96 protein-coding genes and 6 pseudogenes (2 of these 102 only partly in view) are annotated in these 115,343 nt (G+C 57.1%); 36 read left to right on the top strand and 66 right to left on the bottom strand.

The genetic code is table 11. From position 1 onward, the window contains the following. The 3 genes from C1J05_RS06795 to urtA all read left to right on the top strand — a co-directional run. A protein-coding gene (locus C1J05_RS06795; protein ID WP_162797948.1) for a response regulator crosses the window boundary here: on the top strand, positions 1 to 2,830 show its 3' portion. 1,088 nt of this gene lie to the left of the window's left edge; 2,830 of the gene's 3,918 nt are visible here — the last part of the coding sequence; its start codon lies beyond the left edge, outside the window; the stop codon is at positions 2,828 to 2,830. Positions 2,831 to 2,858: 28 nt separating this feature from the next. Continuing rightward, a complete protein-coding gene (locus tag C1J05_RS06790; RefSeq protein WP_254684784.1) occupies positions 2,859 to 3,884 on the top strand; it encodes a pentapeptide repeat-containing protein in 1,026 nt (341 codons plus the stop codon). A gap of 76 nt (positions 3,885 to 3,960) precedes the next feature. Then, entirely contained in the window at positions 3,961 to 5,196 is a 1,236-nt protein-coding gene (gene urtA, locus C1J05_RS06785; protein WP_114869580.1) for an urea ABC transporter substrate-binding protein, read from the top strand. Between the two features lie 66 nt (positions 5,197 to 5,262). Here the strand turns inward: urtA and C1J05_RS06780 are convergent, their stop codons facing one another. Both C1J05_RS06780 and C1J05_RS06775 read right to left on the bottom strand, forming a co-directional pair. After that, positions 5,263 to 5,892: a hypothetical protein gene (locus tag C1J05_RS06780; protein WP_114869579.1), complete on the bottom strand. Its 630-nt coding sequence runs from the start codon at positions 5,890 to 5,892 to the stop codon at positions 5,263 to 5,265. Between the two features lie 144 nt (positions 5,893 to 6,036). Next, positions 6,037 to 6,207 (bottom strand): annotated as a pseudogene (locus tag C1J05_RS06775) (IS6 family transposase); the annotation flags it as partial. Between the two features lie 59 nt (positions 6,208 to 6,266). Here C1J05_RS06775 and C1J05_RS22110 point away from each other — a divergent pair. Then, complete coding sequence (locus tag C1J05_RS22110) at positions 6,267 to 6,419, top strand: adenylate/guanylate cyclase domain-containing protein (RefSeq protein ID WP_114872167.1); 153 nt, start codon at positions 6,267 to 6,269, stop codon at positions 6,417 to 6,419. A gap of 292 nt (positions 6,420 to 6,711) precedes the next feature. Here C1J05_RS22110 and C1J05_RS06760 read toward each other — a convergent pair whose 3' ends face one another. The 7 genes from C1J05_RS06760 to C1J05_RS06730 all read right to left on the bottom strand — a co-directional run bounded on the left by C1J05_RS06760 (position 6,712) and on the right by C1J05_RS06730 (position 14,145). Beyond that, a complete protein-coding gene (locus C1J05_RS06760) occupies positions 6,712 to 7,203 on the bottom strand; it encodes a hypothetical protein (RefSeq protein ID WP_254684729.1) in 492 nt (163 codons plus the stop codon). Positions 7,204 to 7,217: 14 nt separating this feature from the next. Further along, positions 7,218 to 9,308 carry an oxidoreductase gene (locus C1J05_RS06755; RefSeq protein ID WP_114869576.1) on the bottom strand — a complete coding sequence of 697 codons (2,091 nt, stop codon included), beginning with the start codon at positions 9,306 to 9,308 and terminating at the stop codon, positions 7,218 to 7,220. An 81-nt stretch (positions 9,309 to 9,389) separates the two neighbouring features. Further along, positions 9,390 to 10,049, bottom strand: coding sequence for a TetR family transcriptional regulator C-terminal domain-containing protein (locus C1J05_RS06750; RefSeq protein WP_114869575.1), 660 nt, complete (start codon positions 10,047 to 10,049; stop codon positions 9,390 to 9,392). Between the two features lie 42 nt (positions 10,050 to 10,091). Then, positions 10,092 to 11,195: an ABC transporter ATP-binding protein gene (locus tag C1J05_RS06745; RefSeq protein ID WP_114869574.1), complete on the bottom strand. Its 1,104-nt coding sequence runs from the start codon at positions 11,193 to 11,195 to the stop codon at positions 10,092 to 10,094. Positions 11,196 to 11,208: 13 nt separating this feature from the next. Then, a complete protein-coding gene (locus tag C1J05_RS06740; protein WP_114869573.1) occupies positions 11,209 to 12,015 on the bottom strand; it encodes an ABC transporter permease in 807 nt (268 codons plus the stop codon). Further along, complete coding sequence (locus C1J05_RS06735; RefSeq protein ID WP_114869572.1) at positions 12,012 to 12,947, bottom strand: ABC transporter permease; 936 nt, start codon at positions 12,945 to 12,947, stop codon at positions 12,012 to 12,014. The genes C1J05_RS06740 and C1J05_RS06735 overlap by 4 nt, the downstream gene beginning before the upstream one ends. Positions 12,948 to 13,020: 73 nt before the next feature. Next, the gene (locus C1J05_RS06730) at positions 13,021 to 14,145 is read right to left on the bottom strand and encodes an ABC transporter substrate-binding protein (protein ID WP_114869571.1); all 1,125 of its coding nucleotides are present in this window, start codon (positions 14,143 to 14,145) and stop codon (positions 13,021 to 13,023) included. Between the two features lie 267 nt (positions 14,146 to 14,412). Here C1J05_RS06730 and C1J05_RS21850 point away from each other — a divergent pair, with 267 nt between their 5' ends. Next, on the top strand, positions 14,413 to 14,607 hold the full coding sequence (locus C1J05_RS21850; protein ID WP_254684728.1) for a hypothetical protein: 195 nt from the start codon (positions 14,413 to 14,415) through the stop codon (positions 14,605 to 14,607). A gap of 42 nt (positions 14,608 to 14,649) precedes the next feature. Then, positions 14,650 to 15,174 carry a cupin domain-containing protein gene (locus tag C1J05_RS06725; protein WP_254684727.1) on the top strand — a complete coding sequence of 175 codons (525 nt, stop codon included), beginning with the start codon at positions 14,650 to 14,652 and terminating at the stop codon, positions 15,172 to 15,174. Here C1J05_RS06725 and C1J05_RS21845 read toward each other — a convergent pair. Continuing rightward, positions 15,126 to 15,383 carry a hypothetical protein gene (locus C1J05_RS21845; protein ID WP_254684726.1) on the bottom strand — a complete coding sequence of 86 codons (258 nt, stop codon included), beginning with the start codon at positions 15,381 to 15,383 and terminating at the stop codon, positions 15,126 to 15,128. The two genes, C1J05_RS06725 and C1J05_RS21845, sit on opposite strands and share 49 nt — an antisense overlap. On the opposite strand from C1J05_RS21845, the pseudogene C1J05_RS22105 reads away from it, so the two are divergent. Both C1J05_RS22105 and C1J05_RS06710 read left to right on the top strand, forming a co-directional pair. Further along, positions 15,264 to 16,202 (top strand): annotated as a pseudogene (locus C1J05_RS22105) (flavin monoamine oxidase family protein); the annotation flags it as partial. The gene C1J05_RS21845 and the pseudogene C1J05_RS22105 overlap by 120 nt on opposite strands. A gap of 25 nt (positions 16,203 to 16,227) precedes the next feature. Beyond that, positions 16,228 to 16,467, top strand: coding sequence for an FAD-dependent oxidoreductase (locus tag C1J05_RS06710; protein ID WP_114869570.1), 240 nt, complete (start codon positions 16,228 to 16,230; stop codon positions 16,465 to 16,467). Between the two features lie 6 nt (positions 16,468 to 16,473). Here the strand turns inward: C1J05_RS06710 and C1J05_RS21840 are convergent. Further along, positions 16,474 to 17,127 (bottom strand): annotated as a pseudogene (locus C1J05_RS21840) (GNAT family N-acetyltransferase). Between the two features lie 183 nt (positions 17,128 to 17,310). Here C1J05_RS21840 and C1J05_RS06695 point away from each other — a divergent pair. After that, positions 17,311 to 19,770, top strand: a complete 2,460-nt coding sequence (locus tag C1J05_RS06695; protein ID WP_114869567.1) for a GcvT family protein — start codon at positions 17,311 to 17,313, stop codon at positions 19,768 to 19,770. 1 nt (position 19,771) lies between these two features. Here the strand turns inward: C1J05_RS06695 and C1J05_RS06690 are convergent, their stop codons facing one another. The 6 genes from C1J05_RS06690 to C1J05_RS06670 form a co-directional block, all read right to left on the bottom strand. Next, entirely contained in the window at positions 19,772 to 21,724 is a 1,953-nt protein-coding gene (locus tag C1J05_RS06690; protein ID WP_254684725.1) for a spermidine synthase, read from the bottom strand. A 56-nt stretch (positions 21,725 to 21,780) separates the two neighbouring features. After that, a complete protein-coding gene (locus tag C1J05_RS21835) occupies positions 21,781 to 21,972 on the bottom strand; it encodes a hypothetical protein (RefSeq protein ID WP_254684724.1) in 192 nt (63 codons plus the stop codon). A 137-nt stretch (positions 21,973 to 22,109) separates the two neighbouring features. Then, complete coding sequence (locus C1J05_RS06685) at positions 22,110 to 23,075, bottom strand: pyridoxal-phosphate dependent enzyme (protein ID WP_114869566.1); 966 nt, start codon at positions 23,073 to 23,075, stop codon at positions 22,110 to 22,112. Next, positions 23,072 to 24,232 (bottom strand): aminotransferase, encoded by a 1,161-nt coding sequence (locus C1J05_RS06680; protein WP_114869565.1) that lies wholly within the window; start codon positions 24,230 to 24,232, stop codon positions 23,072 to 23,074. The genes C1J05_RS06685 and C1J05_RS06680 overlap by 4 nt, the downstream gene beginning before the upstream one ends. A 113-nt stretch (positions 24,233 to 24,345) precedes the next feature. Then, positions 24,346 to 24,789: a c-type cytochrome gene (locus C1J05_RS06675; RefSeq protein ID WP_114869564.1), complete on the bottom strand. Its 444-nt coding sequence runs from the start codon at positions 24,787 to 24,789 to the stop codon at positions 24,346 to 24,348. Then, positions 24,771 to 26,078, bottom strand: a complete 1,308-nt coding sequence (locus tag C1J05_RS06670; RefSeq protein ID WP_114869563.1) for a multicopper oxidase family protein — start codon at positions 26,076 to 26,078, stop codon at positions 24,771 to 24,773. Before C1J05_RS06670 ends, C1J05_RS06675 begins: the two co-directional genes overlap by 19 nt. Before the next feature lie 253 nt (positions 26,079 to 26,331). Here C1J05_RS06670 and C1J05_RS06665 point away from each other — a divergent pair, with 253 nt between their 5' ends. The 6 genes and pseudogenes from C1J05_RS06665 to C1J05_RS06640 all read left to right on the top strand — a co-directional run. Beyond that, positions 26,332 to 26,988 carry a helix-turn-helix domain-containing protein gene (locus C1J05_RS06665; protein WP_114872166.1) on the top strand — a complete coding sequence of 219 codons (657 nt, stop codon included), beginning with the start codon at positions 26,332 to 26,334 and terminating at the stop codon, positions 26,986 to 26,988. Positions 26,989 to 27,087: 99 nt separating this feature from the next. Continuing rightward, positions 27,088 to 27,984, top strand: coding sequence for a class II glutamine amidotransferase (locus C1J05_RS06660; protein ID WP_114869562.1), 897 nt, complete (start codon positions 27,088 to 27,090; stop codon positions 27,982 to 27,984). A gap of 1 nt (position 27,985) precedes the next feature. Continuing rightward, positions 27,986 to 28,669 (top strand): GXGXG domain-containing protein, encoded by a 684-nt coding sequence (locus tag C1J05_RS06655; protein ID WP_114869561.1) that lies wholly within the window; start codon positions 27,986 to 27,988, stop codon positions 28,667 to 28,669. 10 nt (positions 28,670 to 28,679) lie between these two features. Continuing rightward, the gene (locus C1J05_RS06650; protein WP_114872165.1) at positions 28,680 to 30,020 is read left to right on the top strand and encodes an FMN-binding glutamate synthase family protein; all 1,341 of its coding nucleotides are present in this window, start codon (positions 28,680 to 28,682) and stop codon (positions 30,018 to 30,020) included. Between the two features lie 67 nt (positions 30,021 to 30,087). Further along, the gene (gene glnT / locus C1J05_RS06645; protein ID WP_114869560.1) at positions 30,088 to 31,419 is read left to right on the top strand and encodes a type III glutamate--ammonia ligase; all 1,332 of its coding nucleotides are present in this window, start codon (positions 30,088 to 30,090) and stop codon (positions 31,417 to 31,419) included. 296 nt (positions 31,420 to 31,715) lie between these two features. After that, a pseudogene (locus C1J05_RS06640) lies at positions 31,716 to 32,030 on the top strand (hypothetical protein); the annotation flags it as partial. Here the strand turns inward: C1J05_RS06640 and tnpA are convergent. After that, positions 31,982 to 32,398: an IS200/IS605 family transposase gene (gene tnpA, locus C1J05_RS06635; RefSeq protein ID WP_114869559.1), complete on the bottom strand. Its 417-nt coding sequence runs from the start codon at positions 32,396 to 32,398 to the stop codon at positions 31,982 to 31,984. The pseudogene C1J05_RS06640 and the gene tnpA overlap by 49 nt on opposite strands. Before the next feature lie 318 nt (positions 32,399 to 32,716). Here tnpA and C1J05_RS06630 point away from each other — a divergent pair, with 318 nt between their 5' ends. Beyond that, positions 32,717 to 33,397, top strand: a complete 681-nt coding sequence (locus C1J05_RS06630; protein WP_114869558.1) for an acetyltransferase — start codon at positions 32,717 to 32,719, stop codon at positions 33,395 to 33,397. Positions 33,398 to 33,433: 36 nt separating this feature from the next. Continuing rightward, entirely contained in the window at positions 33,434 to 34,381 is a 948-nt protein-coding gene (locus C1J05_RS06625) for a hypothetical protein (RefSeq protein WP_114869557.1), read from the top strand. Positions 34,382 to 34,592: 211 nt separating this feature from the next. Here the strand turns inward: C1J05_RS06625 and C1J05_RS06620 are convergent, their stop codons facing one another. Further along, on the bottom strand, positions 34,593 to 35,552 hold the full coding sequence (locus C1J05_RS06620) for an IS5 family transposase (RefSeq protein WP_114868636.1): 960 nt from the start codon (positions 35,550 to 35,552) through the stop codon (positions 34,593 to 34,595). 80 nt (positions 35,553 to 35,632) lie between these two features. Between C1J05_RS06620 and C1J05_RS06615 the strand changes: the two genes are divergently transcribed. Next, complete coding sequence (locus C1J05_RS06615) at positions 35,633 to 36,661, top strand: DegT/DnrJ/EryC1/StrS aminotransferase family protein (protein ID WP_254684723.1); 1,029 nt, start codon at positions 35,633 to 35,635, stop codon at positions 36,659 to 36,661. Between the two features lie 8 nt (positions 36,662 to 36,669). Further along, the gene (locus C1J05_RS06610; RefSeq protein ID WP_114869556.1) at positions 36,670 to 37,863 is read left to right on the top strand and encodes a glycosyltransferase; all 1,194 of its coding nucleotides are present in this window, start codon (positions 36,670 to 36,672) and stop codon (positions 37,861 to 37,863) included. Here the strand turns inward: C1J05_RS06610 and C1J05_RS06605 are convergent. The 7 genes and pseudogenes from C1J05_RS06605 to hutI form a co-directional block, all read right to left on the bottom strand. Beyond that, positions 37,860 to 38,819 (bottom strand): IS481 family transposase, encoded by a 960-nt coding sequence (locus C1J05_RS06605; RefSeq protein WP_114872163.1) that lies wholly within the window; start codon positions 38,817 to 38,819, stop codon positions 37,860 to 37,862. The two genes, C1J05_RS06610 and C1J05_RS06605, sit on opposite strands and share 4 nt — an antisense overlap. A gap of 70 nt (positions 38,820 to 38,889) precedes the next feature. Beyond that, a pseudogene (locus C1J05_RS06600) lies at positions 38,890 to 39,141 on the bottom strand (transposase); the annotation flags it as partial. 138 nt (positions 39,142 to 39,279) lie between these two features. Then, positions 39,280 to 40,041, bottom strand: coding sequence for an aromatic ring-hydroxylating dioxygenase subunit alpha (locus C1J05_RS06595; protein WP_254684722.1), 762 nt, complete (start codon positions 40,039 to 40,041; stop codon positions 39,280 to 39,282). 19 nt (positions 40,042 to 40,060) lie between these two features. Next, positions 40,061 to 41,746 carry a urocanate hydratase gene (hutU, locus tag C1J05_RS06590; protein ID WP_114872162.1) on the bottom strand — a complete coding sequence of 562 codons (1,686 nt, stop codon included), beginning with the start codon at positions 41,744 to 41,746 and terminating at the stop codon, positions 40,061 to 40,063. After that, positions 41,743 to 42,534, bottom strand: a complete 792-nt coding sequence (gene hutG, locus C1J05_RS06585) for an N-formylglutamate deformylase (protein ID WP_114869555.1) — start codon at positions 42,532 to 42,534, stop codon at positions 41,743 to 41,745. The genes hutU and hutG overlap by 4 nt, the downstream gene beginning before the upstream one ends. Further along, positions 42,531 to 44,054, bottom strand: a complete 1,524-nt coding sequence (gene hutH / locus C1J05_RS06580; RefSeq protein WP_114869554.1) for a histidine ammonia-lyase — start codon at positions 44,052 to 44,054, stop codon at positions 42,531 to 42,533. Before hutH ends, hutG begins: the two co-directional genes overlap by 4 nt. Further along, positions 44,051 to 45,265, bottom strand: a complete 1,215-nt coding sequence (gene hutI / locus C1J05_RS06575) for an imidazolonepropionase (protein WP_114869553.1) — start codon at positions 45,263 to 45,265, stop codon at positions 44,051 to 44,053. Before hutI ends, hutH begins: the two co-directional genes overlap by 4 nt. A gap of 232 nt (positions 45,266 to 45,497) precedes the next feature. Between hutI and gph the strand changes: the two are divergent. From gph to phnE (C1J05_RS06550), 5 genes and pseudogenes are all read left to right on the top strand, one after another. Continuing rightward, a pseudogene (gene gph / locus C1J05_RS22100) lies at positions 45,498 to 46,156 on the top strand (phosphoglycolate phosphatase). 63 nt (positions 46,157 to 46,219) lie between these two features. Next, a complete protein-coding gene (gene phnD / locus C1J05_RS06565; protein ID WP_114869552.1) occupies positions 46,220 to 47,194 on the top strand; it encodes a phosphate/phosphite/phosphonate ABC transporter substrate-binding protein in 975 nt (324 codons plus the stop codon). 65 nt (positions 47,195 to 47,259) lie between these two features. Next, a complete protein-coding gene (gene phnC, locus C1J05_RS06560) occupies positions 47,260 to 48,060 on the top strand; it encodes a phosphonate ABC transporter ATP-binding protein (RefSeq protein ID WP_114869551.1) in 801 nt (266 codons plus the stop codon). Then, entirely contained in the window at positions 48,057 to 48,878 is an 822-nt protein-coding gene (gene phnE, locus C1J05_RS06555; RefSeq protein WP_114869550.1) for a phosphonate ABC transporter, permease protein PhnE, read from the top strand. The genes phnC and phnE (C1J05_RS06555) overlap by 4 nt, the downstream gene beginning before the upstream one ends. Continuing rightward, the gene (phnE, locus tag C1J05_RS06550) at positions 48,878 to 49,693 is read left to right on the top strand and encodes a phosphonate ABC transporter, permease protein PhnE (RefSeq protein ID WP_114869549.1); all 816 of its coding nucleotides are present in this window, start codon (positions 48,878 to 48,880) and stop codon (positions 49,691 to 49,693) included. The genes phnE (C1J05_RS06555) and phnE (C1J05_RS06550) overlap by 1 nt, the downstream gene beginning before the upstream one ends. A 30-nt stretch (positions 49,694 to 49,723) precedes the next feature. On the opposite strand, the gene C1J05_RS06545 is transcribed toward phnE (C1J05_RS06550), so the two are convergent. From C1J05_RS06545 to C1J05_RS06495, 11 genes are all read right to left on the bottom strand, one after another. Beyond that, a complete protein-coding gene (locus C1J05_RS06545; RefSeq protein ID WP_114869548.1) occupies positions 49,724 to 50,611 on the bottom strand; it encodes a helix-turn-helix transcriptional regulator in 888 nt (295 codons plus the stop codon). A 52-nt stretch (positions 50,612 to 50,663) separates the two neighbouring features. Further along, positions 50,664 to 51,485 carry a substrate-binding domain-containing protein gene (locus C1J05_RS06540; protein WP_114869547.1) on the bottom strand — a complete coding sequence of 274 codons (822 nt, stop codon included), beginning with the start codon at positions 51,483 to 51,485 and terminating at the stop codon, positions 50,664 to 50,666. Between the two features lie 21 nt (positions 51,486 to 51,506). After that, positions 51,507 to 52,262, bottom strand: coding sequence for an ATP-binding cassette domain-containing protein (locus tag C1J05_RS06535; protein WP_114869546.1), 756 nt, complete (start codon positions 52,260 to 52,262; stop codon positions 51,507 to 51,509). Beyond that, positions 52,255 to 52,962: an ABC transporter permease gene (locus C1J05_RS06530; RefSeq protein WP_114869545.1), complete on the bottom strand. Its 708-nt coding sequence runs from the start codon at positions 52,960 to 52,962 to the stop codon at positions 52,255 to 52,257. Before C1J05_RS06530 ends, C1J05_RS06535 begins: the two co-directional genes overlap by 8 nt. A gap of 187 nt (positions 52,963 to 53,149) precedes the next feature. Beyond that, positions 53,150 to 54,190: an adenylate/guanylate cyclase domain-containing protein gene (locus C1J05_RS06525; RefSeq protein ID WP_114869544.1), complete on the bottom strand. Its 1,041-nt coding sequence runs from the start codon at positions 54,188 to 54,190 to the stop codon at positions 53,150 to 53,152. Between the two features lies 1 nt (position 54,191). Beyond that, entirely contained in the window at positions 54,192 to 54,530 is a 339-nt protein-coding gene (locus tag C1J05_RS06520) for an Hpt domain-containing protein (RefSeq protein ID WP_114869543.1), read from the bottom strand. Continuing rightward, on the bottom strand, positions 54,527 to 60,925 hold the full coding sequence (locus C1J05_RS06515; protein ID WP_114869542.1) for a GAF domain-containing protein: 6,399 nt from the start codon (positions 60,923 to 60,925) through the stop codon (positions 54,527 to 54,529). The genes C1J05_RS06520 and C1J05_RS06515 overlap by 4 nt, the downstream gene beginning before the upstream one ends. A gap of 141 nt (positions 60,926 to 61,066) precedes the next feature. Continuing rightward, on the bottom strand, positions 61,067 to 61,570 hold the full coding sequence (locus C1J05_RS06510; RefSeq protein WP_114869541.1) for an anthrone oxygenase family protein: 504 nt from the start codon (positions 61,568 to 61,570) through the stop codon (positions 61,067 to 61,069). 114 nt (positions 61,571 to 61,684) lie between these two features. Further along, positions 61,685 to 62,515 (bottom strand): NAD(P)H-binding protein, encoded by an 831-nt coding sequence (locus C1J05_RS06505; RefSeq protein WP_254684720.1) that lies wholly within the window; start codon positions 62,513 to 62,515, stop codon positions 61,685 to 61,687. 102 nt (positions 62,516 to 62,617) lie between these two features. Beyond that, positions 62,618 to 63,628: an AraC family transcriptional regulator gene (locus C1J05_RS06500; protein ID WP_114869540.1), complete on the bottom strand. Its 1,011-nt coding sequence runs from the start codon at positions 63,626 to 63,628 to the stop codon at positions 62,618 to 62,620. Between the two features lie 62 nt (positions 63,629 to 63,690). Beyond that, positions 63,691 to 64,581 (bottom strand): LysR family transcriptional regulator, encoded by an 891-nt coding sequence (locus C1J05_RS06495; RefSeq protein ID WP_114869539.1) that lies wholly within the window; start codon positions 64,579 to 64,581, stop codon positions 63,691 to 63,693. Positions 64,582 to 64,686: 105 nt separating this feature from the next. Between C1J05_RS06495 and C1J05_RS06490 the strand changes: the two genes are divergently transcribed. Both C1J05_RS06490 and C1J05_RS06485 read left to right on the top strand, forming a co-directional pair. Further along, on the top strand, positions 64,687 to 66,276 hold the full coding sequence (locus tag C1J05_RS06490; RefSeq protein WP_114869538.1) for a proton-conducting transporter transmembrane domain-containing protein: 1,590 nt from the start codon (positions 64,687 to 64,689) through the stop codon (positions 66,274 to 66,276). Further along, on the top strand, positions 66,273 to 68,687 hold the full coding sequence (locus tag C1J05_RS06485) for a YbcC family protein (RefSeq protein ID WP_114869537.1): 2,415 nt from the start codon (positions 66,273 to 66,275) through the stop codon (positions 68,685 to 68,687). Before C1J05_RS06490 ends, C1J05_RS06485 begins: the two co-directional genes overlap by 4 nt. A gap of 13 nt (positions 68,688 to 68,700) precedes the next feature. Here C1J05_RS06485 and C1J05_RS06480 read toward each other — a convergent pair whose 3' ends face one another. After that, the gene (locus C1J05_RS06480; protein ID WP_114872160.1) at positions 68,701 to 71,712 is read right to left on the bottom strand and encodes an aminotransferase class III-fold pyridoxal phosphate-dependent enzyme; all 3,012 of its coding nucleotides are present in this window, start codon (positions 71,710 to 71,712) and stop codon (positions 68,701 to 68,703) included. Positions 71,713 to 72,160: 448 nt separating this feature from the next. Continuing rightward, positions 72,161 to 72,724 carry a hypothetical protein gene (locus C1J05_RS06475; RefSeq protein WP_114869536.1) on the bottom strand — a complete coding sequence of 188 codons (564 nt, stop codon included), beginning with the start codon at positions 72,722 to 72,724 and terminating at the stop codon, positions 72,161 to 72,163. A 233-nt stretch (positions 72,725 to 72,957) separates the two neighbouring features. Here C1J05_RS06475 and C1J05_RS06470 point away from each other — a divergent pair, with 233 nt between their 5' ends. Together C1J05_RS06470 and C1J05_RS06465 are read left to right on the top strand one after the other, a co-directional pair. After that, positions 72,958 to 73,245 carry a hypothetical protein gene (locus C1J05_RS06470; protein ID WP_162797944.1) on the top strand — a complete coding sequence of 96 codons (288 nt, stop codon included), beginning with the start codon at positions 72,958 to 72,960 and terminating at the stop codon, positions 73,243 to 73,245. 426 nt (positions 73,246 to 73,671) lie between these two features. Next, on the top strand, positions 73,672 to 74,091 hold the full coding sequence (locus C1J05_RS06465; RefSeq protein WP_114869534.1) for a CBS domain-containing protein: 420 nt from the start codon (positions 73,672 to 73,674) through the stop codon (positions 74,089 to 74,091). A 6-nt stretch (positions 74,092 to 74,097) separates the two neighbouring features. Here the strand turns inward: C1J05_RS06465 and C1J05_RS06460 are convergent, their stop codons facing one another. Then, the gene (locus tag C1J05_RS06460) at positions 74,098 to 74,847 is read right to left on the bottom strand and encodes a Crp/Fnr family transcriptional regulator (RefSeq protein WP_114869533.1); all 750 of its coding nucleotides are present in this window, start codon (positions 74,845 to 74,847) and stop codon (positions 74,098 to 74,100) included. A gap of 205 nt (positions 74,848 to 75,052) precedes the next feature. Here C1J05_RS06460 and C1J05_RS06455 point away from each other — a divergent pair, with 205 nt between their 5' ends. Both C1J05_RS06455 and C1J05_RS06450 read left to right on the top strand, forming a co-directional pair. Beyond that, the gene (locus C1J05_RS06455; protein ID WP_114869532.1) at positions 75,053 to 75,481 is read left to right on the top strand and encodes a hypothetical protein; all 429 of its coding nucleotides are present in this window, start codon (positions 75,053 to 75,055) and stop codon (positions 75,479 to 75,481) included. A gap of 47 nt (positions 75,482 to 75,528) precedes the next feature. Then, entirely contained in the window at positions 75,529 to 76,380 is an 852-nt protein-coding gene (locus C1J05_RS06450; RefSeq protein ID WP_114869531.1) for a universal stress protein, read from the top strand. 38 nt (positions 76,381 to 76,418) lie between these two features. Here the strand turns inward: C1J05_RS06450 and C1J05_RS06445 are convergent, their stop codons facing one another. Next, positions 76,419 to 76,997: a hypothetical protein gene (locus tag C1J05_RS06445; RefSeq protein WP_114869530.1), complete on the bottom strand. Its 579-nt coding sequence runs from the start codon at positions 76,995 to 76,997 to the stop codon at positions 76,419 to 76,421. A gap of 174 nt (positions 76,998 to 77,171) precedes the next feature. Here C1J05_RS06445 and C1J05_RS06440 point away from each other — a divergent pair, with 174 nt between their 5' ends. Beyond that, positions 77,172 to 78,404, top strand: a complete 1,233-nt coding sequence (locus tag C1J05_RS06440) for a site-2 protease family protein (protein WP_114869529.1) — start codon at positions 77,172 to 77,174, stop codon at positions 78,402 to 78,404. On the opposite strand, the gene C1J05_RS06435 is transcribed toward C1J05_RS06440, so the two are convergent. Then, positions 78,362 to 79,126 carry a response regulator gene (locus C1J05_RS06435; protein ID WP_114869528.1) on the bottom strand — a complete coding sequence of 255 codons (765 nt, stop codon included), beginning with the start codon at positions 79,124 to 79,126 and terminating at the stop codon, positions 78,362 to 78,364. The two genes, C1J05_RS06440 and C1J05_RS06435, sit on opposite strands and share 43 nt — an antisense overlap. A gap of 198 nt (positions 79,127 to 79,324) precedes the next feature. Here C1J05_RS06435 and C1J05_RS06430 point away from each other — a divergent pair, with 198 nt between their 5' ends. After that, positions 79,325 to 80,014: a helix-turn-helix domain-containing protein gene (locus C1J05_RS06430; protein WP_114869527.1), complete on the top strand. Its 690-nt coding sequence runs from the start codon at positions 79,325 to 79,327 to the stop codon at positions 80,012 to 80,014. Here the strand turns inward: C1J05_RS06430 and C1J05_RS06425 are convergent. Continuing rightward, a complete protein-coding gene (locus C1J05_RS06425) occupies positions 79,995 to 80,426 on the bottom strand; it encodes a DUF2267 domain-containing protein (RefSeq protein WP_114869526.1) in 432 nt (143 codons plus the stop codon). The genes C1J05_RS06430 and C1J05_RS06425 overlap by 20 nt on opposite strands. A gap of 294 nt (positions 80,427 to 80,720) precedes the next feature. On the opposite strand from C1J05_RS06425, the gene C1J05_RS06420 reads away from it, so the two are divergent. Both C1J05_RS06420 and C1J05_RS06415 read left to right on the top strand, forming a co-directional pair. Then, complete coding sequence (locus C1J05_RS06420; protein ID WP_114869525.1) at positions 80,721 to 85,172, top strand: chemotaxis protein CheB; 4,452 nt, start codon at positions 80,721 to 80,723, stop codon at positions 85,170 to 85,172. Positions 85,173 to 85,294: 122 nt separating this feature from the next. Then, entirely contained in the window at positions 85,295 to 85,762 is a 468-nt protein-coding gene (locus C1J05_RS06415; RefSeq protein WP_114869524.1) for a hypothetical protein, read from the top strand. A 51-nt stretch (positions 85,763 to 85,813) separates the two neighbouring features. Here the strand turns inward: C1J05_RS06415 and C1J05_RS06410 are convergent, their stop codons facing one another. The 11 genes from C1J05_RS06410 to C1J05_RS06360 form a co-directional block, all read right to left on the bottom strand. After that, entirely contained in the window at positions 85,814 to 86,149 is a 336-nt protein-coding gene (locus C1J05_RS06410; protein ID WP_205389120.1) for a chaperone modulator CbpM, read from the bottom strand. Then, positions 86,146 to 87,093 (bottom strand): DnaJ C-terminal domain-containing protein, encoded by a 948-nt coding sequence (locus C1J05_RS06405; RefSeq protein WP_114869523.1) that lies wholly within the window; start codon positions 87,091 to 87,093, stop codon positions 86,146 to 86,148. The genes C1J05_RS06410 and C1J05_RS06405 overlap by 4 nt, the downstream gene beginning before the upstream one ends. A gap of 18 nt (positions 87,094 to 87,111) precedes the next feature. Next, complete coding sequence (locus C1J05_RS06400) at positions 87,112 to 87,891, bottom strand: hypothetical protein (protein ID WP_114869522.1); 780 nt, start codon at positions 87,889 to 87,891, stop codon at positions 87,112 to 87,114. Further along, positions 87,891 to 90,320, bottom strand: a complete 2,430-nt coding sequence (locus C1J05_RS06395; protein WP_114869521.1) for a Lon protease family protein — start codon at positions 90,318 to 90,320, stop codon at positions 87,891 to 87,893. Before C1J05_RS06395 ends, C1J05_RS06400 begins: the two co-directional genes overlap by 1 nt. 167 nt (positions 90,321 to 90,487) lie before the next feature. Continuing rightward, a complete protein-coding gene (locus C1J05_RS06390) occupies positions 90,488 to 90,856 on the bottom strand; it encodes a hypothetical protein (RefSeq protein ID WP_162797942.1) in 369 nt (122 codons plus the stop codon). Next, positions 90,816 to 92,648, bottom strand: coding sequence for a Na/Pi cotransporter family protein (locus C1J05_RS06385; protein ID WP_254684719.1), 1,833 nt, complete (start codon positions 92,646 to 92,648; stop codon positions 90,816 to 90,818). Before C1J05_RS06385 ends, C1J05_RS06390 begins: the two co-directional genes overlap by 41 nt. A gap of 13 nt (positions 92,649 to 92,661) precedes the next feature. Then, complete coding sequence (locus C1J05_RS06380) at positions 92,662 to 94,236, bottom strand: inorganic phosphate transporter (RefSeq protein WP_114869519.1); 1,575 nt, start codon at positions 94,234 to 94,236, stop codon at positions 92,662 to 92,664. 238 nt (positions 94,237 to 94,474) lie between these two features. Then, positions 94,475 to 95,197 (bottom strand): alpha/beta fold hydrolase, encoded by a 723-nt coding sequence (locus tag C1J05_RS06375; RefSeq protein WP_114869518.1) that lies wholly within the window; start codon positions 95,195 to 95,197, stop codon positions 94,475 to 94,477. Beyond that, positions 95,194 to 96,735 (bottom strand): ABC transporter permease, encoded by a 1,542-nt coding sequence (locus C1J05_RS06370; RefSeq protein ID WP_114869517.1) that lies wholly within the window; start codon positions 96,733 to 96,735, stop codon positions 95,194 to 95,196. The genes C1J05_RS06375 and C1J05_RS06370 overlap by 4 nt, the downstream gene beginning before the upstream one ends. Beyond that, complete coding sequence (locus C1J05_RS06365) at positions 96,732 to 97,787, bottom strand: quaternary amine ABC transporter ATP-binding protein (RefSeq protein ID WP_114869516.1); 1,056 nt, start codon at positions 97,785 to 97,787, stop codon at positions 96,732 to 96,734. Before C1J05_RS06365 ends, C1J05_RS06370 begins: the two co-directional genes overlap by 4 nt. 81 nt (positions 97,788 to 97,868) lie before the next feature. Continuing rightward, on the bottom strand, positions 97,869 to 98,834 hold the full coding sequence (locus tag C1J05_RS06360; RefSeq protein WP_114869515.1) for an ABC transporter substrate-binding protein: 966 nt from the start codon (positions 98,832 to 98,834) through the stop codon (positions 97,869 to 97,871). A 235-nt stretch (positions 98,835 to 99,069) separates the two neighbouring features. On the opposite strand from C1J05_RS06360, the gene C1J05_RS06355 reads away from it, so the two are divergent. After that, complete coding sequence (locus C1J05_RS06355) at positions 99,070 to 99,954, top strand: LysR family transcriptional regulator (RefSeq protein ID WP_114869514.1); 885 nt, start codon at positions 99,070 to 99,072, stop codon at positions 99,952 to 99,954. A gap of 114 nt (positions 99,955 to 100,068) precedes the next feature. Here the strand turns inward: C1J05_RS06355 and C1J05_RS06350 are convergent, their stop codons facing one another. The 8 genes from C1J05_RS06350 to C1J05_RS06315 form a co-directional block, all read right to left on the bottom strand. Then, positions 100,069 to 101,493 (bottom strand): gamma-aminobutyraldehyde dehydrogenase, encoded by a 1,425-nt coding sequence (locus C1J05_RS06350; RefSeq protein ID WP_114869513.1) that lies wholly within the window; start codon positions 101,491 to 101,493, stop codon positions 100,069 to 100,071. Between the two features lie 35 nt (positions 101,494 to 101,528). Further along, positions 101,529 to 102,335 (bottom strand): ABC transporter permease, encoded by an 807-nt coding sequence (locus tag C1J05_RS06345; RefSeq protein ID WP_114869512.1) that lies wholly within the window; start codon positions 102,333 to 102,335, stop codon positions 101,529 to 101,531. After that, on the bottom strand, positions 102,325 to 103,266 hold the full coding sequence (locus C1J05_RS06340; RefSeq protein WP_114869511.1) for an ABC transporter permease: 942 nt from the start codon (positions 103,264 to 103,266) through the stop codon (positions 102,325 to 102,327). Before C1J05_RS06340 ends, C1J05_RS06345 begins: the two co-directional genes overlap by 11 nt. Beyond that, complete coding sequence (locus C1J05_RS06335; protein WP_114869510.1) at positions 103,263 to 104,246, bottom strand: ABC transporter ATP-binding protein; 984 nt, start codon at positions 104,244 to 104,246, stop codon at positions 103,263 to 103,265. Before C1J05_RS06335 ends, C1J05_RS06340 begins: the two co-directional genes overlap by 4 nt. Positions 104,247 to 104,303: 57 nt before the next feature. Next, positions 104,304 to 105,464: an ABC transporter substrate-binding protein gene (locus tag C1J05_RS06330; protein ID WP_114869509.1), complete on the bottom strand. Its 1,161-nt coding sequence runs from the start codon at positions 105,462 to 105,464 to the stop codon at positions 104,304 to 104,306. A gap of 130 nt (positions 105,465 to 105,594) precedes the next feature. After that, positions 105,595 to 106,503, bottom strand: coding sequence for a LysR family transcriptional regulator (locus tag C1J05_RS06325; protein ID WP_114869508.1), 909 nt, complete (start codon positions 106,501 to 106,503; stop codon positions 105,595 to 105,597). Positions 106,504 to 106,599: 96 nt separating this feature from the next. After that, the gene (locus C1J05_RS06320) at positions 106,600 to 109,029 is read right to left on the bottom strand and encodes a GcvT family protein (RefSeq protein ID WP_114869507.1); all 2,430 of its coding nucleotides are present in this window, start codon (positions 109,027 to 109,029) and stop codon (positions 106,600 to 106,602) included. A gap of 127 nt (positions 109,030 to 109,156) precedes the next feature. Then, positions 109,157 to 110,113, bottom strand: a complete 957-nt coding sequence (locus C1J05_RS06315; protein ID WP_114869506.1) for a 1-phosphofructokinase family hexose kinase — start codon at positions 110,111 to 110,113, stop codon at positions 109,157 to 109,159. A gap of 115 nt (positions 110,114 to 110,228) precedes the next feature. Between C1J05_RS06315 and C1J05_RS06310 the strand changes: the two genes are divergently transcribed. After that, positions 110,229 to 111,755: a fused MFS/spermidine synthase gene (locus tag C1J05_RS06310; protein ID WP_114869505.1), complete on the top strand. Its 1,527-nt coding sequence runs from the start codon at positions 110,229 to 110,231 to the stop codon at positions 111,753 to 111,755. 58 nt (positions 111,756 to 111,813) lie between these two features. Here the strand turns inward: C1J05_RS06310 and C1J05_RS06305 are convergent, their stop codons facing one another. The 4 genes in view from C1J05_RS06305 to C1J05_RS06290 are tightly spaced (at most 24 nt apart) and all read right to left on the bottom strand, a layout consistent with a single transcriptional unit that may run on beyond the window. Beyond that, the gene (locus C1J05_RS06305) at positions 111,814 to 112,854 is read right to left on the bottom strand and encodes a M42 family metallopeptidase (protein ID WP_114869504.1); all 1,041 of its coding nucleotides are present in this window, start codon (positions 112,852 to 112,854) and stop codon (positions 111,814 to 111,816) included. Between the two features lie 24 nt (positions 112,855 to 112,878). After that, complete coding sequence (locus C1J05_RS06300; protein ID WP_114869503.1) at positions 112,879 to 113,964, bottom strand: C45 family autoproteolytic acyltransferase/hydolase; 1,086 nt, start codon at positions 113,962 to 113,964, stop codon at positions 112,879 to 112,881. Positions 113,965 to 113,980: 16 nt separating this feature from the next. Then, positions 113,981 to 115,078, bottom strand: a complete 1,098-nt coding sequence (locus C1J05_RS06295) for a DmpA family aminopeptidase (RefSeq protein ID WP_114869502.1) — start codon at positions 115,076 to 115,078, stop codon at positions 113,981 to 113,983. Further along, a protein-coding gene (locus C1J05_RS06290; RefSeq protein ID WP_114869501.1) for a MurR/RpiR family transcriptional regulator crosses the window boundary here: on the bottom strand, positions 115,075 to 115,343 show its end. Its footprint extends 664 nt past the window's final position; 269 of the gene's 933 nt are visible here — the last part of the coding sequence; its start codon lies off the right edge, out of view; it ends in the stop codon at positions 115,075 to 115,077. The genes C1J05_RS06295 and C1J05_RS06290 overlap by 4 nt, the downstream gene beginning before the upstream one ends.

Genomic DNA, 115,343 nt, shown 5'->3' with positions numbered 1-115,343 from the left:
GCGGGCAGCTCTCTCAGGACGCACCGGAACAGAGATCTTCCCCGACTACAGAAATGTCGAAGTCTTGTCCTCATATCGCCCGCTTGAGATGTCGGGGCTAGATTGGGTCATTATGAGCGAGATCGATCGCGAAGAAGCCCTGCACGATGCGGATCAACTGATCGACCGATTGATCTTGGTCGCTTCCATAGTTCTGGCCATCGCAATCTATGCGTCCTATCTGTTTTCAATTTCACTCACCCGTCCACTAAGGCTGCTGTCTGGCAGCACCGCGAGACTAACCGCTGGCGAACTTGACGAGCCCATTGAGGTGCAAACAAGCGACGAGATTGGCGAGCTTGCGCAGAATTTCGAGGCATTACGCTTATCAATTATTCAGTCTCTTGAGGAAGTTGAAAACCAAAAGTCGATGTTGGAATCAACCGTGGCTGCACGGACGACCGAATTAAACGAGGCTTCGGCCCAGCTTCAGCTTGCGTTGTCGAAGATGTCGAACGGCATCTACATGCTTGATGCCGACATGAATTACGTCCTGGCAAATGAGCGCTACACCGAGATGCTTGCGCTGCCCTCAAGGCTGGTCGAACCGGGGCAGCCGGAAGAGGAGGTCATTCGCTGGCACGCGGAAAACGGTGACTACGGGCTTGGAGATACTGAACAGCTAATCCGTACGCGGATGGAAGCCCTCGCCGAGGGCCACTCCTCAAACGCTGTCCTCAATACGGCGGCTGGCCGGACGATTGAAATCAGAACAACGCCAATCAGCGGAGGAGGACTCGTCGGGGTCGTTACCGACATCACAACGATCAAGCGTAACGAAGCTGAGCTCGTTGCACAGAACGAAAACTTAAAGAAGATTCAAGGCGATCTCGCGTTTAGTGAGCAGAGAATATCGAAGATTATTGAAGCCAGTCCCATTGGTATCCTTTCTATTGACAGAAAGGGAACAATTGAGACATTCAGCTCGGCTGCTGAACAAATTTTTGGTTACTATGCGTCGGACATTCTTGGAAAGAACATCAAGATCTTGATGGAAACAAGCGTCGCCGTTGAGCACGACCTTTATCTTGAGCGCCGGGTTCAAGGTGGATCGTCAACGGTTGTTGGTCAAAGTCGGATCGTTAACGCCGTTCGAAAAGATGGATCGGTATTCAAACTGGAGGCGCGGGTTGAGGAAGTTCAAGTCGGAGATGAAATCTTCTATATCGGGCTCGTCGAAGACATAACGGAACGCTTGGAACTGGAACGAAAAGCCGAGGAGGCGCGTGAGCAGGCGGAACGGGCGAATGAAGCAAAGAGCGCGTTCCTTGCAAATATGAGCCACGAACTTCGCACACCGATGAATGCGATCATTGGATACTCAGAAATGTTGGCGGAGGATGCTGAAGATGACGGGCTAGAAGACATGCTCGGCGATCTGAACAAGATTACCAACGCTGGTAAGCATCTTCTGTCCCTGATTAACGACGTGCTGGACCTCTCCAAGATCGAAGCTGGAAAAATGGATTTGTTCCTTGAAGACTTCGCCGTCAAGGACATTGCAGAAGACGTTGCTAGTACAGCACTTAGCCTAATCGAAAAGAACGCCAATGAGCTCGTTCTGGATGTCGATCAGGAACTAGGCTCCATGCACGGCGATGTAACGAAAGTTCGCCAGATCCTCTTCAATCTGATCTCCAACGCCGCGAAGTTCACAAAGGAAGGAAAGATTACTCTTTCTGCCAATGCGGCCTCCATATCTAATGAACCGGCAATTCGGTTTGCGGTCACCGATACCGGGATCGGAATCCCTGAAGACAAGATTGAGCACATATTCGCGGAATTCTCTCAAGCGGATGAATCTACGACACGCGATTACGGTGGAACCGGTCTAGGGCTCGCCCTCGTGAAGAGATTTTGCGAAATGATGGGCGGCAGCATCCGTGTCGAAAGTACAATTGGGCAGGGTTCAAGTTTTATCGTCACACTGCCCAAGAAAGCCGCAAAGAAGCACCAAGGTCTTGAAGAGGAGGCGCGCATTTCAGACGCAACGCCCGAGCCTTCCTCACCGGACCAAGGGACGGAAACGGCTTCAAGTCAGCCAATTGAGGACGCTTCTGATCGAAACACAGTCCTTGTCATTGATGATGAGGCATTGGCTCGTGAGCTTCTGAAGAAACGCCTGGAAGCAGAAGGCTGTTCGGTGTTGTTGGCCAAGTCAGGCGCTGAAGGTTTGGCTCTAGCAGCGGAACACATGCCCGCCCTTATAACGCTGGATGTGATGATGCCCGGAATGGACGGCTGGACAGTCCTCCGCCGACTTAAGGCTGACAACACATTGAAAGATATTCCGGTTGTGATGATTTCGATGGTTGGAGACAAGGCCATGAGTTACTCACTTGGTGCCGTTGAATCCCTTCAAAAACCTGTTGATAAGGCCAGGCTGTCAGGGCTTGTTAAAAAGTATGCGTCGAGCGGTCAAAAGACAGCGCTTGTCGTTGAAGACGATCCGGCTGCTCGCGAAACGATGGTACGCACGCTTCAAGGCGACGGCTGGGAGGTCGACGAAGCGGAGAACGGAAAGATTGCGCTTGGGAAAACAGAACAGCATGAATTCGAACTTATTCTGCTGGATCTCATGATGCCGGTCATGGATGGGTTTGAGTTTCTGGAAAGGCTCAGATCAAGCGACCATCCATCAGCCAACACTCCAATAATTATTGTTACAGCGATGGAACTGAACACCGAAGACCGAAAACGCCTTCAGACCAGTGTTAGCGATGTCGTGCAAAAATCTGGCGGAGATGTGGAGGGCGTATTGGAAGAAATACTGTCGCTGGTTAATCGATAGAGCGTTAGGAATTTTTAATTTGAAAGAAATGGCTGGCAAACAGGCTCCGGGGCTTGATGAGGCATTACAGGCACTTAACGGTGAAGTGACGGACTGGGAGCTTTTCCTCTCAAGTTACCCTGATACTCCGGCGGTCTTCGCCGGGGCCGACCTTTCCGAGGCGGACCTATCGGAACGCAACCTTTCAGGACTTGACCTCACCGGCGCAGACCTCTTCGAAGCCAGGCTGTCATCTGCAAACTTAAAGCACGCCAAGATGGATCGCACGGAACTGTCAGGTGCGGATCTTTCGAATGCCGGACTCTACAAGGCGACGCTGAGCGCTGCCACACTGACGGCTGCAAATCTGCAGAACGCCGATCTAACGGAGGCCGATCTCTCTGGCGCAGATTTGCGTGGAGCAAATCTTGCCGGGGCGGATCTCACTGGCGCGGACCTCCGTGATGCAAACCTAACAAACGCCGACCTTCGTGATACCTGCCTGGAAAACGCAAATATCTCGCGCGCGTCATTCTGCACCGCTCGGGTTGAAGGGGCCAATGTGACCGGCGTTGTCTACGGCAACTTAAAAGATATGAGCGGGCGCTACCTTGGAATTCGCAGCATAGACTCTGTTTACGGCAACGCGCTTTTTGTAAGAGACGCTAGGGATCAGGACTACATAGACACCTTGGAAGCATCTATTTCAAATATGCCTGCCGGTTTTGCGAAGTCCGTTGAGCAAATTTTGTTCAAGGCTTGGGGACTATTTGATCACGGCCGCAGCCTTCTAAAAGTGGGAGCTTACGCGCTATTTCTCGCAACGCTGTACGGGATCATTTATTCGTTTGATATGTGGCTGGGGTGGGGAATGATGGATTATTCCAACTCAGCGCAAAGCTGGTTTACACCCTTCTACGTCTCGTTGGTTACATATACGACGCTGGGATATGGCGATGTAACAGCTGAGAACGTTTACGGAGAGATCCTCGTGATCAGCGAAGTGGTCTTGGGATATTTTACTCTGGGCCTTCTTCTCTCGATTATCGCAAACACAATTGCTCGGCGGAGTTAGCAATATGCCACGATCTATCTGGAGCCAAACGTTGAATCGCAAAAGCTTAGCCAAATTGGCTGCAGTCTTGCTTGGCATGTCTTCTCCTGTTGCTGCCGAAGACTGCCCAATCAAGGTTGGCGTCCTGCACTCGCTATCGGGCACGATGGCGATCTCGGAAACGACGCTCAGAGACACGATGGAAATGCTCATCGACAAACAGAATGCCGCCGGCGGTGTTCTGGGCTGTGAGCTTGAGGCTGTTGTCGTCGATCCGGCGTCAGACTGGCCGCTTTTCGCTGAGCGCGCGTGGGAACTGCTGACTGTGCACGAGGTTGACGTCATCTTTGGCGCATGGACTTCGGTGAGCCGAAAGTCGGTCCTTCCGGTGATCGAAGAGCTGAACGGCTTGATGTTTTACCCGGTGCAGTACGAAGGCGAGGAAAGCTCGCGGAACGTCTTCTACACCGGCGCCGCGCCGAACCAGCAGGCGATCCCGGCGGTCGATTACTTCCTCGAAGAGCTTGGCGTTGAATCCTTCGCGCTTCTGGGCACCGACTACGTCTACCCGCGGACCACGAACCGCATCCTTGAGCAATACTTGCTGGATGCCGGCGTTCCGCAGGAAAACATCTTCGTCAACTACACCCCGTTCGGGCACTCCGACTGGTCCTCGATCGTGGCAGACGTTGTGGCCCTCGGGGAAACCGGCGAACAGGTCGGCGTGATCTCCACAATTAATGGTGACGCCAATATTGGCTTCTACTCCGAACTGGCCGCACAAGGCGTCGAAGCTGATGACATTCCGGTCGTGGCCTTCTCCGTTGGCGAAGAGGAACTGGCCGGTGTCGACACCGGTCCGCTTGAAGGGCACCTAGCGGCATGGAACTACTTCCAGTCGGCTGAAACCCGGGAGAACGAGGCGTTCATCGCTGCGTGGCATGAGTTCATCGGCACCGAAGACCGTGTGACCAACGACCCGATGGAAGCCCACTACATCGGTTTCCACATGTGGGTTCAGGCGGTGGAAGCGGCTGGCACCACCGATGTCGACGCTGTGCGCGCCGAGATGTACGGTCTTGAGGTTCCGAACCTGACCGGTGGAACCGCCGTGATGCTCCCGAACCATCACCTCGCCAAGCCGGTTCTGATCGGCGAGATCCGCGCCGATGGTCAGTTCGACATCATCAGCCAGACCGATCCGGTGCAGGGTGATGCGTGGACCGACTTTCTGGCGGACTCGGCCGTGCTGGTTTCCGATTGGCCGGGCCTTGGCTGCGGGATGTACAACACCGAGACCGATACCTGCGTTCAGATCAGATCAAATTATTAGCCATTGGCAATCATGAACGGCTGAAGCGGCCAAACTTTTAGCCTTTTCGGCTTGTATATGGCGCTCCTAGTGAGGTGCAGCGGAAATTGTATCTTTCCATTGCTTTATCAATTGATTTGGAATCTCAACTTCAGAGGATACGTCGAATTGCCCGGCAGCCCGTGTTAAGTAATCAAAATACACCTCACTATCGGCATCCGAAGCCCAGCGCATTGGGCAACTCACATCGATTATTAACCTCCCCATCTTTGCTTCTTTCGCGTCATTTTCCAAAAAAAGTTCTCGAATGCCGTCAAATCTAGACATCTGATTTGAATCTAACCTATCGCACACCAGCACAATTATGTCAGAAAATTCGATCAGTGCTGCTTCTGAAACGCTTTCATTCAGTTGGGTTGTTTGTGGTTGCTTTTCAAGAACAGCGTGGATCTTGGCCCGGACTTCCAACTCTTCTTCATCAAGAACTGCGTTCGAATCCAAAGGCTCAAGCTCGAGATTCAAACCCTCCTCCAAAGCACAGATGCAAGCCAATTCACTAACTTTACAATTGACTGAGCTGACCGTAGCGATGTTTTTTGCCCCGATGATCGAATTCAGTTTTCTGAACTGCTCTCGAAATATGGTTTCAATCATGGGCTCAATCTGCTTTGGCAACTCTGGTTGAGACAATACGCCAATTCTGATGATATTTCTCATACGCCAGTGATCCTCCCTTGGAGCCCGATCTGATTGAACCACGCCCACTTATTGGTGAGCGGCCAGATGGTGTTCTGGCGACGGGACTACGTTGTTTGATATCTCTTTTTGCGCACTCAGGAAACCGGCAACAGTCCTTTCGGCGAACCGATGCCACCAAAATCGAACGGCTTCATGGCTGACATCAATGCCCCGTTCATGGAGCAAATCTTCCACATTGCGAAGGGACAGAGGAAACCGGACGTACAGCATCACCGCCAGACGGATAATCTCACGACTTGTTTTGAAATAGCGAAATGGATCAGATTTAGTCATGTCCGGAAGGTACGAAACCGCCCTGCCCGGCTCAACCCGGTTTCCTCTGACAATGCCATCTGGCCAGCCGGCTGGAAGCCACGGGCAAGGCCGGACATATCCAGATTTCAAAGGCCACCAAGGACGCGCTGGGGCCACACGGACGGGATGCGCAAGCGCGCGATCATGTGGTCAAGGGCGTGGGCAGGATTACGTCCTATTTCCTGAAATAGACGCCCGCATCAGCTAATCTTCTGGGCTGGGCGGCAACAGGCCCGCAGGGGCTTGGTCTGCACATTCATCTGGTGGTGCAGATTCTGATCCTTCTGCGTTCTGGGCAGATGGGGCCGCTTCGCAGTGTCCCTGTTCGGGCTTTGTGCGCGCGGCCTGAAGCGCTTGCAGGCTTTGATGCCGTGCCGTGCAGCTTTGGCATTCTGCAGGGTCCGGGTTTGCTTCACTCTGTGCCATGCCTTTGGTGGCTGCCAGCAAGGCCATTCCCAAAATCAAACATCGCAACATCTGTCGTTATCCCCTGCCCGCGCACCATGTAGCGGGGTCTGCAGCCAGATAGGCGTTCAACGGTTGAACACTATTTGCATCGCCCTGCCCTTCGCGGGCCAGAAAGGCAATCGCGGCAACCTCGTGTTCCGTCAGAAACCCCAGACGGTCACGATCAGGTGCGGGCGCCATCGTCTCCAACGCTCTGAAATCCTCAAGAAATCCGGGATAGTTCTGGTTCATGTCAGCCAGCAGCGCGGGCCAGTCCGCAGCGGTGGCGCGCGCCTGATCCCGCCCGCTTTTCGTCAGAATTTGGAGGGGCCGCGGTTGCATGCCATGGCCCGCAAGCAGCGGCTCGATCGCGTTTGCCGCGTGGCGTTCGACCTTGGCCAGAAGGGTCAGTTTTTCCTTGTGATCCGGCTGTGAAAACAGCTGCGACAGTTCGGCGAAATAGGCTTCGCCTTCGATTTCTTCTTCGTAATACAGCAACAGCGTATCCAGATAGATTTGATCAGACATGTTCATTCCTGTCCTTACTTCCACCGCGCCGGTGCCACCGCTCCAGTATCAAACCCCACATCCAGCCTGTCGTGACGCAGCGGCATATCGATATCGATTTCGCAGTCGAGTTCCTGCGCATAGCGATGTCCGGCGTGAACCGCTGCGGCAATGATTGCCGGAGCTTCGCAATCCCCGATCCGTGTCAGTGTAAAGGGCAAACCATCGGGTCCTGCGGCTGCCCGCAGATCATGAAACATCGCGTCGTTCGGTTTGCGGGCCGTCACCATCACCACACTTGCCACCGACAGTGTTTTTTGCGCGCCGCTATAGGCGCATTCCAGAACAGCCTGTTCCCCGTCGAACATGTGCAAACTGTGGGCCGTTTCGATCCGGATACCCAGACCCATCATATGGGTTCGAATGCGCCAGCGTTCCGACGTGTTGCCCGCCCAATGCGATACGCTGTCAGAGGGCGTGCAATAGGTTACGTCCAGATCGGCCGCACGTATCCGCTCGGCTATGACGCCGCCCATGTAATACCCGTCACCATCATAAACCAGTACCGGACCATCCGGCATCCGGCCGTCCATGATATCGTCAGGGGTCAGGACGCGCGTGGCTGCATCGCCTGTGGCAATCGGCACATAGATCTCTTCGTTGAACAGCTCCTTGCGCCAGTGCGCGCCGGTGGCGATCGCGACATGATCCGCTTCGACCGCCATGACATCCTGCGCACTCATCAGGCTTTCGCGGAAGATATCGACATTGGTCATTTCGATCAGTTGCTGCTCGCGGTAGTCACGCACTCGGATGTATTCGCTCATTCCCGGCAGGCTGGCCTCGCGCGTGACCCGTCCGCCGATATCGCGCGTGGCCTCGGCCAGCATGACGTCATAGCCACGTTCGCCAAGGGCGCGCGCCGCCTCGAGCCCGGCCGCACCGGCCCCGACGATCAGAACACGGCTGTCCGATGCCTTTTTGGCAATGCTTTCAGGGTGCCAGCCGCGCCGCCATTCTTCGCCCATGGTCGGATTCTGGGTACACCGGATCGGCACGCCAAGGCTGTCACCGGAATAACAGACATTGCAGCCGATACATTCGCGGATGGCAGACAGGCGACCTTCCTGTATCTTTCTGGGCAGGAACGGGTCTGCAATCGACGGACGCGCCGCGCCGATGAAATCGGTGATCCCGCGCTTGACCTGAGACACCATCGTATCGGGCGAGGTAAAGCGCCCTACTGTGACCACGGGTTTGGACGTGACCGATTTTACCCATGTCATGTAAGGTTCCAGCGATGCCTCTTTGACAAAGCGGGACACGCCCATTTCAAGCGAGTAATCGGCAATGTTGATATCCCAAAGATCGGGCAGATCAGCCATCATTTCCAGCATTTCTCGGCGTTCACCCTGAATAGGCTGACCGTCTTCTCCGATTTCCTCATCTGCGGAAAAGCGTACGGCAACGGCGCAGCGGTCCCCCACCGCTTCCTTGGTTTCTTCGATCAGTTCGCGCACCAGACGCACACGGTTTTCAAGCGAACCACCGTATTCGTCCGAGCGTGTGTTCATCCGTGGATTGAGGAAATTTGAAATCAGATAGCCGTGCGTGGCGTAGACATAGACAACATCAAACCCCGCGTCGCGCGCGCGCAGGGCCGCGCGCTTGTGCCAGTGGCGAAAGGTCCGGATATCGGATTTGTCCATGGCGCGGGTCTGAAACGGATGGCCTGCCAGATTGGGCACGCTGTCTACATCCATCGAGGACAGGCGCGACATCAGGTTGGATGATCTTGCACCGCCATACCACAACTCAGCCCCTGCCAGTGAACCGTGTTCATGCACCACGTCGGTCATCAAACTGTGCGCGCGCACATCGCTATCATCCCACAGCGATGCATAGGCATGGGGCAGATCATCAGACGTGGGGTGGATAGAATTGTATTCGGTACAGACAACCCCCCAACCGCCCTCTGCCTTGACCCCGCGCATGGCCGCCAATGTGCGGGGCCGCTGCCAACCCATGCCTGTGCAATGGGGCACCTGATAGAACCGGTTGGGCGCTGTGACTGGGCCTATTTTGACCGGCTCGAACAGGATGTCATAGCGTGGGTCGCGGGTCATTATCTTGCTCCTTCGGGGTGCAGCATATCCGGCCCGATGAAAGCGCATCAGGTGCAGACCAGATCGGCTGGCGGGTTCGGTTCAGAATTCGGGCATGTCAAAATGCCCTGGAAACACGTTGGCCAGAAACGCCCCGATATGGGCGCGGGCGGTCTGGCGCGAATAACTGCCGGGATAGGTCAGGATATCCAGCCACAACCCGTCGTACAGCGCCTCGAGCAGGTTGGCGATCTGGTGCGGCGGGATGGCGTTATATCCACCCTCCTTCGCAATCTGGGTGCACAGATCGACCGAAATCTCGAACCGCTCGGAGTCGATATCCTCGATCAGTTTGCGATAGGTTTCGCGGCGCCCCGCCTCTCCGTAAAAGGCGAACCAGACGGCCAGATTCTTGTGGGTACAGATTTTCGCATGAAAATGCGCATCCACAATGGCCTGCAACTTGTCCTTTGGGCTTAGCCCTGCATCCTTGTATCCGTTCAGCCAGTGATCGTGATGCTGGCGAGCCAGAAAAACCAGCGTTTCCTCGAACAGGTTTTGCTTGCTTTGAAAATGGAAGTTGACGATGCCGATGGACAGCCCGGCAATGTCCGTCACGGTCGACATGGTCGTTCCACCGATGCCGTGTTTGGAAATCGATTCTATCGTGGCTGCGATCAACTGACCGCGCCGCACCTCTTTCGAGGCCGTGCGCGCCTTGGGCTTGACGTCGGGCTTTGATGCTCTGACCGTCTGGTTCATCTTAACATTCCGTTTTCCGTTTCGCCCCTTGCTCTAGACGTTTCATCCTGCATCCAACACCACAATCGACTCGGGCGACCAGGATAACCACATGGGCGCACCAGTCTGTTGTGATGTGTCGTTATTCACCAGTGCCAAGTGCGGGCTTGATACGGCAACCGGATCATCCTTGCCCTCTATAGTCACATAATAATGGCTTCTTTCTCCCAGATAGGCCGCGTTGCTTAATGTGCCAGCCACACTGTGCGCGGCATCTGTTTTGGTCGCGGAAAGCGCAAATTTTTCGGGTCGCAGCGCAACCTGCACATGCGCGCCATCTGGATATTCGACATCTTTGGCAGGCACGGGAATTTGACCCAGCCCTTCGGTTTCGATCGCCGCCATTGCCGACCCGTTGCGCCGGACTGTACCCCTGAAAAAGTTCATGTTGCCGATGAAACTGGCAACTTCGCGGGTTTGGGGCCGTTCGTACAACCCGGAAGGCGTATCAACCTGAAGCACACGCCCGCCCGCCATAACGGCAATACGGTCCGACAGGGTCAGCGCCTCTTCCTGGTCATGGGTGACAAACACGAAGGTGATGCCAACCTTGCGCTGCAAGGCGCGCAGTTCCAGTTGCATCTGTTCGCGCAACTGCTTGTCCAGTGCGCCCAAAGGTTCGTCCAGCAGCAGAACCTTGGGGCGCAGGATCAGGGCGCGGGCCAAGGCAATCCGCTGACGCTGTCCGCCGGACAATTCCGTGGCCTTGCGATCGCCATATCCGGGCAGCTTGATCAGATCCAGCATTTCATCAACCAGCGCAGCGTGTTTGGCCTTGGGCAGTTTCTGTTTGCGCAGGCCATAGGCAATGTTGTCGCGCACATTCAGATGCGGGAAGATTGCATAGCTCTGGAACACCATATTAACGGGGCGGTGGTGGGGCGGCACATCGGCCGAAGGCTGGCCATCAATGAAAATCTCTCCCGCCGAAGTGGATTCAAAACCCGCCAGCATCCGCAGCAACGTGGTTTTGCCGCAACCGGACGCGCCCAGCAGGGAAAAGAACTCTCCCTGCGCGATGTCCATCGAAACATCGTCTATGGCCTGAAACGAACCGAAGAATTTGTTGACGTTCCGGATGGATATGAATGCGTCAGGAGATGTCATTGTTTTGGCCTTGTCATGTGTCAGAATCCAATCCCCGGCGTCCGATCCATTGCGCGAAAAACACCAGCAAGAAAGAAACAAAAAGGATCAGTGAAGACAGCGCAAGCACTGACGGGAATTCCTGCGGGAACCGCAACTGGCCCCAGATATACATCGGCAGGGTCGGATCAGTACCGGTCAGGAAAAATGCCATGATGAATTCATCGAAAGAGATGGTGAACGTCAACAACAGGCTGGCCACCACGCCGGGCAAGACCATCGGAAAGGTGACGCGCCAGAATGTCCACCAGCCGTTTTCACCCAGATCAGCCGAAGCTTCCTCCATCGAGCGGTCAAAGCCTTCGAAGCGGGGCAGCAGCACGGCAACGGCAAAGGGCAGACACACGATCAGGTGGCCCAGCGTCACGGTGTAAAGCGAAAGCGGCACGCCAAGACGGCTCATCAGAACCAGAAGGGCAACGCCGAAAATGATCCCCGGGATCACCAGCGGCATCATGATAAATGTCACGATCGCATTGCGCCCCGGCATGCGGTAGCGGGTAATGGCACGGGCAGCCACGACCCCCAGCAATGTCGATATGACCGAAACGACAATGCCCACCTTGACGCTGTTCCACAACGCGTTCCACACCGGTTCGCGCAGCCACAACTGCCCGTACCATTCCAGCGTAAAACCCTTGAGCGGAAAGCGTACATAGATTGAATCGTTGAAGCTGAACAGCGGGATGAACAACACGGGCACATAGAGCACGATCAGAAAGATCACCGCGTATATTTGCAGGGGCCGGTTGGGCCGTTTGATATAGGTACCGTTGCTCATGCGATTTTGTCCTGCGTGGTGCGGGTCAGAAACAGGAACACCAGAGCGATTGCGGCAATCCACAGCATCAGTACGATCGACAGGCTGGCCCCCATCGGCCAGTTGTTGATTGCGCCGAATTGCAGCTGGATAAAGTTGCCAATCATCGCCCCGTCCGGCCCGCCCAGAAGGGCGGGTGTGATGTAATCGCCCGTGGTCGGGATAAAGATCAGGAACGAGGCGGCGATGATGCCCGGTATCGACAGCGGCAAAGTGATCCGGAAAAAGCGGTAGAATGGACCATCCCCCAGATCGGTTGCGGCCTCCAGAAGCGACTTGTCGATTTTTTCCAGCGACACATAAAGCGGCAGGATGGCAAACGCCGCCCAAGCATGGGCCAGTGTGATCACCACTGCCGTTTGACTGTAGAGCAGAAATTCCAGTGGCGCCTCGATCCAGCCCAGCCCCATCAGGCCGGAATTGATCACACCCTCGTACCCCAGGATCACCTTCCAAGCGAAAACCCGCAGCAGATAGCTGGTCCAGAACGGCAAGGTCATCAGAATGATCCACATCATCTTGTTGCGATGGACGTGAAAGGCGACGTAATAGGCCATCGGATAACAAAGCGCGACAGTGGCCACGGTTGCGACACCGGAAATCCAGAAGGACCGCGTCAGCAAGGCGCCAAAAATCGGTTCGTTCCAGATACGGGCGTAGTTGTTGACCGTCATCGTGGTGTCAAAACCGAACCCTTCGCGGGTCCAGAAACTCATCACCAGCAGGATAATGAATGGCACAAGAATGCCGACGGTCATAATCAGCATTGTGGGCGACATCAGAAGATAGCCGCGCAGCGTTTCATTGCGGTGCAGAAGAACCGACAACCGCGATCCTGATCGCCTTTTCGGGGCGGCATCCGTCGTCGTGCGCGAAAGGGACGTATCAGCCATACGGTTGGGTTCTTTGACTAAGGGTCAGAAAGACCCGCCGGCGTTTTACACCGGCGGGGTTGAAAAGACGGGATCAGAATCCGGCCTTGATCTGCTCGAACGTCTCGTTCATGCGGGTTTCGACTTCCTGTGTCTGCGGCAGCTGGAAGTGACCCGCCGACAGGATTTCATTCGGATTCTTGCTTAGTCCCAACCCGGCCAGGGTTTCTTCGTCAAATTCGTCGAAAGACCGGATGTTGGAATGCCCGTAGCCGTAATCGTTGATCATGAATTTTCCGGATTCAACGCTCAGCAGCGATTCAATCACGTCATAGGCACGATCAATGTTCGGCGCGTCCTTGTGAATCATCACACCGCACACCCATGTCAGCGCGCCCTCTTTGGGTCGTGCAAATTTCACGGGTATCCCTTCGGATTGCAGCAGAACGGCAGAACTGTTCCACGTCATGGCCGCCGCCATTTCGCCCGATGACAACGCCTGTTCCAGCGTGGTTGTGTCATCGGTGTATACGCGGATCAGCGGGCGCTGTTCGCGCATCACGGCCGCGATTTTGGTAAATGCCTCTTCGGTTGCGATCTCGGACATTGGTACGCCCGCCTTAATCGCACCGCACCACCATGCATCACCGGCAGACGCCAGAGACCCCAGACGCCCGGCATACCGCTTGTCCCACAGCATGTCCCAGCTTTCCTCGCCTTCCAGCTCGAACAGATCGGTGCGATACGTGACCGAGGTCTGGCCCCAGTCGAACGGTGCCATCCAGACGTTGCCGCCTTCGGCATCATTGCCCGGAAGATCGATCAGTTCGGGCATCACATCGCCCCACATCGAAATCCGGGATGTATCGATCGGCTGGAACAACCCGGTTTGCACCCAGCGCGGCATGCCAGAATTGCACGGGTGCGCCACATCGACGACGAAACCGCCGCGCATTTTGGTCAGGGCTTCTTCAGACCCGCCAAAGATCGCGAAATTCGGCATCTCGCCATGCTTGGCTTCATAAGGCTGGAACAGTTCGGGGATATCATAGCCTCCCCATGTGAAATACGATGCCTGATCTTCGGGTGCGGCCATCGCTCGACGCGACGCCGCCGGTACGGTCGCCATTGCGACACCCGACGCCAGCAGCCCCTTGGCAAACGCCCGACGGCTTAGTTTTCCTTCGCGCACAGCGCCTAGTTGATCGACAACATCCATGACAGTTCGGTCTCCCTTTGGTGCGGGCTTTCCCTTTGGGCGGGGGCCCTTCTGAATTTTTTCAGTCCCAGTTTGCGCATATCGCCATTGCGCAGCCGGCAAAAATCATTTAGCACATACTTCACTGAATGATCATTCAATCATTGAGTAATCACCCGATTGAGTCAAGAAATTTAGACGCCGTGCTTTGATGTTTCCGCTGCGCGCTCAAAGAACAGGCACATTTGAAAACATCAGACTGCGCCGCGCCAAAAGGATCGAAACCAGATGACACAGCCCACCGGAATAATCTGCTTCGAACCCAACGGCCCTGGCGGGCTGACCCGCATGGAGCTGAGTGCGGACGATTTTCACACCATGCCGTCTGAACAGAATGTGCATGTCTATTTCGAAGATCCCGAACTGGGGATGAGCGCCGGCGTCTGGAACACGACCACCATGCAAGAGGCTTTTGGCCCCTAACCCGGTGATGAATTCATTCTTGTGCTGGATGGCCAGTTTCAGATGCTCGACGAAAACGGGCATGGCGTTCCCGCCCGCAAGGGACAAAACGTGATCTTTCGCAACGGTATCCAGACCAGTTGGAAACAGGATGGATACCTTAAGAAATTCTATATCAACTACATGGATCTGCGTGCCGACACCCCGCAGATCGAAAGCGCCGCAGGCGGCGTGATTGTTCTTGATCCGGATACGCAACTGTCAGATGCGGACCTGCTGGAAAACACCAGCACGCCCCAGCGGGAAAGGGTGTTTTTTGAAAACCTGCACGGGAATTTCGAAGTCGGCTTATGGGATACACAGACCCTGTCAACGGAACTGGAACCGTTCGGATACCATGAATTCGCCCACGTTCTGGAGGGAGAGGTCACGCTGCGCGAAGCTGACGGGACCGAACACCATTTCAAGTCCGGCGACGTGTTCTTTGTGCCCGCAGGAACCCTGTGCAGCTGGCATGTGCCCCGCTACCTGCGCAAATACTATGCGGCGCTGAACCCCGCGATCCGCCCCCAAAGGACAGCGCCATGATCCCCGTACGTGACCACGCCACAGGTGCCAGTGTAGACGAAATACCCACGAATCCCGATGTTGTGATCATTGGGGCCGGTGCCGCCGGAATGGCAGCCGGCCGCACGTTGCGAAAGGCAGGTATATCCCGTGTGATCGTCGAAGCCGCAGATCGCGTCGGCGGGCGCGCCCATACCGAAAGTGTCAGCTTCGGGGTTCCGGTAGATCACGGATGTTCCTGGGTTTCAGGATCAGACAAAAACCGATTTGCCAAAGTGGCCCGAAAGAAAGGGTTCACCCTGATCGATCATACCAATGCCGGAATTGATCTGTTTGATCTGGACGGCAACAGGGCCAGCGAAACCGAATGGGCCGCGTATCTTCGTGCAGTACGGGAAACCGAACGTGCACCCACCAAAGCCGGAAAAAAGGGCAAGGATGTTCCGGCCTCGACCGTGATCAAGGGCATGCCCTATTGCGCGACTGTGCAGTCATGGATGGGGGCGATGGATTACGGCGTTGATTTTGATCAGGTTTCCACGATGGAGTTATGGGACTCGGCCGATGATCAGCCCAGTGCCTTTGTGGCAGAAGGTCTGGGCGCTGTCGTCGCGACACAGGCCAGGGGGTTGCCCATCAAACTGGGAACCACCGTCACGACTGTCGATTGGTCCGGTCAAGGCGTCAGGGTTGAAACATCACGCGGAACACTTGCCGCCAAGGCCTGTCTTGTCACGGTTTCGACCGGCGTATTGAACGCCAACAAGATCCGCTTTGTTCCCGACCTGCCCGATCGGAAAAGACAGGCTGCCGCCGACATCCCGATGGGGTTGCTGGTGAAAGTCCCGATGCTGTTTGATGGCGCCCGTCTGGGATTGGATGAAAACAACTGGGTCACATACCGCATTCCCGAAGATAGCGCCGGCGAAGCCTGTTACTTCATCGCCTGGCCCTGCGGGCATGATTACCTGTTCGGCAATATCGGCGGCCGTTTCGGATGGGCGCTTTCGCGTGAAGGGCCGGATGCCGTCGTGGATTACGCGCTGACCCAACTGGTGCGGATCGTGGGCAGCGATGCGCAAACATTTCATCAAGGGCTTTGCAACGGACTGGGCAGAAAACCCCCTGACGCTTGGAGCCTATGGTGCGGTGCGCCCCGGTGCGGATGGTGCACGCGACATCCTGGCAGAGCCCCTGGCAGGCCGCGTATTCTTTGCCGGAGAAGCGATGGGGGGCGCCAGATCGGCGCTTGTCAACGGCGCTTACAACAGCGGAAAAGCTGCGGCCAAAAAGATTGCGAAAACCCTGCGCTAACCACGATCACGATGCCGGGTGTTGCGCCATCCACTCTGCCCGCGTCAGTTCGAACCATGCAACGGATTCGCCATAAGCACGGCCCGTTCCACAATCACGCATGCCCGATTTCTTCAGCACATGTTGCGATCGGAAATTTTCCGGATCAGTGCAGGCCACCACCTCGTCCAGGGCCGTCTGCTCAAAGGCAAATTGCAACAACCTTTTGCAAATCTCGGTCGCGTACCCTTTCCACCAAGCCGATGGTTTCAACAGATAGCCCACTTCGATCCGGTCATCGGGTTAGGCGTCGGGCACGACCTGTGACCAATCAGTATCTTCACCTTCGATCGGGATCGGCGTCAGCACGCCATCGCCGATTTTTTCACCCGTTTCCCTGATCTGCGCACACCAGATGCCAATGCGCCCACCTGCCCCGCGCCGGGTGGCATCTGGCATGTGTTCAGACACCTCATGCGCCGTCATGGCATCTGAAACGTAGCGCATCACATCGGGGCTGCTCAGCACTTCGAATGCAATATCCTCATCATCCGGCGTGAATGGCCGCAGCACAAGCCGCGGCGTTTCCAGAACCAGCCTTTCGGGGGGCAGATCGCCATCGACCACAAGTGTGCTCTGCCGGCTTTTGGCGATTTTGCCCTGCTGATTTTGTTTCGTCATACCTGATCTCGTCGCACGTTCGATCATGCCAAACTGCGTGCGTTACCGCTACAACGCAAGGCATTCCGGATCACGCCTGCCTCTTTTTCAACCTCACCCACTGAATGGACATTCAATCAATTGATTTATCCATCCGGCGCTGATATCGCAAGGTGCAGCCCCTGAAATGCGAAAGAGACCACCATGCCCGACACAATGCCATCCCATGCCCATACCGTGATCATCGGCGGCGGTTCTATCGGTATGAATACGGCCTATCACCTGACAAAGCTGGGGCACACGGATGTTGTTGTTCTGGAACAGGGGCAACTGACTTCCGGCACCACATGGCATGCTGCCGGTCTGATCGTGGCCGGATTGCTCAAATCCGAAGCCGAATGTGAAATGTACACGCACGGGCGCGATCTTTACGCCAATCTGGAACAGGAAACCGGAGTTCCGACAGGATTTCGCGATGTCGGATACCTGCAAATTGCCAACAATGACGAACGCGTGCACGAAATGCGCCGCATCGCACCCTTCATGCGCCGCTTTGGCATCAACTGTCACGAAATTTCCCCCAAAGAGGCGCAGGATATGTTCCCCATCGGGGACTTAAGCGACGTGAAAGGCGCGTTTTACATCCCCGAAGACGGGCGTGCCAATCCGGTGGATATCACCATGTCGCTGTCCAAAGGTGCGCGGATGGGTGGCGCGCGTGTGTTCGAAGGCGTGCGTGTCAGCGAAATTCTGGCCAAAAACGGCACGGCAACGGGCGTGCACACACAGTACGGGCATGTGATTACGGCTGAAAATGTCGTGATATGCGGCGGGATGTGGTCGCGCCAGCTGGGCGCCAGCGCTGGCATCAACCTGCCGCTTCAGGCGGCCGAACACTATTATCTGATCACCGAAACCATACCCGATCTGCCCCGCGATCTGCCGGTATTGGAAGACCCGTCAAACTACACCTATTACCGTGAAGAGGTTGGCGGCCTGATGCTGGGTCTGTTCGAACCCGGTGCCGCTGCGTGGAAGCTGGACGGAATTCCCGATGATTTCCAGTTCGGAGAGATCGAACCCGACTGGGACCGCGTCGGCCCCGATCTTGAAAAAGCCTATAGCCGCGTCCCGGCGGCGATGAACTACGGCGTAAAGAAACTGTTTTGTGGCCCCGAAAGCTTTACACCCGATCTGGCGCCGCTGGTCGGGCCGACACCCGAGTTGCGCAATTGCTGGGTAGCATGTGGCATGAATTCGCTGGGCATTCTGAATGGCGCAGGTACCGGAATGGTGCTGGCCAACTGGATCGTGGACGAGTTGCCCCCGATTGATGTGACCGGCATCAACGTCAACCGCTTTACCAGATGCGAGGCCACCCCCGCTTTTCGCCGCGACCGCACGCCCGAATTGCTGGGCAAGCTGTTTGGCCAGCATTATCACAACGAAAGCCCCAAAACCGCGCGCAATGTAAAACAATCGGTCCTCTATGACCGGCTGAAAGCGGCAGGTGCGTATTTCACTGAAGGCAACGGGTGGGAACAGCCAGACTGGTTCGCGCCGTCTCCCGAACAGGCCAGAATCGAACGGTTAAGCTGGCACCGCCAGAACTGGTTTGACTGGCACGCCGAAGAACACCGCGCGGCGCGCGAAGATGTGGTGATTATGGACATGACCACAATGTCCTGTTTTCTGGTGCAGGGGCGCGATGCCTGCGCGCTGCTGTCCCGCCTGTCCTGTAACGAGGTTGATGTTGAACCGGGCCGCGTCGTCTATACTGCATGGACCAACGAGCGCGGCGGGTTTGAGGCGGACCTGACGGTCACACGGCTTGCCTCTGACAAATTCATGGTGGTGGTGGGTGAAAATTCACATGGGCACACCGAAATGCGCATGCGCCGCCATATCGGCGCAGAAGAATGCGTGACCGTCACGGATGTGACTGCAGGGCGCACACAGATCAACGTGCATGGCCCCAAGGCGCGCGACCTGATGCAACGGGTATCGGGCGCTGATCTGTCCGACAGCGGGTTTCCCTTTATGACAGCGCGCAACATCGACGTCGGGTATGCCGATGTGCTGGCTTACCGCGTCACGTTCATCGGCGAGTTGGGTTGGGAATTGCACGTGCCTGCAACGCAGGCGGTGCAAACCTATGATCTGCTGATGCAGGCGGGGCGCGATCTGGGCGTGCGCAATGCCGGCATGCAAACTCTGAATTCCTTGCGGCTGGAAAAGGCATACCGCGATTTTGGGCTGGATGTGGACAACACCGACAACCCGATCGAGGCGGGCCTTGGCTTTGCTGTGAAACTGGACAAGCCCGGCGGGTTCATCGGGCGCGACGCGCTGGCTGCGATCAAGGCGCGCGGGATTCCCAAAACCCGCATGGTGCAGTTTCTGATCAATGACCCGGACCCGCTGCTATATGGGAACGAACTGATCTATCTGGGCGATGAACAGGTAGGATACATCCAGATCGGCGGCTACGGACACACGCTAGGCGGGGCCGTTGGTATCGGCTTTGTCACGCTTGACCGGCCTTTGAGTGGCGACATTGTCGCTAAAGGGGCATGGCAGATCGACATTGCTGGGGAACGGTTTGCGGCAACTGCTTCGTTAAAGCCGCTCTACGATCCTGACATGAAAAAGATTAAGTGCTAGGCTAGCGCAGGATTGCCATCAGGTTGGTGAAATCATCTGTCCAGACGCGCCCGCCATCGGACTGCAAGACCTGCCAGCGGTCGTCGTCAGCCAGGGCTGCGAGCGGTGCGTCGGTCTGCGCCATCACAACCACGGTCGATCCGGTTTCACCGACATCGGCGTTTTCGTCCAGTTGATAGGTCTGAATCCTTGCCGCAAGACCCAGCGCCTCGGCGCCCCGCCCCAAGGGTTTATCGATGCTGTAATACCGGTTGGAGATATGAAACACCAACAACCCGCCGGGGTTCAGCCGGTTAACGTAAAGCGCCATCGCCTCGACCGTGCTGAGATGGACAGGAACGGCATCTGAACTGTAGACGTCGATCACCAGAATGTCGTATTTTACGTCACTCTGCTGTTCCAGAACAATGCGTGCATCCCCCAGATGGGTGGGCGCGTCCGGTGCGCATTGCGACAGGAACGAAAAATATTCGGGCGTGCGCGCGATATCATCGACCAGTTTGTCGATCTCGTAAAATGCCCAGGATTGATGTGGCTGGCGATAGCAAGCCAGCGATCCGACACCCAGACCGACAACGCCGACACTGTGCGCAGACCGCCCCTGATCGGATGCCATGATCTGCCCCATCGGACCGTTGGGGTGGTAATAGGACAGCGGCAGGGGCTTGCGCCCGTCATCCTGAATGCGCTGTGCGCCGTGCAGGGTTGTGCCGTTTGAATATTTGCGCACCGTGTCTTCTTCGAACACGCGGTGCGTTCCGAAAAAACTGCGGTCTTCGTGCAGGCCGGGTTTGGTGAACAAGAACGGCGATGCGCCTAGAACCACGCACAGCATCGCAAAAAGCGCATATCCGCGTTCGCGAAACGCCCAGATCCCCGCGAGCAGCGCCACCGCAATCACGCTAGGCGCAAGGTTTCCGGTCGTCGCATCGCCCGATTTCAGGCCAAAGGCAAAGATCAGCAAACAGGCCGCCCCGGCAAGCGCCCCAACCGCCAGATCGCGCGGTTTCGGCAGGATCAGCGCAGGCAGGAACAGCAAACCGGCAAGAACAAGAACAAAACGCCCCTCGTGCAGGCCATCAAAGACAATCGGCGCAATAATGGAATTGAACAGCCCGCCCAAGGCACCGCCAATGGACATCGTGACATAGAACACCGTCAATTGCCGCCCATCCGGTCGCGTCAGGTAAAGTTTGCGATGCGACATCAGGGCGACAGCAAAAAATCCGGTCACCAATGCCCCTGCCGTGGTCCAGGACAGGGCGAATTTGGTCGAGATCGTGATCAGAAAGATCAGCGCCAGCAATCCGACCGTAAAGAGCAGTTGCACAAAATGATCGTTGATCCACGGCTTGCGCGTGAACGTCATCACAAAGGTCAACAGATACAGCGCCAGCGGAATCGCCCAGATCAGCGGGAACGAACCGATATCGGTGCTGATCTTTGTTGTGACGGCCAGCATCAGGGATGACGGGATGAAAGCCAGCAGCAACCATGTGCCGACCTGCGCGGCGGTGACAGGTTCGGCGGCTTCCATGTGTTCAACACGCGTTACATGCGCGGATCTGCCGTTGCGCCACGCGAACAATCCGCTGAGCAACAAGAACCCGCCCAGGGCGACAAATCCGGCGGCCCATCCGGCGCCGATGGCACTTGCCCCGAACAGCGGTTCGGCAACCAGCGGAAAGGCCAGCAAAGCCAGCAGCGATCCGAAATTGCTGGCCCCGTAAAGAAAATAGGGATCATCCGCCGACGGTCCGCCGCTTTTGGAATACCATGACTGGATCAGCGGCGCATTGGCGGACAACACCGCAAATGGCACACCGACACCCAGCGCAAACAGGCTAAGCGTTTGTAAAACCGTCGAACTGGCGGCGTCATAACGCCAGCCTTGGGAAATTGTCAGCGGCAGAAAGGCCAGCGCTGCGGCCCAAAGCGCCAGATGCAGGATCATCTGTGCCTTGACGCTCAGGTATTTGGTGCTGAAATGCGCATAGGCATAACCTGCAATCAGAACGATTGGAAAAACAGCATCGCCGTTGTCCAGACGGCGGGTGTGCCGCCGATATGGGGCAAAACAATCTTGGTAAACAGCGGCTGCACAAAGAACAAAAGCGACGCGCTCAGAAAAATCGTCGCGGTAAAAACCGGCGCAGCCAGCAGCGACGCGGAGCGGGGTTTTGCCGGAATTGCAATGCTCATGGGACCAACCTGAAGAAATGACAGTTGATCAAATGATGCCGAAATGTGGTCAATATTCGGCAGAACGTTGCCTTTGTTTCGGCAGTCGGGCCAATTTTCCGGTCGTTACCGGCAATAATTCGAGGGAATGGCCCTGTTCAACCGATCACAGCCTGCAATCTGGCAACATCAAAGTTGCCGCCGCACAGCAGGATAACATTGCACTGACCGGCGTAACCCTGCGCGTCGGACAGGTACCCTGCCAGCGCCAGCGCGGCGGCCCCTTCGACAATCATCGTGTCGGTCCATGCCAGTTGCCGCAATGCGTCGGCGATTTGCGTTTCGCTGCAATGGATCACCCGGTCCACAACTTCTGTCGCAATCGGAAGGGTCAGCGCATCTTCGTCCACGCCGCCAGCACAACCATCTGCCAATGTGTCAAGATGTTCGGTTTCAACGATATGGCCGGCCACCATACTTGCCGCCAGCGCCGCCGAATGTGTCGCGCTGACACCAATGATCCTTGCGCCCGGCGAAAACGCCCGCAGCACAGATCCGATACCGGAAATCAAACCGCCCCCGCCCATGGAAATGAACACATTGTCGATCTGTGGCAATTGTTCCAGCAGTTCCAGCCCGATCGTGCCCTGCCCTGCCATCACATCAAGATCATTGTAGGGCGAAACATAAACATACTCGCCCGTTGCCGCCAGCGATTGCGCGTGCACTTCGGCCATACCGGAATCCCCCGGATGCAGAATTGTATTGGTGCCATAGCTTTCGATTTTGGCCAGTTTCGCCTTTGCGACGTTTTCAGGCAGAACGACTGTCAGTTTGTGCCCCGTTGTCATCGCGGCATGGGAACAGGCGATGCCGTGATTTCCCGATGACGCGGTGATCACCGGCATATCGGTGGGCAGGCCCGACAGCTTGGACAACGCCCCGCGCAGTTTGAAAGAGCCGGTATGCTGAAAGTTTTCGGTTTTGTAATACAGTTGCGTCCCGGACGGCACAGCCGCGCGAGACTGCAAACACGGCGTTTGCACCAGCGCATCGCCGATCCGTCTGCGGGCCAGAACCGATTGCGCGGCAAGGCGCAGGACGCGTTCGCTTGGGTCGGTCATGTCAGCTGTCCCTGTTTTGCGGTCGTGCTCCGTTCCTGCTCCAGCATCGCAAGAAACCTGCTGGTTTCCTTCAGCCCGTCGCGCAGCACCTGCGGATTGTTGGCATATCCGATGCGTACCCAGCCTTCCATTTCCATCACCGAACCGGGGGTGAACATCACGCCGGTTTCCTTCAGCAGCCGCACACAGAAATCGCGCGATGGCATGTCAAAATCATACCGGACCAGCGCGGTTGTTCCTGCCTTGGGGCGGACATAAGACAGCGCAGGTTCCTGCGCGATCCATGCATCCAGCGTGGCCAGATTGTCGCGGGTAATCTGCTGGCTGCGCGCAATGATCTTGTCTTTCGCCTCCAGCGCCATGGCCGCGAAAAAATCGTCGATCATACCCACGCTGATGGTGTTATAATCGCGGTGGATCGAGACCGCCCGAATGACTTCAACCGGCGCGGCGATCCAGCCAAGGCGCAGACCCGCCAACGAAAATGTCTTGGACATGCCACCAACGCTGATGCCTTTTTCATAGACATCCGCAATGGCCGGCGCAAAGCCGTCACCGCTTTGATTGGTGCCGCGATAAACCTCATCACTTAGCACCCACACATTACCCGCCCGCGCGACATTAGCCAGTCTTTCCAGAAACGCCCTGTCCATCAGGGCCCCTGTCGGATTGTTCGGGTTGGTGACGGCAATCAGCCGCGTATCGGGCTGGATCATCGTGGCAAGCCGGTCCAGATCAGGCAGAAACGCGTTGTCTGGTTCCAATTGCAGCACCTCGACCTCGGCACCATAGCTTTCGGGGATGGAATAATGCTGCTGATACGTGGGCAGCACTGAAATGATGTGATCCCCGGGCTGGATCAGGGTTTCATATAACAGCGCATTGGCCCCGATCGCCCCGTGCGTGACCACAACGTTTTCAACGGCCTGATTGTCATAAAGGGTGCAGATATTGCTGCGCAGCCGGTCCGACCCTTCAATCGCGCCATAGGTCATTTTCATCTGCGCCAGGTCGTTTGCCAGTGTATCGTTCTTGCCCGACATTTGCAGCAATTGCCCGATGGTCAGAGATTCCACACAGGTTTCGGCAAGGTTGAACGCACAGTGATTTTCGAATTCGTTCATCCATATTTCAACGCCAAAGGGTTTGATGTGCACGCGTAAAACTCCGTTTCAGGGCCGTTGATCGCCTGTTTTGCAAACTTCGACCCAACAGCGATTTGGGGCCAAAGTCAAATGGCGCGCGGTCGGGCGGCAGTCTCTGTCAGGGATCAGTCGTGCGGTGGGTTCTGGCCGGATTGAACGGCCTGTTCACGCGCGGGCCATGTTGAACGGATGTACCCCAGAATATCCCAGATGTCCTGATCAGATATCACATCCTGAAAGGCCGGCATCCCGCTGGTGAAATCCGTCACGCCAAGGGCCGCCAACGCGCTTTGACCGCCCAGTTTTGTGTAATCGAACAGCATCGCATTGCTGTGATGCCATGTGTGGCCGGTACGATCATGCGGCGGGGCGGGCAAGATACCGTCCGCCCCCGGCGATCGCCAGTCAGGTTGCCCTTCCAGATTGGTCCCGTGGCACGCGGCGCAGTGTTGCGCATAAAGCGTGGCACCGTTTGTCAGGTCGCGGTTTTCCAGTTCGTGGCCCGCACCGGCGGGACCGGCCCACAACAGCAGTATGACACCGACGCGTTTCACAGCACCTTGAACCATGTTTTCATACCCGCCGCCTGATGACCCAGCATGTGGCAATGCATCAGCCACTGCCCCGGATTGTCAAATACGCACAGAATATCGCGGGTCTCGTCCGGCCCGATCAGCGTTGTATCGCGATAGTGCCCCAGCGACCCGTCCGGCTGAACCTCGTGAAAATGGTGTCCATGCAGGTGGATGCCATGCGCGAACCGTGTGTCGTTGCGCACCGTGACCCGCGCCGTTTGCCCGCGTTCAAAAATGTAAAACGGATCATCAGACATGCCCGACTGGCCGTTGAACAGCCAGATCGCCTCGCGGGTGGCGACGCTGCTCATCGCGCCGCCTTCCATCCGCAGATCAAGCGATATGGCGTTTTCGACATCAGGCGGCGGCATACGATTGGGGGCCAGCGCGGCGATGTCTGATTGACGCGGTGCGGGATGTGTACCGTCAACGGGAATGATGCCCAGATCATATGGGCCCTGCCGCGTCTGAAACACAAAACCGACCCCGCCCTGCGCGGTGACATCTGCAATGATGTCCATGCGTTGTGCAGGTGCCAGCGTGATCTGGCCGATGTCTTCGGGTGCAGCCAAGGGCATGCCATCCAGCGCAACGGCTTTGCCCGCCACGCCAGTTACTTCGATCGGAAACACCCGCGCGGTCGCGACGTTGATCAGGCGCAGGCGCACACGATCACCATGGCGCAACGTGATGCTATCATCAAAGACGGCACGCGCAAAATTTCCCATGCGCCCTGCATGTGACCAATCATGCAGGTTTTCATAGCCGCCGACTTGTTCGCCTATTTCCGACAATCGCCAATCGTCGATCTGCACGGTGATATCGTGATCCACGTCCGGCGGCGCGTCTTCCTCGATGATCAGGGGGCCGTAAAGGCCGCGGGCCACCTGCTCCCATGATCTGTTGTGCGAATGGTACCAATAGGTGCCGGCATCGGGCACTTTGAACGCGTAGTCGAAAGTTGTGCCGGGCAGAACCGGCGGTTGCGTCATGCCCGGCACACCGTCCATGGCATTGTTCAACCGTATCCCGTGCCAGTGCACGGCCGAATCCTGATCAATCCCGTTTTCAAACGTGACGCGCAGGGTATCGCCTTGACGCGCGCGCATTTCCGGACCGGGTGTGGACCCGTTAAAGCCCAGCATGACCGTTGCCCCGTCGCCCAAGGGCAAAATCTGCGCTGTGACAGGCTCGGCCCGCAAAAGAAACGGGGCCGCAGCAAAACCGGTTCTGGGGAAAACCGCCAGCGCGCTGCCGGTCATCAGGAAATCGCGTCTGTTCATCGCAAGCCTTCTGTATCGAATGGGCGGGCACGGGTGCGCCGCTTTATGATCATCTAATCCTTCCCCCTGCTGGAGGGTCAAACATTTTCGGCTTCACATTTCCGTGCCGGGCCTGATCCGCCATCGCAACTAAGCGCAGGGGCTACTGACGGGGAAGATGGTGTTCTTTTTCCCAAAGTCATGTTTATCCTTTTCCCGAACGCGGCGCGCATCGTTTGCCCGCCCGTTGCAGGACAAAAGGCGAAAGACTGATATGGCATCTCAATCGGCGAAACGCACCACGGGCAACAGCGCGCTTGGTCAGGATCCGCATCGCGTTCGCGATGGCCGCGAAAAGGTGCTTGAGGTGGCGATTGGCAAGGAGGTGCGCGCCTTTCGCAAACAACAGAACATGACGGTGAATGAACTGGCCGAAGCAACCGGCCTGTCCGTCGGCATGATGTCAAAGATCGAAAACGGCAACACCTCGCCATCGCTGACCACGCTTCAGGCGCTGGCCAATGCGTTAAGCGTGCCGCTGACATCGTTCTTTCGCGGGTTCGAGGAAAACCGTTTTGCCGTTCTGACCAAAGCCGGTGAAGGTGTGGAAACCCAGCGCATGGGCACGCGCGCGGGGCACCAGTACAACCTGCTTGGTCATATCGGATCGAACGCCAGTGGGGTGATCGTGGAACCCTATCTGATCACACTGACCGAAGAATCCGATGTGTTTCCCACGTTCCAGCATGACGGGATCGAAACCATTTACATGCTGGAAGGCGAAGTGGATTACCGGCACGGCAACACGGTCTATCCCCTGAAACCGGGCGACACGTTGTTTTTCGATGCCGATGCGCCCCACGGACCCGAAATTCTGGTCAAACTGCCTGCCCGCTATCTTTCGATCATCTCGTACCCGCAAGGCGGATGACGCCCATCCCTGACAGGAAAGTATTATTCTTGTCAGTTGAAGGCAGCCTTCAATAATGCTAGCGTCCGAGTCACCCCGTTAAGCAAAAGGATCAATGCAATGTGTGGGATTGTCGGGCTGTTCCTGAAAGACAAATCACTTGAACCGCAACTGGGCGGCCTGCTGACCGATATGCTGATCACGATGACGGATCGCGGCCCCGACAGTGCCGGCATTGCGATTTACGGGGATCGCATGGCAAAGACCGTTAAACTGACGGTGCAATCGCCGGCACCGGATGCAGATTTTGCAACTTTGGATCAGGATCTGGGCGAAGCCATCGGCGCCCCCGTCACCTTGCGCAAACTGGACACCCACGCCGTTCTTGAAGTGCCCGCCGCCCAGATGGATGCGGCGCGGCGCGCGGCGCGCGCACTGCGCCCCGATCTGCGCATCATGAGTGCGGGTGATGCCATCGAGATTTATAAAGAGGTCGGCCTGCCCAAAGATGTGGCACGCCGGTTCGGCATTGACCGGATGCAGGGCACCCATGGCATCGGCCACACACGCATGGCCACGGAATCGGCAGTAACCACAATGGGCGCTCACCCGTTTTCCACCGGCGCGGATCAATGCCTTGTGCACAACGGCTCGCTGTCCAACCACAACAGCCTGCGTCGCAAACTGCGCCATCAGGGCATGCAGATCGAAACCGAAAACGATACTGAGGTCGGGGCCGCCTATCTCAGCTGGAAAATGCAGACCGGCAGCACATTGGGCGAAGCACTGGAAAGCTCGCTGGAAGACCTGGATGGTTTCTTTACCTTTGTCGTCGGCACCAAGGACGGGTTCGGTGTGGTGCGCGATCCGATTGCCTGCAAACCCGCGGTGATGGCGGAAACCGAACAATATGTGGCCTTTGGCAGCGAATACCGCGCCCTGGTTAACCTGCCCGGCATAGACGCCGCCCACGTCTGGGAACCCGAACCCGCAACCGTCTATTTCTGGAGCCACTGACATGCAGGTCTTTGATCTTGAGGCGCAGGGTCTGCGCGCGCTGAATGAAACGCTGCACGCGCAGACCGGCACGACAAACCAGACCGCGTGGGAAATCGTGAACGCCAGGGGCAGCCACGCGATTGCCGTTGGGCTGGATGCCCCTATCGAAGTGACGGTGAAGGGATCAACAGGGTACTACTGCGGCGGCATGAACAAACAGGCGACGATCAACATTCATGGATCTGCCGGCCCCGGGGTGGGCGAAAACATGATGTCGGGGACCATCGTGATCGAAGGTGACGCCAGCCAGTATGCCGGTGCAACCGGCCATGGCGGATTGCTGGTGATCAAGGGCAATGCCAGTTCGCGCTGCGGTATTTCGATGAAGGGCATCGACATCGTCGTGCACGGCAATATCGGCCATATGTCGGCCTTTATGGCGCAATCAGGCAATCTGGTTGTGCTGGGCGATGCGGGCGATGCATTGGGCGACAGCATCTACGAGGCGCGCCTGTTCGTGCGTGGCAGTGTCAAAAGCCTTGGGGCGGATTGCGAAGAAAAGGAAATGCGCCCCGAACATATTGCGATCCTCAAGGATTTGCTGGCGCGCGCAGGTGCCGATGCCAACCCCGAAGACTTCACCCGCTACGGATCAGCCCGCAAGCTTTACAATTTCGACGTCGACAACGCGTCGGCCTATTAGGGACATGTCCATGAGCGACGAAACGCGCACCCGCATTCCACACACCACACCGCGCCAGTCGGCAACTTTTTCGCAGGACATCAACAGCGATATCCGGCGCGCCGCAGCCACCGGCATTTACGACATTCGCGGCGGCGGTGCCAAACGCAAGGTGCCCCATTTCGACGATCTGCTGTTTCTGGGGGCCTCGATCTCGCGCTACCCGCTGGAAGGGTATCGTGAAAAATGCGACACCTCTGTCACGCTGGGCACGCGTTTTGCCAAGAAGCCGATCCAGTTGGACATTCCGATCACTATCGCTGGCATGAGCTTTGGCGCGCTGTCCGGCCCCGCCAAAGAGGCATTGGGGCGCGGCGCGAATGCGGCCGGCACGTCGACCACGACAGGCGACGGGGGCATGACACCCGAGGAACGCGGGCAATCGTCGAAACTGGTCTATCAATACCTGCCATCCCGCTATGGCATGAACCCCGATGATCTGCGCAAGGCCGACGCGATTGAAATCGTCGTCGGTCAGGGTGCAAAACCCGGTGGCGGCGGCATGTTGCTGGGCCAGAAGATCAGCGATCGTGTGGCCGAAATGCGCAATCTGCCCAAAGGCATCGATCAGCGTTCGGCCTGTCGCCACCCCGATTGGACAGGGCCGGACGATCTGGAAATCAAGATATTGGAACTGCGTGAAATTACCGGATGGCAGGTGCCGATCTATGTGAAAATCGCGGGTGCGCGGCCCTATTTCGATACCACTCTGGCGGTCAAGGCCGGGGCTGACGTTGTCGTGCTGGACGGGATGCAGGGGGGCACCGCCGCAACGCAGGACGTGTTTATCGAACATGTGGGTCAACCCACGCTGGCCTGCATCCGTCCCGCGGTTCAGGCGCTGCAGGATATGGGTATGCACCGCGAAGTACAGTTGGTGATCTCCGGTGGTATCCGGTCCGGTGCGGACGTGGCCAAGGCGCTGGCGCTGGGGGCGGATGCGGTGGCTATCGGCACCGCCGCCCTGATCGCACTGGGCGACAATGATCCAAAATGGGAAAGCGAATATAACAAGCTGGGCACCACAGCAGGCGCCTATGACGACTGGCACGAGGGGCGCGATCCTGCGGGCATCACAACGCAAGACCCCGAACTGATGGCGCGGTTTGATCCGATCGAAGGCGGGCGGCGGTTGAAAAACTACCTCAAGGTCATGACGCTAGAGGCGCAGACCATCGCGCGCGCCTGTGGCAAGAACCATCTGCACAACCTTGAACCCGAAGATCTGGTGGCGCTGACAATGGAAGCCGCCGCCATGGCTCAGGTTCCGCTGGCAGGCACAAACTGGTATCCCGGCAAGGCGGGGTTTTAACCAAACAAAGGGCATCGCAAAAAGGCACGCCCGAAAAAACAGACAACAGGGAAAAGGAACAATCTACATGACCAAGGATCTCGCGGCGTTCGCCGAGGAAAACGATATCAAGTACTTCATGATTTCCTTTACCGATCTGTTCGGTGGCCAGCGTGCGAAACTGGTGCCGACCCAGGCCATCGAAGACATGCAGAAGGATGGCGCCGGATTTGCCGGATTTGCCACCTATCTTGATCTGACGCCCGCCCACCCCGATATGCTGGCCGTACCGGACCCGGCATCGGTGATCCGATTGCCGTGGAAACCCGAAGTGGCTTGGGTGGCCGCAGATTGCATCATGGAAGGCGAAGATGTCGCACAGGCCCCGCGTAACGTGTTGCGCCGCCAGATTGCCGATGCAACTCAGCAGGGACTGCATGTCAAAACCGGTATCGAGGCCGAATTTTTCCTTCTAACGCCAGACGGGCGTGAATTGTCTGATCCGTACGACACAGCCGCCAAACCCTGTTATGACCAGCAGGCGGTGATGCGGCGCTATGATGTGGTGCGCGAAATCTGCGATTACATGCTGGAACTGGGCTGGGGCCCCTATCAGAACGATCACGAGGATGCGAACGGCCAGTTCGAAATGAACTGGGAATTCGACGACGCCCTTGGAACAGCCGACAAACATTCGTTCTTCAAATTCATGACGAAATCGGTCGCCGAAAAGCACGGCTTCCGCGCGACCTTCATGCCCAAACCTGTCGAGGGTTTGACCGGAAACGGGTGCCACGCCCACATCTCGGTCTGGGATGCGCCGGGTCATGAAGCCACGACAAATGTGTTCGCCGGCGAAAAAGACAGCAGCCCCACGGGCGAACTGGGCCTGTCCGAACGTGGCAAGCATTTTCTGGGTGGCATCATGAAACATGCCAGCGCCCTGGCCGCGATCACCAATCCGACGGTCAACAGCTATAAACGCATCAACGCCCCGCGCACCATGTCGGGTGCGACTTGGGCGCCCAATACGGTGACATGGACCGGCAACAACCGCACCCATATGGTGCGCGTTCCCGGCCCCGGCCGGTTTGAACTGCGCCTGCCGGACGGTGCCGCCAACCCCTATCTCTTGCAGGCTGTCATCATCGCCGCCGGACTAAGCGGTCTGGCATCAAAGGCCGATCCCGGCAAGCGGCACGATATAGACATGTATGCCGAAGGCCACACCGTGACGGATGCGCCAAAGCTGCCTCTGAACATGCTGGATGCACTGCGCGCCTATGACGCCGATACCGATCTGAAACAGGCGATGGGCGCGGAATTCTCGGCCGCTTACCTGAAAATGAAGCATCTGGAATGGAATGATTTCTGTGCCCATTTCAGCGAATGGGAACGCAGTAACACGCTGGATATCTGAACGACACCTCACTGTTTTCCTTATCAACGTGACGGATGGCATGGCTGAGCGGCGATATCGCCAGTCATTGTTTTGGCCGCTAAATTTCCCTGAGTGCCGCATTTTTATTCCCTTCGTGGTCAAGGCGTGCCTCTAATCCGGAACAAACGGGTGTGTGCGGCCTGATTTGGCATCACACACAGAGTGCATACGCCAGATGCGGCGGCGGACGAACTGAAAGGGAAGACAATGGCACATGCAACCAGAACGTCGGGGTTGACGCGAACGCTTTGGCCTGCGCTGGGGGCCGCTGTTGGCTGACCAAGCCAAACCACCCGTGGACCAACGGCCAAGTCGAGCGCATGAACCCCAGGATTAAAGACGCCACTGTGAAGCGCTTTTACTACTAGCACCACGACCAACTCTGCACACATCTGGCCAACTTCCTCGATGCATGCAATTAGGCTCGTCATTTGAAGATACTCAGTGGCCTCACGCCATACGAATACATCTGCATAATCTGGACTTCGCAGCCAGATCGATTCATTCTGAACCCGATCCACCCGAGACCGGAACTGAACGACTACCGGCTGGCGGCGGTAGGATCTGCGATATGCTGTTCAAGGTACTGAAGTACGATGTCTTCTTTAATGGCACCGTTGGTCGTCGAGGAGTATCCGCGCCCCCAAAAGCGCCTGCCCCAATACCTGCGCTTCAATTGTGGGAACTCGCGCTGGATCTTGTGGGAGGATCGCCCCTTCATCAGCCGCACCAGGTCACTGATGGCTAGTTTCGGCGGCACCGACACGAACATGTGGACGTGATCACTCGACAGCACGCCACGGATGATGTCGACGCCTCGCTCGCGGCAAACCTGACGGCATATATCCCACACGCGCAACCGGATATCACCCGTGAGCACCTTATAGCGATACTTCGTCGACCAGACGATGTGGTAACGGTGGTAAAAAACGCAGTGGCTGCCGGTGTCGTATTGCATGTCCTTACCCTCCGGAAAATGAGCCTTCGACCCGGCTGCGGCTCATTTTCCGGAGGGTAAGGACATCCGCTCTTCGATTCACGCTAAAGCGATACCGACTGGAAGTCGGTGAGTTTACTCCAAAGAGTGGACATTAAACAACTAGGGTTCCAATTATTTGTAATGATTTTCCGGTGGTGAAAAATATTCAACAGAATAAAATACATTCAGCAAATCAAGGCTTTCCCAGAAATCAGGTCACCACATGTAGGGCCGTAGTGGTCTTGCTTATCCAATAAAAAGACTTAGAAGAGGCAGTAAAGATGGAGCGAGGTGCCGATGGCTTTGGCGAGGACCGAAAGAATTTTGGTTGGTGTTGTGGGAGCAGGTGGTTTCGCAAAGGAAATCATGCCCATAGCCCGGTACAGTTCGGAAGCTCTAAAATCTATTTCAGAAAGCGTCGAGCTGGTATTTGTAGATCGTGACCTGTCGGATGCTGTTGTTAACGGACACGGCGTCTTGTCTGAAAACGAGTTTTTTGCAGATACCGCATCGAAAAAGTTCTTCAATGTTGGAATAGGTGATTCAAAGATCAGGCAGAGAATCTCGGAGAAATTTCTGGCTCAGCGTGTAAAGCCATTGGATTTTAGGGCAAAAAGTGCCGTTACCTATGACGCTGTAGATATTGGAGAGGGCGCTGTGCTCTGTGACAACAGTATCGCTACTTCGAATTGCCGAATAGGTCGTTTTTTCCATCTAAACATAAATGCTTACGTTGCCCATGACTGTGAAATAGGAGATTTTGTCACGTTTGCGCCATCGGTATGCTGTAACGGTTTTGTTTCGATCGGAGATCATAGCTATATTGGGACCGGTGCTGTGATACGACACGGGAAACGTGGGCAACCGCTCATGATCGGAGAGGGTGCCGTTGTCGGTATGGGAGCGGTCGTAACCAAAGATATCCCGCCATATACGACCGTGGTCGGAAATCCCGCGCGTCCGATGGCCCGAAATTAGAATCCGTGCGTGGATAATTAGGGAAATCACTTGCTAATGCGTATATTTCGCCGAAAGACGGTAGCCACCAAGTTCGGCATCGAAGCCGAAAATCAGAAATTTTTATTTGGTCAAATCGCGGCGCGCCAAGTAGCGCAGGTAGATTCTGTAAAGTCTTTGGCCGACGTCGAGTTTTCTGTGTTCTCGCAGTGGGGCGAAGACGGAATTTTAGAGTGGCTGATTTTCAAGCTTGGTTGCATTCCCCCAAATTTCATCGAATTCGGCGTCGAGAATTATCGGGAGAGTAACACACGGTTTCTTTTGAAAAACAGAAACTGGAGAGGCCTTGTATTGGACGGCTCGAAAGAAATGGTTGCAACGATTACGAATGATTCCATAAGCTGGCGTCACGATTTAACCGCTGTAGCTGCATTCATCACACGGAGCAACATCGAAGATTTGATCGCTTCCGCAGGATTTAGCGGTGAGATTGGAGTTCTCAGTATCGACATCGATGGCAATGACTATTGGGTTTGGGATGCTATCAAAAATGTCTCTCCTCATATTGTAGTCGTGGAATACAATAGCAACTTCGGAGACATGTTGCCGCTCACAATCCCGTATAGAGATGACTTTGTGAGAACATTGGCACACTTTTCCAATCTTTATTATGGCGCATCGTACAAGGCGCTTGAGGTGCTGGGTAAATCAAAGGGTTACGTACTTTTGGGAAGCAACCGAACGGGCAGTAACCTCTTCTTCGTTAGAGAAGATCGGGCTGGGGAAATTATTGATACAATTGGAGAAACGAAAGCTTTTCCGTGTCATGTGCGTGAAGCACGAAACAAGCAGGGAAGTTTGACTCTGTTGGGTGGGTTTGGGCGGACGGAACTGATCGGTAGTTGCGAGGTTGTAAATGTGTTGACTGGCGACACTGGAGCATTGAGCGATTTTGGACCTCTTTTCAGCGATGGATGGAAGAGGGCATTCGGAGTGGAAGTTTAAAGCAATGACCAAGTCTATACCAATCTACGTTCCCGATATCGGTCCAGAGGAACGAGAAAATGTCCTTAAGGAACGTCTGATCAACGCCTTCGGCTTCGCCGCCGTGCCGGCTTGAAGGTAGTTTGGGGCGTCAGACGTCCCATTTCCAGCGATTTTCCCGCTGTTTCGGCCGCCTGAGTGGCGGTTTCGGCGTTTTTGGGCAGACTCTGCCTCATGCTGCCAGCTTTCTCCGGGTCATGAACAGGTTGCCGAGGGCGAAGAGCGTGAACAGATGCGCCCGGTTCTTGGCCAGCCCACGGTAGCGCGTCTTCACGTGGCCGAACTGGCGCTTCAGGATCCGGAACGGGTGCTCAACCTTGGCCCGGACCTTTGCGATGATCCGGTTGATCTGCACGTCGAGCGGATCCAGTTCGCCACCTTTGGGTGCCTTGCGCATCACGCCCCAGAACCGGCCTGCATCCTTGGTGAAGGCCGCCTCTCGTTCGGAATGCACGTAGCCCTTGTCCGCCCAGACGGATGTTTCGTTGCCGTGCAGCAGTTCGTCCCAGACCTGGCTATCGTGGGTCTTGGCAGTGGTGGTCTCCAGGCTGTGGACGATGCCGCTGTCTGCATCGACGCCAACATGGGCCTTCATGCCGAAGTACCAGTCATTACCCTTCTTGGTGGATGACATCTCGGGATCGCGGGCCTTGGCTTCATTCTTGGTCGAGGACGGCGCATCGATGATCGTCGCATCCACCAACGTGCCAGAGCGCAGCGTGACGCCCTTGTCGGCAAGATAGGCATTCACCTCGGCAAACAGCTTCTCGGTCAGCTGATGCTTCTCCAGCAGGTGCCGGAAGTTCAGGATCGTTGTTTCGTCGGGGATGCGGTCATCGCCAAGCTCGATACCGGCAAACCGGCGCATGGCCTCGCTGTCATACAGGCTCTCTTCGGCCATCGGATCGCTCAGCGCGTACCAGCTCTGAAGGAAATACACTCGCAGCATCGTCTCCAGTGGCATCGGTGGCCGACCACCCTTTGACCCAACCTTCGGATAGTGCGGCTCGATCAGCGCCAACAGACGACCCCAAGGCACCACCGCATCCATCTCCGACAGGAACTTCTCGCGGCGCGTCACCTTCTTCTTCACCGCATCACCAAGGCCGGGAATGGCAGGCTGTTTGGGCATCGGCGGGCTCCTCTCTCATCCGCAGAAACCATACCAAATCACGCCAAAATGGGGAAGTTCTTCAGAGATTCCTTAAGTGCTTGGATTCCACTTGGATATCGTCCAAGGGAGAATTTATTCTCCGTTTTGAAGATGCATTCGCTGAATACATAGGCGCCGAACACGCGACTGCAGTGTGCAACGGTACCGTCGCGCTGCACTTGGCCTTAGCCGCCCTTGGGATTGGACCTGGTGACGAGGTTTTGGTGCCAACGCTGACGTATATCGCCTCAGCAAACGCTGTTACTTACACCGGTGCGAAACCCGTGTTTTGCGATTGCGAACCTGATACCTGGCAACTTTCTGTAGAAGATGCCCGCAGCAAGATCACCTCGAGAACGAAGGCTATTATGCCGGTTCACCTATATGGTTGCGCGTGTGATATGACCGCAATTTTAGCTTTGTCCGTAGAGCATAGTTTGTTCGTTATCGAAGATTGCGCAGAGGCGATCGGCACGTTGCACAAGGGGCAACATGTTGGCACGTTCGGTGATGTAGCGACTTTCAGCTTTTTCGGAAACAAAACCATTACGACTGGCGAAGGTGGAATGCTAATTGCAAAGAATAAGTCCGTCTTTGAAAAAGCCGTTCGGATGAAAGGCCAAGGGCTCGCGGAAGGTCGCGAGTATTGGCATGATGTGATCGGTTTCAATTACCGAATGACCAATATCTGTGCGGCAATAGGACTGGCCCAACTTTCCAAGGTCGACCAATATCTCTACCGAAAACGTCAAATTGCCGAGCTTTACCGCAATCAGCTTGAAGGTTCGTCTTGGGTTTTTCAGGCCACGAATGACGACACTGATCATAGTCATTGGATTGTTTCACTGCTGGCCCAGGAGCCAGCGAACCGGGATGGCTTAAGGGAAGTATTAAAGCAACATATGATTGAAACGCGGCCGCTCTTTTTCCCGATTCACACCATGCCCATGTATAGTGGACAATGCCAGGCGCTTCCTATCGCTGAAGGAGTAGCCTCTCGTGGAATTAGCCTTCCAAGTTGGCCGGGATTATCCGACTTAGACGTGACCCGTATTTGTGACATAGTTAACAATTTTCATGAAAAGTAGAGCGAATTATGCAGAAGGGAGCAATTAAAAAAATCAATAAGATCGGTATATTGGCTGGGGATTTTTCCGACCTGTCGGGCGCTACTGATTTCATCGTGGCATTTGTCGACGCTCTCGTGAGAACTTCCGAGGGTCGGGAAGTCGTTGTTATCATGCGTACGAAGCGAAGCCAAAATGCGTTCAACCGGTTAAGAGAGCGGTATATGCCTCAAGGTTCTGATGAAGGTTGGCGAGGCGGTCTAAAGCGTCTTAAAGACGCGGGCCTTCCCGAAGTTCCCGTTCTTGTTTGCTATCGTAAGGATGCTGCGCTCGCAAGGCTATGCAAGCAACATTCAGTCGAAATCGTGGGGCCGTTTACACGACCGCCGAAGTCTCCCTTAGGCATCCCATGGTTTGGATACCATTATGATTTTCAACACAAGCATTTGCCAGATAATTTCACAGCTAAAGCGAGAGAAGGTCGGGATCGGAGTATTCTGCGACTTTTGTCGCATGCAGATACAATTTTTGTAAACGCAAAGGCAGTGAGGGAAGATGCGCAGAAATTTTTCCCAGGTAAGGAGGAAAAAATCACGCCATTGAGTTTTTCTGCTTCTGCCAAATTGGAATGGTTTAGAACCGACATTAAAATAGCTCAGAAAAAATATGGCTTAGCCCCAAAGTACTTTTTGATCTCCAATCAGTTCTGGATTCACAAAAATCACGAAATTGCAGTCGAAGCTTTTGCAAATGTTAAACGGGATCACCCCGATTTGGAACTCGTTTTGACCGGTAGCACTAACGATCATCGGGTTTCGGATCGATTGGGAACATTGAAAAACTTTATATCAAATCACGGTGTAGAAAAATCTGTTCGAATTTTGGGCCTAATCCCTAAACTTGATCAGATAGCGATAATGAGAGGAGCGATTTCAGTTGTTCAGCCCACTTCTTTTGAAGGAGGCCCCGGTGGCGGAAGCATTTTCGATGCAATTTCCTTAGGTGTTCAAACGATTGTATCCGACATTCCTGTTAATAGGGAAATATCGAGCTTGGTGACGCAGTTTTTTGAGCTGAACAATTCCGAAGATTTGGAACGCGCCATGCGAATAGCGCTAGCTTCTAAGCCAAAACCAGTGGATGTCGATCTTTTGATTTCCGAGGGTAACGCAAGGCGAGAAGTAATGGGTAATGAAATTTGGAGCGCCGTGGAGCAATGCTAGGTGTTCAGTCCCGGCATCTGGTGGATCGGGTTGATGATGAATCGATCTGGCTCTGATGTCCAGATTTTGCAGATGTATTCGTAGGGCGTTAGACCGCCGAGGGTCTTCAGCCTGCGTGCGAAGTTGTAGGCCGCCATGAAGTCGGCGAGGTGTGTTCGCAACTGATCGTGGTTTTCGTAGTGGAAGCGTTTGACGGTCGCGTCCTTGATCGTCCGGTTCATCCGCTCGACCTGGCCGTTGGTCCACGGGTGGTTGGGCTTCGTCAGGCGATGTTCGATCCCGTTGGCCTCGCAAATCATGTCGAAGCGCATTGCCCGGGAATAGATGGTGTTGCGGTTTCTAGGCTGCTCTGCGAACTGAATGCCGTTGTCTGTCAGAATGGTATGCACCTGATAAGGCACACCTTCGAGCATGTGCTGCAAGAACTCCCAGGCTGTCTTCCTGTCTGCCTTCTCGACAAGTTGGGTCACGGCAAATTTGCTTGTGCGGTCAATGCCGACGAACAGGTAAAGCTTGCCCTCAGCGGTTTCCACCTCGGCGATGTCGATATGGAAGAAGCCGATAGGGTAGCGCTTGAACTTCTGGCGCTTCGGCTTGTCGCCTTCCACGTCAGGCAATCGAGAGATGCCATGTCGCTGCAGGCACCGATGCAGCGCCGAACGCGTCAGATGTGGGATGGACGGCTGCAGAGCATAGAGACAATCGTCCAGCGGCAACAATGTATGCCGTCTGAATGCGACGATGGTCGCTTCCTCGGCTTCGGTTAGAACCGTCGAGCGTGGCTCCTTCGGCCCCGTCTTCAGGTCTTCAACGGACTGGCGTTTGCGCCACTTCGCTACCGTCTTGGGATTGATGCCAAGTTCCTGGCTCAGTTGCGCGAGCGAAGCTTGCGATCGCTGTATTGCAGCTCTGACGGCGTGCGTGGTCGTGGCGCTCCCGTGACGAACTTGTCCCATAGTGCTTCCTTCCATTCCTGAGAAAGGATCGCACCATCAAACCGTGGGATCAAACAGCTAGGGTCAGGACTCATAGCCAATAGATGACGGTTGCGGCGAGGGCGACGGCCGAGAGGAAGACCTTCGGGCAGCGGTCGTAGCGGGTTGCCACACGCCGCCAATCCTTGAGCCTGCCGAACATGATCTCGATCCGGTTGCGCCGTTTGTATCGGCGCTTGTCGTACTTGACGGTTTTCTTCCGTTGTTTCCTGCCGGGGATACATGCGCGTATCCCTCTGTCTTTTAACGCTTCTCTGAACCAGTCGGCATCATATCCGCGGTCCTAGAATAGCGGCATTTCACAATTCAATGTAGCTCTCCGTATCTTTCAGAGACCCAGAGGAGAAAATATATTGGGCATTTGCTCCCAGCAACTTCGCGGGCCGCAGATGCCGGACTATACACTTAAACAGCCGTGGGGTCATGAAATTATAGCTGTCCATGACAAAGGTCGCCGCGGGCCATCCGGCCCGCAGGGTCCGGCCGGGGTAAACACCGCCCTGGTTAGCGCATGGGACGGATAGCGCACTTCGTAATGCTGAAGCCTGTCGCAATTGCCCTGAAAGCCGATCACCTTCTTATAAAACGGCGCCGGTTCGTGATCCATCATCCAGCGGCGCAAGATCACGCCGCTGTCTGTCTTGGTCACCCGCAACGGCGTGTCCTTGGTGGCGGCGCTAGCAAAGCTGCCTTCGTGCACCCAGGCCACATGGGTCGGGTCCAGCAGATTGTCGCACATCAGCAGACAATTGCAGTCCAGCTCCATCGCGGCCCCACGATTGATGCCCCAATCGGGTTGATCATAGTTTTCAATCTCGAATATTTCGGACGCATCCGCCAGCGCGGGATTGCCCATCCAGATCCAGACAAGCCCGTATTTTTCGTGCAAAGGATAGGCATGCACGCGCGCCTCGGACGGGATGCGCCCGGTGCCCGGCGCCCACACACATTGCCCGGCGCAATCAAATGTCAGCCCGTGATAGCCGCATTCCACATGATCGCCCTTGATCCGGCCTTTGGAGAGGGGCAGCTTGCGGTGCGGGCACGCGTCCCCAAGCCCGACAAGATAACCGGATTCCAGACGAAATACGCAAATCTTTTCACCCAGAACGGTGATCTGTTGCAGATCCCGCGTGATCTCGTGATCCCATGCTGCGACGTACCACGCGTTCTTCAGAAACATCCGCACACCTTTCGTGACTTTACCGGTCCAGAATCCCCGGCAAATTCAACCCGTTCTCGCGCGCGCAGTCCAGCGCGATGTCATACCCTGCATCCGCGTGACGCATGACGCCGGTTGCCGGATCGTTCCACAGAACCCGTGCGATGCGGGCATCGGCCTCGGCTGTGCCGTCACAGCAGATCACCATGCCCGAATGCTGGCTGAACCCCATGCCCACGCCGCCGCCGTGATGCAGGGATACCCAAGTTGCCCCGCTTGCGGTGTTCAGCAACGCGTTCAGCAACGGCCAGTCGCTGACCGCGTCCGATCCGTCCTTCATGCTTTCCGTTTCGCGGTTGGGGCTGGCCACCGAACCGCTGTCCAGATGGTCGCGCCCGATGACCACCGGTGCTTTCAACTCGCCGGTGCGCACCATTTCGTTGAACGCAAGACCCAGCTTGTCGCGCTGGCCCAGACCAACCCAGCAGATGCGCGCGGGCAGGCCCTGAAAGCTGATGCGCTCGCGCGCCATATCCAGCCACTTGTGCAGATGCGGATCATCCGGGATCAGTTCCTTGACCTTGGCATCCGTCTTGTAAATGTCTTCGGGATCACCCGACAGGGCACACCAGCGGAACGGCCCTACCCCGCGACAGAACAGCGGGCGGATATAGGCGGGTACGAATCCCGGAAACGCAAAAGCGTTTTCCAGCCCTTCTTCCAGTGCGACCTGCCTTATGTTGTTGCCGTAATCCAGTGTCGGCACATCCGCATTCCAGAAATCGACCATCGCGGCGACATGCACTTTCATGCTGGCGCGTGCCGCCTTTTCAACGGCCTTGGGATCGCTTTCGCGTTTTGCCCGCCACTCGCCCATGCTCCAGCCTTGCGGCAGATAGCCGTTCAGCGGATCATGCGCCGATGTCTGATCTGTCACGATGTCGGGGCGGATGCCGCCTGCTTTCATGCGTTTGACCAGTTCGGGAAACACATCCGCCGCATTGCCCAGAAGGCCCACGGATTTCGCCTCGCCCGCCTTGGTCCAGCGCTCGATCATCGTCAGTGCTTCGTCCAGCGTTTCGGCCTTTTCGTCCAGATATTTCGTGCGCAGGCGGAAATCGATGCTGTCGGGATTGCATTCCACCGCCAGACAGCACGCGCCGGCCATGACCGCCGCCAGCGGCTGCGCACCGCCCATCCCACCCAGACCGCCTGTGAGAATCCATTTGCCGGTCAGATCGCCGCCGTAGTGCTGGCGCCCTGCCTCGACAAAGGTTTCATAGGTGCCTTGCACGATGCCCTGCGTGCCGATGTAAATCCACGATCCGGCCGTCATCTGGCCGTACATCGCCAGCCCGCGCTTATCCAGTTCGTTGAAATGGTCCCAGTTGGCCCAGTGCGGCACCAGATTAGAATTCGCGATCAACACGCGGGGGGCGTTTTCATGGGTCTTGAACACCCCCACCGGCTTGCCCGACTGGACCAGCAGGGTTTCATCCGCTTCAAGTGATTTCAAGGACGCCACGATCTGGTCAAAATCGGCCCATGTACGTGCCGCGCGCCCGATGCCGCCATAAACCACCAGCTCATGCGGGTTTTCGGCCACATCGGGATGCAGATTGTTCATCAGCATCCGCATCGGGGCCTCGGTCAGCCAGCTTTTTGCGGTGATTTCGGTGCCGGTGGCGGGGAAAACATCACGGATATTGTGTCTTGGATCGCTCATGCGGGCCTCCATTGGGTCAGATCGGTCAGGATGGGTTTCAGGATCGCGCGTGTTGTCCGGGCACGATCGGGCAGATAGCTCCACGGGGGGCTTTCGATCATGTAGGTCGATTGCGCCAGTTCCATCTGAATGGCATGCCACCCCTGTTCGGGGCGGCCATAATGGCGCGTTGTCCAGCCGCCTTTGAACCGGCCGTTCAACACCGTGCTATAGGCTTTGGCGGCAGTGCATCGCGCCAGCACCGCCGATTGAATGGCGGTATCGCAGGTTGCCCCTTCATTGGTGCCGATGTTGAAATCCGGCAGCGTGCCGTCAAACAGGAACGGGATGCGGGATCGGATCGAATGGCAATCAAATAGCAGGGCAAAACCGTGAAGCGCGCGCAGGCGGGTCAATTCCGCTTTCAGCGCGGCATGATAGGGCGCGTGATAGGCAAGGCGGCGGCGTTCAACCTCGTCCGCGTCAGGCTCTGCACCCGACTGATAGATCGCGTGGCCGTCAAAATCGGTCAGCGGGCACAGACCGGTGGTTTTCTGCCCCGGATAAAGGCTGGCCCCGGTCGGGTCGCGGTTCACGTCGATGGCGTAGCGGTGCACCGGCGTACGCACGGTGGTCACGCCCTCGACCAGACCGTCATAAAGATCGTGAATGTGCCAGTCGGTATCAGCCATCGCCAAACCGGTGTCGTTCAGCGCTGTTCGCACCGCATCCGGCAGGATCGTGCCGGTATGCGGCAGGCCCAAAATCAGCGGGCTGTCCCCGCGCAGGATTTCGATGTCCACGCTCAAAACGGCACCGCGACATTGGCGGTTCTGGCAAAATCGCCGGATCGTACCATCGCGCTGGCCGCTTCTATGTCGGGCGCAAGATAGCGGTCTTCCTTCAGACTGGGAACGCGGGTGCGCACCATCGCAAGCACCGCCTGCAAGGGGGGCGATGTGACCAGCGGCGCGCGCGCTTCGATCCCTTGCGCTGCACACATCGCTTCGACCCCCAGAATGACCGACAGGTTTTGCGTCATCCGCCCAAGGCGCAACGCACCATGGGCCGCCATGCTTACGTGATCCTCCTGATTGGCAGAGGTTGGGGTGCTGTCTGTCACGCAGGGATTCGCGAGGTGTTTGTTTTCACTCATTAGCGCCGCTGTTGTCACTTCGGCGATCATGAAACCGCTGTTCAGCCCGGGATCGGGCGTCAGAAACGGCGGCAGATCATGGTTGAGCGTCGGATCCACCATCAACGCGACGCGGCGTTGGGCAATGGCCCCGATTTCAGCCACGGCAAGCGCGATCTGATCGGCGGCGAAACCGACATATTCAGCATGAAAGTTTCCACCCGATACGATCTGGCCCTCGTCCACCAGAACCAGCGGATTGTCAGTTACGGCGTTGGCTTCGATCTGCAAGGTGCGGGCAGCGGCGCGCAACACATCCAGCGCGGCCCCGACAACCTGTGGCTGGCAGCGGATGCAATACGGATCCTGCACGCGGGTGTCATCTTCGCGATGGCTTTCGCGGATTTCGGACCCGTCCATGATGGCGCGCATTTCGCGGGCCACATCAATCTGTCCGGCGTGGCCGCGCAGATCGTGGATGCCCGCCATCAGCGGCGCTGTGGAACCCATGATCGCGTCGGTGGTCAGCGATGCGATTACCATCGATGCTTCGACCATGCGCCAGCTTTCAAAAAGGCCCGCCAGCGCGCAGGCCGTAGAAAACTGGGTGCCGTTGATCAGGCCCAACCCCTCTTTCGGGCCCAGCACAATGGGCTGCAGGCCCGCTTTGGTCAAAGCATCGGCACTGGACATGCGCTGGCCCTGATACTGCGCCTCGCCCGCGCCGATCATGGTTGCGGCCATGTGGGCCAGCGGGGCCAGATCGCCCGATGCCCCAACCGAACCCTGAGACGGAATTACAGGGATCACGCCGTGTTTCAGCATCACTTCGATCTGGGCGATCACATCCCAGCGCACACCGGATGCCCCGCGCCCCAGCGACAGCAATTTCAGGACCATCATCAGGCGGGTTTTGTCCGTAGGCAGCGGATCACCGACACCGCAGCAATGGGACAGGATCAGATTGCGCTGCAAGGTCGCCGTGTCCTTGGGGGCGATTTTCTTGCTGGCCAGTTTGCCAAAGCCGGTGTTGATGCCATAGACGGCATCCTCCCCTGCTGCGGCCCTTGCCACCACCGCCGCCGACGCCTCGACACCTGCGCGCGCGCTGTCCGCCAGCCGCGTCGCTGTGCCATCGCGATAAAGGTCGCGCAATGTTTCCAGCGTCACCGCGCCCGGTTCCAGAACGATCATATAGCGCCTCCGACGATCCGTTTGTGCAACGGGTTGAACCCTATGCGATAGGCCAATTCACCCGGGGCCTGCACATTCCAGATGGCCAGGTCGGCGCAATATCCGGCGGCAACACACCCCTTGTCCGGGATGCCCAGCGCCTTTGCAGCGTGGCACGTGACACCGGCCAGCGCTTCTGCGGGTGTCATCCGGAACAGGGTGCAGCCCATGTTCATCGCCAGCAACAGCGATGTCAGCGGCGATGATCCGGGGTTACAATCCGTGGCCAGCGCCATCGCCACGTTGTGCTTGCGAAATTCCGCGATCGGGGGTGCCTGCGTTTCCCGGATGGTGTAAAATGCGCCCGGCAGGATCACTGCAACCGACCCTGCTGCCGCCATCGCCCGCGCATCCTGTTCGGTTGCGTATTCCACATGATCGACCGACAGCGCGCTATACCGTGCGGCAAGGGCTGTGCCGCCCTGATGGCTTAGCTGTTCGGCGTGCAGCTTTACCGGAAGGTCCAATTCACGGGCCACCTTGAACACGCGTTCGATCTGGTCGGGGTTGAAGGCGATGTTTTCGCAGAATCCGTCCACCGCATCCACCAATCCTTCGCTATGGGCAGCGCGCAGGGCGGGAATGCACACCTCATCAATATAGGCGTCGTTACGGCCTGCATATTCGGCCGCTGTGGCATGCGCCCCCAGAAATGTGCTTTTGATCTGCACCGTGCGCACCGTCCCAAGCGCGCGCGCTGCACGCAGCATCCGCAGTTCGGTTTCGATATCCAGCCCGTAGCCGGATTTCACCTCGACAACGCTTGCGCCGTCGGCGATCAGCGCGTCCAGCCGGGGCAAGGCCCACGCTGTCAGTTCTTCCTCGGACGCGCCGCGCGTATCACGCACGGTCGACACGATACCGCCGCCAGCGCGCGCAACTTCTTCATAGCTTGCGCCGTTCAGGCGCATTTCAAACTCCAGCGCGCGGTTGCCGCCAAACACGATATGGGTATGACAATCAATCAGCGCCGGCGTGATCAGTCTGCCCTGTTGCGGCAGATGGCGCCATGCTGCGTATTCATCTGGCAAATCGCTTAGCGCACCGGCCCACGCGATCCGTCCATCATTTACGACAACGGCACCACCTTCGATCATCCCGTAGCCATCGGCCCCGTCAGCCAGTGTCGCAATCCGGGCATCGGTAAGAACATAGGGTTCTGTCTGGGACATGGGGGAAGCTTTCGATTTTGGTGATGTCAAATTGGTTATGCGATTAATGTTATTATGTCTATACAAAATAGAAGGCCCTTTGGCACACGGCCTAACCTATCTTCGCCCCTGTCCTACAGATCAGAACGTTCAGGACTATGATCTGTTCAAGACAAACCTTCCTGACTTGGGACACCGAGACCACTCGTTTTGCGGGATGGCGTTGCCCCGCACCGCGCAGTAAGAATGCCCCATGCAAAACACAAAAGCGATTATTTTCGATCTTGATGGCACGCTGATCCACAGCGCGCCAGACCTGCACTCTGCCGCCAATGCAGCCCTTGCACCCTTGGGTCGTGGCCCGCTTGATCTGGAAACCGTCACATCCTTTATCGGCAATGGCGTGGATAAGCTGGTCGAACGCAGCTTGCGCGCAACCGGGGATTTCGATGATGGTCTGATGCGCCAGACGCTTGACCGGTTTCACGGTTATTATCGGCAAAACATGACAACGCTGACCCGACCCTATCCCGGCGTCATGGCAGCCCTTGACGCCTTCCGGGCGGCGGGGCTGCGATGGGGGTTTGCACGAACAAGCCCGCGGGCCCGGCACGCGCCATTTGTGATGAAATGGGGTTGTCACAGTATTTCGACATTGTCGCCGGCGCCGAAGAGGGCAAGCCCAAAAAACCGGATGCGACCCCGCTGTTGCAATGCGTCGACGCGCTGGGATGTGCGGCGCACGAGGTTGTCTATGTCGGGGACAGTACGGTGGACTTTGAAACCGCGCGCAATGCGTCGGTTACATTTGTCCTGTTCGAAGGCGGATATCTGAATGGCCCGCCCCTGCCCCTGCCACCCGAACAGCGCTTTGCCAGTTGGGCACAACACGGGCTGCTGCCATCCAAGTGACCGTAAATTTGTCTTGTGAATCCGGTTCATGACGCTAGCGTGTCCGGATTGGGAGGATTACACATGAAACACACAAATACACTCTTGTCTGGTGCGGCACTGGCCCTTGTCATGTCTTTGGCCGGCCCTGCTGCAGCCCAGGATTGCCCGCGCGGCGATCTTGATAAAATGTTCTGCGACGCTGATGGTGATCTGCTTGCGGATACACCAACAGATCCCGCACAACAGGTTGATCCAGACACTCTGATCTTTGCCTATACACCGGTCGAAGATCCCGCCGTCTACAAGGAAGCATGGTCTGATTTCCTGACGCATCTGGAAAAAGAAACCGGAAAATCCGTGGTGTTCTTTCCAGTGCAAAGCAATGCGGCACAGATTGAGGCGATGCGGTCCGGACGTCTGCATATCGCAGGGTTCAACACCGGATCTAACCCGCTGGCTGTAAACTGCGCAGGTTTCAATCCGTTCACCATCATGGCCTCGGAAGATGGCAATTTCGGATACGAGATGGAGATCATCACCTATCCTGATTCCGGCATCGAAACGCCCGCGGATATCAAGGGCAAGCAACTGGCCTTTACCTCACCGACGTCGAATTCCGGCTTCAAGGCACCGTCTGCGATTCTCAAGGCTGATTTCGGTCTGGAAGCGGAAACGGATTTCGAGCCGGTGTTTTCGGGCAAGCACGACAATTCGATTCTTGGCGTGGCGAACAAGGATTATCCCGCGGCCGCCATCGCCAATTCCGTGATGAGCCGGATGATCGAGCGGGACGTGATCAAACCCGATCAGGTCGTTTCGATCTACAAATCACAAACCTTTCCGACAACAGGATTTGGCACCGCCCACAACCTGACCCCGGAACTGAAAGAGACAATTCGCAACGCGTTCTTCAATTTTGAATGGGAAGGCAGTTCACTGAAAGCCGAATTCGAGAAATCGAACGAGGGCCAGTTCCTGCCGATGACCTACAAGGAATTCTGGGATGTGATCCGCAAGATCGACGCCGCAAACGGCGTCAGCTATGCGTGTGAATAAGACATGATCGGGCGGGCCTTTGCGCCCGCCCTTTCCAAAAACAAAAGGTGAGGCAAGGAGACTTCATGCTGCGGCTTGAGAAGCTTGTAAAGACTTATAAAACTGGCGATCAGGCCCTGAAAGCCGTTGATCTGGACGTTCCCGAAGGTCAGGTTCTGGCATTGATCGGTCCATCCGGCGCCGGTAAATCAACGCTGATCCGCTGCATCAATCGGTTGGTCGAACCGACCTCGGGCAATGTTTATCTGGACGATGTGGAACTGACCGGATTGTCGGCAGGTGCGTTGCGCCGCGAACGCCGCCGCATGGGGATGATCTTTCAGGAATACGCACTGGTTGAACGGCTGACCGTGATGGAAAACGTGTTGTCGGGCCGGTTGGGCTATGTCGGGTTCTGGCGCAGCTTCCTGCGCCGTTATCCGCAAGCAGATGTCGACGAAGCCTTTCGCCTGCTGGATCGTGTCGGGCTGGCCCATATGGCGGATAAACGTGCCGACGAACTGTCGGGCGGACAGCGCCAGCGTGTCGGTATCTGCCGCGCGCTGATCCAGAACCCCGCCCTGTTGCTGGTGGATGAACCGACCGCGTCACTTGATCCCAAGACATCGCGCCAGATCATGCGTCTGATCTGTGAACTGTGCAAGGAACGCGGCCTGGCTGCGATCATCAACATTCACGATGTCGCGCTGGCGCAGATGTTCGTACAACGCGTGATCGGCCTGCGGGTTGGCGCAGTAGAGTTTGACGGCCCGCCCGAAGGTCTGACCCCCGATGTTCTGACCACGATCTACGGCGAAGAAAATTGGGAAGCGACCATCGAAAAGGTCGAGGACGAGGAAGGTATCGAAGAAAAGGTTGAAGTATGAGCGCCGCCGAGTTCGATGTCTCGCAACGTTTGGGAAAGCCCTGGAAAAAACCGCCTTTCGTGCAACGCACCTGGCTGCGCTGGGTTCTGATACTGGGTTTCATTGCCTATCTGATCGCATCCTTCATGACGATCGAGGTCAACTGGTCGCGCGTTTACGAAGGTCTGGAACGCGGCAAACAGTTTGTTCTGGCATTCACCAGCCCCGATTTCACATCGCGGTCATCCGACATCTGGGAAGGCATGGCCGAAAGCATCATCATGACAGTCGCCTCGTCTGTTCTGGGCATTATCATATCGATCCCGATCGCTTTGGGGGCTGCGCGCAACGTGGCCCCCCTGCCGATCTATCTGATCTGCCGGTCGATCATCGCAGTCAGTCGGGCCTTGCAGGAAATCATCGTGGCGATCTTGCTGGTTGCCATCTTCGGATTTGGCCCGCTGGCCGGTTTCCTGACGCTGAGTTTCGCGACCATCGGCTTTCTTTCAAAGCTGCTGGCCGAAGATATCGAAAGCATGGATCGCGTGCAGGCCGAAGCGATCAAGGCGTCGGGGGCCAGCTGGATGCAGTGGATCAACTACGGCGTCCAGCCGCAGGTGATGCCGCGCCTGATCGGGCTAAGCATGTACCGGCTTGATATCAACTTTCGCGAAAGCGCGATCCTGGGGCTGGTCGGTGCGGGCGGTATCGGCGCCACGCTGAACACGGCATTTGACCGGTACGAATACGATACGGCTGCCGCGATCCTGTTGCTGATCATCGTGATCGTCATGGCACTGGAATACCTGTCCGGCGTGATCCGCGCGAGGGTTCAGTAATGCCGGTACGTGATGCACAGGGATTGAAGTTATGGCAGCGCCGCACCGGGCGCGAAAGCCTGTTCCACTGGGTGTTGTGGCTGATCGGGATCGCGATCTTTGCCTATTGCTGGCAGCAGATTTCGCAGGCAACCACATGGTTTTTCGTCTGGGACGCGCCGCGCATCGCCGATGATATCTGGACACGCGCAACCCCGCCCAAATGGGAATATATCACACAACTGGGCAAACCCATCTGGGACACGCTGAACATCGCGACGCTGGGCACCATCATTTCGCTGTTTCTTGCCGTGCCTGTGGCGTTTCTGGCAGCAAGCAACACCACCCCGTCGCGATACTTTATCCGCCCGATCGCGCTGCTGATCATCGTCTCGACCCGTTCGATCAATTCATTGATCTGGGCGTTGTTGCTGATCGCGATCATCGGACCGGGTGTGTTTGCCGGCGTCATTGCCATTGCCATCCGCTCGATCGGGTTCTGTGCCAAGTTGCTTTACGAAGCGATCGAGGAAATCAATCATTCACAGGTCGAGGCAATCACCGCCACAGGCGCATCGCGCTGGCAGGTTATGGCCTACGGGATTGTGCCGCAGATCATGCCTGCTTTCGCCGGTATCGCCGTATTCCGCTGGGACATCAACATTCGGGAAAGCACGGTCCTGGGCCTTGTTGGCGCGGGCGGCATCGGCTTGCAGCTCTCTTCATCGCTCAACGTGCTGGCCTGGCCTCAGGTGTCGCTTATTCTGCTGGTCATTCTGGCCGCAGTGGTGATTTCGGAATGGGTTTCGGCCAAGGTGCGCGGCGCGATTATCTAGCGCCTAATCCGTTACCCTAGTGGAAGAAGTTCAAGCGTTCCAGATGATCCTGCCGGCGTTGGACGCATCATATCCGGCCTGGGCTGTGGCACGGCGCAGGAATTTTTCGCTTGCGAAAAAGGCCACAAGAGATTGCAGGGCCGGATCGAAATAGGCCTTTCTGTCGACCAACAGGTCAAAGTGCTCCTTGATCACCGGCACAAAGGCAAGCCCGAACATCTGCGCCACGGATTCAAGGCCAAAGGTTGCATCGGCTTCACCGCGGCTGACGGCCTGAACAGCGTCATCTTCGGTTCGGGCGACGTCTGTGAATGTCACCTCTGATGGGTCAAGCCCCGCGCCCTTCATCATCTCGCGAAACAGACCGGCTGTGCCTGATTCCGCCTGTCGGGGTACGATCGACATGCCTTTCAAATCGCCAATCCCGCCGACAGATAGCGCATCCGGGCGCAGGACAATACCACGCCGCCGTGTTGCAAACCTCATCAGAACGGCATTCTGCTCTGCCGCCACCCGACGGACCGCAGGCACATTCCAGCTCTGATCCGCGGCATCAAAAATGTGCAGACCGGCCGCAATGCCTTCACCGCTGCAAAACCGCCCCAGCCCGTCATGTGATCCATCAAAATAGGTGGCCAACCCGCAGCGCGATTCCCGTATCGCCCAATCCAGAAGCGGATCGTGGCTTCCCAGTATGATATCGGTGCGGGCGGCCTTGTGCGCCGTTCCGCCAGATTTCGCGCCTTCGATCCAGTCACGAATTTCGGCCGCCGGAAACAACAGTTTGCCTGTGGCCCGCGAACAGGGCAATGCGCCGGACGCGGCCAGATCATAGACCTTGCGTTCCTTGATCCGCAAAAGATCGGCCAGTTCGTGAACCGTCAGATATTCATGCGTGTGATGGTCTTGCGCGTTCATTACATTCCGTCGATCCGGGGCGGTCACAGGATCGGACCGCCCCTGTTTCCTATCAGCTTTGCGGTGCGTTCGGAAAGAACAGTTGCTGGCCGTCCACCCGGTAGGCGGCAATCGCGTCCTGTCCGGTCTGCGACAGCAACCAGTCGGCAAACGCCTGCGCCGCATCCACGTTCACATCCGGACATTTCGCCGGATTGATCGGGATCACGCCGTATTGGTTGAACATATCCTCGTCCCCCTGCACGCGAATTTCGAAATCCTGTTTGTTGTCAAAACTGATCCATGTGGCGCGGTCTGTCATGACATAGGCCCCCATTCCGATGCCCGCGTTCAGCGTTGCCCCCATGCCCGACCCGGTTTCGCGATACCAGCCGCCCGAATGTTCAGAAGGATCGACGCCCGCATCGTTCCACAAGGCGCGTTCCTTCTTGTGGGTTCCTGAATCATCCCCGCGCGATGCAAACAGCGCGCCCGTTTCCGCAATTTTCAACAACGCGCTTTGAACATCCTGCATTCCGTCAACCCCCGCAGGGTCTGCAACCGGACCGACGATGACGAAATCATTGTACATCAGATCGGTGCGACCGATGCCGTACCCGTCTGCCACAAATTTTTCCTCGGCCGCCTTTGCGTGCACCAGCAATACATCACCATCGCAGTTTTGCGCGTTCCTGATCGCCTGGCCGGTGCCGACTGCAACCACATTCACCTGAATACCGGTTGCATCCTGAAAGATAGGCAGCAGATGATCATAAAGCCCGGAATTCGCAGTAGACGTTGTCGACTGCACGATAATGGATTGATCCTGCGCCAACGCGGAGGAGGCCAGAACCACTGCGATGCCAGTTGCGTAAACGATTTTGCTGTTGATCATGCCAATCTCCCTTATTCGCGATCACAAAACGATTTTTCCATTCAGATAATCCCGTGCCGTCTGATCGGGCGGATCGGGAAAGAAATCAGACGCAGCGGCATGAACGGCCACGCGTCCATGGTGCAGAAACACCACGTCATCCGCGAGACGGCGCGCCTGCCCGATATCATGGGTGATAAAGATCACCCGCACACCGCGGGCGCAGGCATCGCGGACGATCCGTTCGATCGCCAGCACAGAGCGGGGATCAAGACTGGCCGTCGGTTCGTCCAGAAACAGAACTTCCGGGTCTGTGGCAAGCGCGCGTGCCAGCGCAAGGCGCTGCTGTTCGCCCCCCGAAAGCAAGCGGGCCGGCTGTCGGGCCTTGTGCGCCAGCCCGGCAAGTTCAAGAAGAGCGGTACATTCGCTTTTGTCCTTGCCGCGCGCCTGCAGCACAAAATCGATGTTGGCCGCCACCGAACGACGCAACAAAACCGGTTTCTGGAACACGAAAGCCTGCCGCGCGGTCGCGTCCTGCGGGGCGTTGCCATTCCAGTCAATCGTTCCGGACGTGGCAGGGATCAGCCCGTGCAACAGTTTCAAAAACAGGCTTTTGCCAACACCGTTGGGGCCCATCACGATCGTGCAGCCCCCTGCCCCCAGATCAAGATTGATCTGTTTCAGGATCGCCACCTCACCGAACCTAAGCGTCAGATCACGTACCCGCAGCGGCAGCAGGGCAGATGCCGCCTGTGCTTGGGCGCCTTTCCGCGGCGTGATCGATACCGCGTCAGACATAGGCCTGCCGGACGGCCGTCAGGCGCAGCGCCTGTACGGCGGCATTCACCCCCAGCGCAATGGCCAAAAGGATAATGCCCAGCGCCAGAGCCAGACCAAGATCGCCCTTGGAGGTTTCAAGCGCGATGGCCGTGGTCATGACCCGCGTCAGATGATCAATATTGCCGCCCACGATGATCACCGCGCCCACTTCGGCAACGGCGCGCCCGAACCCAGCCAGCCCGACCGTCAGCAGGGAATAGCGCGCATCCCACAACAGCGCCTGTATGACCTGCCAGCGCGTCAGCCAGAGCGAGCGGAACTGCTCTGCGTATTCTGCATAAAGGTCTTCCAGCACCTGCCGCGACAAGGCGGCAACAATCGGCGCGATCAATATTGTCTGCGCGATGATCATCGCCGTGGGCGTGTAAAGCAGCCCCAGAAAACCCAGCGGGCCGGACCGTGACAGGTGCAGATAGACCAGCAAACCGACAACGACAGGCGGCAATCCCATCAGGGCATTCATCAGGATCAGAACCGCACTGCGCCCGCGAAACCGCGCGACAGCCACCAAGGCACCAACCGGCAACCCGATCAGGCACGCCAGCGCAGTCGCGGTCAAACTGACACGCAATGACAGCCCGACGATTTCGATCAGGTCGGCGTCACCGGACAGAACCAGCGCGAAAGCGATACCCAGAGACTCCCAGATGTTTTGCAAAATTTACAATCCCCACGGAAATTATGCACTCATTTCATCTAATATGAAGTTGACAAAAACCGCAAGTGCCTATTTCCATGCAAGAAACCGCAAAATCCAGCATTCTGATTGCGTGGGCGTTCTTCAGATCACTGCAAAATTTACAGGTCATGCGTCCGACCGAGCAAACATAACGCCGCCCGCCGCGTCATGCGCCGTTGTCGGCCCCGATTGCGTGAACGTCCTGCGGGTCGGAAAACCCTTTGAACAGGACCTGCCCGAACGGATGCAACCCTGCCTGATCGCCCAGTGCGCGCCGTGTGGTTTCATCCATCAGAATGTCACATCCGACAACCTTGGTGTGCGCTTCAAGGCGCGCGGCAAGGTTTACCTTGTCGCCAATGCAGGTATAGGTCGCGCGCTCTTGCGTACCGGCATATCCGGCGACAACCTCGCCCGTGGCGATGCCGATCCCGATCCTGATTTCAGCCTTACCACCGGCAACGCGTTCCAAATTGAATTCGGCCATCATCGCCAGCATGTCCCGCGCCGCGCTGACCGCACTTTGCGCCGGATCATCAAGCGGTTGCGGCGCGCCGAACAAGACCATCAAACCGTCCCCTATCATCAGGGTCACGATGCCACCGTTGCAATCCACCGCTTCGAACATCAGGGTGTAGTAGATGTTCAGCAATTCGATGGTGTCTTCGGGCGGCTGGTTTTCGGACAGGGCCGTGAACCCGCGAATATCGCAAAACAGGACCGAAGCATTGACACGGCGCCCGCCCAGCGCAAAACCGGAATCCTGCAAATCCTGGGCAACTTCACGGGTCGCGAACCGTTTCAGCAACACTTTCTGTTCGTCGCGCAAGCGTTTCTTTTCTAGGCTGGATGTCAGCCGGGCCTGCAACAGAACCCTGTTCACCGGTTTGGCCAGATAATCTTCGGCCCCCAGTTCGATACAGCGCACAATATTTTCGACGCCTTCCACCGAAGACGTGACGATGACCGGAATATCTCTCAGGTCGGGATCAAGTTTGATGGCTTCCAGAACCTCGAACCCGTCCATTTCGGGCATTTCGATATCCAGCAGCAACAGATCGAACGGCGCGGCGCGCAACTGTTCCATCGCGATGCGCCCGTTTTCGGCAACCGACGCGTCATAGCCCAGCATTTCGACACTGCGCGACAACAACAGCCGGTTGACCTTGTTGTCATCCACGATCAGCAGACGGGCCACAGCGGACATATCAGGCGCCTTTCAGTGCGGCAGCGGCGCGACCGAATTCCGCTTCAAGTTCGGTGGCGGCCACCCTGTCCGATTGTGCATTGTCACTCAGACCGGCAAGCTCCAGCCGGCGCGCCAGTTCGGCCAATGCAGTGGCGCCAAACACGTTGGCATTCGATTTGACAGAATGGGCGGCACGGCGAAATCCGTCCGCATCACCGCGCGCAATTGCCTCCTGCAACTCAGCCAGCATTGTCGGGCCTTCGTCAAGAAAGGTTGCGACCAGTTCGCTGGCAAAGTCCTCTCCCATCGTTTCCTGAAGCTCGGACAACACAGCGGGGTCAATCGGGCCGTCGGTCATTGTTTTTTCCTGTCGCGTTGGGGGACTTTGGTCAGCGCATCCATCAAAAGATCAACGCGGATCGGTTTGGCAATGTAATCGTCCATTCCCGCGTCCAGACACATTTCGCGGTCCCCCTGCATGGCGTTTGCGGTCATTGCAATGATACGGGGTCTGTCGTTCGGATCACGCGCTGCGGTAATGCGGCGGGATGCTTCCAATCCGTCCATTTCGGGCATCTGCACATCCATCAGCACCACATCATAGGTCTGGCGCTCCACGCTTTGCAGCGCCTCGACACCGTTGCTGGCAAGATCCGCGCGATAGCCCATCTGTTCCAACAGACGCAGCGCCAGTTTCTGGTTCACCAGATTGTCTTCGGCCAACAGAATACGCAAGGGATGCCGCGCCGCCAGATCCGGGTCCGCTTTGGGTTTTTCACCCGGTTTTTTGACAGGGGATTTTGATTTTTCCGGTGCGAACAGCGTGACAAGCGTGTCGAACAATTGCGATTGCCGCAACGGTTTTGCAAGATAGGCGCTGAACAATCCGGCTTTCGTTTCCGCTTCGCGCATCCCCAGCGAACTGAACAGAACCAAAGGCAACTGCGCGTTTATCTTGCGTATTTCACCTGCCAGTTCGGCCCCGTCCATATCCGGCATGTGCATATCCAGGATCGCCAGATCAAAACGTTCGCCATCATTCAGCCATTTGAGCGCGTCTTTTGGCGTGTCGGTGGCGCGTGTCTCAGTGCCCCATTTCGCCGTTTGCAGTGCCAATATCTTGCGGTTGGTGGCATTGTCATCGACGATCAGCAGCCGCTTGCCCATCAGTTCCGATTGCTGACCGACCAGATTGCGGGTTTGGTTCTTCGGCAATGTGGCCTTGCCGACCTTGATGGTGAAATGAAAGGTCGCGCCCTTTCCCGCGCCATCGCTGGTGGCCCACATCGTTCCACCCATCAGATCGGCCAGCCGTTTGGATATCGCCAGCCCGAGGCCGGTGCCGCCATATTTGCGCGTGGTCGAACTGTCGGCCTGGCTAAAGGACTGGAACAGGCGCTTCATGCCCGCAGGTGTCAGCCCGATACCGGTATCGCGGACGCTGAATGCCAGTTCGACATGTTTTCTGGTTTCTGACGCCCGTGACACCGTCAGCACCACTTCGCCGGTGTCGGTGAACTTGACGGCGTTGGACAGCAGGTTCAGCAATATCTGGCGCAGGCGGGTCAGATCGCCGCTGACGGCAGCAGGCACGTCATCATCATAGATATACGCGATATCCAGACATTTTTCTGCGGCGCGAGCGCTGATCAGGTCCATCGCGGATTCGATGCTTTCGCGCAGATCAAAGGGCTGATGTTCGATATCCATCTGTCCGGCTTCGATCTTGGAGAAATCAAGAATTTCGTTGATGATGTCCAGAAGCGCATCACCGCTGTCACGAATGGTGCTCGCGTAATCGCGCTGCTCCTCGTTCAGTTCAGTGTCGATCAAAAGCCCGCTCATCCCGATCACCGCGTTCATCGGGGTGCGGATTTCGTGGCTCATCGTGGCAAGAAATGCGCTTTTGGCTTCGTTCGCGGTTTCGGCGGCGGCGCGGGCCTCTTTCGCCTCGCGGAACAGGCGTGCGTTTTCGATGGCGATCACGGCCTGATCACAGAACGAATTGGCCAGTTCGATTTCTTCGGGGCTAAAGGCACGTGTGACGGTGCTGCGGGTAAAGATCAGTACCCCGACGCAAAAACCTTCCCGCATCATTGGCAGGTAGATTGACGATTTCATGCCAAATTTCCGAACCGCGTCAATTTCGTGCTTTGGCAAATCTTTGGTGGCGAAATCCTGGATGTGGATCATCTTTCCGGTCTCGATCACCCGAGAGGGATAATTCAAAGCGGGGTCAATCTTGACCGGTTTTGGATCAAGCTTCAGAGGCGATTTCTTGTCCCTCTGTTTACCCGCTTGCGGAATGAAATGATCGCCGTCCCGCATCAACGCGGCCGCGCTATCGCATTCCAGCAAACCCAGACTGGCCTCGGCGATCGCCATGAAGACCGGGCCGGCATCCTCTTGCGCGCCGCTGATCACCCGCAGGATATCGGCACTGGCGGTCTGGCGGACAAGCGCGGTTTGCGTTTCCTTGAACAGTTTGGTGTTCTGGAGCGCAATCACCGCCTGATCGCAAAACGTCTGGGCAACGGCGATTTCTTCTTCGGTGAATGCCTTTTTCGTGAACCGGAAAATGTTCAGCGTTCCGGCGCAATCGTCTCCGTTCAACAGCGGCAACATGATCGTCGATTTGATGCCGGCCCGCTCTCTGATCTCTTGATCAATGGGTTTGAGATCGGCGATGTCCCAATCCGGCGTGTGCAGAACCTTGCGCGAGACGATGGCCTGCGATGGCAGGTTGTGATCAGGATCAATCGGAACGGATATCTTTGCCGGTTTTTCCACCAGCCCGTCACGGTTTGCCACTGCAATCTGCGACAGCGTATCCTGCTCCTTGATCAACGCGACCGCCATGTCACAATCGATAAGCTGCGTCGTCGATTTAACGATTTCCTGAAATACAGGTGTTGTATCGGTCGAAGACGCGCTGATTGTGCGCAGAATATTGGCGCTGGCCGTTTGTCGCGCCAGCGACGTCTCGGTTTCGTTGAAGAGGCGCACGTTTTCGATAGCAATCACCGCCTGATCACAAAAGGATTGGGCAATGTCGATTTCTTCTTTCGAAAACGCACGCTTGTTTTTGCGCGTGAAGCCAAGACAGCCAAGACACTCGTTCCCTCGCACCAGCGGGAAAGTCAGGGACGACATGACCCCGCTCTTCAAATGAACGGATTGATCGTATGGATCGAGATCCGCAGACGTCCAATCCGGTACATGCAACATCTGCTTGGACACCATGACTTTTGATGGGGTATCCTGTTCCGGTGCAATTGGTCGATGGGTGCGCGAAAAATCCGGTTTCAACCCTTCTGTTGTCGCAACGGCGACCTGCCACCAAACGGTATCGTTCTTGGTGGCGGCGACAGCCATATCGCAGGATATCAGATCAACACCGGCTTGAACGATTTTCTCGAAGACCGGAGTCACATCGTTCGGGGATTCACTGATGACCCGCAATACGTCCGCGCTGGCAGTCTGACGCGACAACGCCTTTTGCGTCTCGTTGAACAGTCTTGAATTCTGGATCGCGATCACCGCCTGATCGGCAAAGCCCTGCATGATACGCAGTTCCCTGTCGGTGAACGGGCTGTGCGAACGGGCAACCCCGACAACGCCGATCCCCTGACCTTCCCAGATCATCGGGGCAAAGGCGATGGAATGATACCCGGCCACCCGGGCAAAGCGGCGCAGAACACGTGGTGTATCGGGGTTGTTCTGCACGTCGGCATAATTGGCCACACGGCGCGTGCGGATCGCCTCGCCGGCGGGTGTGATCTCCCACGGGGCGGGAAAGGTTTCCAACAAAGCCTCACGATGATTGCCGACATAGGCCGCCACCTGCAAAAGACCCTGTTCATCCACCAGAAGCACATCCAGTTCTTCGCCGCCGAACAGTGTTTTGCAGCATTCAAGGATCTTCTCGAACACCGGCTGCGTGTCTTCGACAGACTGGCTGATCACGCTTAGAATTTCGGCCGAAGCCTGTTGCTGTTCCAGCGCCTCGGTCACTTCGGCGGTGCGGGCCTGCACCTCGTCGAACAGGCGGGCGTTGCTGATCGCAATCACGGCTTGTGCTGCGAAGGTCTCCAACAGGGCGATCTGTTTTGCGCGAAACGCGTCTGCTTTGCCGTGAGCCAGGGAAATGACGCCAACGACAACCCCGTCCTTGATCAGGGGCACACCGACCGTCGACTGGAAATTGCCGCGATGCGCGGCCTCTTTCCATTGATAGCTGTCGTCGTTTTCCGTGTCCCTGATATAGACCGTCTTGCCCAGTAACGCCGTCCGCCCGGTACATGTGCCGTGCCCCGGTTCAATCGGATTGGCCTTGAGATAGGCAAAGAAATCATCCGTGACATTGCGCGACGCCTGCATGTGGTAGCGTTGATCTTCCGGGTTCAACATCGCGACATATGCGTATTGCGGGTTGCAAAGGCGCGAAGCGACTTCGAGGATGGTATCCAGAACCGGCTGCAATTCGTTGGGCGAGCGCGAGATGACATCCAGCACCTCTGACGTCGCGGTCTGGTATTCCAGCGCTTCTTGCGTCTCGATAAACAGTTGGGTGTTGCGCAGCGCAATGATCGCCTGATCACAGAAAGATTTCGCCAGCGCGATATCCTGCTCTGTAAACGCAGTTCTTGTGGATGTGCCCAGAACCAGCGATCCCAGACACTCTCCGCCCTGAAGAAGGGGAATGTATAGCGCGCTTTTCATGCCGAATTGTTTGCCGCGCTCCACCTCGTGGGGGGGCAGATCGTAATTCTCCCAGTCGATGATATGCTGCACTTCGCGTGTCACTATAGCGCGCGACGGGAAATTCTCGTTCGGGGCCAGTCGCTGTAGCGGTATACCGTCCGGGGTAATGCGCGCGGCCAGTTTGCGCGCGCCTTCCTGAATTTTTTCGGTGATCAACGCGCCGCCGCGCCGCGCCCCTGACGCCGGCCAATAGTGATCGCCATCCCGCAGATGGAAGATCGCCATATCGCAATCGATCAACTGGGCCGCACTGCTGACGATCGTGTCGATCACCGGTTGCACATTTGTCGGGGATTGGCTGATGGCGCGCAGGATGTCTGTCGTGACTGTTTCACGTTCAAGCGCTTCGGTCACTTCGGCCGTGCGGTCTTGGGTTTCGCGCAACAACCGCGCGTTTTCGATGGCAATGCTGGCCTGATTGGCAAAGCTTTGCACCAGTTCGATATTCGCCGCCGGCGGCGGTGTGGCATCGGGCCAGCCCAGGTTGATCGCGCCCCAGACCCGCCCGTTCGCCCGGATCGGCACACCCAAAAGCCGCCGGAATCCGACTCTTTCGGCCAGTTCTGGTGAAAAATAGGTCTTGTCGGTTTGGGCGTCGGCAATTTGGGCGATATCGCCGTTCTTGATCACGCGCGGCGAAAGGTGGCCCTGTGTGCCGACGAACGGATAGTCAGACTTCAGATTTTTGACAGTCTTCGGCGGAAACCCGTACTGCGCGCAGAAATGGTACAATTCCCCATCGTAGCGGTCGAGAACGCAGAACTTTGCCCCGCACAGTTCGGCCGATTTCTGCACCACCAGATCAAAAACAGGCTGCAAGTCCGATGTCGACTCGTTGATCACCTGCAGGATTTCCGCATTCGCCTTTTCGCGCGCCAGTGCCTCTTGGGTTTCGCGAAACTGGCGGGTGTTTTCGATGGCAATTGCGGCCTGATCCGCAAAGGTTTCCAGCAATTCAGTCTCGTCTTCGCGCTGACCCTTCATATCCGGCCAAGCCAGCGTAATAATGCCCCATATACGCCCGGCGCATTCGATCGGAACCGCAACAGATTGATCAATCTTGTTCTCGCGGGCCATATCACGATCCAGCCAATCTGTGGTCATGGCGTGGTCTATGCGGGCAGGCTGACCGGTGGCGATAACTTGAGCCACCATTGATTTATCATGTACCGGCGATGGAAATTCGTTTTTAAACGCCTGAAGAAAAGCGGGATCGAATCCGTGCTGCGCATCAAGATGCAGCATTTCGCCGTCATAGCGGAACAGCATACACCATCGCGCCCTGCAGAGATCTTTGGCGGTTTTTGCAATTCTATCCAGCACCGGTTGCGTGTCTGTGGGGGATTTGCTGATAACCCGCAGAATGTCTGACGTGGCCGTCTGGCGGGACAGCGCGTGCTGCTTTTCTGCAAATGTCTGTTCGTTCCGGATGGCAATGGCGGCCTGACTCACGAATGTCTCAAGCAGGGCTATATCCGCTTCGCTCGGGGCCTCTCCCTTGGGCCAGGCCAGCACCATGACACCCCATATCTGCCCACCTGCCCGGATCGGGAGGCTGATCATATATTGGTAGCCATGCAATTTGGCGGTTTCGTAGTCAAAGTAGGTATCCGCGTGCGCGTCTGGCAAATGACAGACCTGCCCTGCCTTGATCGCCGCATAGGCCATGCCGGATTCGTCAGGCTCCATCGGGAATTTGGCCAGATAGGTTTTCATGAATGCGTCAGAAAACCCGTGGCTGGCACAGTAATGGATCATTGTTCCGTCATAGCGCCACAGCATGCAGAACTTGGCCTTGCACAGCTCGGTGGCACTTTTGGCAATCGCGCCAAAGATCGGCTGGATGTCGCCCTGAGACATCTCGATACTGCGCAACACGTCCGTAACCGCCGCAGTTCGCGCCTTCTGGTCGTTCAGTTCCTGTTCCAGATACTGGAGTCTCTGCGCGAATTCGGCAGTCGTATCTGGCTGGGTCTTTTTCGCTGTCATGATGTCGTGGCAGCCCCGAACCGTTTTGCCGCGCACCCAATTGCATCGGCCCCAATGGAATTATGCCAACTGTACCGATGAAACCCGCCTGCGCAAATCTGTTTTTGCACAGGCGCCTATGCGGCAGGTTTTCCCCCGTGCCTAGATTGGATGACTTGCCACTGTCATTGACAATCCGCTCAGCAGCAGGCCGCACGAAATCACACAGGCAATGGATCTGACGCTGTTCCAGAACGTCCATCTGGGAACATAAGTGTCCGACCAGAAAGAGCGGGTGGCCTCTGTGTCCTTGTCCATTTTGTCCAGCGTTTCGTTCAGCGGGACATTGAACACAATCGTCACGCCGAAGGCCGCGACCAGATAGATGATACCTGCCGCGATGGTGACGTTTGCAATTGGTCCGCTCAGGGTAAGCACGCTGTAAACCACGATGATCAGCGATACGGGCACCATGCCCAGAAACAGGGCCATGAAGGCAGACCGGAATACTTCGCGATTGATGATCTGCATCGCTTCGGCCCCGCCCGCTCCGCTGGTGCGCGCCAATGCGCGCATGATGAAATCTGAAAACACCAGAAACACACCGCCAAGCAACGCAAAGGCGATGACGGAAAACTGGCACAGGATAAAAAATGGAAACGACATGTCTGTTCCTTTCGAATTGAAGATCGCGGTATGAGCACCCTGCCCCGATCTTGTCGGGCAGGATGCGCAAGGGTTCATCAAAGATCGCGATGTGAACGCCGGCGCGGGCCGGTGTCAGGCGGCCGCCTGCCAGGCACCGGACGTCGCCGCCTTGTTGCAAAAATCGGCGAAATCGCGTGGTGCGCGGCCCAATGCCCGTTGCACCCCATCCCCCAGCCATTCGTTGCGCCCGTCCAGCGCCTCTTTGCAGACATGGGTGAACACATCGGCAATAAAGGCACCGCCGATTTCGGTCATGGCGCTGTGGAATTGCGCAAGTGTAATGGGGACGTAGCGCACCGGTCTGCCAACGGCTTCGGCAAGTTCAACCGCCGCCTGCGAAAAATGCATAAGGCGTGGGCCGGTCACTTCGTAGAGAGCACCGGAATGCCCATCTTCGGTCAGGGCCGCAACGGCCACCTCGGCGATATCATCAACATCGACAATCGGTTCGCGGACGTCACCGGCAGGCAAGGCAATCTCGCCGCCCAGAACAGGATCACGCAGATAACCTTCGCTGAAGTTCTGGGCAAACCACGCGCAGCGGACCAGCGTGTAATCAACACCGGATCGGGCTATGATGTTTTCACAGGTTTCAGCATGGGTTTCACCGCGCCCCGACAGCAGAACAAGCCGCTGTGTGCCGATGGATTTCGCCAGCGCCGACAGGGCTGCGATCTTGTCGTCGGCACCGGGAAAGGCCAGATCGGGAAAATACGAAACATAGGCCGCTGCGACACCTTCCAGCGCAGGCGCCCATGTGGTTTCGTCATCCCAATCGAACGGGATGGTTGCATTGCGTGTGCCTTTGCGCACATCAAAACCGCGCGTTGACAAAATATTGGCGATCCGGCTTCCGGTCTTGCCGTTGGCGCCGATCACAAGAATGGGTTGGGTCTGCATCATAAATCTCCTGTGTTTGAATGATGCAGCCAGAATGCGGGGCAGTGCCGTCTTTTGTATTGACCGTGCCTGCCAGTGGTTTGACCGATCCTGCCAGACGCGGTGTCAGCGGCTTGCCCCGTGCGTTTCACGAAAGGCGGCAGGCGTGTCGTTCACCCAGCGCTTGAACGCACGGGTAAACGCGCTTTGTTCGGAAAATCCGGTCAGAAAGGCGATTTCGGCAATGGAATGCTCGCTTTGAACCAAAAGACCTTCTGCCAGACGACGCTGCGCATTTTCCAATACGGACTGGAAGGACGTGCCATGCTGGGACACTCTGCGATGCAGGGTTCTTTCGCTAACGCCCATTTCTTTTGCAATGCGGGCGGCCCGTGGCACACCCTCGCTCAGGGCATCCGAAATCTTGCGCATCATCACGTCTTCAAATGATGTCTGCCCGGTTTGCGCGGCAAGTTCGGATTGCAGATGCGCATCCAGAAATTTTGAAACGGCTGGATCCCCAAGATGATTGGGCCGGTCCAGATCAACCGACGACACCAGAATTTCATCGGCGTTCGAACCAAAGTGAACCGGACAGCCAAAATATGTTTCGTGGGCTGAAACCGATGCCGGGGCCGGATGCTGGAAATGAACCTCAAGCGGGGTAAACGGCGCGGGCGACACCTGCCGGATGATCGATGTGACACTGGCCAGCGTCGCCTCGTTTGACAGGCGCATGCCCAGTCTGCGTACCCCTGACCGGTGTGTTCTGAAAAAAGCACCGCGATCCGTTTCGCGAACCTCATACCCCGCGACCGAGGTCAAAAGCAGCGCATAGCGTTCGGCCCGTTCCAGCGACCCGCGCAACGTTGGCGCGGTTTTCCAGGCCAGTCCGAAAGCGCCGTAATCGTCAGCCTGCATCGACTGGCCAACCCGCAACGGGAACGCGATGGCATCGTCCAGCTGCGCCGCTATGGTTTCCAGCATTTCGTAATAGGCGATATCGGTAATGCGTTCTGCAACGTCGATCTGGCGATCAGGGTCAAGCCCGACAGAGCGCAGAACAGCGGCACGGTCGATATCCTGTCCGGCAGCGCGGACCACCTTGCGTACAAAAAGGGATGTGATCGTACCCATGCGCCCTGAATTATCACCTCTGCCGCGACGGGTCTATTGCGGGCAAGGGCAAGTGCGCGGTTTCACAGACCAACGCCCGCTTGCGGCGGCGCCAGAAGTCCCGCAAGCAACGGGTTGGGAAACTTGCGCTTGACCGTCACCGCATGAAAGCTTTCCGTCAGGCCAACAAGATGGTCCGCCTCTTTCAACAATCCGGTCGCAAGTTCGTTTTTCACAACGATCGGCGGCAAAACGGCAAGGCCGATATCTTCGCGCGCCAACAGCCGCATCATCGCCATATCATCGACTTCGGCGGCCAGTACCGGTGAAATGTCCAGCCGTTCACACAACGTGTCAAAACCGGTTCTGACCGGGCTTTCCTTGGTCGGAACGATGATCGGATGCCCCATCAAAAGCGCCTGCAATGTTTCGGCCTGCCCGATCCGCGCCGGTGTTCCGATCACGCTGACAGGCTGTTCTGACACAGGATGCGCGATAAAGGCCGTCATCGCATCGGGTGCCGGCACGCGATTGGTCAGCACCACATCAAGGCTTAGGGTTTCCAGCCCTTGCAGCAATTCCATCGACGTGCCCGAGCGCAGCACAAGTTCGACATCCGCCTGCCCCAGCAGGGGGCGCAAAAACTCGATCTGGAAATTACGCGACAAGGTGGCCAGCGCGCCCACACGCAAGACCTGACGCGGGCTGCCGGTTTGGTTCAGCGTTGCCATCAGATCCTGACCCGCGCCAAAGATGGTATCGGCGTAATCAAGGGTGATCCGCCCCGCCTCGGTCAGATGCAATTGCCGCCCGCGCCGTTCAAACAACGCATGGCCCAGCCGATCCTCAAGCTTGCGGATCTGCACCGAAACAGCCGATTGCGACAGGTTCAGGCGCGATGCGGTGCGCGTCAGGTTGCCGTCATGGGCGACCTGCCAGAAATAGCGCAGATGGTTAAAGTTCATATCGGGCATATCGTTCGCTTTAAACGAACGAAACGTTGTGAACAATGAATTTTATTTCACATCAGCACTGCGCGTATCACGCCGGACAACAGACCTGCCCAGTTGGAGTTTCCGATGCTGATCTACACCGTGCCCCTTCTTGCCCCTGCCGCGCTTTTCGGTGCTGCCCTCTGGCTGCATCTGCGGCGGGATACCCTGCCCCGCCACGGCGCGTTGATCGGTGAAGCGGCAGCCGTTGCCGCGCTGGCCGTCAGTGTGCTTTCGCTGGCTGTTCTGCTGGGCAAAGGCGCAGGCGACAGCCCGCTTTTCGGACTGGCCGGCGTGGGGCTGTCATCGCGGCTGGACGTCATCAGCGTGACGATTCTGGGTCTGGTGGCCTTTATCGGCTGGGTCGTGATGCGCTATGCGCGGACCTATCTGGACGGCGAACACCGCCAGACCGATTTTACCATCTGGCTGGCGGGTACCCTGGCTGCAGTGCTGCTGCTGGTGCAGTCCGGCAACCTGATCCAGTTCATCGGCGCATGGATCGTGACAAGCCTGTGCCTGCATCGCCTGTTGCTGTTCTATCCGGGGCGCGTGGCCGCACAGCGTGCCGCCTACAAGAAATTCGTCACAGCGCGTGCCGGCGATGCTGCGCTGATCACCGCGGCGCTGATGCTGGTCGCTGCCTATGGCACCACCCGCATTTCGGATATTCTGGCGGCCGCACGGCTGGGCGAAGGCGGTGCTCTGGCGGCGGGTGCTGCGGCTCTGATCGCCCTTGCGGCGCTTCTGAAATCTGCACAATTTCCAACCCACGGCTGGCTGACCGAAGTGATGGAGGCCCCGACACCTGTGTCGGCCCTGTTACACGCAGGCGTGATCAACGGCGGCGGGTTTCTGTTGATCCGGTTTGCCGATGTGCTGCTGCTGTCGCCTCTGATTTTGGCGGTGCTGGTGATGGTGGGCGGGTTCACCGCCCTGTTCGGCGGGCTTGTCATGCTGACGCAACCTACGGTCAAGGCTTCGCTGGCGTGGTCAACCGTTGCGCAGATGGGGTTCATGATCCTGCAATGCGGCCTTGCGCTGTTCCCGTTGGCACTTTTGCATATCGTGGCCCATTCGCTTTACAAGGCGCACGCCTTTCTGTCTGCGGGCGGCGCGGTTGAACGGGTTGCAGTCATACGCAAACCCGGCCCGGTAGCGGTGCCTGATCTGCGCGCAGTGGCGCGGGCGTTCGGCCTTGCCATCGCCATTTACGGCGTTGTCTACATCACGTCCGGCTGGATTTTCGGGCTGGGGGCCAAATCACCGCAAGCGGTGGCGCTGGGGGCGATCCTGATCTTTGGCGTGGCCTATTTGCTGGCGCAGGGCCTGGCCGATGCCGCACCGCGCGCCCTGACCCGCCGCACGGCATTCCTGTCTTTTGTCGCCGCTGTCAGCTATGTGGCGCTGCAACGCGGGTCAGAGTGGATCACATCAGCTACCTTGCCGCCGACACCGGCGCCCGGTGCTTTGGAATGGGCGCTGATCCTGCTGGCGCTGTTCAGCTTTGGCATGGTGGCGCTGGCCCAGGCGACATTGCCGCTTTGGTCGCATCACCCTGCGGCGCAGGGCCTGCGCATCCACCTGTCCAATGGTCTTTACATCAATGCCATCGAAGACCGCCTTTTGAACGGCTGGTCGCGGTACACAACTTTCAAAAAAGGAGCCACAAAATGAAACCCGAAACACATGGCGGCACGTCCGGTCTGCACCTTGAACTTCATGCGGCCTCGGAAGCGGCAAGCCGCGCCATCCCGCCGCTTTGGCCCTTGTCTTCCTCCGTGGCCGTCAATCCGTTTCTTGGCCAGACAGACCAGTCGCTGGCCGATGTTGCCGCTTTGATGGGCCGGGTGGCAGGCATGTCGGTCACGATGCCGCACAGTTGGTATCAGGCGCGGATTGCAGATGGCACGATCACAGATCAGGATCTGGCGGCGTCACTGGCACGGGCGCCGTCTGGCGCGCCCGAAACTCTGGATGCGTTGAAAGCCGTTGCGGCTGCGGAGGATGACGCTGTCACCGCCTTGCCAACCGTTGCGCATCTTGCGGCAAAATTATCCGGCATCGACTGGCCCGGCCTGATCGAGGAACGGTTCGGCGCATGGGCGGCGGGATATTTCGATACCGGTCAGGCGTTGTGGCAGGCCACGCCCGGTCGCGGGGCGTTTGAAAGCTGGCAGATCTTTGCAAGCCGCGACCTGACCCCGGAAATCACCGGTTTGGCAGGGTTTTCCGCCACTGTGGCTGCGATGCCTGCCCGTGCCAGAACCGCCTTGCCACTGGCTTGCGATACCATTGCACTGACACCCGCTGCGGCGCCCACCTATTTTCACCAGCTTCTGCTGGGTCTGGGCGGATGGTCGCAACTGGCGCGCCAAAAATTGTGGCAGGCCGAACTGGCTGGCACAACCGATGCCATTACCACAGATCTGCTGACAATCCGGCTGATCTGGGAAAAGGCGCTGTTTGACCAGTACAAACCGCAGATCGCGCCGCTTTGGTCCGACATCTGCGCGGCCCACGCCACACCGCCGGTCGCGTCTGCAACGCAGATCGCGACAACGGTTTTGCAGGACGCTGCAGAACACGCAGCCCAGCGCAAATTGGCCAGCACGCTGGCAAAGACCGGTCAGGACACACCGGAGGGCCGCCCCGGTCTTCAGGCTGCGTTTTGCATCGACGTGCGGTCGGAAGTGTTCAGACGGGCATTGGAGTCGCTTGATCCCAATATTCAGACGCTGGGTTTTGCCGGATTTTTCGGCCTGACACCGGCACACCGCTCGTTCGCATCAGATGTCGATGAAAACCGCCTGCCCGTCCTGTTGAATCCGGGGCTGACCAGCACGTCTACCCGCGCCCAGACAAAAGCTGCGGATCAATCAGCGCGTCTTTCGGCGCGCACATCGCGGGCCTGGGGTCGGTTTAAACTGGCGGCGGTGTCTTCCTTTGCCTTTGTCGAGGCGACAGGCCCGGTTTATGCTGGCAAACTGGTGCGCGACGCGCTTGGGCTGCCGCATTCATCGTCCATCGATCCGCATCAACCGCATCTGGACGATGCCCTGCCACTGGCTGACAGAATCGCGGCGGCAGCCACGATCCTGCGCGCAATGTCGATGACAACAGGTTTTGCACCGCTTGTCCTGCTGGTGGGCCATGGCGCGAACGTGGTGAACAACCCCCATGCCAGCGCGCTGCATTGCGGGGCGTGCGGCGGGTATGCCGGCGATGTCAACGCAAGGCTTCTGGCCGGATTGCTGAACGACACCGAGGTGCGCACAGGTCTGGCGCAAGACGGCATCGAAATCCCCAAAGACACGGTGTTTCTGGGTGCCTTGCACGATACAACCACCGATGCGGTGACCCTGTTCACATCCGATCTTGCACATCGCGCCCACATGTCGCTGATTGCCAAGACCGAAGGCTGGCTGGCTGCGGCGGGCAAAATCGCGCGAACGGAACGCGCTGTCCGCCTGCCGCGCGCGGCAAATGGCGCCGATGTTCCAGGCCGCAGCACCGACTGGGCCGAAACCCGCCCCGAATGGGCGCTGGCCGGATGCAATGCGTTCATCGCCGCCCCAAGGGCACGCACCCGTGGCAAGGGGTTAGGCGGTCGTGCGTTCCTGCACGACTACAACTGGGAAAAAGACGATGGATTTGGTGTTTTGGAACTGATCCTGACCGCCCCCGTTGTGGTGGCCAGCTGGATCAGCCTGCAATATTACGGATCGGTGGTGGCACCCGATGTCTTCGGAGCCGGTAACAAGCTGTTGCACAACGTGACCGGAGGCGTTGGCGTTGTCGAAGGCAACGGCGGGGTGCTGCGGTCCGGATTGCCATGGCAATCGGTGCATGACGGAACCGGCTTTGCCCACGATCCGCTGCGTCTTTCGGTTTGCATCGAAGCGCCAGCCGATGCCGTGAGTGATATTCTGGCCCGCCACCCAAATGTACGCGCCCTGTTCGACAACCGCTGGCTTCACCTGTTTCTTATGGACGGTTCCGGACAGCTGTCGCAGCGCTATTGCGGCCATCTGCAATGGGAGGCGTTCGAGACTGAGAACCCAACGCTAGCACCGCGCGCGGCCTGACCGGATACCGCCCCTACGGCGCGCTGCCGGTTTCCGCCAGAACCGCGCCCAACCGGTCAAGCACCATGTCGATACCCTCTGCATCGATCGTCAGGGGCGGGCGGATTTTAAGGATGTTGTCGTCGGGGCCTTCGCGTCCCATCAGAATGCGTTCTTCACGCATCCGGTTCAGGATGTAAGACGTTGCCTGTGTCGCGGGTGCGCGGCTGGTGCGGTCCCGCACCAGTTCCACTCCGACGAACAGGCCCATTCCACGGACATCCCCGATCAACGGAAACTGTCCGGCCAGATCGCGCAGCCCGTCCATCAAACGGCGCCCCATCGTCTCTGCGTTCTGCATCAGCCCTTCTTTATCGACGATATCCAGCACGGTCTTGCCGACCCGGCAGGACAGGGTAGAGCCGCCGAATGTCGAAAAGAACTCGGGGCCCCGGGCAAAAGCGGCGGCAATTTCGGGCGTGCTGACGACCACACCGATAGGATGGCCGTTTCCGATCGGTTTGCCCAGCACCACCATATCAGGCAAAACGTCCTGCGCCTGAAACGCAAAATAATGTGAACCCAGCCGCCCCAGTCCGGTCTGCACCTCGTCTGCGATGCAGACCCCCCCTGCAGCGCGGATCCGTTCATAAACGCCCTGCAGGTAGCCGGGGGGCGGAATAATCTGGCCGCCAACGGACGGAAATGTTTCGGCAATGAACCCTGCCAGTTTGTGCCCCTTGCCGCCCATCCGATCCAGTGCGGCATCTACCTGTGCGGCAAATCGCAAACCGCGCTTGGGATCATCGCGCCGGAACGCCCCGCGATAGTCATCGGGGATATCAACCAGTTCGACCCAATCAGGCTGGCCAATGCCGCCCGGCGCGTTGAATTTGTAGGCGGATAGGTCAATCGCACCGGTGGTATTGCCGTGATAGCCGTGATCCGGCGTGATCATCGCCCGCCCCCCGGTTGCCGCACGCGCCAGACGCAAGGCCAGCTCGTTGGCTTCGCTTCCCGAATTGACAAACCAGCAAACCGACAATTCCGGCGGCAGTTTCGACAACAGTTTATCCGCAAAAGCCGCCTGCGCGGGATGCAAATAGCGGGTGTTGGAATTCATCCGCAGCAGCTGGTCCGCGACCACCGCCTGAATACGCGGGTGTGCGTGTCCGACATGCGGGACGTTGTTGTAGGCATCCAGATAGGGCCGGCCCCATTCATCAAAAAGATGGTGTTTCCAGCCCCGCAGCATCATCACGGGATCGCTGTAGCTTAGCTTCAGGTTGCCGCCGAAATGCCGGGCCCGCATTTCGCGGACATGGGCCTTGTCGGTCGGAGTATGGGCAACATGCGCATCCTCAAGGTTCAGCAGTGCCGCTGGGTTCGGACAGATCGCGCCCCAAAGCGCCATTTCATCCGGATTGGCCACACCGGGCCAGTCCGTTCCCATGCCCGCCAGCGATAACGCCAGCTGAAAATGCAGATGCGGCACCCAGCCACCGTTGCAATCTGCCGCGCCCAGCCGCGCGAAAACCGCGCCTTTGTCGATCGTTTGGCCCACGCGCAGACCAGCGCAACTGTCGGGATCAAGATGGCCATAAAGCGTATGGAACACATCCCCATCGGGGGTGGTATGTTGCAGGATCACCATGCCACCATAATCCAGTTCACCGGTGCGGTTTTCGGTAAAGGCCACCGTGCCTGCCATCGGGGCATGTACGTCTGTTCCCGCAGCCGCAAATACGTCAACGCCAAGATGCACTGTCCGGCGGTCCGATGCCTTCCATTTTCCCTGGCGAAATACAGGGGCCGTATAGATCAGGCGCGGCTCTGCGTAATAGCCCAGCCAGATATCATCGGGGCCGAATGTCTCGCTGCCGATGGCGGCTGCTTCGGCGTGGGCCAGATCAAAGGGATTGCGCGGGGTTGCCGATGCCTCGACCGACAGCGCGCCCATCGGCGCATCGTAAAGCGACACACCGATCACATCGGCAAAGCTGCCGCGCGCCTTGGCCAGCCATGCGGCCGTACGCGCCGCCGCATCATCAACCGGCAATCCGCAGGCGCTGCGCAACCGGCAGCGCAGCAATTCGGGCTCTATTTCCGGCTGTTCAAGAAACCGCCACGCCGGAGCTTGCGAGATCGTGACATAGGGATCATCGGGTGTTTCCCGCGCCATCAATGTCGAATTCACCACACTTTTGGCCAACCGCATGCGCAGCAACGGCCACACCATATCAATTTCCACTCCGGTCAGCGGGTTTTCAGCGTGATAGCCTGCAATCAGGGCCGTCACGGCGCGTTCCGGCGCGGGATGGTCCAACACTACGTATGCCGCAGCGATGGCCAGATCACAGATGCGCGGGGCAGCACACATATCACCCAGATCTATCAATCCCGATACCACCGGCACAGATCCGTCCAGGTCCACAAGGATGTTGTAATCGTTAAGATCATTGTGAACCGCCTGCACGGCAAGCTGGCCCAAAGCGGACTTAATCGCGGCAAACGCGCCGCAAATCTGCTCAAGCATGGCGCGGCGATCAGGGTTGGCGATCACGTCCAGCTGATCCGCGATCCAGTCTGACCGGGTCAGGTTCCATTTGAAATCACGTGCAAGGGCATCGTGTTCAAAACTTTCCAGCGTCGCGGCAAGCCGCCCTGTCTGACGCCCCAGCGCGTGAATCAAAGTATCGGAATGTGGCTTGAACGCCGCGTAGCAGCCTCCGGGCAAAGCCGTCTGTACCCACACCAGACGGTCCTTGCCGTCCGTGTCGCGCACGACAAGTGTGTCTGCCCCGTCCAGCGCCGTCACCACGCGCGGCATCGGAATTTCGGGTGTATGCTGCGCCACGTGACCCAGCGCTGCCACCTGTAAATCGACCATCGCAGGGTCGCAATCCGCCCGCATTACCTTGACGATAAAGGCTGATCCCTCTGCCGTCACGGCGCGGTAGTTAAGATCATATTCCCCGTCCAGACGCGACAGGTGCGCTTTGATACCCCAAAGATCTTCCAGCGCCTTTGCCCAAATCTCTGCCATGATCCCCTCCGGTTGCTGACTGCCCCTGGCTTTGCCGGGCTCTGAATGCGCCAGCCATCTGCTGCCTGCAATACCCTTTGTCGGAAAAGCCGTATGTGTCGTGGCAGGCAAACCGCTGCAAATGCCCAATAGGATCGTGCCGGTCTGTAAGGGTATCAGAAGGTTCAGGCGAAGCCGCGGGAATGGGTGCGCCTCCCTGTTTTCGCAAGATCACTGCGCGCACGATCCCTTGTGATTACGCGCAACGCAAAGGGTTTACACCGCTGGCGGCAGGCAGTCTCTTGAGTCGAGCGTGGCGACAGGATCATCGGCGCCACATTCCTTTCCGGTAATCGGATACTGATCTGGCCAGGTGCCTCCGGTATTCGCAAGTAAAGCCAGAAGACGCAAAGTTAAAGAACGTATCGTCATCTGTTTTTTCTTTTTTGTGTTTGCGTGCAGACCTGTCTTAAGTTGACCAATCATGCACATACACATCGCGCCCCGAATGCCCCTTGAGGATATCACGCGCGAGGCGTTCCTTTTCGGCATCCTTGACACGTACCCAAAGCAATATGCCGCCATGTTCGACCTGACTGGCGTAATGATCCCTGTGCTTTTTTCCCACCCTGCGCGCAAGTAATGCGCCAATCACCAGTGCCGGCACGCCAACGATGCCAAAGACGGCCATCGTGGCCATTGTAGTTGCGCCTGCTGCGGCCATGGCTGCCAACGCGACATAGGACGGAATAAAGAAAACACCGCCCGCAATCGCGCCTTCCAGTTCGCCGATCGCCTCTTCCGAAACGAAAGCAGAGCGCGGCGCATTCGGATCATCTTCAAGTTCAGTGGTACGCCAGTAGCGCCGGCCAAGTTTTTCTTCCAGATCGTCCTGGCGTCCCAACATGCTAAGATCATAGCGGCTGAACCCCGCCATGCGCAGATCATAGACAGCCCCCTGAAGCGCTTCAAAACTGTCAAAGACGCCAACCGCTTCCGGAATTTTGATGACAGTGGTGTGAGTGTCTGCCAATCATCTTCCTCCTGTCCGCCCGAAACCGGGCCATCTTGCTGACCCTTTTCTTTGGATATCGGGGCTGGAACCGGCCAGCATTAACCCGCGTTAAGGCAATTGGCTGGAATATGTCGATGAAACGCGCGCGTTCGGTTCGATTGGCACCGGTCAACGTGTCGCCCGATGAATATGGCAAGAAATGCCTAACGCGCGCCAGGTAGCCAATGCCGCAACAGGAGGGGAGGATAGACATGAAGTTTAACAATATCGCGTCTGACATCGCCACCGCTCGGACAAGGTTGGGACCGGATGCACGAAAGACACTCAGCAGCCTGATCGACCTTGGCCTGAACGATCTGGATATCGGTCGCTATCACCAGATGTCCACCCAGACAGTGGCCGCTTTGCGCATGTCCTACGGCCTTTCCCAAGCACATTCGAATACCATGCTGCAGGATGACACGGCACTCGGGATGATTGATGACCGGTACCTTGTCGATATCCAGCGATGCAATGGCGACATAACGGGCTTGTACTAGCCCGATCCAAGAAACAAGATACGGTCCAATCTGCGAACAAGCGCCCGCACTATGCAGACCAAACTGTTTTAGAAACCCTGACTTTACCGGGATGAGCTCACAACGACACTGCCCGCCTGAAGGTTCAGGATCTCCGTGGCATCCGAAAGACGGCCAACACCGGCCATGCGCCCGGCGCGGCTTGCCGCGAAGCGGTCTGCCACATCTCGCCCACGGCTATCTGGACCAGTTTTCTACCCGGTCCGTTTGAAAGCGCGGCCCAATAAGATGCAAGATCGCGGGGGACAGTGACGGATCAAGGCAAATCACCGGGCCACCCTTGTAGTGAATACGGCACCAGACCCGGCGTCATTGACCGCGGTTAATTTCCAACATCACCAATCCCGCTAATTTCGCAGCCATCCGCATCAACAAGAGGAGTGTTCAGTGCGCGATGTTCACCAAATCATGCAATCCGATGTTACCATCATTACGCCCGACACAACGGCGCAGGCGGTTGCAGCGCTTATGCAGGCCAGAAACATAGGGTTTGTACCGGTCTGCGAAAACCGCCGGCCCGTTGGCGTTGTCACTGACCGCGATATTGTACTGCGCCTAATGTGCCGGACCGGGCTGGGCGCTGACATGTCGGTCGGCCAGATTATGTCAGAGCCGGTTATCACTTGTCGCGCGGATGACAGCATTTCCCACGGCGCCGGCATCATGGGGGATTACCAGATCCGGCGCCTGATTGTGTGCGATGACGATGGTCAGATCGTTGGCATCTTGTCGCTGGGCGATATTGCCCGCGACGTGTGCGAAAAAACCGCCGGTGAGACCTTGGGAGAAATCGTAGAGTTCAGATAGGTCATATCATACGGCCACGCGCGGCAGAATCTCGTCGCGAAGATCGTCCAGATCAACGCCCGCCAGCGCGCAGATACTGTGGATATCCGTGATCTCGATGTCTGTCCGCCCTTCGGTTTTAACCAGATTTTTGCGGCAGAACCGCCGCAACGTACGGCATACATGCACGTTCGAAAGGCCGGTAAACTGACCCAATTGCCTTTGCGTCATCGGAATATGAAATTGGAATCCGTTGGTTCTTCCTATGGCTTCCAGCCTCAGAAAAAGTTCGATCAGCGCATAGGCGACGCGGGTTTCCGCGTTGCCGTGCCCGATACGCAGCAACAGTTCCGACGTGCGCGCCAAAAGGGCAGTGTTTGCGGTACGCATATAGCGGCGCAAAGACGCGGCCTCGGGTTCGGGACCGTCGATCATTTTATCATTGAACATGAAAAACCGCACATCGCTCAGGGCTTCGACGCTGTAGGGCAATCTGCTGCCGCGCCCTGCCGCAATCAGCGAAGCATCGCCATCCAGCATCAAATCGAAAATGGCAGTTTCTCCGCCGTCCATCACTTTGGTCAGCGCAATCCAGCCCTGCACGACCACGACAAAGAAACTGCCTGTGTCTCCTTCATGGGCTATGATTTCACCGGCTTCGGCGCGACATTCGTGCAGCCGCGGGTGCAGTTGCATCAAAAGGTTTCGCACATCCTTGCTGCCGCACGGTGTGGCAAGAAATCTGTCAAAATGAACAAGTTCTTCGGCTCTCAACATCCCACGCCCCCAAGTTGCTATCCAATCATGCTAGGCGATGGACGCGCGACGGGATTGCGTTTGATCAATCCGGGCGGCGAGCTTGGCGGGTTTTTGCGTGCCAGCCGTTGAATGTGGCTAAATTGATCCTTGTTAATGTCGGAGTGAACCAATCCGCTAGACTGCGCGTTGAAACTTGTGAAACGCGTCACGAAAGGATGAATTGATGGCAAAGACAGATACGAAACAGAACGGGATGCTGGAAGCGATGAAATCCGCCAATTCGATGATGGCTGCAAACCCGATGTTCGGGCCGCAGGCCAAACATTTCTGGCAGGCGCAGGATCGGATTCTGGACGAAGCGCAGAAATTTTCCAAGGCATGGTTCAAGCGGCGCCATCAGGCGACCCAATCCGCGCTGAAAGCCAGCAGCGTCGTTGCAACGGACGGGGCGAATGATCCAAGTGCTGCGATGAAAGCGCTGGCCGACTGGCAGGCCCATTCGATGGAGCGACTGGCAGAAGACGCGCGCGAAGGTCTGGATTTGATGACGCGCTGCGCCGAGCTGGTTGTGTCCAACGAAGTCGAAGCAATTGAGGAAACAACCGAGATTTCACAGAAAGCTACCAAAACAAGCAAGTCAGAACCTGTCTGACACTGGAACAGCACCTGGCGTTTCGCCTTTGGTCAAAGGAACAATGAATGGAAAACAGCACAATTCTGTTTGCGATCAGCAAAGAGTGCCCCGATGCCGATCTGTCCAGAATTCTGGAAGCGGCACGCGTGCAGTCTGTGCACGTGGCCGTCCTGATTGTGGGAGAGATGCCTCAAATTCCGATTTATTCCTATGGGGCGCCGCCCTATGGCACCACAGTTATTCCCGAAGACTGGCAAAACGAGGCGCGGACGGAACAGGACGCGCTGAATGCAAAGACAGACGCAGTTGAAGCGCTGTTAAAGCGCCATGACGTGTCGGGTGACATCACGATTGTATGTTCCGAACCGTCTTTGACCGCCAGTTCGGTAGCGCGGCGGGCGATGTTATGTGATCTGGCGATTGCCTCGGATGACCTACGCAAGAAAGACGATCTTTACCGCCAGGTTGTGCACGGCATCCTGTTCCAGTCGCCGACTGGCGTCATCCTGAACAGTGGTGCCGGGGCGGCACTAGCTCCCAAACATGTGCTTGTCGCATGGAACGCAAGCCTGCAATGTGCCCGCGCTGTCCATCAGTCACTTGCGATCCTGCGTCAGAGCGATGCCGTTACCGTTGCAGTCTTTGATCCGGAGATGAGCGAATTTCAGGATGGTGAAAACCCGGGATCAGACGTTGCCAAGTGGCTTACGCATCATGGCTGCAACGTTACGGTGCAACAGCTTCCCAGCGGCGGCCGCGAGATAGGCGATTGCATTCTGGAGCAATCCCGACAAACCGGCGCCGATTTGATCGTGATGGGCGGATACGGCCATTCGCGACTGCGCGAAGGTATTTTTGGCGGCACCACCCGCACTCTTGTCCAGCAGACTGAACAGCCTGTGTTTCTGGCGCATTAACGTGTTTCGGGACACGGCGCCCGACGCAAAAGCTGGCGTTACAAACATTTGTTCCGCGCGGCCTGCACGCGGCGCTGGTATCCTTCGGCATCGCCATATTCGGCGAATTCGGGATAGTGGCGGTGCAGCCCCTGCATCCGTCTGGCGTGCTTGATCGGGCACCAGTACAATTCCGTACTGGCTGCAATTTCGCGCGCATAGGCCAGTACCCCGTTTCCGTAAGAACAATACATGCAATTTAGTTTTTCCAACCCGTTCAGATAGGACAGATGCTTGCGATCAAAGGTGACGAAATTGCCCCGCTGGATCTTTTCGATTTTGTAAACAGGGAAACAGATCGTCTGGTACATTGTCACGAACACATCCAGCAGCATCAATGGCACGATCATTGCGTAAATCACCGGCGCGGTAAGTATCACCATCGGGCGCGCACCCGCGACATATGACATCAGTTTTTTCTTGAGAGCCCTGTGCTGTTTCTGGATTTCGCGTTCAAAAACCACGCGATGATGGTCGATCCGGAAATTCAACGCGGCCCTGCGGCGTTCAAACTCAGCCTCAAGCTCGTCTTCAAGGTCACTAATCTGTTTGATCAGGCTGGCAACTTTATCTGTCAATTGCGTGTCCTTCCATGGGACTTTTGCGGGAATCTGTTGTCAATGATCCAGACGGTTGCGGGCGGTACCACAAAGCGCTGATGCTAGGGCGTAACCGGCAACCAAATTTGAGATTGATCAATTTGCCCCACATCACAGCCATTACAATTCAATCAGTCTATTGGGGATTTTACGATGTTTTCGGGATCAAGAAAAATCCTGTCTCTGTTCGGGTTCGAGGTGAAAATCGACCCAAGCTGGTTTTTGATCGCCGCTCTGATCACATGGAGCCTTGCGACGGGTGTATTTCCGACATCCTTGCCCGGCGCATCGGAAAACATGTACTTTCTGATGGCCTTGATCGCCATGCTGTTGTTTTTTGCATCTCTGGTCTTGCACGAGCTCGCACATGCTTTGGTGGCGCGAAGCTTTGGCATTAAAATCACCGGGATAACCCTGTTCGTGTTCGGCGGCGTTGCCGAACTTGCGGAAGAACCGCCAACGCCACGATCCGAATTCTTCACTGCTTTGGCCGGTCCGGTCATGAGTATTGCACTGTCCCTTGGGTTCTGGCTTATGGGCACGGCCCTATCTGAGCTTGGTTTTGCCGGTCCTGCCACGGCGGTGCTTGAATATCTTGCACTGATCAATCTGGTTCTTGCGCTGTTCAACCTGCTTCCAGCCTTTCCGTTGGATGGCGGGCGCCTGTTGCGGGCTTTGCTTTGGCACCGCAGCGGCAACCTGCTTGACGCAACACGCATTGCGTCCCGATCCGGCGAAATCCTTGCCTATGCGCTGATGGGGCTGGGGTTCCTGTCCGTGTTCAGCGGCGCCTTGATCGGCGGCATATGGCAAATCGTGATCGGCCTTTTCATTCTGGCAGCCGCCAAAAGCGCCTATCAGAAACAAATGATGACAAAAATCATGTCAGGCCAGAAAGTCAGCGATCTGATGACGCGGAACGTTTTCAAGGTGACACCGGACAGCACGCTGGCCAACCTGGTCGACAATATTATGCTGGCCCATCGTGTAAGTTTTGTTCCGGTGGTCGAGAACGGTGCAGTGTTGGGCTATGTCGATCTGCAAACCGTCCTGCGGATCGACCATGACAACTGGCAATCAACCCATGTTAATGATTTGTTCATCGTCCAAGACGACAGCAACAGGGTTTCACCGGACATGACGGCCAAAGACCTTCTGGATTTGATGAACCGGACCAACACACGCAAGTTTCTTGTCACGGAGGGCGGGAAACTGCGTGGCGTAGTTTCGATGAGCGACATGATCAACTATTTTGCGCTGTCCATGCAGGTCGCCAGCCAGCCAGGCAGTAACGCGGCACAAAAGCATCGCCCGGTTAAGACCACCAAACGTCGCACGCGCGATCAGGCATCGGCAGAACGCTTGACGTCGCATGCCAGAGAATAACCGACACCGCGCACTGTCTTGATCAGTTTCGGGTTCGACGGATCACGTTCGATCTTTTTGCGCAGACGCGCCACCTGATTGTCGATCGCCCGATCTAGCGGCGTCCAGTCCTGCCCCCCGATCAGATCCATCAATTGTTCGCGAGACAGAATGCGTTTGGGACGATCTAGAAAGATTGTCAGCAATTTGAAATCCCCGCTGGTCAGATCGCTGTTTTGCCCGTTCCGGTCGATCAGTTCGAACCTGTCGGGAATCGCCACCAGACCGTCAAAGCGGAAGGCCAGTGTATCTGCATAGGTGCCGCCCTTGTCGTCGGGCGGCGCTGCGTCGTCCGTTGACAGCAGCGATGGCGCGGTTTTGGCACGGCGCAACACTGTTCTGACGCGAGCCATCAGTTCGCGCAGATGAAACGGTTTCGTGATGTAGTCATCTGCCCCCAGCTCTAGCCCTACAACTTTGTCGATGACGTCATCCTTGCCTGTGACCATAACGATTGGAACACTGGAATGCTGCCGGACCTTGCGCACGACTTCAAACCCGTCGCCCTGCCCCAGATTGATATCCAACGTGATCAGATCAAACCGCGTGTTTTCGATTTTCTGCAAGGCATCTGGTTCATTTTCAGCCTCGACAACGGAAAACCCTTCGCCTGAAAGATAACGGTTCAGCAACGTGCGTACTTTCGCATCGTCATCCACAACCAGAATATGCGCTTCTGCCATGACTTTCCCACCTATCCCTGCGGATACATGTAATCAGAAATTCGCCAGATAGAACGGCCAATACGAAAAAACATTCGTTTTCGCGAATATTTATACTCTCTGATACACTTTGATACAAACCCGATGCAACTATAGCGACAATCCCTGCCCACACTTGGTTCCTCGATCAACTGCCACAGAATCGAAAAGGGGGTCACAATGCATCTTGCGCACGTTTCCAATAAGGTCTTGCCAGCCCGCTGCAAAGGCGGGCGCACACACCAACAGGTCCGGTTGCCTTTTTGCGTCCATTCGGGTGCCAGCCTGTTTCGTGACGGTGATGAGTGTTCCGGTTTATTCGAAATTGTCAGCGGCGTCATGCTGCTCAGCCGAATGACACTCGCCGGTCGGCGCTGTGTTATCGGTTTCGGATTTCCCGGTGACGTTCTGGGCTACAGCCCGGGGCAGCATCACATTTCGGATTGTGACGCTGTCACCGAAACCAAGGTAATCCGCCACAGGCCCGAAATGCTATTTACTGGAAACGGCCAAATGCGCCAGACATTGCTGAATGCGGCGCTGCGTCAGGTCGAGGCGATGCAGGGTCATTGCATGGTTCTGGGCTGCGTGTCCGCGCGGGACAGGGTTGCGGCCTTTCTTTCCCTTCTGGGCAACCGCATCGGAACACAGGCTGGTGGCCGTATCGGGTTTGATCTGCCCATGTCGCGAGCCGATATTGCCGATTATCTTGGGCTGACCACTGAAACGGTCAGCCGCAGCCTGACCGAATTGCGACAGGCGAAAGTGATTGCGATTGATCGGGTGCATCACGTCAAGCTGTTACAGCCCCGCGCCCTTGATGCGCTGGCGGAAGGTGAAAGCACGCCGATCAGGGCGCTGGCCACATAGCACGAATATCTTCAGGCAGGTTGGCGCGAATGTCGTTAACCTCGCCTGTCGAGATTCTGTTGTTCAACAGATGGAATACCGTAAAAATGTCTTGTTTTCCGCGATATTCCATAACGTCACCGACATGATGTTCGATTGCATCAATGAAATCGGACGCGTGGCGATCCGTCAGCGGAACCAGATGCGGCTGCCAGCCTTCAAAATACATCCCGCGCAGCAACACCGGAAGCTGTGCGGAAACCTGTGCCGTTTCGTTAACATGGATGCGGTCGCGTATCTGGTGCAAGGTGACCCGCAACAGGCGCAAGGCATCGCGATCACTGCTCCAGTCCAGCCGGCCGCGCAGTTCATTGACCCATTCATAGGTTTTCTGCACGGTCCGGTCGATAACGTCCAATCCTCTGGCGGACATAATGTATTCTCCTGTTTCAGGTCCGTTGCTTGTCGATGGCGCTCGTGCACACATCCAAAGCGCCACATCAAAACCCGGGCAGCGATTGGAACCGTGCGGAACACGACGGCACCGTCAAAAGCGATATTATAAAGCAGGATAGCATCTGCCATCCGCTGCTTTTTTGACGAAAATCAATCGCGATGAATTGTTGCTTGCGGTCCAATGGGCGACGAACTGCGGGTGGCCTGCGTTTCCTGTTTCTTCTTGACCGTTCTTTTTGATAACAAGGTTTGAGGAAAGACGAAAACGCCCATGGTCAAAAAGAAAACGCAGACATCAGGTTCGGAATCGTCTGAAAAGGCAGATCCGAAGCCGTTTCTGGTTGTCGGGCTCGGGGCATCGGCTGGCGGGCTTGAGGCTTTCACAGATTTTATGAAAGCGGTACCCGAGGAAAGCGGAATGGCGTTTGTTCTGGTGCATCATGTCGATCCGGAACACAAAAGCATGATGGCCGAGCTTTTGTCGCGCCACACCAAGATGCCGGTGGTTCTGGCAGAGAACAACATGCCGGTGGTCCCCAACCACGTCTATGTCATCCCCCCGAACCGCTACATGGAGATCGAAAAAGGCGCGCTTTACCTGACCGAACCGCATGACGCGCGCGGCACCAGACTGCCGATCAACCGGTTTCTGTTGTCGCTGGCGGGGGATCAGAAACAGAACTCTGTGGCAGTGATCCTGTCTGGTACGGGAACGGACGGGTCCAGCGCCTTGAACCAGATCAAGGCACATGGCGGCGTCGTACTGGTGCAGGATCCGGACGAGGCGCAACATGGCGGCATGCCACGCAGTGCCATCGCATCAGGGGCCGTTGACCGCGTCATGCCCATCGCGCAGATGCCCGGTATCATCGCCGATTTCGCCCGCCATATCGCCACGCCGGAAAAACCGCAAAAGGCGCCGTTGGGGGAAAAGGCCCGCGAAGCGCTGACCGCGATTGTCACAACGTTGAAGGCGCATTCTCCGATCAATTTCGATCTTTACAAGGACGGTACGTTGTTGCGCCGGATTGAACAGCGCATGGTGTTGCGCCACATGCAGAATGCCGTGGATTACAACGCGCTGTTGATGGATTCACCGGAAGAGGCGCAAAACCTGTGCCGCGATCTGCTGATCAGTGTCACGTCGTTTTTCCGCGATCCGGATGCCTATGCCTTTCTGGAAAAATCCGTGCTGCCCGATCTGATCCGCCAGTTCAGTTCCGGGCAGGCCGTCCGCGTGTGGGTGCCGGCCTGCGCCACGGGCGAAGAGGCCTATTCCATCGCCATGCTGCTGTTGGAACAGATTTCCAACGCGCGAAAGGACATCAAGGTGCAGATTTTTGCATCCGATGTAGATACCAATGCGTTGGCAATCGCGCGCAACGGTGTGTATCCCGATTCCATCGCAAACGACGTGTCACGGCGGCGGCTGGAACGGTTTTTCGTCAAGGAAGACCACAGCTGCCGCGCGACGCGGGAACTGCGCGATTCCGTGGTGTTTGCAAACCAGAACATCCTGTCCGACGCGCCGTTTTCGAAACTTGATCTGGTATCCTGCCGAAACCTGTTGATCTACCTGACACCCGAGGCGCAAAAACAAGTTTTTGAAACCTTTCATTTTGCGCTGAATGATGGCGGCACGCTGTTTCTGGGAATGGCGGAAACTGTTGGCGATGATGAAGTCATGTTCAAACCGGTTTCCAAAAAATACCGGGTTTACAAACGCTCCGGCCCATCGCGTGCGCGCCATCTGTCTTTGGGAACCGTGACAGGCACGCGCGGAGGCATCGGGGCATATGCGCCTCCACCCCGGACCCTTCCGGGCGGGAGGCGTCTGGCCGAAATCAGCCAGCGGCTGCTGATCGAACGATACAGCCCCGCCGCCGCGCTTGTGAACGAAAACGGCGAGGCGCTTTATCTGGAAGGGCGCACGGACAAATATCTTAAGGTGCCATCGGGCGAAGTAAGCCGCGATCTGCTGGCAATGGCGCGAGAGGGGTTGCATGCGCGGCTGGGCAGCACCTTGCGCGCCGCGCGCGAAACCGGTGCCGAGGCCAGCGGCACAACATCCATGATGCGGGATGGCCAAAACATCACCGTCGACATGACGGCACATCCGGTGGACGTGAACGGCAGCAAACTGATCCTTGTGGCGTTCCGGGATGCAAACGCACCATCGCAAGACACAGCGCAACTGATGCACAACAGCGTCAACAACCCGCTTCTGGAACAGGAACTGGAAAAGACACGCGCCGATCTGCGCAACACGATCCGTGAATACGAACTTACCACCGAAGATCTGAAGGCCAGCAACGAAGAAGCCATGTCGATGAACGAAGAGTTTCAGTCGACAAACGAAGAGCTGGAAACATCCAAGGAAGAGCTTCAATCCCTGAACGAAGAGCTGACTACGCTGAATTCCCAACTTCAGCAAAAGATCGAGGCGGAACGGCATCTTTCCGACGATCTGAACAACCTTTTGGCCAGCTCGGGCGTTGCCACGATCTTTTTGAACCGCGAACACGAGATTATGAGGTTCACACCGACCGCGCGAGAACTGTTCAGCCTGATCAGCAAGGATCTCGGGCGCCCTATCAGCGACATCACCAGCTCAATAGATGACCAGGCCCTGTTTGAGGATATTGCGCGGGTGCGTGAAACGCTGGTTCCACGCCAGATCGAAGTGCAGGCAAAGGACGGCAAATGGTACATTCGCCGCATCCTGCCCTATTATCGCACACAGGACGAAAAAATCGATGGCGTCGTGATCACGTTCTCCGATGTTACGGCGCTGAAGGATCTGCAAAGCAAATCCATTGCATCCCAGCGTTTCGCCGAAAACATTGTGAACACAGTGCGCGAGCCGCTTTTGGTTCTGAACAGCGATCAGGTCGTGGTTTCGGCAAGCCGGTCGTTCCACAGATTGTTCCATACAAAAAATGAAAGAATTATCGGGAAAAGCCTTTTTTCACTGGCCGGCGGGCAATGGGACATACCGGAATTGCGCCGCCATCTTAACCTGGTGCTTCCCGAAAATCTTCCGATCGAAGCGTTCAGCGTGACGTTTGATATCGAAAAGATGGGCAAGCGGAGTATGGTTCTAAACGCCCGCAAAGTCGCGGATACGGAATCTGGCGATCTGATCCTGCTGGCGCTGGAAGACGTGACCGACCAAAAAGAGGTGCGGCAGGCCATGCTGGACCGAGAGGAGCGGCTAAGCGCCATTCTGAATGCGGTGCCCGAGGCGATCATTACGATCAACACCAGCGGCATCGTGACCAGTTACAGCCCGCCGTCCGCCCGGATGCTTGGATACACCAGATCGGAAATGGTCGGGCGCAACGTGAACATGCTGATGCCAGAACCCCATCACTCGGCGCATGACGGTTACATTTCTTCTTATCTGGAAACCGGCGAGGCCAAGATCATCGGCACGGGGCGCGATGTGGTCGCCAGACACAAATCCGGCAAACCCGTTCCCGTCCACTTGAAAGTGGCCGAGGTGACGATTGACGGTGAGCGGCAATTCATCGGCATCATCCGCGACCTGACGGAAGAAACCGAAAGCCGCCGGCGGCTTGAGCAAGCCCAGAAAATGGAGGCCGTGGGACAATTGACGGGCGGCATTGCCCATGATTTCAACAACTTGCTGACTGTCATTATTGGCAATATCGAGTTGCTGGAGATGCGCCCGGACGACCCCAGCAACAAAGAGATACTGAACGAAGCATTGGGGGCTGCCAACCTTGGGGCGCTGCTGGTTGGCAAATTGCTGTCATTTTCCAAACGCCAGCCCCTTACCCCCGAACGGCTTGAACTGACCACTCTGGTCAAGAACCTGCTGCCGTTTCTCAAACGGACGCTGGGCGCTCAGATCGAGATCAGAACAGGGCTGGACGGGCCTGTTGATCCTGTCATGGCCGATCCGGGCCAGATCGAAAACGCGGTGTTGAACATGGCCATCAACGCCCGCGATGCGATGCCCGATGGTGGCACGTTGAACATCCGGGCGCAGAATGTGAAGGTCGATGCCGATCACATCCCCGAAGCGACGGACCTGGCCGACGGCGATTATGTGGCCCTGTCCATCAGCGATACGGGAACCGGTATGCCGCCCGAAGTTCTGGAACGCGTATTCGAACCGTTTTTTACCACCAAGGACCAAGGTAAAGGCACCGGTCTGGGCCTGCCGATGATGCTTGGCCTTGCGCGTCAAAGCGGTGGGGATGTAACCGTCAGCAGCGAACCGGGCAAGGGCAGCATCGTCACGCTTTATCTGCCCGCGATCGACCCCGCAGAACCGGCCAAGACAGCCAAACGCAAGTCCGACTTCAAAAAGGGCGAAGCGACCGGCGAAACGATCCTGTTGGTCGAAGATGACCTGCGGGTGCGCAATCTGGCCCGCAACCGGCTGGAGCATCTGGGCTACTCAGTTATTGAGGCGGCCAACGGACCTGCGGCCCTGAAACAGTTGGAACAGTCCGATGCGATCCGGCTGATGCTGTCCGACATCACGATGCCGGGCGGAATGAATGGGTACGAACTGGCAAGAACCGCGCGTGAACTTTACCCTGATCTGCCGATTATTCTTGCCTCTGGTTTCGCGCCGGACAGTATTGAAGCCGACAAAGATGGCACTCTATATCCGCTTTTGCGCAAACCTTACGACATCAGAACTCTGGCGGCGGCCTTGCGCCAGTCCTTGGGGACGGCCGATACCTGATCCGGTATCCCGTGCAACGCGCCGTGTTTGAGGAAGATCAATCCGGATTCTGAAAATCGTGCCATACTCGGCCCCGTGGCAGGATCAAGCCTTGCAGACCTGCCCGAAAAGGGAGAGATCGCATGCCGCATGATTTCACCGGGTTTCTGGCAGGCCCAAATGGCCCCGACCTGACTTCACGGACAACCAAGCTTGAACTGCGCCTTACTGATTTCGGCCTGGATCACGGTATTGATGTTGCGATCCATACCAACAGATCGGCTGCACCTGTGTTCGAAACCGTTCTTGCGGACCCGGAGTCAAGGGTCTTGCTGGCGCCAGGCAGCCCCGAAACCGAAATATTCTGGCATTGCCTGAGCCACTGTCTTACCCATGATCCGCAAGTCCTGCAACTGCATGCCAGATGTTGTTACAGCACGATGTCGATCACCAGTTCCACGCGACGCATGTCGCGCGCAGAAATGCGCAACGCGCGGTTCCTGCGATTCGTCGAAAAGGTTCTGGATGAAGTGCAAACCCGCCAGCCCCAAGTGAAGATCAACATTTCCGTAACCTATCGCAATCCGGCTTTTGACCGTTGGGCGCGTTGACCGGGTCGGTCCGGACACGCGCGCATATGGCACACTAATTCAGCACTGCACCTAATCGCTGTCGATCAGGTCGGCCAGACGCGCCGCGATCGCATCGGCAACGGCATCGTCCTGATCGGCAACCGCACGATCCAGCGCCCGCAAACGGGCGCGCATAGTGTGCAACTGGTCGACAAGCGACAGGATGATCGGAACCGCATCGTCATTGACGGCCATATCTTCGGTCAGATCGACGATAAGTTGCAACCGGGCTGCATCGAACGCGTCAAAGACCGGCCCATCATCACCCTGACGCGGTGTAACCCAGGATTGCGTTACACAGATATCAAGCCGCGATTTGGTCAGCCGGTCGATGCGCGACAGCATTTCGGATTTGGTCAGCATCATCTTTCTCCTTTCCAGCCTTTGCGGGCATCATAGGGATGGGCTTTGTGCCAGTTTTCGATTGCGGATTTCAGGTCTGCATCTATGTGGTCAGGCAGCACGATCCTGAGTGTGACAAGCTGGTTGCCTGCCTTGCGCCCCTTGGCAGACACACCTTTGCCTTTCAGGCGCATCACGCGCCCGCCGCTTGATCCCGCAGGGATACGCAATTTGACCCGGCCCGCTATTGTGGGCACCGACACCGTTCCGCCCAACACGGCTTCATCAATCGAAATGGGCAGATCAAGCAGGATATCCGCACCGTCACGTTCAAAATGTGGATGAGGCGCGACGCCTACATGCACAAGGGCATCACCCGGCGGGCCACCGTTGAAACCGGGCTGCCCACGACCCGCAAGTCGCAGCGTTTGTCCGTGTTCGATACCTGCCGGAATGCTGATTTCAAGGCTGTGACCGTCGGGCGTTTTTACCGGGTATTTGGTACCATTCACAGCACCCAGAAAACTGATTTCAAGATTGTATTGCACATCGCCGCCGGGCATCTGCATGCGCATCCCGCCAGCGCTGTCATACCGACCGCCGCCCATTCCAGCGCGTCCGCCAAAGGCGCGCGCGAAAATGTCACTCAAATCGTCAAAGTCTCCGGTCGTCTGATAGCGGTTAGCTTGCCCCGATCCCGCATAATCGCGATAGAATTCCCGCGGCGGTACTTCCGCTCCTGTGGCGTCTATTTCGCCCGCGTCAAAGCGGCGCCGCTTTTCCGGATCGCGCAGAAAATTATACGCAGCCGAGACTTTCTTGAACCGTTCGTCGTTCTTGGCGTTGCCAGGGTTGATATCCGGGTGCAGTTCCTTGGCCAGCGCGCGATAGGCCTTTTTGATTTCCGCATCGGTTGCGTCGGGCTTAACGCCAATCACTTTGTATGGATCATCAATTTTGGATGTCATTTGCTTTGTGTCCCGAGGTTACTTTGGGCGGTGATCGTCAGTCAGATCAGGCTTTTCAACATGCGATGCCGTGACAAATCCCTGTTCGGCGCCAAGCACAAAAACCGGGCAGCGTGCCGCCTCTAGAAGATGGCGCAACTGATCCCCAGAACGGAGTGGACTTGCCGCGAGATCGACAACCACAGCCGACGCATTGATCCGGCCAAGCTGCAACAGCAATTCGCGTTCGGTGTTGACTGCGATGCTGCGCGGGCCGGATGTTTCCCCGGTGTCTTGCCCGGTGCCAAGGCACAGTTCCAGAACATCAGCCTTCAAAACGCGGGCCAGATCATTGGCCAGTTTTCTGGCTTTTTCTACGCGCGGCGATGCAAACGCGACGACAACAACCTGCCCCGGACGTTTGTGCATTTCGCGATAGCCCAAGAGCAGGATGTCCCAGCCTTTTGCCGCCTCGCACAGGCCGCTGATCAATTCGCCACTGCGTTGTTCGAATGACCACTTCACCGTTCGCGTGCGTGCTATCGCCGACAATCTGCTGCGAAAGGCCTTTGCGTCAGCCTCGATCAGGCTGCGCACCTGCCGGACAGAGGGGGGCACCTGCAACACGCCCGCGGACGAAACCACCCGCTGCCCCGGCAGGCTGACGATATCGATCATCAACCCTTCATCAACCAGAACACCGCCCAGTTCCGCCGGCAGACTTGCCGCGATCCGGTCGGCCAGACGGATCGCTGTCTCGGCATCGGCAAAACAGCCCGCGCCGATCAGTATCCTTGTGTAAGACGCCGGTGCGGACATTATGTATCACCCTGTTCTTTGGCCGCTTCTGACATGCGCGCAAATGCTTTGCGCGTATGGGCGAAGTCACGCAGGCGCTGTTCGACCTTTGCATTGATTGTTTCAGGTTCAAAATACCCGTCAGCGGTGCGGATGCCAGCGGGTGTTCCTGTCAGGATCGCAATGCCTTCGTTGATCGTTTCGACCGGAATGATGCGGAACTGCCCGTCGCGAGCGGCCTCAACAACCTCAGTGCGCAACATCAGATGCGCGGCGTTGGCCTGCGGGATCAGAACGCCTTGCGACCCTGTCAGGCCTTGTGCTTTGCAGGTTTCGAAAAAGCCTTCTATCTTTTCGTTTACTCCACCTATTGCCTGCACCTCGCCAAGCTGGTTGACCGAACCGGTCACTGCCAAACCCTGATCGATCGGCACCCCGGAAAGTGCGGACAAAAGCGCGTAAAGCTCCGCAGAAGATGCGCTGTCGCCATCAACGCCGCCATAGCTTTGTTCAAACACCAGACTGGCGTGCAGTGAAAATGGCACATCCTGCGCATAGGTCGACGTAAGATATCCGGACAGGATCATCACGCCTTTGGAATGCAGCGGGCCGCCCAATTCGACCTCGCGTTCGATATCAACCAGTTTGCCCGCCCCCATGCGCACCCGCGCCGTGATGCGTGATGGCCGCCCAAAGCGGTAACTGCCGATACCCAATACAGAAAGACCGTTAATCTGGCCGGTTTTCGCGCCTTTGGTATCAATCAGAATGGTCTTTCGCGCGATGGCTTCCTGCATCCGGTCCTTGATGCGCGATGCGCGCCGGTCTCTTTCCTGCACGGCGCGCTCAATATCACCATTTTCGATATGGCGGCTGGACCGTGCGCGGGCATAATGCTCGGCCTCGCGGATCAAATCGCCCAACGCGCCGATGCGCAGGGACAGCTTTTCCGTGTCCTCTGCCATTCTGGTGGATTCGTCCAGAACGCTGGCAACGCCTTGCGCGGTCATCGGCAACATATCTTCTTTGGATACATAAGCCGCAATCAACTGGCCAAACCGGATCAGGTTGTCCTTTGTCCGGTCTATGGCATCTTCGAAATCAGCCTGCACCTTGAACAGATCGTTGAAATCCGGGTCCAGCATAACAAGCAAGCCATAAAGAAACGGATCACCAACCAGAACAACCCGCAGATCAAGAGGGATCGGATCGGGTTGCAGCGTGGTCGTGGCCACAAGGCTTAGCCGGTCAGACAGGGACGTGATGGTGATGGATTCATTGCGGATAGATTGTTTCACCGCATCCCATGCAAACGGCTCGCTGAGCAACCGCCGCGCATCCAGAACAAGATAGCCGCCATTCGCCCTGTGCAATGCACCCGGTTTGATCATCGTAAAATTCGTGACCAAAGACCCCATATGCGATGCATGCTCTATCCGTCCGATCAGTCGATCCAACGACGGCAAATCCTCCGTTCCAACCGGTGCGCCTTTTGCGGTTTTCGCATCCTGAGACACCATCACGTTCACAACGTAGCGGTCAAATTCGGAATCGCGGTGAAATTTTCTGATGGCTTCTGGAAATGGCCCGTTCTGGGATTCCCCTGCTGCAATCAGGAACAATTCGGCATTTGCAATAATGTCCTTGTGCACCTCTTCCAGATATCCGGAAATCGGGCCGATATCCTTAAACTCGGCCTGCACCTCGCTTACCCGTGCAGAAACAGCGCGTTCCGCCATTGATGCGTTAAGCTCTTCGACTTTGGTGCGATGTTCCTTTTCAAGCTTTGGGCCTTCGCGCAGAATTTTGGCTAGGTCTTGTTGCAAACGCGCAATCTGTTCTTCGATCTTTTCCTGTTCCGCCTTGTCCAATTGTTCAAAGTCTTCGGCCTTAACCAGTTTCCCGTCGCGAATGGCGGTCAGCATGAACCCCACGGGCGTTCGGACCAATGCGATGTTTTCGGCTTTGGCGCGCTCGGCGAAATCGGCCATCGACGCTTCGTGCTTTTCGCCAAATTCCGCTTCGATGGCCCGCCGCTGACTTTGATAATCTTCTGACTCGAACAGGTTTGGAATGTCATTGGCAAGATCGTCAATCAGGTTCTGCATCGCGGTTTGCAGGGTTTTCGCCGTGCCAGAGGGCAATTGCAGCGCCTTGGGTTTGTGCGCTTCTTCGAAATTGTTGACATAAACCCAATCACACGGCACCGGCCGCTTGGCCGCATCTTCGGACAAAATCTTTTGCACTGCGGTGTGGCGGCCCGTTCCGGTCGGCCCAAGGACAAAAAGGTTGAAATCGCGATGTGTCATGCCGGACGACAGGCATATGGCATCCATCGCCCGATCCTGCCCGATCAGTTCGACCAGTCCGGTGGACTCTTGCGTTGTTTCAAAGCCAAGCAGCGCCGGATCGCAACTCTGGCGCAGCTTGTCGGCAGGAAGGACTTTCATCGCGATGCTCTTTTCCGATTGGGGCCCGGCCCTATACGGGGCACAGTTTATTCTGCGCCTGAAAAGCGGAAATTGTTTTGATTTCGGTCAAACCTGTCAAATTTCAGCGCAACAGCGGTCGGCGCCGGTTGCGGTCTGACATGGAAGGACCCCGTAAACACCCGGGGTCAGGGTGTTTTCACACAGCCGATTTCCCTTAACAGCCACTCGGAACGCGTTATTTGTTCTTCCACGGTTGCCAGCTTGCCTTCAAGCCGTTGCTTTTTCGACGGCTTTTCCGTCTCCGACAGTTCAGTTTTCAGCTGTTCCTGCTTTGCCTGCAACTTGGCAATCACCTTTTCCACATGCGCAGACTGGATCTTGGCCGCTTTTCCAAGCTCAAGACGTTTGTAATACGTATCCAGTTTTTCAGCGATCTTCTTCAGTCCCATCTCATCCTCCGGCTGACAAGGAAAGGTAGCCACGCAATGCAACAGTTTAGTAACAAGAAATACATCACGATGTTGGCCCTGCCCTGCTGTCTGGTTCTTCGTCAAGGGCCGCGTCGATCAACTCGTCGTCTTCCAATGCCAGAATGCGCTCGACCTCGGCCATGGCTTCTTCGGTTTCGATGTAATACGCCCGTGCGGCCCCCAGCAGATCACGCATCAAGCTATAGGCGTAATTTGAATCGTTCAGAAATGACGTTGCCTTGGTCGCGTCCAGTCGCCGGTCGCGGATCAAAGCCTCGATGCGGGTGTTGGTTTCCTGTGCGTCGCGTTCCACCTGAATACGTTCCTGATCCAGCCAAAGGCCGGAACGGTCTTCGGGATCGGTGTGCTCAAGCTTGTGAATCTCGACAAGGATACGGCCAATTTCGGCGCGCAATCCGTTATAGAGATCGGCAATCACACCCTGCCGCGCCTGCGTGTATTTGGAAGCATTACGGCGCAAGTGTTTGGCCGATTTCACCGCACGCACAATCTGCGCCGCCACATCGCGCATGCTGTAAATGTCGTCTATCACGTCAGGGGGCATATCTTTTGCGGCCGCGCGGGTGGCGAACTCTACAATCGCCGAATAAAGCGTCTTGATCCGGTGTTCGTACTGGATATCAAAATCAAACTCGACCGGGCTATGGCTTGCCGCAACCAGTGCATCGATATCCTTAACAGCCAGCAACTGTTTGGGATTCAAGTTCAGGCTTTGCAGGATCAGTTCGACGGAATTGTCATAAAGGTGCTGGATTTCCCGACGCATCGCGACCTGAATGGTTTGCGGAAATTCGTCAACGGCTTCGGACAGGTATATCGGCAGGCTCAGGTCTTCTTTAGGCTGCACGATCATCCGTTCCAGAAACGCCACCAACCGGTGAATAACAGGCAGCATCAATATCACACCCAACAGATTGAATATGGTGTGAAAGACCGCCAGTTTCAGGGCGTAATCGGTATCTGCAATTCCAACGCCCGCGCTGATGTAATCAACCGCAACGCGGATCGGCATGATGAACACCAGCGCCACAGCGGCTGTCACCAGATTAAAGATCAGATGGGCCAGCGCCAATCGTTTGCCCTGAAAATTTGCGGTGAAAGATCCGATCATCGCGGTGATTGTCGTGCCGATATTGGCACCGATCGCCAAGGCAAGCGCGTTTTCATAGCTGATCTGGCCCGCGGCCAGCGCCGTGATCACCAATACCATCGTCGCGTGGCTAGATTGCATGACAACCGTCGCCGCCGCCCCGACAAGCGTGTAAACGGCAAGCCCCAATACCCCTTTCAGTGCAAATCGGGTCAGATCGAACTGGTCTTTAAAGGCTTCGAACCCTTCTTTCATGTGGTGGATGCCCAAAAACAGAAACCCCAGCCCCGCCAGCACAAAACCGGCCCCGCGCAGATATTTTGATTTCTGGAACACCAAGACGATGCCGATGGCCAGCATCGGCAATGCATAGGCGGATATGTTGACCTTGAGGCCAAAGCCAGCAACCAGCCATGCGCCAGTTGTTGTGCCGATATTGGCACCAAAAATAATGCCGACCCCCGCCAAAAGCGTAATCAGGCCCGCAGACAGAAACGAAATGGTGATAACCGACACCAGCGAACTGGATTGCATGATCGTTGTTGCAAAGATGCCAAAACCGATCGATTTCGGGATCGAGCGTGTCGCGCTTTCCAAAGCGCGTTCCAGAAGGCCACCGCTAAAAAGCTTGAACCCGTCTTCCAGCATCATCATGCCGAACAGGAAAATGGCCACACCGGCGGCAATTTCCTGAAAGTTGGAACTGGCCCAGAATCCGATGGACAGGACCAGCAGGATGGTCGGCAATAATAGCCTGTTCAACATAACAGCCCGCACCTTATGGCAGCATCATGCCGCGCAAAACAAAGTAGAACAAGGCCGCCAACACGGCCGAAACCGGAACCGTAATGATCCACGCTGAAACGATTTTCAAAAGGGATGACCGTTTCACCAGTTGCCGCTTCAACGCCTTTTGCAGCTCCTTGCGTTGTGCGGCATCAATCACCGCTTCGGGGCCCATTTTCTGCAATTCCTTCAGGATGCGTTTCTTGTCTTCGGGCGGCGCATTCCTGAAGTTCATCAGCACTTTCTCAGCCTCGGCAAAATCAGGTTCGCCTTGATGCTGGTGCAACACATTCTCGACCACTCTCCCGACCCGTTGTTCAAGAAATTCGCGCAGAAAGCCGACACCGAAAACAGCACCCAGCGCCACATGGGTCGAACTGACGGGCAGTTTCAGGTGGCTGGCGATAATGACGGTGATCGCCGCAGCCAGTGCGATACAAAACGCGCGCGAGCGATCCAGTTCTGTGATTTCGGATCCCACAGTCCGGATCAGCTTGGGCCCGAACAGCGCCAGCCCGACGGAAATGCCAAGTGCGCCGATCACCATCACCCACAGCGGGATCGCCACCTTCGAACTGCCGCCTTCACCGGCGGTCAGCGCGTCCACAATACCGGCAAGCGGACCGACGGCATTGGCCACATCATTTGCCCCGTGCGCAAAGCTCAGAAGAGCCGCTGAAATAATCAGCGGGATGGTGAACAGGCGGTTCACGCCTTCGCGGTTGTGTTCCAGGCTAGGCACCGCGCGATTGATCATCGGGCGGACAAGAATGATCGCCACAAGACCGGCGACAAGGCCAATTAGGACCGCATTGAAAAAGTCGATTTCGACAAGTTTCTTGACCCCCTTCAGAGCAATATAGGTCGTAAACGCCCACACCATGATCCCGATCATGAACGGGACAACCTTGCGCGCGGATTCCACCGGTTCGTCTTTGAAAAAGATCGTCCGCTTGAGAAAGAACAGGAACAAGGCCGCAATGATCCCGCCGGTGACGGGTGAAATGACCCAACTGGCGGCGATTTTGCCCATTGCGTCCCAGTTCACCACGTCCCATCCCGCGGCTGCAATGCCCGCGCCCATGACGCCGCCCACGATCGAATGTGTGGTCGAAACCGGCGCGCCCAGCCATGTGGCCGCGTTCAGCCAGATTGCCGCACCGGTCAATGCGCCCATCATGACCCAGACAAAGACTTGCGGATCTGCAACATCCGCAGGGTCGATGATGCCTTTCTTTACGGTGCTCACGACGTCACCACCGGCAATAATCGCGCCTGCGGCCTCGAATATTGCGGCGATAACAATGGCCCCTGTCAGCGACAGCGCAAAAGATCCAACAGCAGGCCCGACATTGTTCGCCACATCGTTGGCACCGATATTGATGGCCATGTAGGCACCGATGACGGCAGCGGCGACCAGCAGATAGGACTGTTCGATATGCGCGAACTTGGACCCTGCGTAGATCATCACCGCCACAATGAAGAGGATCGCCGTTCCCAAGCGGCCAACTTCGGCGCGGCTCAGACCGGTCGCACTTTCGATAATCAAATAGTCTTTGGTTTTCATGCCTTGTCCCCCTTGGCCCCGAATTGGCCCCCGAATGCGCGCAAATTTATGCGCCACTGGAAACTGTCGTTCCTGCGTTTCGCAAGCTCTGTTCTGGAAAGCACAGTCAGGCCGGGCCCGCCATGAGGTGGATCAATTGGCCATATTTTTGGCGATCTGTGGCGTTTGTGCAGGAGAGGGCCAACTGCGTTTTTTGAGCGTCAAATCAGCAGTGGCCACTCTAACGCGACGTGCAGGTTCACAACTTGAGGAATTCACCCAGGACGGTGTTGAACAGGTGCGGCTTTTCAAGGTGCACCGCATGGGCACATCCGGGGATCACGGCAAGATTGGCATCCTTGATGGATTGCCACAAGTGCTCGGTCTGGCTCCATCGATATGTGCGATCATGATCACCCCAGATCACCAGTGTCTTTTGCGCGACATCGGGCAGATAAGACAACCCGTTCCATTCCTGCATGGCTGTCAGTCCGCTATGAATGGCTTGCAGGCTGCTGCGCTCTGCGATTGCGGCGCATTGCGCATAGGCCGATGCTGCCTCCCGCTCCAGAAACCAGGTGGCTGCAATACGGCGTGCGGTGGCGCGCGGTCCGTCGGCGCGCGCGCGTTCTTTGGAAACGCCGATCGATTCAAACCGCCCCGGCAAAACCCCGATCGCCCCCGTACCATAGAGGATCAGGCGGCTCACGCGTTCAGGGGCAAGCCGCGCCATTTCCTGCACGATCATGCCCCCCATGGAATGGCCCAGCACATGGAACTTTTCGACGCCTTTGTCGCTCAGATCGGCAAGGACCCATTTGGCAAAGTCGATGATGTTGTCGGGGGCCGCCAAATGCGCGTTTTCGCCATATCCGGGAAGATCCGGCGTGATCACGTTGTATTCGTCCCCAAGCGCGTCGCGCTGCCCCGTCCATTGCAGGCTGCCGCCCATGAACCCATGGACCAACACAAGCGTTTTCATTTGCGCGCACCCTGCACGATACGGTCAAGGATCATGGCGCAGAACAGGATCGCAAATCCGGCAAGGATACCCTGCCCGACATTGGCATATTGCAACGCTTCCAATACGTCCTCGCCCAGACCCTTGGCGCCGATCAGCGATGCCACCACAACCATCGCCAGCGACAGCATGATCGTCTGGTTGATCCCGGCGCGGATTGACGGGCTGGCCAGTGTCAAATCAACTTTGGTCAGCAGATACCATTTGTTGGCCCCGAATGAGATTGCAGCCTCGCGCACACTTTCGGGTACCCCACGCAAGCCCAATACCGTAAGGCGCACGACCGGCGTGCCACCGAAAATCATTGTGACAATCACAGCCGCCGGTTTACCCACGCCGAAAAAGGCGATCACCGGGACCATGAACACAAAGGCGGGCATGGTCTGCATGAAATCCATGATCGGCTGGATAAACGCGTAGAAACGTGGGCGACGGGCGGCGAACATGCCAAGCGGAATACCGATCACGATCGAAAGACACGCCGCCGTTCCAAGCAGCGCCAGTGTTGTCATTGCCTTTTCCCAGAACCCCAACAGGCCCATATAGGCCAGAAACGCCCCCGAAAAAATCGCGGCACGAATGCCTGCCGTCAGCCAGGTCAGCAATACGATCAGGCTGGCGATCACGATCCACGGTGTACTGACAAAAATCAGTTCCAGAGTGTCCAGCATCATCCGGATACCGTACGTCAAGACATCGAAAAACGCTTCGCTGTTGCGGACACACCAAGCGATGAAATCCTCAACCCAGGTTACTCCGGTCCGGCGGATAGCCTCGTCAGTCGGGAATTCAGTCAGCAGGGATATGCGGCCCGGAAAGCTGTAGTGCAGCATGGCCGCCACTGCGATCAGGATCATGAAAATGGCGCTGAGCACAATGTGGCTGACCGGCATGCCCGACCGGATTGTCCGGTCTGACAGCCATTCTGAAAATCTGGCCTCTAGCGCCCAGTTGGCCACCACGGCCTGCACTGCCTTGGCAACCAGCAGCGTGATCAGTCCGGCCAGCGCAATCCAGATGCCCTGATCGGCCAGCGCTGCGGCTTCGGCGCGAATGCCGCCGATGTTTGCTTCAAGGGATTCCACCGTGCGTTGGTAAACATCTATTTTGTCAGAATTGCTCTCGATAGCAGCCGCCAGTTGTTCGCGCCGCAGTTCCAGTGTGCCTTCGATTGACGCGATGCGTGCCATCGCGTCTGCCGCCAGATCACCGAACAGGCCACGCGCAATCTGCACCAAGGCCAGCGTTTCAATGATCAGGAACGGCAACGCCCAGGACCACAGCCCGCGCGCGCCGAACCAGACCGGCCCGAACAGCCCCGCCATCGCGTTGAAAGTGGGCGTAAAGCGCGACGAAGCGCCGATCTTGTCAAAGTTCTGGATATAGTAATCAGGGCTGGTGCGTGTGAAGGTGCGGATGTTGTCGCGCCGCTCTTTGGCATAGGCGCGCGCGGCCTCTGTATCGGTGTCCTCAAGCGGGTTCACGGCTGTCGTGCTCATGATACTTCTGTCCCTTCGATCACAGTTCGCAGCAGATCTGCACGCGAAATGACGCCGATATCCTTGCCCCCGGATTCGACCAGGATCGCGCTTTCTTTGTCGATGGCAAGGTTGATCAGGGTGCTTAGCGTCTCGGCCTCATTGACGCGCGGTGCATCGGCGGCCAGTGGGCCATGCGCCTTGATATAGGCCTTGATCGGTTGCATCACCGCCGCTGCGTGCACCACCTTGAGACGGGAAATTCCGGCGACAAATTCGGCAACATAATCATCTGCCGGATGCATCACGATATCCTCGGCCGTTCCGACCTGCACCAGACGGCCATCGCGCATGATGGCGATGCGGTCGCCGATGCGCACGGCTTCATCCAGATCATGGGTGATGAAAACGGTGGTTTTCTTCAGAATCTGGCTAAGCCTGATAAACTCGTCCTGCAATTGCCGCCGGATCAGCGGATCAAGCGCGCTGAATGGTTCATCCATCAGCAGCACATCGGGGTTCGCGGCCAGCGCGCGCGCCAGCCCCACCCTTTGCTGCATGCCGCCAGACAACTCGTGTGCGAATTTGGACCCCCACGCCCCAAGTTCCACGATATCCAGAATGGCTGCCGCCTGGCGCATGCGTTCATTCTTGCTGACCTGCCGGATTTCAAGCGGCATCGCGACATTGTCCAGAACCGAGCGGTGCGGCATCAGCGCGAAATTCTGGAAAACCATGCCGATCTTGCGGTTGCGGAATGTTTGCAGCGCCTTGGGGTCCAGCGCCATGACATCCGTGCCCTCGATCAGGATCTTGCCGGCGGTCGGTTCCAGCAGCCGGTTGAAATGACGTACCAATGTCGATTTCCCGCTGCCCGACAGCCCCATGATGCAAAAGATTTCGCCACGTTTGACCGACAGGCTTACGCCGGCCACCCCGACGACAGCGTTGAATTCGGACAGAACCTCGGGCTTGCCCAGCCCGCGTTCGTGGATGGCCTGCAAAGCAGCGCCCGCATTGGCCCCGAAAATCTTCCAGACGTCGGAAATTTCTATAACGGTTTCATCGCTCATCGCGCAAAATGTCCAGGCTGGGGATCAGGGATAGAAACGGCACCGGTGTTGCCGGTGCCGCCAGTTGGCATTTTCAGCGGATCACAGACCCAGCCATGTATCGACGCGATCAGGGTTGTTTTCGACCCATTCGCGCGCCACCTCTGCCGGATCGCGGCCTTTGCCGCTGATTTCGTAGGCAAAGCTGGAAACATCATCGGCTGTCAGTGCAAAATTCGCAAAAAACTCGGCGATTGCAGGCGACCGGTCGGCCAGAGAGTTTGACCACGCAATCTGTACGTTTTTCAGCGCGTCTTTGGTGGCGACATTCGATTTCTGGAACCAATCTGGATCATCCGAAGGCTGGATCATCACATATTTCGCGGGATCAAACGTTGGCTCGGTCAGCATTTTGACGTCGAACATGTACCAGACAGCGTGTGGTTTGTAGCAGTAGAATGCATAACCTTCACCCTTGGCAATGCTGTCCTTGATCCGCGCTGTCTTGACGCTTTCTTCGGCGCGCACAGGTTCGATAAAGTCCATCAAGCCGTAATCGCGTGTCTTCACCTCGTTCACGTTGGCCGAAGCCCAACCCGGTGCACCGATCCACATTTCGCCCAGACCGTTCCCATCGCTGTCCATCAGTGCGGCCACATCCGGACGGCCCAGATCGGCGATATCGGTGATGTTGTTCGCCTCGCCAAAATCTTTCGAAACGCAAAAGCCCTGATTGCCTTCATAGGGGTTGGACGACAGCGTTACGGTACCCGCCTCGTCGACATATTTCTTGGTAAAGCTTTCCTGATTGGGCAGCCAGACATCGGGATGCACATCAATGTCACCCTTTCCCTGATCCATCGCCTGAAAAATCGTGGCGTTGTTGCCGGGCACATATTCAACCTTGCCGCCGATCCGCATTTCCACGACAGCCCCTAGCAGGTGGGCGATCGCCTGTGCACCCGTCCAGGACGGGACACCAATCTTGACTTCTTCCGACGCCAGCGCAGGCATCGCAAAGATGCCGACAGCCGCCGCAAGCCCCAGTGATTTAAAGGTCGTTTTCATATTTCTCTCCTATGTTGGATCGCGCCTTTTTTGGCATCAGTTTTCTTGTAATTCGGGAGTGTTGTTCACGCGCTTTTTTCGCAAACGTTTGGTTGGTTGGATTTCCAGTTCATGGGTTCAAGTCTAGATCAAGTCGTTTCCAGATCGCCAATTCGAACAAATCATCAAACTATTCCGGATTTGCATAAATGTGTATACTGGGCCGGACCGACTGGATGCGCGAAGGTGAAACGACATGGATCTGAACTGGCTGCGCGATTTCGAGTGTCTGGCGCGCACATTGAATTTCACGCGCGCGGCCAAGGAAAGAAACATTACGCAATCGGCTTTCAGCCGTAGAATCAAAGCCTTGGAAAGCTGGGTTGGGTTGCCGCTGATAAACCGCGCCACCTATCCGGTGCAGCTTACCGATAGCGGACAAAATTTCCTGCCGATCGCTATGGCCGCAATTTCACAACTGTCCGAAGCGCGCCAGTCGCTTCGTGATGCGGATATCGGTGACAGCCGGTTTATCCGGTTTTCGGTGCTGCACACGATTTCGGTGAATTTTCTGGCATCCAGGATCGAAGATTTGCAAACACAGCTTCCCGATCTTCGCACCCGCGTCATATCCGATTCCCTTAGCACCTGTTGCGAATTACTGGTCGAAGGCGCTGTCGATATTCTGCTGTGCTATTGCCACCATACAGTTTCGCCCAAGATCGATGAAACCGCATTTGAACGCAAAGACCTTTTGATAGACTGCCTGATCCCGGTGGCCGCCACAGAACCGGCGCGACGATTGGGGTGGAACCTGAACACGGGCGGTCGGTCACCGATCCCCTATCTGGCCTATGAAAGGTCATCCTTTCTGGGGATGGTCGTAGAGCAGACAGTGGATCGAAAAACCCTGAATGTCGAAACCGTCTATGTCGACGGGCTGGTCGAAGCGATCAAACGGCGTTTGCTGGCCGGTGGCGGGTTTGCCTGGATGCCGCAAACCGCAATCGCATCCGAACTGTCCAACGGGCAGCTTGTGCCCATCGGGAACGAAGAGTGGTGCGCCTCGCTGACAATCTCGGCGTTTTCAGATCCGGGTTCGCTTGATCAAACCGCGCTGGACCTGTGGAACCTGCTGTAATCTGCCCCCCACGCCAAATTTTGCCCGGATCACGCCTTTGGCGTTTTCCAAAACCGAGCGAAAACCTCTGCAACACCACGTCCCACCGGGCAGTCAGGCCCTGATAGCCCCGTCTTAATGCGCGATCATGACATGACGCACGGCTGTGTAATCTTCCAGCGCATACATCGACATGTCTTTGCCATATCCCGATTGCTTCAACCCGCCATGCGGCATTTCATTGACCAGCATGAAATGTGTATTGACCCATGTGCAGCCATAACGCATCCGCGCCGACAGATCCATCGCGCGGCCCACATCCCTTGTCCAGACAGAGGACGCAAGCCCATAGTCACTGTCATTGGCCCAGTCCACGGCCTGATCGGCATCGGTGAACCGCGTAACAGAAACCACTGGGCCGAACACTTCGCGCTGCACAATCTCGTCCGTCTGAAGCGCGCCCGCAATCACGGTGGGCTGGAAATAAAAGCCCGATCCCTCATGCGACGATCCCCCCGTCGCAATTTCCATATGTTTGTGTTCGCGTGTGCGTTCCACAAAACTGGCAACGCGGTCGCGCTGGCGCATGGAAATAAGCGGCGGAATTTCGTTCAGCGTGTCATCGGAGTTGTCATAAACGATGCTGGCCGCGGCCGCGGACAGATCAGCCACAAGGTTGTCATATATTTTCGGACCGGCATAGATCCGGCAGGCAGCAGTACAATCCTGTCCGGCATTGTAATACCCGAACGCCTTAAGCCCTTCGACGACACGGCCAAGATCGGCATCATCAAACACGATCACCGGCGCTTTGCCGCCCAGTTCAAGATGCGTCCGCTTGACTGTTCTGGATGCGGCCTGCAGCACTTTCTTGCCTGTTGCCACATCGCCGGTGATTGAAACCATATCAACATCCGGATGGCTGATCAGCGTATTGCCTACGCTGGCACCCTGCCCGACGACCACGTTCACAACGCCTTCTGGCAGGATATCCGCCATCAGTTTCGCCAGCCGCAAAGCCGTTAGTGGCGTCTGTTCGGACGGTTTCAGAACCACGGTATTGCCCCCTGCAAGTGCCGGGGCCAGTTTCCAGGCCATCATCATCATCGGATAGTTCCATGGCGCAATCGACGCGACAACGCCAATAGGATCGCGGCGCACCATTGATGTGTGTCCCGCCATGTATTCCCCGGCTGCTGACGTGTGCATGTTGCGCACGGCACCTGCGAAGTATCGGAAGCAGTCTGCCACAGCGGGCACTTCGGCGGTGCGCACCTCGTTGATGGGTTTGCCGCAATTCAGCGCCTCAAGCTGCGCTAGTTCTTCTAGGTTCGCCTCAATCGCGTCCGCGATCGCCAGCAATTTTTCAGACCGTTCGGACGGGGTTGTGCGCCCCCATGTTCCAAAGGCCGCGCGCGCGGATGCCACGGCGCGGTCGATCTGGCCCGGATTGGCCTCGGGCAGCTTCAGAATAACCTCGCCGGTGCGGGGGTTCAAAACGTGTTCTTCTGTATCGGTTCCGGCCTCGAACGATGACCCGATCAGCATCTTGGTTTCCATGATGTCTCTTCCTTTGGTCCAGTTGCCTTGTTGAGTTACTTGCCTTGTCCGGCCACCGTGTCGGTGCCGCGTGTCAGATAATATGCCCCCAGTATCGGCAGGAATGTGACCAGCACGACGACCAGCGCGACCACGTTTGTCACCGGGCGTTCACGCGGTCTGACCAGTTCTTCCAGCATCCAGATCGGCAGCGTCTGTTGTTGTCCGGCCGTAAAGGTTGTCACGATGACCTCGTCAAATGACAGCGCAAAGGCCAGCATTCCACCCGCCAGCAATGCCGTCGAAATATTGGGCAGAATGACATGGCGGAACGTCTGGAAACTGTTGGCGCCAAGATCCATCGACGCTTCGATCAGGCTGCCCGAAACGCGGCGAAACCGTGCGACCGCATTGTTGTAGACAACGACGACACAGAACGTGGCGTGCCCCAGAACGATGGTCCAGAAACTGAACGGGATATCAGCCAGATTAAAGGCCGAGCGCAGTGAAATCCCCGTGATAATTCCGGGCAACGCAATCGGTAATATCACAAGCAACGAGATCGCCTCGCGGCCAAAAAACTTGGTCCGGCTGATCGCCGCGGCACAGAGCGTGCCAAGTATCAGAGCAATCACAGTTGAAATCGCAGCCACCTTCAGCGACAGGGCCAGCGCCGTCCAGACGTCGGGCCTGTGCCATGTAACGGCGAACCATTTGAGCGTCAGGCCGGGGGGCGGCCATTGATAGGATTTATCTTCGGTTGTGAACGCATAGACAAAGATCAACAGGATCGGCAGATGCATGAAGGCAAGGCCCAGCCCCGCCGCAATCTTCAATCCCCGTGGCGCGCGATCAGAGTGCATCAAATGCCCCCTGCCGTTTTGCAATCCACAGATAGACCGCCATCAAAAGAATGGGCACGACGGCAAAGGCGGCGGCAAGCGGGATGTTTCCCGCGGTGCCCTGATAAGCATAGACCGCCTGGCCGATAAACCGCCGCGAAGATCCGACGATCTGCGGAATGATGTAATCGCCCAATGTAAGGGAAAAGGTAAAGATTGATCCGGCGATCACACCGGGCAGCGCAAGCGGCAGCAACACATGGCGAAAGGTTTGCGACGGACGCGCGCCCAGATCACCGGACGCTTCCAGCATCGACACCGGCACACGTTCCAGCGATGCCTGTATCGGCAGGATCATGAACGGCAACCAGACGTAAAGAAACACCAGAAACGTGCCGGTGGCGCTGACCGAGAGGGAATTGCCGCCAATGACCGGAATGGACAGATAGGCGTTCAAAAGCCAGCTGAGGTGCAGGGTTTCAAACAGCCAGTTCAGGATGCCTTCTTTGGCAAGGATCAGTTTCCAGGAATAGACCTTGACCAGATAGCTGGACCAGAGCGGCATCATCACCCCGAGGTAGAATATCGCCTTCCATTTGCCACGGGCATAGCGCGCGGCGAAATAGGCGACGGGAAAGCCGATGATTGCTGCCGCGACACTGACAGCGGTGGCCATGACAACGGTGCGCACGATGATGTCGAAATTCGAAGGGCGGAACAATTCGCCATAGGTCTTGAGGGTGAATTCGTACTGGATCAGGCCGGAAAATTCGTCGATCGAAAAGAAGCTTTGCGCCAGCAGCGCAAACAGCGACCCAAGATAGATAATCCCAAGCCAAAGCGCGGGTGGCAGAATCAGCAAAAACACCAGCAACGAAGGGCGGCGCCATAATTCGTCGGAAATGCGTGACAGCACTCCGCCCTGATCAGCGATGACGGCCCGGTCGGTCATGCGCCCGCCATCACATGCAGATCTTCGCTGTTCCAGTCGACATGCACCGTGTCGCCGGCCTTTGGCACCACAGCGCCCTTGGGCAAAAGCATCGTCATCGCCACACCATGCACCTGCATGGATACCCGCGTTGCAGACCCCAGAAAACTGACGCTTCGAATACTGGCAGCATGCCCCGTTTCAGACAAGCGCACCGCCTCGGGGCGCAGGCTGCCGTGACCGTCAACACCTTTCAGTTCGCGCATCAATGCCGGTGGCAGCACATTGGACGAGCCCACGAAATCAGCCACAAACGGGACCGCAGGGCGATAATAGATATCTTCGGGCGATCCCAATTGCATGATCCGCCCTTCGTTGAACACCGCAACCCGGTCAGCCATCGACAGTGCCTCGCCCTGATCATGGGTCACGAATATAAATGTGATGCCAAGGCTGCGTTGCAAAGCCTTCAGTTCTTCCTGCATCTGTTCGCGTAATTTCAGGTCAAGCGCGCCCAACGGCTCATCCAGCAGCAGGGCGCGGGGTTCGTTTACCAGCGCGCGCGCCAAGGCAACCCGCTGCCGCTGCCCGCCTGACAGTTCAGAGGGCTTGCGGTCGCCGTATCCGCCCAGCGCAACCATGCCCAACGCATCCTCGGCGGCTTTGTGACGTGCGCCTTTGGGCAAACCGGCGATCATCAGGCCGTAGGCGACATTGTCGCGCACATTCAGATGCGGGAACAGCGCATAGTCCTGAAAGACGGTGTTCACATTGCGTTTGTAGGGCGGGATGTTCTGCGCGACCTGACCGAATATGCGGATGTCACCCTTAGTCGGTTGTTCGAACCCCGCAATCAGACGCAGGCACGTGGTTTTTCCCGAACCCGATGGGCCCAGCATGGCGAAAAATTCGCCTTCGGCGATATCAAGGTCAACACCGTCGACGGCTTTCACGTCGCCATAGTGGCGCGACACGCCGGAAAAGCGGATTGCAGATGTCATAGGGCTTCCAGTGCTATGGCCCGCCACCACAGGCGGCGGGCACGTGTCGGGGTGGCGTTAGCGCCCGCCGATTACGCCGATGTAATCAGAAACCCAACGATAGTAAGGCACGCATTCACCCTGACTTTCACAGGACGAAACCGGCGTGGTCCAGAACTTGATACGTTCGAAATCATCCAGCCCGTTCTTTGTGCACCCTTCCGCCGTCTGCATACCGCGCCCATCCGTACAGGCGGCGGGCACAGCGGGGTTTGCGCCGAACCACACAGAAAGGTCCGATTGCAGGTTGGAAGCCAGCGAATGTTCCATCCACATATAGCTGCAATTGGGGTTGGCCGCTTCGGCATGCATCATTGTCGTATCGGCCCAGCCGGTCGCGCCTTCTTGCGGGATCGTCGAAGCAACGGCAGCATTGTCACCTTGCAACAGGTTCACCTGAAACGGCCAGCTTCCCGAGGCGGCCATGCCTTCGTTTTTGAAATCGTCGATCTGAATGAAAGCGTCATGCCAGTAACGGCTGACAATCTTGCGCTGTTCACGCAACAGATCCAGTGCGGCGGCATATTGCTCCGCGTTCAGTTCGTAAGGCGATACAATTCCCAATTCCGGCTGATGAAACATCAGATAGTTTGCGGCATCCGCGATGTGGATCGGGCCGTCATAGGCTTGTACGCGGCCTTCGTTGGGCTGACCGTCCGGTAGATCCATCGGTTTGAACACGACATCCCAGCTTGTGGGCGGTTCGGGGAACACCTCGGTGGAATACATCAGAACGTTTGGACCCCACATATAAGGTGTTCCATAATGGGTTCCGTTCGTGAAATGCCATGGCGCTTCTTTCAAACGGTCGTCCACTGTGGACCAGCTTGGGATCAGGTCGATATTGATCGGCTGCACCCGTTTGCCCGCGATCATCCGCAAAGACGCATCGCCCGACGCAGTCACCAGATCAAATCCGCCTTCGTTCATCAGGGCGACCATTTCGTCGCTGGTGTTTGCGGTTTTAACGTTAACCATGCAACCGGTCTTTTCTTCAAAGCTGGTGATCCAGTCGAATTCGGCAACCGTTTCTCCGCGCTCAAGATATCCGGGCCAGGCGACAATGTTGACCTGTCCTTCGCCTTCACCAATTTCCGTTAATGCCGTTTGCGCAATGCCCTGCCCGGCGAAAACCAGACAAAGTGCCATTGCGGCACTTGATTTCAACAGTCCATTCATCTGCAATCTCCCCTGCAAGAACGATATGACAGCTTGGCGCCACCTTCTTGCGATAAAGCGTGCAGCAGAAAGACTGTTTTCGCCAATTCAATTCGCAGAATTATGATATCGATTTTTCCGATATCTGTCGCTATACACCAGAAGATAGTTTGTGCGCCTGTGCGATCGCCACAAATTCATGCGCGGCATCAGACAGTTTCGATCCCTTGCGCCAGACAAGGCCAACCTGCACGACCGGCAATGATCCGGACACATCGCGCGCCTCGATCCGGTCGCCCTCAAGCGACCACGGGCGGTACACAAGATCGGGCAAAAGTGCCACGCCGGAGCCGGTCGCGACCAGCGAACGGACAGCCTCGACCGAACGGGTCCGGAAGGCGATTTTGGGCCGGGTTCCAAGAACCGACAACAGCTTGACCGCCTCCTGTTCCATTTCATCGACATTCAGCACGATCAACGGTTCGTCCTTGAGATCGGACAGGCTGATACTGTCCTGTTTCAAAAGCCGGTGCCCCAGCGGCATCCACAACCGATAGGGCGACACATCCAGCGCCTCGGCATGCAACGCATAATTATCCGACATGCGCGACGTCATCATCACGGCCACATCCATTTCGCCGCCAATCAGCAAATGTTCAAGATATTCTCCGGACTCCTCGATGGCGGTGATTTCGACCTCGGGATAGGCGCGGGTAAACTTGGCCAGCAAATCGGATATTACATATCCTGCCACAAGCGATGTCAGGCCCAGATGCAGTTTGCCCGGTGTGCTGCGGTCCTGTTTCTGAAAGGCCCGCCGCGCCTGCGACACCTCGGACAGAATGGTTGTGGCGTGCCGCAGGAACTGATGGCCCTGATGCGTGATGCGCAATCCACGGGAATGGCGATCAAACAGCCTGACACCCAGATCGGCTTCCAGATCCTTGATGGCCTCTGTCACAGCACTTTGGGAAATCGACAGGGATTGCGACGCAGCACTGACAGACCCGTGTTCGGCCACGGAAACGAAATAGGTCAACTGGCGAAATGTGAATGACACGGCGGCAACATATCCCGAATTGAGTGGTTGGACGGTAGTATAGGCACTCTTTCATCCCAAGAGAAAGCGCCCGCCCAAGCCGTACGAAAACCCCGATCAGGCGCGCGCACGCGCGCCGGATGGATCGTAAACGCAGTTTTCCACCACCTGTGCCGCGCGCATTTCATTGTGGATCTTGACCTGAAGCCGGGTTCCGTTCTTGGCAAATTCCTGAGGGACCAGCGCCATGGCAATGTCGTGGTTGCAATAATAAGAGAACCCGCCCGAAGTCACGCGCCCGATCAGCTTTCCATCCTGATACACGCCTTCATCCGCGATCACAGACGTCTCTCCATATGGCAGTTTCAGCGTCACCAGAACCTGATGATTGCCGTCATTTTTCTGTTTGACCAAGGCATCCCGCCCTTTAAATGTGCGATCTTCCATGACCACGAAGCGGTCCAGACCGGCCTCGAACGGCGTGATGTCCCGGCGTAGCTCTCGATTGATCGCACGATAGGATTTTTCCAGCCGCATCGATTCAAGCGCTTCAAGACCAAAGGGTTTCACCCCCGCCTTCAGCAACATATCGACCAGATGCCGGTTGTACCCGATCGGGTGATGCAGTTCCCAGCCTAGTTCGCCGGTATAGCTGATGCGCAGCAGGTGCACATCCTTGGCATAACCCACTTCTCCCTTTTGCGCCGACATAAAGGGGAATGCCGGGGTGGAAAGATCGTTGTCGGTCAGCGGCTGCAGAATGTCACGCGCATTGGGTCCGGCCAACGCGATCACACCCATCTGTTCCGACACGTCCTCCATCTGCACCGATCCGTCATCCGGCAAAAGGCGCGACAGCCGGTCCCAGTTATAGACCTGCCCGTTGGGTGTACTTACAAGGTAAAAGTCGTTTTCGCCGTAACGCACGACGGTGTATTCGCCATCGATGCCACCGCGGGTGTTGCAGACCACCGAAAGCGCGATACGTCCGATCCCGGGCAGTTTATTGGCCATGATTCCGTAAAGCCACGCGGCGGCCCCCGGCCCGCGTATGGTGAATTTTGTCATCGGCGACATCTCGATGAAACCGGCCGTTTCACGTGTGGTTTTCACCTCTGACTGGACGTATTTCATATGCGCGGTGTGCCGGAACCCCGCTTCGGGCACGGCCAGTTCGACAGAAGGGGCGAACCAACGCGGGAATTCGTAGCCGTTGAACGTGGTCCAGACAGCGCCCGCCGCAGTCAGCAGATCATAAGACGGAACGGTCTTCATCGGGCGGGCAAAAGGATAATCCTCGCCCGGAACATGGGCGTGCATATGGGTGCCCCACGTTCCGCGCACCTTGTCCATGGTCCAGCGTTTTGCGGCAAAATCACCAAAGCGGCGCGGATCAATCTCGGACATGTCAATGCCGGGGTCGCCATTGATAATCCAGCGGGCAAGCCGTTCGCCCATGGTGCCGCCCCAAAGAATACCGCCAGGGACACCTTCGGCCAGCCACAAATTCCTGTGCCCCGGTGCCGGACCGCACAGTGGCAATTCATCCGGGGTCATCTGAAACGGGCCGCGTGTGTTGGCTTTGATGCCGACCTCACCCAAAGCGGGCACACGTTCAATCGCACGTTCCCACTGGGTTTCGACTGCTTCAAAGTCTTCCGGCAACAGATCAGCACCGAAGGTTGGCGGCACACGGTCTTCGGCAAAAAGCTTGAGATCCTGTTCGAACTCATAAGGGCCAAACTGAAACCCGCCGACATCTTCCCGCAGGTAAGCGCCATAATCCTCATCCCGTAAAATCGGAAATTCCGGCAACCCTTCCTTTCGACGCCGGATCAGTTCGGGCACCGGTTCGGTTGTCCAGTATTGATGCACAATCGGGATGCAAGGCAGGTCAAGCCCCACGCGCCGCGCGTTTTCGCGGGCATAGTTGCCCGTGGCAAAGATCAGGTGATCACAGGTGATTTCGCCTTGGTTGGTGAACACTTTCCACGACCCGTCCGGCATCGCCTCGTATCCGGTCGCTTCGGTGTTCTGGTAAATGCTGGCGCCCTTGTCGCGCGCCAGTTTGGCCAGCCCCATAGTGATGTCGGCCGGATTGATATAGCCATCCTGATCATGCAGAAGACCACCGCGGATATCTTTGCTTTGCACCAGCAACGGATGCACCTTGGCCACTTCTTGTGGCGTGAGCAGGCGGCAGGGCACACCTGCGGCTTCGGCCAACGAGATATAGCTTTGGAATTCGTCCCAGCGTTTTTCTGTATTGGCAATCCGCAACTGGCCCACTTGTCGCAGGCCAACCGACGTACCCAGCGCGCGTTCAACCTCGCCATAAATGCGGATCGTTTCCATCGTCATCTTGGAAATGGTGTTGGACCGCACAAAAGTTACCAACAAACCCGCCGCGTGCCAGGTTGATCCGGCAGTCAGTTGCGAACGCTCTAGCATCACGGCGTCGGTGCAACCGTGCTGTGTCAGACCATAAAGGATAGACGCCCCGACACATCCGCCGCCGACAACAACCACCTGCGCATGTGATTTCATTCCATGGCTCCCCCAGCGATTTCCACTTAACCCGTTATCAAAGCCGCCTGCTGTTTTCACCAAAAATGTTAAAGCAGCGGCTGTGCCGCGATCACCTCTTGCAGTGTTGCGCGATGACCAACACAGGCTAACCCCGTTCCAGATGGCACCGGGGCAACAGGGCCTCTACGCTGGGCAGGTCGCAAAGTCCGGTGCCTGCGGTGGCCATTGTCGCGCTGGCCGCCGCCACGCCCCATTGCAACGCAACATCCTGCGGGTGTCCGCGGGCAAGTGACAGCGTCAGGGCCCCGACAAAGGCATCGCCGGCGCCGATTTTGCTGACAACGGGAACCTGCGGCGCGCGGCATATGTAACATGCATCGGTGCTTACCAGGATCGAGCCTTCGGCGGCGCGGCCCGTCACAATGGTTCTGGCCACGCCCCGTGCAATCAGGGTTCGGGCAAACGCGATACTGTCGTCCATCGTATCGAGTGGGTGTCCTGCCGCCTGTTCGGCCTCTCGCTGGTCCAGCCGCAGTATGTGCAAAGGGGCCAAAGGCTGCGTGATCAGGCGCATCAAGGCACCCTTGGACGTATCGACAACCAGTTTTTGTGTGTGCGGTGCCAGCGCCGCGCGAACGCGATTCGGATAGGCATCGCCCAGCCCCGGCGCGACGCCACCGCTTAAGACCACGTAGCCGTCAGGGGCAGCCGCCGCCGTGATTTCAGCTATTAGGCGGTCGCCGTCTTGCGGTGTCAGGGTTTGCCCGGGAATGCTGAACCGGAATTGTTCACCGGTGCTGCTGTCCGTGACCGCAAAGCTTTCGCGGGTTTCACCGCTGACTGCTACGGCGTGAACAGGCACGTTTTCCGCCGCGAGCAACTGCAACAACCGTTCACCCGAAACGCCTCCAACGGCAATCAGGGCTTTGGCAGTGCCGCCCAGTTTGCAAATCGCGCGCGCGACATTCACACCGCCGCCGCCCGGATCGATCCTTGGCGCTTCGCAGTACAGCTTTGGCCCGGCGGTAACCTGCGCCACTGACGTGGACAGATCAATCGCAGGGTTCAGCGTTATGGTTAGAATGTCTTGCAGAACATCCACCTTTCCGTTTCATAAATTGAATACCGTGGTCGGGATTATTTGCATAGAGAGAGCATGACAGCCCGGCATCGGCCCTATCCGCCTGAACGCAGGTATCTTTGACAGGACAAACCAGATGGAAGACCCCGAAAAACAATCTCTTGCGCCGCTTTGGTTGCTGATTTTCCTTCAGGCCGGGATTTCCGCGTCAAGCCTTGTGGTCGAGATCGTCGCAGGGCGGATGATTGCGCCCTATGTCGGAATGAGTCTTTACACATGGACGTCAATCATTGCGGTGGTTCTAGCGGGTTTTTCTGTCGGCCACTGGTGGGGCGGGCGGATCGCGGGGTACGAGACGGGCCGCGCGCTGCGGATCACGGGTTGGACAATGATTGCAGCCGCCTGCGCAACAGCCGGCGCAACCCTGTTGCTGCGGACACTTGCGGGGCCGGTAATCGAAACCCTGTTGCATCCGCTGGCAGCCATTACGGCGCTCAGCATGCTTGCGTTCTTTTTGCCCTCGCTGTTTGCGGGTGTGCCTGCACCTGTCCTGACGGTGGCGGCAATGCGAGGACGCGACCGATCCGAACGGGCACTGGGCGCGATGTTTGCGGCAGGTGCGATCGGGGCGATTGTCGGAACACTGGCGGCGGGGTTCCTGTTCGTGCCTTGGTTGGGGTCTGTGGCGACCCTGCTTGTGATTGCCGCAATCTATGCAATGGCGGCACTCACATTGTTCTGGCTTGGCGGGGCTACGTCGCGTGAAATGACGATCTCGCTGGGCGGGATCGCAGCCGTCTGCCTTATCGGCACCGGCGCCTTCAGCCTGCCGTCGGTTTGTGATCGGGAAAGCAGCTATTACTGCATCAGGACTGTCGCCATGTCCGACGATCCGAACGACCCGGTCAACCTTATGGTGGTGGATCATCTGGCCCATGGCATAAGCAACCGCAACACGCCACGGGTGATGTTTACCGAACATGCCGCCATGCTGGATGCCTTGCCCCGCATGCGGATGGAACGAACCGATTTCACGTCTTTCCACATTGGCGGCGGGTCTTATTCGGTACCGCGGGCCTGGGCGGACCGCGGAGTAACCGGCATCACAATCGCCGAAATTGATCCCGAAGTCACCGCCGTGGCAGCCGAGCATTTCTGGTTCGATCCCGATACGGCGACAATCCTTCACAACGATGCGCGACGGGCCTTGCGTGGTAGCACCGAGAAATTCGATGTCATCGTCGGGGACGCATTTACCGACATCGCGGTACCCGAGCACCTTGTCACGCTCGAATTCTTTGATCTGATCGCCGACCGGCTAGAACCCGGTGGCGTCTTTGCGATGAACCTTATCGACAATGTCGACAGGCCGGATGCGCTGTCAGCGGTGATTGTGACATTGCGCGAAGTCTTTGCCAGTGTGGAAGTCTGGACCGTAGCCAGTGCCCCTGTAACCGGGGAACGCCGTGTGTTTGTTTTGCTGGCCAGCGACCAGGACAGCCCGGTATCCGCGATCGAAACGGCGGCGCCGGACAGAACCCGGTTTCAGCCGCTGGACCCCGGATTTATCGACAGTATTCTACACCGGAAGACCGCCCAAATTCTGACGGATGATCACGCGCCGCTGACGCATCTCATGGGCCTTGATCCCGTGGTGGACTGACGCGGCAATAACAGGCGCGGTCTGGCGAACAGCGGAAACCAAACCGCACCGCATCAACCTAGCTGTCGAACCCTTCCAGATAGGCAACCAGTATGTCCAGCGCGGCCTGCAAATCGCTTTTCGCAATCATCTCGGTCACGGTATGGATATAGCGGGTGCCAACGACGATCCCGATCGCGCGCGCGCCTGCGGCAGCCTGTTGCGCGGCAGCACCGTCCTGTCCGCCTGCAGCCAGCATCGTGCGCTGGAACGGGATTTTCTTGCGCAGGGCCAGCGCCTCGATGTCGCGCACCAGTTCCGCATCGGCGATAAAGCTGCTGTCGCGCACGTGCAGGCCGAACCCCTTGCCTAACTGCGTGGTTGCCATGTGGTCGGGCACGCCGGGCGTGTCGCAGGCCAAGGTGGTGTCGATCCCCAACCCGATATCGGGCCGCACACGGTAGGCCGCCGTGCGTGCGCCGCGCAGGCCCACTTCTTCCTGACAGGTAAAGGCCACGTGAATTTCCGCGCCCCGGCCTTTTTTGCCCAGTTTGCGGATCGCCTCGATCCCCAGCCAGCAGGCCACGCGGTTGTCCAGCGCCTTGGACACGAAACGGTCGCCCATTTCGACAAAGGGTTCATCCATGACGACGTAATCACCGACCTTGACCACGTCCTTGGCCTTTTCACCCAGCCCGATATCGACAAAAAACTCGCCGACTTCGGGTATTTTCTTGCGATCTTCGGGCGAGGAAATATGGATGGGCTTGCCACCCGGGTTCATTACACCTTTCAGATCGCCATCATCGGTGCACACCAGCACCCGACGCGAGAACAGGTTGCGCGGATCGAACCCGCCAACCGGTTGCAGGTACAGGAACCCGTCTTTCGAGATATGACTGACCAGAAATCCGATTTCATCCATGTGACACAACAGCATCACCTTGGGCGCACTACCGGTCCCGTGGGCATCGCGCCGACAGATCAGCGATCCCATCGCGTCGGTTTCGACGTTGTCGAACATGCCCTTGATTTCCGACGTGATCAGATCGCGCACGCGGTTTTCACGCCCCGGCACGCCCGGCATTTCGCAAAGCCGTTTCAGCAAATCAGTGTTCATCGGTTTTCCTTTTGGTCAGTTTTATCAGGGTGTCGCGTGCGTATCGGAAAATGTAAATACGCGCCATGTGTTGCCCCCTGCGATGCCCTGCCGCATCCGGACGCGCGGCGTTTGGGTCATTTCATAAAGAACGGATGCAAATGTGCTGGACCCGCCATTGGTTTTGGCGCGCATACAGATCGGCGCATCTGCATCATCGAAAACCGATTGCAGACGGGCGATCGTATCAATCGCGCCCTTGCGCGTGTGCAGCCAGTCCAGTCGCGTGCGCGAGCTTTTGTTGAACCCCGCCGCATCCAGCCGCGCCTGCGCGCTGTCATCCAGATCGCCATTCGCCAGAGGATGATTGGTGTGCAGCAGCACGCCATCCGGCGGCAACGGCAAGGGCGCGCAGGACAGGGCCGAACATTCGACCGAAGAAATGCCATCGCTTGTCGCGAGCGCGTAATGCTGCCCGCTGGCGTGCCCGACACCACGCAAACGCGCCACGGCGTCCGCACGGTTGCGCGCGCCAAGGGCGTGGCGCAACGCCATCGCCACTGGCAAACCGTCCGCCGCATGGCGCAACATCAACAACGTATTGACCCCTATGGCCAGTCCTGCATCGTTGGCACCCGTCAGTCCGATCATGCCCGCAGCACTTAGCACCAGTGTTTGCGGAATGTCCGCACCGCCAAGGCGCAAGACAATCTGTGATCCGTCCATATGCGCCGGCAAATCCATATTTTGTGCCAGCAGATGCCCGCCCCTGACCGGCGTGGCAATCAGGCTGCACCCGGGCGGGGGGGCATCGGGGCGCGCATCGTACCACCATTGTTCGTCCATCAGGTTATAGGCCAGGATGCGCGCCAGCGGTTGCCCCGCACCCTCAGCGATGCCGACCAGTTCGTCGTAAAGATCCGGCGTGGCCCGCCGGGCACGCGGGATCAGCGCGGTCGCGTTCAGAAACTCTGTACAGTAGGTATCAATATCCTTGGGCGCGCGGGTGCCACGCGATGTCATCGTCGCCTGCGCCCATATTTTCAGCGCCTCGTTGATCCGCTCGCGCAAGGTTTCGCCGTGGCTGTGCCCCCGCTGCCGGGGCGTTCCGAAACACTCGACAATGTCCATTCTTCCGCTCCTTTGCCTAGGTCCGGCGATAGCCGCGCACGATGTCCATCAGGCGGCTATGATCTATGGCGCGCACCTTGTGGCCCTTGGGTTTCACCGCAATCCGGTCCGTGGCGGCGACCATCGCGTTTATCACGGCCTCTTCGGTGGCCTGCACCGTCGCGGCATAAAACCCATCAAGATGCGTGTCTTTCAGCGCCTCAAGCGTCATCACATCGGGCGCATGCCACGGATTTTTTTGCGGATTGGCTGTGCTGAAGGCCAGAAAGATATCGCCGGAATTATTCCCGCCTTTGGTCCCATTGCGCCCGATCCCGATACTGCCGCGCCGCGCGACCCGGTCCAGTTGATGCGGCAACAGGGGCGCATCTGTCGCGATAACCACGATGATTGATCCCAGATCCGACGGGTAAACCAGATCATCGCGCATCTCGCGCCCGACCGGCACGCCCGAGATTTCGAGCCAGTCGCGGGTGCCATGGTTGGCCTGCACCATCACACCCAGATGATAGGTGCGACCGGCAACATCGATCCGTCGCGATGCAGTGCCGGTGCCACCCTTGAATTCATAGGCGATCATGCCTGTACCACCGCCAACATTGCCTTCTGCCACCGCGCCCGGGGCCGCGCTGTTCAACGCCTCAAGCGCGTGCGCTTCGGTCACGCCGCGCGCGTTGATATCATTCAGAACACCGTCATAGGTTTCCCCGACAACGGGAAGGCACCACATGTGATCGGTGGCAAACGTTTCGGCATAACGCTCGATCATCCATCCCACGGCCGCATGGCTGACGATGCCGACGCTGTGCGAATTTGTCAGCAAAACAGGGCCCATGAACCACCCCATATCCTGAATATGGTGCGATCCGGTCAATTCTCCGTTGCCGTTGAACGAATGAACACCGGCCCATACCGGTTCGATATCGCCGCTTTGCCCGCGCGGAAGAATGGCCGTCACGCCTGTGCACAAACCGGCGTGAATACCTGGCACTGCATCCTCGATCACCGTGGCATACCCAACCGTGATCCCCGGCACATCGGTGATCGCGTTGCAGGGGCCGGGCGTGCCGTCAAATGACAGGCCGATATCACGGGCGCGGGGTTTTTGTGTCATGTCTCACTGTCTTTTCTGTCAGGGTTCGGCACCGGTCGCATCTGGCTTCCGGGCTCGTATGAAAACGGATCAAAGTGGGCGGCCAGTTCACGCATCGCTCCCAGACGCTGTTGTGCGGCAGATCCCACCCGTGCGGTAATTCCATTCAGAAACAAGCCCAGCAGGGCCGAAATGCCGGATGTGCTGTCCAGAAACGCCTTGTTCGACGTGGCCACCGTAAGGACGTGGGGCGTGTACTGGCGTGGCCAGGTGCTATAGCGATCGG

This window comes from Sulfitobacter sp. JL08 (assembly GCF_003352045.1).
GTDB lineage: Bacteria > Pseudomonadota > Alphaproteobacteria > Rhodobacterales > Rhodobacteraceae > JL08.
Note: the sequence above shows the minus strand (reverse complement) of the source record. Positions and strands in the feature narration are given on the sequence as shown.

Excerpts from the sequence above, each read along its gene's own strand:
- hutI (WP_114869553.1), bottom strand. The coding sequence starts at position 45,265 with ATGTCCCAGACAGAACCCTATGTTCTTACCGATGCCCGGATTGCGACA.
- C1J05_RS06710 (WP_114869570.1), top strand. The coding sequence starts at position 16,228 with ATGCGCAAACATTTCATCAAGGGCTTTGCAACGGACTGGGCAGAAAAC.
- C1J05_RS06730 (WP_114869571.1), bottom strand. The coding sequence starts at position 14,145 with ATGGATGTTGTCGATCAACTAGGCGCTGTGCGCGAAGGAAAACTAAGC.
- C1J05_RS06685 (WP_114869566.1), bottom strand. The coding sequence starts at position 23,075 with ATGACCGACCCAAGCGAACGCGTCCTGCGCCTTGCCGCGCAATCGGTT.
- C1J05_RS06395 (WP_114869521.1), bottom strand. The coding sequence starts at position 90,320 with ATGAAAGTCCTTCCTGCCGACAAGCTGCGCCAGAGTTGCGATCCGGCG.
- C1J05_RS06605 (WP_114872163.1), bottom strand. The coding sequence starts at position 38,819 with ATGGGACAAGTTCGTCACGGGAGCGCCACGACCACGCACGCCGTCAGA.
- C1J05_RS06780 (WP_114869579.1), bottom strand. The coding sequence starts at position 5,892 with ATGAGAAATATCATCAGAATTGGCGTATTGTCTCAACCAGAGTTGCCA.
- C1J05_RS06495 (WP_114869539.1), bottom strand. The coding sequence starts at position 64,581 with ATGCCCGATATGAACTTTAACCATCTGCGCTATTTCTGGCAGGTCGCC.
- C1J05_RS06385 (WP_254684719.1), bottom strand. The coding sequence starts at position 92,648 with ATGTTGAACAGGCTATTATTGCCGACCATCCTGCTGGTCCTGTCCATC.
- C1J05_RS06595 (WP_254684722.1), bottom strand. The coding sequence starts at position 40,041 with ATGTTTCTGAAGAACGCGTGGTACGTCGCAGCATGGGATCACGAGATC.
- C1J05_RS06735 (WP_114869572.1), bottom strand. The coding sequence starts at position 12,947 with ATGGCTGATACGTCCCTTTCGCGCACGACGACGGATGCCGCCCCGAAA.
- C1J05_RS06520 (WP_114869543.1), bottom strand. The coding sequence starts at position 54,530 with ATGACCGACGGCCCGATTGACCCCGCTGTGTTGTCCGAGCTTCAGGAA.
- C1J05_RS06320 (WP_114869507.1), bottom strand. The coding sequence starts at position 109,029 with ATGAAATCACATGCGCAGGTGGTTGTTGTCGGCGGCGGATGTGTCGGG.
- C1J05_RS06610 (WP_114869556.1), top strand. The coding sequence starts at position 36,670 with ATGCAGAAGGGAGCAATTAAAAAAATCAATAAGATCGGTATATTGGCT.
- C1J05_RS06690 (WP_254684725.1), bottom strand. The coding sequence starts at position 21,724 with ATGATCCTGCATCTGGCGCTTTGGGCCGCAGCGCTGGCCTTTCTGCCG.
- C1J05_RS06415 (WP_114869524.1), top strand. The coding sequence starts at position 85,295 with ATGCCGCATGATTTCACCGGGTTTCTGGCAGGCCCAAATGGCCCCGAC.
- C1J05_RS06425 (WP_114869526.1), bottom strand. The coding sequence starts at position 80,426 with ATGTCCGCCAGAGGATTGGACGTTATCGACCGGACCGTGCAGAAAACC.
- C1J05_RS06760 (WP_254684729.1), bottom strand. The coding sequence starts at position 7,203 with ATGTCTGATCAAATCTATCTGGATACGCTGTTGCTGTATTACGAAGAA.
- C1J05_RS06430 (WP_114869527.1), top strand. The coding sequence starts at position 79,325 with ATGCATCTTGCGCACGTTTCCAATAAGGTCTTGCCAGCCCGCTGCAAA.
- C1J05_RS21850 (WP_254684728.1), top strand. The coding sequence starts at position 14,413 with ATGACACAGCCCACCGGAATAATCTGCTTCGAACCCAACGGCCCTGGC.
- phnC (WP_114869551.1), top strand. The coding sequence starts at position 47,260 with ATGCTGCGGCTTGAGAAGCTTGTAAAGACTTATAAAACTGGCGATCAG.
- C1J05_RS06420 (WP_114869525.1), top strand. The coding sequence starts at position 80,721 with ATGGTCAAAAAGAAAACGCAGACATCAGGTTCGGAATCGTCTGAAAAG.
- C1J05_RS06535 (WP_114869546.1), bottom strand. The coding sequence starts at position 52,262 with ATGTCTGACGCGGTATCGATCACGCCGCGGAAAGGCGCCCAAGCACAG.
- C1J05_RS06740 (WP_114869573.1), bottom strand. The coding sequence starts at position 12,015 with ATGAGCAACGGTACCTATATCAAACGGCCCAACCGGCCCCTGCAAATA.
- urtA (WP_114869580.1), top strand. The coding sequence starts at position 3,961 with ATGTCTTCTCCTGTTGCTGCCGAAGACTGCCCAATCAAGGTTGGCGTC.
- C1J05_RS06545 (WP_114869548.1), bottom strand. The coding sequence starts at position 50,611 with ATGAACGCGCAAGACCATCACACGCATGAATATCTGACGGTTCACGAA.
- C1J05_RS06380 (WP_114869519.1), bottom strand. The coding sequence starts at position 94,236 with ATGAAAACCAAAGACTATTTGATTATCGAAAGTGCGACCGGTCTGAGC.
- C1J05_RS06400 (WP_114869522.1), bottom strand. The coding sequence starts at position 87,891 with ATGTCCGCACCGGCGTCTTACACAAGGATACTGATCGGCGCGGGCTGT.
- C1J05_RS06485 (WP_114869537.1), top strand. The coding sequence starts at position 66,273 with ATGAAACCCGAAACACATGGCGGCACGTCCGGTCTGCACCTTGAACTT.
- C1J05_RS06670 (WP_114869563.1), bottom strand. The coding sequence starts at position 26,078 with ATGAACAGACGCGATTTCCTGATGACCGGCAGCGCGCTGGCGGTTTTC.
- C1J05_RS06480 (WP_114872160.1), bottom strand. The coding sequence starts at position 71,712 with ATGGCAGAGATTTGGGCAAAGGCGCTGGAAGATCTTTGGGGTATCAAA.
- phnE (WP_114869550.1), top strand. The coding sequence starts at position 48,057 with ATGAGCGCCGCCGAGTTCGATGTCTCGCAACGTTTGGGAAAGCCCTGG.
- C1J05_RS06335 (WP_114869510.1), bottom strand. The coding sequence starts at position 104,246 with ATGACATCTGCAATCCGCTTTTCCGGCGTGTCGCGCCACTATGGCGAC.
- hutH (WP_114869554.1), bottom strand. The coding sequence starts at position 44,054 with ATGATCGTTCTGGAACCGGGCGCGGTGACGCTGGAAACATTGCGCGAC.
- C1J05_RS06360 (WP_114869515.1), bottom strand. The coding sequence starts at position 98,834 with ATGAAAACGACCTTTAAATCACTGGGGCTTGCGGCGGCTGTCGGCATC.
- C1J05_RS06625 (WP_114869557.1), top strand. The coding sequence starts at position 33,434 with ATGCGTATATTTCGCCGAAAGACGGTAGCCACCAAGTTCGGCATCGAA.
- C1J05_RS06310 (WP_114869505.1), top strand. The coding sequence starts at position 110,229 with ATGGAAGACCCCGAAAAACAATCTCTTGCGCCGCTTTGGTTGCTGATT.
- C1J05_RS06630 (WP_114869558.1), top strand. The coding sequence starts at position 32,717 with ATGGCTTTGGCGAGGACCGAAAGAATTTTGGTTGGTGTTGTGGGAGCA.
- C1J05_RS06365 (WP_114869516.1), bottom strand. The coding sequence starts at position 97,787 with ATGAGCGATGAAACCGTTATAGAAATTTCCGACGTCTGGAAGATTTTC.
- C1J05_RS06455 (WP_114869532.1), top strand. The coding sequence starts at position 75,053 with ATGGCAAAGACAGATACGAAACAGAACGGGATGCTGGAAGCGATGAAA.
- C1J05_RS06410 (WP_205389120.1), bottom strand. The coding sequence starts at position 86,149 with ATGATGCTGACCAAATCCGAAATGCTGTCGCGCATCGACCGGCTGACC.
- phnE (WP_114869549.1), top strand. The coding sequence starts at position 48,878 with ATGCCGGTACGTGATGCACAGGGATTGAAGTTATGGCAGCGCCGCACC.
- tnpA (WP_114869559.1), bottom strand. The coding sequence starts at position 32,398 with ATGCAATACGACACCGGCAGCCACTGCGTTTTTTACCACCGTTACCAC.
- C1J05_RS06665 (WP_114872166.1), top strand. The coding sequence starts at position 26,332 with ATGGCATCTCAATCGGCGAAACGCACCACGGGCAACAGCGCGCTTGGT.
- C1J05_RS06345 (WP_114869512.1), bottom strand. The coding sequence starts at position 102,335 with ATGCACTCTGATCGCGCGCCACGGGGATTGAAGATTGCGGCGGGGCTG.
- glnT (WP_114869560.1), top strand. The coding sequence starts at position 30,088 with ATGACCAAGGATCTCGCGGCGTTCGCCGAGGAAAACGATATCAAGTAC.
- phnD (WP_114869552.1), top strand. The coding sequence starts at position 46,220 with ATGAAACACACAAATACACTCTTGTCTGGTGCGGCACTGGCCCTTGTC.
- C1J05_RS06510 (WP_114869541.1), bottom strand. The coding sequence starts at position 61,570 with ATGTCGTTTCCATTTTTTATCCTGTGCCAGTTTTCCGTCATCGCCTTT.
- C1J05_RS06450 (WP_114869531.1), top strand. The coding sequence starts at position 75,529 with ATGGAAAACAGCACAATTCTGTTTGCGATCAGCAAAGAGTGCCCCGAT.
- C1J05_RS06490 (WP_114869538.1), top strand. The coding sequence starts at position 64,687 with ATGCTGATCTACACCGTGCCCCTTCTTGCCCCTGCCGCGCTTTTCGGT.
- C1J05_RS21835 (WP_254684724.1), bottom strand. The coding sequence starts at position 21,972 with ATGAGCATTGCAATTCCGGCAAAACCCCGCTCCGCGTCGCTGCTGGCT.
- C1J05_RS06755 (WP_114869576.1), bottom strand. The coding sequence starts at position 9,308 with ATGACCCGCGACCCACGCTATGACATCCTGTTCGAGCCGGTCAAAATA.
- C1J05_RS06350 (WP_114869513.1), bottom strand. The coding sequence starts at position 101,493 with ATGGAAACCAAGATGCTGATCGGGTCATCGTTCGAGGCCGGAACCGAT.
- C1J05_RS06470 (WP_162797944.1), top strand. The coding sequence starts at position 72,958 with ATGAAGTTTAACAATATCGCGTCTGACATCGCCACCGCTCGGACAAGG.
- C1J05_RS06790 (WP_254684784.1), top strand. The coding sequence starts at position 2,859 with ATGGCTGGCAAACAGGCTCCGGGGCTTGATGAGGCATTACAGGCACTT.
- C1J05_RS06435 (WP_114869528.1), bottom strand. The coding sequence starts at position 79,126 with ATGGCAGAAGCGCATATTCTGGTTGTGGATGACGATGCGAAAGTACGC.
- C1J05_RS06505 (WP_254684720.1), bottom strand. The coding sequence starts at position 62,515 with ATGATGCAGACCCAACCCATTCTTGTGATCGGCGCCAACGGCAAGACC.
- hutU (WP_114872162.1), bottom strand. The coding sequence starts at position 41,746 with ATGAGCGATCCAAGACACAATATCCGTGATGTTTTCCCCGCCACCGGC.
- C1J05_RS06300 (WP_114869503.1), bottom strand. The coding sequence starts at position 113,964 with ATGGACATTGTCGAGTGTTTCGGAACGCCCCGGCAGCGGGGGCACAGC.
- C1J05_RS06540 (WP_114869547.1), bottom strand. The coding sequence starts at position 51,485 with ATGATCAACAGCAAAATCGTTTACGCAACTGGCATCGCAGTGGTTCTG.
- C1J05_RS06440 (WP_114869529.1), top strand. The coding sequence starts at position 77,172 with ATGTTTTCGGGATCAAGAAAAATCCTGTCTCTGTTCGGGTTCGAGGTG.
- C1J05_RS06675 (WP_114869564.1), bottom strand. The coding sequence starts at position 24,789 with ATGGTTCAAGGTGCTGTGAAACGCGTCGGTGTCATACTGCTGTTGTGG.
- C1J05_RS06525 (WP_114869544.1), bottom strand. The coding sequence starts at position 54,190 with ATGTCCGCTGTGGCCCGTCTGCTGATCGTGGATGACAACAAGGTCAAC.
- C1J05_RS06330 (WP_114869509.1), bottom strand. The coding sequence starts at position 105,464 with ATGAATGGACTGTTGAAATCAAGTGCCGCAATGGCACTTTGTCTGGTT.
- C1J05_RS06515 (WP_114869542.1), bottom strand. The coding sequence starts at position 60,925 with ATGACAGCGAAAAAGACCCAGCCAGATACGACTGCCGAATTCGCGCAG.
- C1J05_RS06750 (WP_114869575.1), bottom strand. The coding sequence starts at position 10,049 with ATGAACCAGACGGTCAGAGCATCAAAGCCCGACGTCAAGCCCAAGGCG.
- C1J05_RS06460 (WP_114869533.1), bottom strand. The coding sequence starts at position 74,847 with ATGTTGAGAGCCGAAGAACTTGTTCATTTTGACAGATTTCTTGCCACA.
- C1J05_RS06745 (WP_114869574.1), bottom strand. The coding sequence starts at position 11,195 with ATGACATCTCCTGACGCATTCATATCCATCCGGAACGTCAACAAATTC.
- C1J05_RS06725 (WP_254684727.1), top strand. The coding sequence starts at position 14,650 with ATGCTCGACGAAAACGGGCATGGCGTTCCCGCCCGCAAGGGACAAAAC.
- C1J05_RS06375 (WP_114869518.1), bottom strand. The coding sequence starts at position 95,197 with ATGAAAACGCTTGTGTTGGTCCATGGGTTCATGGGCGGCAGCCTGCAA.
- C1J05_RS06370 (WP_114869517.1), bottom strand. The coding sequence starts at position 96,735 with ATGAGCACGACAGCCGTGAACCCGCTTGAGGACACCGATACAGAGGCC.
- C1J05_RS06650 (WP_114872165.1), top strand. The coding sequence starts at position 28,680 with ATGAGCGACGAAACGCGCACCCGCATTCCACACACCACACCGCGCCAG.
- C1J05_RS06355 (WP_114869514.1), top strand. The coding sequence starts at position 99,070 with ATGGATCTGAACTGGCTGCGCGATTTCGAGTGTCTGGCGCGCACATTG.
- C1J05_RS06655 (WP_114869561.1), top strand. The coding sequence starts at position 27,986 with ATGCAGGTCTTTGATCTTGAGGCGCAGGGTCTGCGCGCGCTGAATGAA.
- C1J05_RS06695 (WP_114869567.1), top strand. The coding sequence starts at position 17,311 with ATGCCCGACACAATGCCATCCCATGCCCATACCGTGATCATCGGCGGC.
- C1J05_RS06340 (WP_114869511.1), bottom strand. The coding sequence starts at position 103,266 with ATGACCGACCGGGCCGTCATCGCTGATCAGGGCGGAGTGCTGTCACGC.
- C1J05_RS06660 (WP_114869562.1), top strand. The coding sequence starts at position 27,088 with ATGTGTGGGATTGTCGGGCTGTTCCTGAAAGACAAATCACTTGAACCG.
- C1J05_RS06620 (WP_114868636.1), bottom strand. The coding sequence starts at position 35,552 with ATGCCCAAACAGCCTGCCATTCCCGGCCTTGGTGATGCGGTGAAGAAG.
- C1J05_RS06405 (WP_114869523.1), bottom strand. The coding sequence starts at position 87,093 with ATGACATCCAAAATTGATGATCCATACAAAGTGATTGGCGTTAAGCCC.
- C1J05_RS06305 (WP_114869504.1), bottom strand. The coding sequence starts at position 112,854 with ATGAACACTGATTTGCTGAAACGGCTTTGCGAAATGCCGGGCGTGCCG.
- C1J05_RS06295 (WP_114869502.1), bottom strand. The coding sequence starts at position 115,078 with ATGACACAAAAACCCCGCGCCCGTGATATCGGCCTGTCATTTGACGGC.
- C1J05_RS06500 (WP_114869540.1), bottom strand. The coding sequence starts at position 63,628 with ATGGGTACGATCACATCCCTTTTTGTACGCAAGGTGGTCCGCGCTGCC.